Annotated in this window: 112 protein-coding genes (2 of these 112 running past the window's edge); 53 read left to right on the top strand and 59 right to left on the bottom strand. The window is 73.0% G+C overall.

Going from position 1 to position 113,101, the window contains the following annotated elements; translation table 11 throughout:
* Nucleotides 1-282 carry the beginning of an NAD(P)-dependent alcohol dehydrogenase gene (locus AC0HI0_RS19685; protein WP_480933831.1) on the bottom strand. The gene continues 663 nt to the left of window position 1, outside the view, so 282 of the gene's 945 nt are visible here — the first part of the coding sequence; it begins with the start codon at nt 280-282; its stop codon lies beyond the left edge, outside the window.
* A 184-nt stretch (nt 283-466) separates the two neighbouring features.
* On the opposite strand from AC0HI0_RS19685, the gene AC0HI0_RS19680 reads away from it, so the two are divergent.
* Nucleotides 467-916 (top strand): hypothetical protein, encoded by a 450-nt coding sequence (locus AC0HI0_RS19680; protein WP_480933830.1) that lies wholly within the window; start codon nt 467-469, stop codon nt 914-916.
* A gap of 23 nt (nt 917-939) precedes the next feature.
* Here AC0HI0_RS19680 and AC0HI0_RS19675 read toward each other — a convergent pair whose 3' ends face one another.
* The 6 genes from AC0HI0_RS19675 to AC0HI0_RS19650 are packed head-to-tail and all read right to left on the bottom strand — an operon-like array spanning nt 940 to nt 6,689.
* Entirely contained in the window at nt 940-2,508 is a 1,569-nt protein-coding gene (locus tag AC0HI0_RS19675; protein ID WP_480933829.1) for a hypothetical protein, read from the bottom strand.
* 15 nt (nt 2,509-2,523) lie between these two features.
* Nucleotides 2,524-2,931, bottom strand: a complete 408-nt coding sequence (locus tag AC0HI0_RS19670) for a nuclear transport factor 2 family protein (protein ID WP_480933828.1) — start codon at nt 2,929-2,931, stop codon at nt 2,524-2,526.
* Nucleotides 2,932-2,941: 10 nt separating this feature from the next.
* Nucleotides 2,942-4,957 (bottom strand): FAD-dependent oxidoreductase, encoded by a 2,016-nt coding sequence (locus AC0HI0_RS19665; protein WP_480933827.1) that lies wholly within the window; start codon nt 4,955-4,957, stop codon nt 2,942-2,944.
* Nucleotides 4,954-5,499, bottom strand: coding sequence for a PadR family transcriptional regulator (locus AC0HI0_RS19660; RefSeq protein ID WP_480933826.1), 546 nt, complete (start codon nt 5,497-5,499; stop codon nt 4,954-4,956). The genes AC0HI0_RS19665 and AC0HI0_RS19660 overlap by 4 nt, the downstream gene beginning before the upstream one ends.
* A gap of 49 nt (nt 5,500-5,548) precedes the next feature.
* Complete coding sequence (locus tag AC0HI0_RS19655; protein WP_480933825.1) at nt 5,549-6,172, bottom strand: hypothetical protein; 624 nt, start codon at nt 6,170-6,172, stop codon at nt 5,549-5,551.
* Nucleotides 6,173-6,224: 52 nt separating this feature from the next.
* Complete coding sequence (locus AC0HI0_RS19650; RefSeq protein ID WP_480933824.1) at nt 6,225-6,689, bottom strand: hypothetical protein; 465 nt, start codon at nt 6,687-6,689, stop codon at nt 6,225-6,227.
* A gap of 211 nt (nt 6,690-6,900) precedes the next feature.
* Here AC0HI0_RS19650 and AC0HI0_RS19645 point away from each other — a divergent pair, with 211 nt between their 5' ends.
* Nucleotides 6,901-8,532: a caspase, EACC1-associated type gene (locus tag AC0HI0_RS19645; RefSeq protein WP_480933823.1), complete on the top strand. Its 1,632-nt coding sequence runs from the start codon at nt 6,901-6,903 to the stop codon at nt 8,530-8,532.
* An 11-nt stretch (nt 8,533-8,543) separates the two neighbouring features.
* Here the strand turns inward: AC0HI0_RS19645 and AC0HI0_RS19640 are convergent, their stop codons facing one another.
* From AC0HI0_RS19640 to AC0HI0_RS19630, 3 genes are all read right to left on the bottom strand, one after another.
* Entirely contained in the window at nt 8,544-9,386 is an 843-nt protein-coding gene (locus AC0HI0_RS19640) for a hypothetical protein (protein WP_480933822.1), read from the bottom strand.
* Nucleotides 9,387-9,461: 75 nt separating this feature from the next.
* Nucleotides 9,462-11,666: a hypothetical protein gene (locus AC0HI0_RS19635; RefSeq protein WP_480933821.1), complete on the bottom strand. Its 2,205-nt coding sequence runs from the start codon at nt 11,664-11,666 to the stop codon at nt 9,462-9,464.
* 164 nt (nt 11,667-11,830) lie between these two features.
* A complete protein-coding gene (locus tag AC0HI0_RS19630) occupies nt 11,831-12,763 on the bottom strand; it encodes a TauD/TfdA dioxygenase family protein (RefSeq protein ID WP_480934339.1) in 933 nt (310 codons plus the stop codon).
* 350 nt (nt 12,764-13,113) lie between these two features.
* Here AC0HI0_RS19630 and AC0HI0_RS19625 point away from each other — a divergent pair, with 350 nt between their 5' ends.
* From AC0HI0_RS19625 to AC0HI0_RS19590, 8 genes are all read left to right on the top strand, one after another.
* Nucleotides 13,114-14,301, top strand: coding sequence for an ROK family transcriptional regulator (locus tag AC0HI0_RS19625; RefSeq protein WP_480933820.1), 1,188 nt, complete (start codon nt 13,114-13,116; stop codon nt 14,299-14,301).
* Nucleotides 14,298-15,863, top strand: a complete 1,566-nt coding sequence (locus AC0HI0_RS19620; RefSeq protein ID WP_480933819.1) for an ABC transporter substrate-binding protein — start codon at nt 14,298-14,300, stop codon at nt 15,861-15,863. Before AC0HI0_RS19625 ends, AC0HI0_RS19620 begins: the two co-directional genes overlap by 4 nt.
* The gene (locus AC0HI0_RS19615; protein ID WP_480933818.1) at nt 15,860-16,819 is read left to right on the top strand and encodes an ABC transporter permease; all 960 of its coding nucleotides are present in this window, start codon (nt 15,860-15,862) and stop codon (nt 16,817-16,819) included. The genes AC0HI0_RS19620 and AC0HI0_RS19615 overlap by 4 nt, the downstream gene beginning before the upstream one ends.
* The gene (locus AC0HI0_RS19610; RefSeq protein ID WP_480933817.1) at nt 16,816-17,613 is read left to right on the top strand and encodes an ABC transporter permease; all 798 of its coding nucleotides are present in this window, start codon (nt 16,816-16,818) and stop codon (nt 17,611-17,613) included. The genes AC0HI0_RS19615 and AC0HI0_RS19610 overlap by 4 nt, the downstream gene beginning before the upstream one ends.
* 16 nt (nt 17,614-17,629) lie before the next feature.
* Nucleotides 17,630-19,912, top strand: coding sequence for an arylsulfatase (locus AC0HI0_RS19605; protein WP_480933816.1), 2,283 nt, complete (start codon nt 17,630-17,632; stop codon nt 19,910-19,912).
* Nucleotides 19,899-21,476 (top strand): dipeptide ABC transporter ATP-binding protein, encoded by a 1,578-nt coding sequence (locus tag AC0HI0_RS19600; RefSeq protein WP_480933815.1) that lies wholly within the window; start codon nt 19,899-19,901, stop codon nt 21,474-21,476. Before AC0HI0_RS19605 ends, AC0HI0_RS19600 begins: the two co-directional genes overlap by 14 nt.
* Nucleotides 21,477-21,555: 79 nt before the next feature.
* Nucleotides 21,556-21,936, top strand: a complete 381-nt coding sequence (locus AC0HI0_RS19595) for a hypothetical protein (RefSeq protein ID WP_480933814.1) — start codon at nt 21,556-21,558, stop codon at nt 21,934-21,936.
* Nucleotides 21,937-21,982: 46 nt separating this feature from the next.
* Entirely contained in the window at nt 21,983-22,138 is a 156-nt protein-coding gene (locus AC0HI0_RS19590) for a hypothetical protein (RefSeq protein WP_480933813.1), read from the top strand.
* 132 nt (nt 22,139-22,270) lie between these two features.
* Here the strand turns inward: AC0HI0_RS19590 and AC0HI0_RS19585 are convergent, their stop codons facing one another.
* On the bottom strand, nt 22,271-23,572 hold the full coding sequence (locus AC0HI0_RS19585; RefSeq protein ID WP_480933812.1) for a M28 family metallopeptidase: 1,302 nt from the start codon (nt 23,570-23,572) through the stop codon (nt 22,271-22,273).
* 399 nt (nt 23,573-23,971) lie between these two features.
* Here AC0HI0_RS19585 and AC0HI0_RS19580 point away from each other — a divergent pair, with 399 nt between their 5' ends.
* From AC0HI0_RS19580 to AC0HI0_RS19550, 7 genes are all read left to right on the top strand, one after another.
* The gene (locus tag AC0HI0_RS19580; protein ID WP_480933811.1) at nt 23,972-24,805 is read left to right on the top strand and encodes a hypothetical protein; all 834 of its coding nucleotides are present in this window, start codon (nt 23,972-23,974) and stop codon (nt 24,803-24,805) included.
* 20 nt (nt 24,806-24,825) lie between these two features.
* On the top strand, nt 24,826-25,155 hold the full coding sequence (locus tag AC0HI0_RS19575; RefSeq protein WP_480933810.1) for a hypothetical protein: 330 nt from the start codon (nt 24,826-24,828) through the stop codon (nt 25,153-25,155).
* A complete protein-coding gene (locus AC0HI0_RS19570; protein WP_480933809.1) occupies nt 25,152-25,652 on the top strand; it encodes a WXG100-like domain-containing protein in 501 nt (166 codons plus the stop codon). The genes AC0HI0_RS19575 and AC0HI0_RS19570 overlap by 4 nt, the downstream gene beginning before the upstream one ends.
* The gene (locus AC0HI0_RS19565) at nt 25,645-26,316 is read left to right on the top strand and encodes a hypothetical protein (protein ID WP_480933808.1); all 672 of its coding nucleotides are present in this window, start codon (nt 25,645-25,647) and stop codon (nt 26,314-26,316) included. Before AC0HI0_RS19570 ends, AC0HI0_RS19565 begins: the two co-directional genes overlap by 8 nt.
* Nucleotides 26,317-26,339: 23 nt before the next feature.
* The gene (locus tag AC0HI0_RS19560; RefSeq protein ID WP_480933807.1) at nt 26,340-26,618 is read left to right on the top strand and encodes a hypothetical protein; all 279 of its coding nucleotides are present in this window, start codon (nt 26,340-26,342) and stop codon (nt 26,616-26,618) included.
* Between the two features lie 125 nt (nt 26,619-26,743).
* A complete protein-coding gene (locus AC0HI0_RS19555) occupies nt 26,744-27,235 on the top strand; it encodes a GNAT family N-acetyltransferase (protein ID WP_480933806.1) in 492 nt (163 codons plus the stop codon).
* A 202-nt stretch (nt 27,236-27,437) separates the two neighbouring features.
* Nucleotides 27,438-28,217, top strand: a complete 780-nt coding sequence (locus AC0HI0_RS19550; protein ID WP_480933805.1) for a hypothetical protein — start codon at nt 27,438-27,440, stop codon at nt 28,215-28,217.
* A 233-nt stretch (nt 28,218-28,450) separates the two neighbouring features.
* Here the strand turns inward: AC0HI0_RS19550 and AC0HI0_RS19545 are convergent, their stop codons facing one another.
* Entirely contained in the window at nt 28,451-29,407 is a 957-nt protein-coding gene (locus AC0HI0_RS19545; RefSeq protein WP_480933804.1) for a DNA polymerase domain-containing protein, read from the bottom strand.
* Nucleotides 29,408-29,474: 67 nt separating this feature from the next.
* Between AC0HI0_RS19545 and AC0HI0_RS19540 the strand changes: the two genes are divergently transcribed.
* From AC0HI0_RS19540 to AC0HI0_RS19510, 7 genes are all read left to right on the top strand, one after another.
* Nucleotides 29,475-30,029 carry a helix-turn-helix domain-containing protein gene (locus AC0HI0_RS19540; protein WP_480933803.1) on the top strand — a complete coding sequence of 185 codons (555 nt, stop codon included), beginning with the start codon at nt 29,475-29,477 and terminating at the stop codon, nt 30,027-30,029.
* 54 nt (nt 30,030-30,083) lie between these two features.
* On the top strand, nt 30,084-31,226 hold the full coding sequence (locus AC0HI0_RS19535) for an NAD(P)/FAD-dependent oxidoreductase (RefSeq protein ID WP_480933802.1): 1,143 nt from the start codon (nt 30,084-30,086) through the stop codon (nt 31,224-31,226).
* A complete protein-coding gene (locus tag AC0HI0_RS19530; RefSeq protein ID WP_480933801.1) occupies nt 31,217-31,471 on the top strand; it encodes a (2Fe-2S)-binding protein in 255 nt (84 codons plus the stop codon). The genes AC0HI0_RS19535 and AC0HI0_RS19530 overlap by 10 nt, the downstream gene beginning before the upstream one ends.
* Nucleotides 31,468-32,703, top strand: a complete 1,236-nt coding sequence (locus AC0HI0_RS19525) for an FAD-dependent oxidoreductase (RefSeq protein ID WP_480933800.1) — start codon at nt 31,468-31,470, stop codon at nt 32,701-32,703. The genes AC0HI0_RS19530 and AC0HI0_RS19525 overlap by 4 nt, the downstream gene beginning before the upstream one ends.
* Nucleotides 32,700-33,599 (top strand): dihydrodipicolinate synthase family protein, encoded by a 900-nt coding sequence (locus AC0HI0_RS19520; protein WP_480933799.1) that lies wholly within the window; start codon nt 32,700-32,702, stop codon nt 33,597-33,599. The genes AC0HI0_RS19525 and AC0HI0_RS19520 overlap by 4 nt, the downstream gene beginning before the upstream one ends.
* Complete coding sequence (locus tag AC0HI0_RS19515) at nt 33,599-34,600, top strand: proline racemase family protein (RefSeq protein ID WP_480933798.1); 1,002 nt, start codon at nt 33,599-33,601, stop codon at nt 34,598-34,600. Before AC0HI0_RS19520 ends, AC0HI0_RS19515 begins: the two co-directional genes overlap by 1 nt.
* 138 nt (nt 34,601-34,738) lie before the next feature.
* Nucleotides 34,739-35,614: a DUF4365 domain-containing protein gene (locus AC0HI0_RS19510; protein WP_480933797.1), complete on the top strand. Its 876-nt coding sequence runs from the start codon at nt 34,739-34,741 to the stop codon at nt 35,612-35,614.
* 18 nt (nt 35,615-35,632) lie between these two features.
* On the opposite strand, the gene AC0HI0_RS19505 is transcribed toward AC0HI0_RS19510, so the two are convergent.
* On the bottom strand, nt 35,633-36,829 hold the full coding sequence (locus AC0HI0_RS19505) for an ROK family transcriptional regulator (protein ID WP_480933796.1): 1,197 nt from the start codon (nt 36,827-36,829) through the stop codon (nt 35,633-35,635).
* A gap of 150 nt (nt 36,830-36,979) precedes the next feature.
* On the opposite strand from AC0HI0_RS19505, the gene AC0HI0_RS19500 reads away from it, so the two are divergent.
* Nucleotides 36,980-37,702 (top strand): GntR family transcriptional regulator, encoded by a 723-nt coding sequence (locus AC0HI0_RS19500; protein WP_480933795.1) that lies wholly within the window; start codon nt 36,980-36,982, stop codon nt 37,700-37,702.
* Nucleotides 37,703-37,864: 162 nt separating this feature from the next.
* On the opposite strand, the gene AC0HI0_RS19495 is transcribed toward AC0HI0_RS19500, so the two are convergent.
* A complete protein-coding gene (locus AC0HI0_RS19495) occupies nt 37,865-38,518 on the bottom strand; it encodes a DUF5994 family protein (RefSeq protein WP_480933794.1) in 654 nt (217 codons plus the stop codon).
* A 135-nt stretch (nt 38,519-38,653) separates the two neighbouring features.
* On the opposite strand from AC0HI0_RS19495, the gene AC0HI0_RS19490 reads away from it, so the two are divergent.
* On the top strand, nt 38,654-39,070 hold the full coding sequence (locus AC0HI0_RS19490; RefSeq protein ID WP_480933793.1) for a PPOX class F420-dependent oxidoreductase: 417 nt from the start codon (nt 38,654-38,656) through the stop codon (nt 39,068-39,070).
* 17 nt (nt 39,071-39,087) lie between these two features.
* On the opposite strand, the gene AC0HI0_RS19485 is transcribed toward AC0HI0_RS19490, so the two are convergent.
* On the bottom strand, nt 39,088-39,969 hold the full coding sequence (locus AC0HI0_RS19485; protein ID WP_480933792.1) for a LysR family transcriptional regulator: 882 nt from the start codon (nt 39,967-39,969) through the stop codon (nt 39,088-39,090).
* A gap of 97 nt (nt 39,970-40,066) precedes the next feature.
* On the opposite strand from AC0HI0_RS19485, the gene AC0HI0_RS19480 reads away from it, so the two are divergent.
* Entirely contained in the window at nt 40,067-40,432 is a 366-nt protein-coding gene (locus tag AC0HI0_RS19480; RefSeq protein WP_480933791.1) for a YybH family protein, read from the top strand.
* A gap of 114 nt (nt 40,433-40,546) precedes the next feature.
* Here the strand turns inward: AC0HI0_RS19480 and AC0HI0_RS19475 are convergent, their stop codons facing one another.
* Nucleotides 40,547-43,990: an indolepyruvate ferredoxin oxidoreductase family protein gene (locus tag AC0HI0_RS19475; protein WP_480933790.1), complete on the bottom strand. Its 3,444-nt coding sequence runs from the start codon at nt 43,988-43,990 to the stop codon at nt 40,547-40,549.
* A 161-nt stretch (nt 43,991-44,151) separates the two neighbouring features.
* On the opposite strand from AC0HI0_RS19475, the gene AC0HI0_RS19470 reads away from it, so the two are divergent.
* Nucleotides 44,152-44,601 carry an Lrp/AsnC family transcriptional regulator gene (locus AC0HI0_RS19470; RefSeq protein WP_480933789.1) on the top strand — a complete coding sequence of 150 codons (450 nt, stop codon included), beginning with the start codon at nt 44,152-44,154 and terminating at the stop codon, nt 44,599-44,601.
* Between the two features lie 245 nt (nt 44,602-44,846).
* On the opposite strand, the gene AC0HI0_RS19465 is transcribed toward AC0HI0_RS19470, so the two are convergent.
* Nucleotides 44,847-45,581, bottom strand: a complete 735-nt coding sequence (locus AC0HI0_RS19465; protein ID WP_480933788.1) for a TetR/AcrR family transcriptional regulator — start codon at nt 45,579-45,581, stop codon at nt 44,847-44,849.
* 69 nt (nt 45,582-45,650) lie between these two features.
* Here AC0HI0_RS19465 and AC0HI0_RS19460 point away from each other — a divergent pair, with 69 nt between their 5' ends.
* Entirely contained in the window at nt 45,651-46,493 is an 843-nt protein-coding gene (locus AC0HI0_RS19460) for an alpha/beta hydrolase (RefSeq protein WP_480933787.1), read from the top strand.
* Nucleotides 46,494-46,524: 31 nt separating this feature from the next.
* Nucleotides 46,525-47,466: an EVE domain-containing protein gene (locus AC0HI0_RS19455; protein WP_480933786.1), complete on the top strand. Its 942-nt coding sequence runs from the start codon at nt 46,525-46,527 to the stop codon at nt 47,464-47,466.
* A gap of 90 nt (nt 47,467-47,556) precedes the next feature.
* On the opposite strand, the gene AC0HI0_RS19450 is transcribed toward AC0HI0_RS19455, so the two are convergent.
* The 4 genes from AC0HI0_RS19450 to AC0HI0_RS19435 all read right to left on the bottom strand — a co-directional run bounded on the left by AC0HI0_RS19450 (nt 47,557) and on the right by AC0HI0_RS19435 (nt 51,777).
* Nucleotides 47,557-49,314: a M28 family peptidase gene (locus AC0HI0_RS19450; protein ID WP_480933785.1), complete on the bottom strand. Its 1,758-nt coding sequence runs from the start codon at nt 49,312-49,314 to the stop codon at nt 47,557-47,559.
* A 236-nt stretch (nt 49,315-49,550) separates the two neighbouring features.
* Nucleotides 49,551-50,015 carry a hypothetical protein gene (locus AC0HI0_RS19445; RefSeq protein WP_480933784.1) on the bottom strand — a complete coding sequence of 155 codons (465 nt, stop codon included), beginning with the start codon at nt 50,013-50,015 and terminating at the stop codon, nt 49,551-49,553.
* Between the two features lie 128 nt (nt 50,016-50,143).
* Complete coding sequence (locus AC0HI0_RS19440; protein WP_480933783.1) at nt 50,144-51,364, bottom strand: DUF2716 domain-containing protein; 1,221 nt, start codon at nt 51,362-51,364, stop codon at nt 50,144-50,146.
* A 71-nt stretch (nt 51,365-51,435) separates the two neighbouring features.
* Entirely contained in the window at nt 51,436-51,777 is a 342-nt protein-coding gene (locus AC0HI0_RS19435; protein WP_480933782.1) for a hypothetical protein, read from the bottom strand.
* Nucleotides 51,778-52,348: 571 nt separating this feature from the next.
* Between AC0HI0_RS19435 and AC0HI0_RS19430 the strand changes: the two genes are divergently transcribed.
* From AC0HI0_RS19430 to AC0HI0_RS19420, 3 genes are read left to right on the top strand one after another with little or no spacing between them, the layout of a single operon-like run.
* Entirely contained in the window at nt 52,349-53,707 is a 1,359-nt protein-coding gene (locus AC0HI0_RS19430) for a helix-turn-helix transcriptional regulator (protein WP_480933781.1), read from the top strand.
* Between the two features lie 37 nt (nt 53,708-53,744).
* Nucleotides 53,745-53,885, top strand: coding sequence for a hypothetical protein (locus AC0HI0_RS19425; protein WP_480933780.1), 141 nt, complete (start codon nt 53,745-53,747; stop codon nt 53,883-53,885).
* Between the two features lie 15 nt (nt 53,886-53,900).
* Nucleotides 53,901-54,614 carry an endonuclease/exonuclease/phosphatase family protein gene (locus tag AC0HI0_RS19420; RefSeq protein WP_480933779.1) on the top strand — a complete coding sequence of 238 codons (714 nt, stop codon included), beginning with the start codon at nt 53,901-53,903 and terminating at the stop codon, nt 54,612-54,614.
* Between the two features lie 51 nt (nt 54,615-54,665).
* Here the strand turns inward: AC0HI0_RS19420 and AC0HI0_RS19415 are convergent, their stop codons facing one another.
* Nucleotides 54,666-55,235, bottom strand: a complete 570-nt coding sequence (locus tag AC0HI0_RS19415) for a TetR/AcrR family transcriptional regulator (RefSeq protein WP_480933778.1) — start codon at nt 55,233-55,235, stop codon at nt 54,666-54,668.
* An 87-nt stretch (nt 55,236-55,322) separates the two neighbouring features.
* Here AC0HI0_RS19415 and AC0HI0_RS19410 point away from each other — a divergent pair, with 87 nt between their 5' ends.
* Nucleotides 55,323-55,754 carry a DUF4267 domain-containing protein gene (locus AC0HI0_RS19410; RefSeq protein WP_480933777.1) on the top strand — a complete coding sequence of 144 codons (432 nt, stop codon included), beginning with the start codon at nt 55,323-55,325 and terminating at the stop codon, nt 55,752-55,754.
* Here AC0HI0_RS19410 and AC0HI0_RS19405 read toward each other — a convergent pair.
* The 3 genes from AC0HI0_RS19405 to AC0HI0_RS19395 all read right to left on the bottom strand — a co-directional run bounded on the left by AC0HI0_RS19405 (nt 55,709) and on the right by AC0HI0_RS19395 (nt 58,198).
* Nucleotides 55,709-56,110 carry an OsmC family protein gene (locus AC0HI0_RS19405; RefSeq protein WP_480933776.1) on the bottom strand — a complete coding sequence of 134 codons (402 nt, stop codon included), beginning with the start codon at nt 56,108-56,110 and terminating at the stop codon, nt 55,709-55,711. The genes AC0HI0_RS19410 and AC0HI0_RS19405 overlap by 46 nt on opposite strands.
* 126 nt (nt 56,111-56,236) lie before the next feature.
* Nucleotides 56,237-57,361: an LLM class flavin-dependent oxidoreductase gene (locus AC0HI0_RS19400; RefSeq protein ID WP_480933775.1), complete on the bottom strand. Its 1,125-nt coding sequence runs from the start codon at nt 57,359-57,361 to the stop codon at nt 56,237-56,239.
* A gap of 648 nt (nt 57,362-58,009) precedes the next feature.
* Nucleotides 58,010-58,198, bottom strand: a complete 189-nt coding sequence (locus tag AC0HI0_RS19395; RefSeq protein WP_480934573.1) for a hypothetical protein — start codon at nt 58,196-58,198, stop codon at nt 58,010-58,012.
* Here AC0HI0_RS19395 and AC0HI0_RS19390 point away from each other — a divergent pair.
* Nucleotides 58,119-59,111 (top strand): aminoglycoside phosphotransferase family protein, encoded by a 993-nt coding sequence (locus AC0HI0_RS19390; protein WP_480934338.1) that lies wholly within the window; start codon nt 58,119-58,121, stop codon nt 59,109-59,111. The two genes, AC0HI0_RS19395 and AC0HI0_RS19390, sit on opposite strands and share 80 nt — an antisense overlap.
* 84 nt (nt 59,112-59,195) lie before the next feature.
* Here the strand turns inward: AC0HI0_RS19390 and AC0HI0_RS19385 are convergent, their stop codons facing one another.
* From AC0HI0_RS19385 to AC0HI0_RS19375, 3 genes are all read right to left on the bottom strand, one after another.
* Nucleotides 59,196-60,044, bottom strand: a complete 849-nt coding sequence (locus AC0HI0_RS19385; protein WP_480933774.1) for an alpha/beta fold hydrolase — start codon at nt 60,042-60,044, stop codon at nt 59,196-59,198.
* Between the two features lie 123 nt (nt 60,045-60,167).
* On the bottom strand, nt 60,168-60,953 hold the full coding sequence (locus AC0HI0_RS19380) for an alpha/beta fold hydrolase (RefSeq protein WP_480933773.1): 786 nt from the start codon (nt 60,951-60,953) through the stop codon (nt 60,168-60,170).
* Entirely contained in the window at nt 60,950-62,197 is a 1,248-nt protein-coding gene (locus tag AC0HI0_RS19375; protein ID WP_480933772.1) for an MFS transporter, read from the bottom strand. The genes AC0HI0_RS19380 and AC0HI0_RS19375 overlap by 4 nt, the downstream gene beginning before the upstream one ends.
* 98 nt (nt 62,198-62,295) lie before the next feature.
* Here AC0HI0_RS19375 and AC0HI0_RS19370 point away from each other — a divergent pair, with 98 nt between their 5' ends.
* The 4 genes from AC0HI0_RS19370 to AC0HI0_RS19355 all read left to right on the top strand — a co-directional run bounded on the left by AC0HI0_RS19370 (nt 62,296) and on the right by AC0HI0_RS19355 (nt 66,643).
* On the top strand, nt 62,296-62,886 hold the full coding sequence (locus AC0HI0_RS19370) for a TetR-like C-terminal domain-containing protein (RefSeq protein ID WP_480933771.1): 591 nt from the start codon (nt 62,296-62,298) through the stop codon (nt 62,884-62,886).
* A 114-nt stretch (nt 62,887-63,000) separates the two neighbouring features.
* Nucleotides 63,001-64,170, top strand: coding sequence for an L-histidine N(alpha)-methyltransferase (locus tag AC0HI0_RS19365; protein WP_480933770.1), 1,170 nt, complete (start codon nt 63,001-63,003; stop codon nt 64,168-64,170).
* Nucleotides 64,167-64,742: a hypothetical protein gene (locus tag AC0HI0_RS19360; RefSeq protein WP_480933769.1), complete on the top strand. Its 576-nt coding sequence runs from the start codon at nt 64,167-64,169 to the stop codon at nt 64,740-64,742. The genes AC0HI0_RS19365 and AC0HI0_RS19360 overlap by 4 nt, the downstream gene beginning before the upstream one ends.
* A gap of 215 nt (nt 64,743-64,957) precedes the next feature.
* Nucleotides 64,958-66,643 (top strand): serine/threonine-protein kinase, encoded by a 1,686-nt coding sequence (locus AC0HI0_RS19355; RefSeq protein ID WP_480933768.1) that lies wholly within the window; start codon nt 64,958-64,960, stop codon nt 66,641-66,643.
* A gap of 12 nt (nt 66,644-66,655) precedes the next feature.
* Here the strand turns inward: AC0HI0_RS19355 and AC0HI0_RS19350 are convergent, their stop codons facing one another.
* Genes AC0HI0_RS19350 through AC0HI0_RS19320 form a run of 7 tightly spaced genes read right to left on the bottom strand, consistent with a single transcriptional unit; the run spans nt 66,656 to nt 76,523 of the window.
* Nucleotides 66,656-67,444, bottom strand: a complete 789-nt coding sequence (locus tag AC0HI0_RS19350) for an FHA domain-containing protein (protein WP_480933767.1) — start codon at nt 67,442-67,444, stop codon at nt 66,656-66,658.
* Nucleotides 67,445-67,454: 10 nt separating this feature from the next.
* Complete coding sequence (locus AC0HI0_RS19345; protein ID WP_480933766.1) at nt 67,455-68,576, bottom strand: protein kinase domain-containing protein; 1,122 nt, start codon at nt 68,574-68,576, stop codon at nt 67,455-67,457.
* Complete coding sequence (locus AC0HI0_RS19340) at nt 68,573-70,603, bottom strand: transglutaminase domain-containing protein (protein WP_480933765.1); 2,031 nt, start codon at nt 70,601-70,603, stop codon at nt 68,573-68,575. Before AC0HI0_RS19340 ends, AC0HI0_RS19345 begins: the two co-directional genes overlap by 4 nt.
* On the bottom strand, nt 70,600-71,739 hold the full coding sequence (locus tag AC0HI0_RS19335) for a DUF58 domain-containing protein (RefSeq protein ID WP_480933764.1): 1,140 nt from the start codon (nt 71,737-71,739) through the stop codon (nt 70,600-70,602). The genes AC0HI0_RS19340 and AC0HI0_RS19335 overlap by 4 nt, the downstream gene beginning before the upstream one ends.
* Before the next feature lie 2 nt (nt 71,740-71,741).
* Entirely contained in the window at nt 71,742-72,707 is a 966-nt protein-coding gene (locus AC0HI0_RS19330) for an AAA family ATPase (RefSeq protein WP_480933763.1), read from the bottom strand.
* A gap of 3 nt (nt 72,708-72,710) precedes the next feature.
* Complete coding sequence (locus tag AC0HI0_RS19325; protein WP_480933762.1) at nt 72,711-74,837, bottom strand: fibronectin type III domain-containing protein; 2,127 nt, start codon at nt 74,835-74,837, stop codon at nt 72,711-72,713.
* Between the two features lie 48 nt (nt 74,838-74,885).
* A complete protein-coding gene (locus AC0HI0_RS19320; protein ID WP_480933761.1) occupies nt 74,886-76,523 on the bottom strand; it encodes a serine/threonine-protein kinase in 1,638 nt (545 codons plus the stop codon).
* A 221-nt stretch (nt 76,524-76,744) separates the two neighbouring features.
* Here AC0HI0_RS19320 and AC0HI0_RS19315 point away from each other — a divergent pair, with 221 nt between their 5' ends.
* From AC0HI0_RS19315 to AC0HI0_RS19305, 3 genes are read left to right on the top strand one after another with little or no spacing between them, the layout of a single operon-like run.
* Nucleotides 76,745-77,365, top strand: coding sequence for a dihydrofolate reductase family protein (locus AC0HI0_RS19315; protein ID WP_480933760.1), 621 nt, complete (start codon nt 76,745-76,747; stop codon nt 77,363-77,365).
* A 53-nt stretch (nt 77,366-77,418) separates the two neighbouring features.
* Complete coding sequence (locus tag AC0HI0_RS19310) at nt 77,419-77,742, top strand: YciI family protein (RefSeq protein WP_480933759.1); 324 nt, start codon at nt 77,419-77,421, stop codon at nt 77,740-77,742.
* Nucleotides 77,739-78,974 (top strand): RNA polymerase sigma factor, encoded by a 1,236-nt coding sequence (locus tag AC0HI0_RS19305; RefSeq protein WP_480933758.1) that lies wholly within the window; start codon nt 77,739-77,741, stop codon nt 78,972-78,974. Before AC0HI0_RS19310 ends, AC0HI0_RS19305 begins: the two co-directional genes overlap by 4 nt.
* Nucleotides 78,975-78,993: 19 nt before the next feature.
* On the opposite strand, the gene AC0HI0_RS19300 is transcribed toward AC0HI0_RS19305, so the two are convergent.
* Nucleotides 78,994-79,599: an SRPBCC family protein gene (locus AC0HI0_RS19300; protein WP_480933757.1), complete on the bottom strand. Its 606-nt coding sequence runs from the start codon at nt 79,597-79,599 to the stop codon at nt 78,994-78,996.
* A 293-nt stretch (nt 79,600-79,892) separates the two neighbouring features.
* On the opposite strand from AC0HI0_RS19300, the gene AC0HI0_RS19295 reads away from it, so the two are divergent.
* Nucleotides 79,893-80,441, top strand: coding sequence for a GNAT family N-acetyltransferase (locus AC0HI0_RS19295; RefSeq protein WP_480933756.1), 549 nt, complete (start codon nt 79,893-79,895; stop codon nt 80,439-80,441).
* An 89-nt stretch (nt 80,442-80,530) separates the two neighbouring features.
* Complete coding sequence (locus AC0HI0_RS19290; RefSeq protein ID WP_480933755.1) at nt 80,531-80,938, top strand: RidA family protein; 408 nt, start codon at nt 80,531-80,533, stop codon at nt 80,936-80,938.
* 54 nt (nt 80,939-80,992) lie between these two features.
* Here the strand turns inward: AC0HI0_RS19290 and AC0HI0_RS19285 are convergent, their stop codons facing one another.
* Together AC0HI0_RS19285 and AC0HI0_RS19280 are read right to left on the bottom strand one after the other, a co-directional pair.
* A complete protein-coding gene (locus AC0HI0_RS19285) occupies nt 80,993-82,318 on the bottom strand; it encodes a lanthionine synthetase LanC family protein (protein WP_480933754.1) in 1,326 nt (441 codons plus the stop codon).
* A 100-nt stretch (nt 82,319-82,418) separates the two neighbouring features.
* A complete protein-coding gene (locus AC0HI0_RS19280) occupies nt 82,419-83,024 on the bottom strand; it encodes a TetR/AcrR family transcriptional regulator (protein ID WP_480933753.1) in 606 nt (201 codons plus the stop codon).
* A gap of 154 nt (nt 83,025-83,178) precedes the next feature.
* Between AC0HI0_RS19280 and AC0HI0_RS19275 the strand changes: the two genes are divergently transcribed.
* The 3 genes from AC0HI0_RS19275 to AC0HI0_RS19265 all read left to right on the top strand — a co-directional run bounded on the left by AC0HI0_RS19275 (nt 83,179) and on the right by AC0HI0_RS19265 (nt 87,081).
* Complete coding sequence (locus AC0HI0_RS19275) at nt 83,179-84,384, top strand: FAD-dependent oxidoreductase (protein WP_480933752.1); 1,206 nt, start codon at nt 83,179-83,181, stop codon at nt 84,382-84,384.
* A 388-nt stretch (nt 84,385-84,772) separates the two neighbouring features.
* A complete protein-coding gene (locus AC0HI0_RS19270) occupies nt 84,773-85,597 on the top strand; it encodes a DUF72 domain-containing protein (protein WP_480933751.1) in 825 nt (274 codons plus the stop codon).
* Nucleotides 85,598-86,388: 791 nt separating this feature from the next.
* Nucleotides 86,389-87,081, top strand: coding sequence for a transposase (locus tag AC0HI0_RS19265; protein ID WP_480933750.1), 693 nt, complete (start codon nt 86,389-86,391; stop codon nt 87,079-87,081).
* Nucleotides 87,082-87,149: 68 nt separating this feature from the next.
* Here the strand turns inward: AC0HI0_RS19265 and AC0HI0_RS19260 are convergent, their stop codons facing one another.
* From AC0HI0_RS19260 to AC0HI0_RS19235, 6 genes are all read right to left on the bottom strand, one after another.
* Nucleotides 87,150-88,427, bottom strand: coding sequence for a WD40 repeat domain-containing protein (locus tag AC0HI0_RS19260; RefSeq protein ID WP_480933749.1), 1,278 nt, complete (start codon nt 88,425-88,427; stop codon nt 87,150-87,152).
* A 423-nt stretch (nt 88,428-88,850) separates the two neighbouring features.
* Nucleotides 88,851-89,048 (bottom strand): hypothetical protein, encoded by a 198-nt coding sequence (locus AC0HI0_RS19255; RefSeq protein WP_480933748.1) that lies wholly within the window; start codon nt 89,046-89,048, stop codon nt 88,851-88,853.
* Nucleotides 89,049-89,108: 60 nt separating this feature from the next.
* Entirely contained in the window at nt 89,109-90,089 is a 981-nt protein-coding gene (locus tag AC0HI0_RS19250; protein ID WP_480933747.1) for a DUF3052 family protein, read from the bottom strand.
* 511 nt (nt 90,090-90,600) lie between these two features.
* Complete coding sequence (locus AC0HI0_RS19245) at nt 90,601-91,197, bottom strand: GNAT family N-acetyltransferase (protein WP_480933746.1); 597 nt, start codon at nt 91,195-91,197, stop codon at nt 90,601-90,603.
* 26 nt (nt 91,198-91,223) lie between these two features.
* The gene (locus tag AC0HI0_RS19240) at nt 91,224-91,694 is read right to left on the bottom strand and encodes a tyrosine-type recombinase/integrase (RefSeq protein ID WP_480933745.1); all 471 of its coding nucleotides are present in this window, start codon (nt 91,692-91,694) and stop codon (nt 91,224-91,226) included.
* A gap of 193 nt (nt 91,695-91,887) precedes the next feature.
* Nucleotides 91,888-92,010: a hypothetical protein gene (locus AC0HI0_RS19235; RefSeq protein ID WP_480933744.1), complete on the bottom strand. Its 123-nt coding sequence runs from the start codon at nt 92,008-92,010 to the stop codon at nt 91,888-91,890.
* 235 nt (nt 92,011-92,245) lie between these two features.
* On the opposite strand from AC0HI0_RS19235, the gene AC0HI0_RS19230 reads away from it, so the two are divergent.
* Nucleotides 92,246-92,452 (top strand): hypothetical protein, encoded by a 207-nt coding sequence (locus AC0HI0_RS19230; RefSeq protein WP_480933743.1) that lies wholly within the window; start codon nt 92,246-92,248, stop codon nt 92,450-92,452.
* Between the two features lie 218 nt (nt 92,453-92,670).
* Here the strand turns inward: AC0HI0_RS19230 and AC0HI0_RS19225 are convergent, their stop codons facing one another.
* The 5 genes from AC0HI0_RS19225 to AC0HI0_RS19205 form a co-directional block, all read right to left on the bottom strand.
* The gene (locus tag AC0HI0_RS19225; RefSeq protein ID WP_480933742.1) at nt 92,671-94,206 is read right to left on the bottom strand and encodes an alpha/beta hydrolase; all 1,536 of its coding nucleotides are present in this window, start codon (nt 94,204-94,206) and stop codon (nt 92,671-92,673) included.
* A gap of 17 nt (nt 94,207-94,223) precedes the next feature.
* A complete protein-coding gene (locus AC0HI0_RS19220; protein ID WP_480933741.1) occupies nt 94,224-95,849 on the bottom strand; it encodes an amidase in 1,626 nt (541 codons plus the stop codon).
* 170 nt (nt 95,850-96,019) lie between these two features.
* Entirely contained in the window at nt 96,020-96,181 is a 162-nt protein-coding gene (locus AC0HI0_RS19215) for a hypothetical protein (RefSeq protein WP_480933740.1), read from the bottom strand.
* An 837-nt stretch (nt 96,182-97,018) separates the two neighbouring features.
* Nucleotides 97,019-97,435 (bottom strand): hypothetical protein, encoded by a 417-nt coding sequence (locus AC0HI0_RS19210; protein WP_480933739.1) that lies wholly within the window; start codon nt 97,433-97,435, stop codon nt 97,019-97,021.
* 616 nt (nt 97,436-98,051) lie between these two features.
* Entirely contained in the window at nt 98,052-98,267 is a 216-nt protein-coding gene (locus AC0HI0_RS19205) for a hypothetical protein (protein ID WP_480933738.1), read from the bottom strand.
* A 377-nt stretch (nt 98,268-98,644) separates the two neighbouring features.
* Here AC0HI0_RS19205 and AC0HI0_RS19200 point away from each other — a divergent pair, with 377 nt between their 5' ends.
* Nucleotides 98,645-99,283: a TetR/AcrR family transcriptional regulator gene (locus AC0HI0_RS19200; RefSeq protein ID WP_480933737.1), complete on the top strand. Its 639-nt coding sequence runs from the start codon at nt 98,645-98,647 to the stop codon at nt 99,281-99,283.
* Between the two features lie 97 nt (nt 99,284-99,380).
* On the opposite strand, the gene AC0HI0_RS19195 is transcribed toward AC0HI0_RS19200, so the two are convergent.
* From AC0HI0_RS19195 to AC0HI0_RS19170, 6 genes are all read right to left on the bottom strand, one after another.
* Complete coding sequence (locus AC0HI0_RS19195; protein ID WP_480933736.1) at nt 99,381-100,067, bottom strand: alpha/beta fold hydrolase; 687 nt, start codon at nt 100,065-100,067, stop codon at nt 99,381-99,383.
* 255 nt (nt 100,068-100,322) lie between these two features.
* Nucleotides 100,323-100,889 (bottom strand): dihydrofolate reductase family protein, encoded by a 567-nt coding sequence (locus AC0HI0_RS19190; protein ID WP_480933735.1) that lies wholly within the window; start codon nt 100,887-100,889, stop codon nt 100,323-100,325.
* 118 nt (nt 100,890-101,007) lie between these two features.
* Nucleotides 101,008-101,367 carry an SRPBCC family protein gene (locus AC0HI0_RS19185; RefSeq protein WP_480933734.1) on the bottom strand — a complete coding sequence of 120 codons (360 nt, stop codon included), beginning with the start codon at nt 101,365-101,367 and terminating at the stop codon, nt 101,008-101,010.
* Nucleotides 101,368-101,529: 162 nt separating this feature from the next.
* Complete coding sequence (locus AC0HI0_RS19180; RefSeq protein ID WP_480933733.1) at nt 101,530-102,453, bottom strand: hypothetical protein; 924 nt, start codon at nt 102,451-102,453, stop codon at nt 101,530-101,532.
* 78 nt (nt 102,454-102,531) lie between these two features.
* Nucleotides 102,532-103,179, bottom strand: a complete 648-nt coding sequence (locus tag AC0HI0_RS19175; protein ID WP_480933732.1) for a TMEM175 family protein — start codon at nt 103,177-103,179, stop codon at nt 102,532-102,534.
* A 23-nt stretch (nt 103,180-103,202) separates the two neighbouring features.
* Nucleotides 103,203-103,727, bottom strand: a complete 525-nt coding sequence (locus AC0HI0_RS19170) for a DUF6790 family protein (RefSeq protein WP_480933731.1) — start codon at nt 103,725-103,727, stop codon at nt 103,203-103,205.
* A gap of 56 nt (nt 103,728-103,783) precedes the next feature.
* On the opposite strand from AC0HI0_RS19170, the gene AC0HI0_RS19165 reads away from it, so the two are divergent.
* Complete coding sequence (locus AC0HI0_RS19165; protein WP_480933730.1) at nt 103,784-104,197, top strand: MarR family winged helix-turn-helix transcriptional regulator; 414 nt, start codon at nt 103,784-103,786, stop codon at nt 104,195-104,197.
* Nucleotides 104,198-104,312: 115 nt separating this feature from the next.
* Here the strand turns inward: AC0HI0_RS19165 and AC0HI0_RS19160 are convergent, their stop codons facing one another.
* The 3 genes from AC0HI0_RS19160 to AC0HI0_RS19150 all read right to left on the bottom strand — a co-directional run bounded on the left by AC0HI0_RS19160 (nt 104,313) and on the right by AC0HI0_RS19150 (nt 108,713).
* A complete protein-coding gene (locus AC0HI0_RS19160; RefSeq protein WP_310306081.1) occupies nt 104,313-104,462 on the bottom strand; it encodes a hypothetical protein in 150 nt (49 codons plus the stop codon).
* 19 nt (nt 104,463-104,481) lie between these two features.
* On the bottom strand, nt 104,482-107,100 hold the full coding sequence (gene lanKC, locus AC0HI0_RS19155; RefSeq protein ID WP_480933729.1) for a class III lanthionine synthetase LanKC: 2,619 nt from the start codon (nt 107,098-107,100) through the stop codon (nt 104,482-104,484).
* Between the two features lie 158 nt (nt 107,101-107,258).
* Entirely contained in the window at nt 107,259-108,713 is a 1,455-nt protein-coding gene (locus tag AC0HI0_RS19150) for an alpha/beta hydrolase family protein (protein WP_480933728.1), read from the bottom strand.
* A gap of 360 nt (nt 108,714-109,073) precedes the next feature.
* Between AC0HI0_RS19150 and AC0HI0_RS19145 the strand changes: the two genes are divergently transcribed.
* Together AC0HI0_RS19145 and AC0HI0_RS19140 are read left to right on the top strand one after the other, a co-directional pair.
* The gene (locus AC0HI0_RS19145) at nt 109,074-110,360 is read left to right on the top strand and encodes a sensor histidine kinase (protein WP_480933727.1); all 1,287 of its coding nucleotides are present in this window, start codon (nt 109,074-109,076) and stop codon (nt 110,358-110,360) included.
* Entirely contained in the window at nt 110,357-111,019 is a 663-nt protein-coding gene (locus tag AC0HI0_RS19140) for a response regulator (RefSeq protein ID WP_480933726.1), read from the top strand. The genes AC0HI0_RS19145 and AC0HI0_RS19140 overlap by 4 nt, the downstream gene beginning before the upstream one ends.
* Before the next feature lie 52 nt (nt 111,020-111,071).
* Here the strand turns inward: AC0HI0_RS19140 and AC0HI0_RS19135 are convergent, their stop codons facing one another.
* Nucleotides 111,072-111,728 carry a TetR/AcrR family transcriptional regulator gene (locus AC0HI0_RS19135; protein WP_480933725.1) on the bottom strand — a complete coding sequence of 219 codons (657 nt, stop codon included), beginning with the start codon at nt 111,726-111,728 and terminating at the stop codon, nt 111,072-111,074.
* Nucleotides 111,729-111,816: 88 nt separating this feature from the next.
* On the opposite strand from AC0HI0_RS19135, the gene AC0HI0_RS19130 reads away from it, so the two are divergent.
* On the top strand, nt 111,817-113,101 hold the 5' portion of the coding sequence (locus tag AC0HI0_RS19130; protein WP_480933724.1) for an MFS transporter. Its footprint extends 248 nt past the window's final position; 1,285 of the gene's 1,533 nt are visible here — the first part of the coding sequence; the start codon lies at nt 111,817-111,819; the stop codon falls past the right edge of the window.

Here is a 113,101-nt window from a genome sequence, read left to right as displayed (position 1 = left end):
CCCGAGCAGTCCCCAGACCAGGTCGCCGGCCGCGAACCGGCCGGTTCCGGTGACGACCTCGCCGACCAGGTCGATGCCCACCCGCTTGGGGAACCGCCGACCGCTGAACGGGCGCAGCCGCCCGGCGCGCAACGCCAGTTCGCCGCCGTTGACCGACACCGCCCGCACCCGGACCAGCACCTCGCCGGGGCCGGGTCGCGGCACCGGGCCGGTGGTCACGGACAGGACTTCAGGAGGGCCGTACCGGTCGTAGGTCGCGAGCCGCATCGAAGTGGAAGCCATGCTCCACTTCTAGCAGCGGAACCGGGCGAGGTCGTCCGGTCGGGCCGATGTGAGAGCAGCGGCCACGAGATCACCTCGGTTGGGCGGGCGGATGCGACAGGCCGGGAACGGCCGCGACGTACGATCGCGGTGAGGGCGGGTCGCCAGGCCGAGATTCCGGCACCGGTGTGAGGGAAGGGTCGGGATGTTCGGCTGGAAGAAGAAGAGCAAGAAGAAGCTCGACGATCTGATGGCGCAGCTCAGGCCCGACCTGAGCCGGGAATCGCTCGGCGTCGGGCCCGCCTTCCCGGGCGTCGCCCCGAACCCGGTGCTCAGCCGTGACGCGGGGCAGCGCAACGCGGAACTGCGCACGGGGGCGCTCGCGCTCGGTGTCCTCGTCGACTGGCGGGAGGTCAACAGCAATCCACGCGTGGTCCTGATGTTCGACGTGGAGACCGCCGACGGCGTCTCGTTCCGCGGTATCGCGGACGAAGACCTCACGATCACCGAACTCACCCGGCTCGCCCCGGGGCAGACGTTGCCCGTGCGCTACCGGCCGGCCGTCATGGACCACTACGTCGCCCTCGCCCGGGACGCCGACCCCGCCCACGTGCGGCAGCTCTCCGACGAGATCGCGCGCCGCAAGCGGACCTGACCCCGAGGCCCTCGGCCGGATCCCTAGGTCAGCCAGAGGACCGCGCCCGCCGCCACGGCGAAGCACAGCACCACCGGCAGCGCACCGCCGAACCGCGACGTCACGTCCTCGTCGTGGCCCGGTGCCAGGTCGTGCAGCCGACGGGCCAGCGCGCCCAGCTCGGCCACCGGCCGTTGGCTCGACGCGAGCGTGAACCGCGCCCCCGACTCCAGCTCCAGCACCAGCCGCTCGCCGTCGCGCCGGATCGACGTCACCGCCGACCACGGCACGCGGTAGGTCTTCAGCCACGACCGCACCGACGCGTGGTCCTGGTGGAACACCGCCGACGGCCGTCCGCGCACCCACCCCGCGAGCACGCACGTCCCGGCCGTCCACAGCGCCGTCAGCACCACGGGCCCGTCCACGGTCATCGCGCCCACGGTCAGGAACAGCGCGGCGGCGAACAGCCACCACCCGGCCACCACGTCCCGGCGGTGCGGCGGCACCGGGTACGGCAGCGGCGGGACTTCCAGCGCCACGCCCAGCAGTTCCTCGCCCGGGTCGTCGAAGCGCGGCAGCTCCCGGTGACTGGGGCGCAGCGGCCGGGTGGGCAGCAGGACCTTGTCCGGGCCCGACAGCACCACCCAGCCGCCGTGGCTCAGGTCGCCCACCGCCAGCATCCGGTCGTCCTCGAACGGCAGCGACACCGGCATCGACGCGAAGGGCCGGCCGTCGACGGTGTGCAGCACCGCCCGGCCGCGCGGATCCGCCCGCACCAGCACCTCGACCGCCGGCGACGGGCTCGCGAACACCCGCTGCCACGCGTGCCGCCCGGCCAGGTCGCGCAGCCGCAGGAAGGCGGCCATGCCCAGCGACACCGTCATCACGGTCAGCGGGAACGTCACGTCCCGGGGCTCGGCGACCAGCTCCGCCCACTCGCCGTCGACCAGCACCGGCACGTCGGAGCCGACCGCGTACCCGGCGGTGGACAGCACGTCGAACGTCCGCTGCGACGCCGCCAGCCGCACCGTCACGTCGTGCTCGCCGACCGCGGTCACCGTGCCGCCGACCCGGCTCGCCGCCGCGGTGTGCTCGGCCAGTTCCGACGAGTCCACCAGGTACTTCACCAGGGCCAGCACCCCCACCAGCAGCATCAGCACCGCCACGACCGTGCGTCCGGTGAACCGCACGGGCGTCGCGTGCGGCACCCGGACCGGTGTGCTGATCGCCCCGATCACCCGGTGCTGCGCCCGCCGCGCCTCCACCAGCCACAACGCCACCAGCGCGCACGCCAGCCCGTGCAGGCCGAACGCGAGCCGGATGCCCTCGTCGGCCTCGGACACCACCTCGGCCAGCCCGAAACCGGCCCCGAGGGCGCAGCCGAGCACCGGTTCCCGCCACAGCAGCACGGGCGTGGCCAGCAGTGCCGCCGCGACCACCGACAGCCACGGGTCGGGGTAGCACGGCGCGGTGGGCGTGCACGCGGTCGGGGCGGTGATGGCGTAGCCGAAGGCGAATCCCCAGCCGACCAGCAGCACGCCTTTGCAGACCCACGCCGGCACGGCGTGCGCCTCCCAGCGGCGCAGGTCCCCGGCGGTGAACGGTCGACTCATACCGGAGATCCTGCGTTACGGGACGACGCCGTCCGCCACCAGCCCCGCGTAGATGGCCGCGCCGACGGCGGTCAGCGCGGACTGCGGCCGGATCATCACGGTGAACGTGCCGATCCGGCCGTCCGCGTCGAGTTCGATCAGGTCGACGCCCTCGACGTCCTTGCCCTCCACCACGGTCCGGAACCGCAGCACGTGCCCGTCCACGCCGTCGTACCGGCCGACGTACCGGAAGTCCCGGAACGTGCGCTGCAACACCCGGAACAGGGCCCGCACCGCGTCGACGCCCTCGAACGGCCGGTACTTCACCGGGCTGTGGAAGGTGATGTCGTCGGCGAACAGCGCCGTGGCGGCGGTGAAGTCGCCGGACTCGATCGCCGCGCGGAACTCGTCCACCGCGTTGGGCCGCACCGGTTCGTCGTCCACGGGAATCCTCCTAGATCGTCGTCGCCAGCCGCGTGCCCTGGTCGATGGCGCGTTTGGCGTCCAGTTCGGCGGCGACGTCCGCCCCGCCGATGACGTGCGCGCCCACCCCGCGTTCGGCCAGCACGTCGACCAGGTCGCGCACGGGCTCCTGGCCCGCGCACACCACGACCGCGTCGACCTCCAGCAGCCGGGGCCGCTGCCGCTTCGGCCCGAACGTGAGGTGCACGCCCTGCGGGGTGATCCGCTCGTAGTTTACGCCGGTCAGCTGCTCGACGCCCTTCGCCGCCAGCGCCGCCCGGTGCACCCACCCGGTGGTCTTGCCCAGTCCCTTGCCGATGCGCGACGCCTTGCGCTGCAACAGGTACACCTGCCGGGCGGGCGCGGCCGGGCGTGGCGCGGCCAGGCCGCCGCGAGCCGCGCCCCAGTCGGCGACGCCCCACTCGGCCATCCACTCGGCCAGGTCGAGCGCGGGGGAGGTGCGGTGGGTGAGGAACTCGGCGACGTCCACGCCGATGCCGCCCGCGCCGATCACCGCGACCCGCGCCCCGACCGGCGCGCCGCCGCGCACCACGTCCGCGTACGACAGGGCGTGCTCCACGCCCGGGATCGCGGGCACCCGGGGCACCACGCCGGTCGCGACCACCACGTCGTCGAACCCGGTCAGGTCGTCGGCGGTCGCGCGCCGGCCCAGGTGCAGCCGCACGCCGGTCACCTCGACCCGCCGCCGGTAGTAGCGGATGGTCTCGGCGAACTCCTCCTTGCCGGGGATCCGCCGGGCGATCGCGAACTGGCCGCCGATGTCGTCGTCGGCCTCGAACAGCTCCACGTCGTGCCCGCGCTCGGCCAGCGCGACCGCCGCCGACAGCCCGGCCGGGCCCGCGCCGACCACCGCGACCCGCTTGGCCCGGCGCGCGGGCAGCAGGGTCAGCGTGGTCTCGTTGCCCGCGCGCGGGTTGACCATGCAGGACGCCTTCTTCAGCGCGAACGTGTGGTCCAGGCACGCCTGGTTGCACGCGATGCAGGTGTTGATCTCGTCGGCGCGCCCGGTCTCGGCCTTGCGCACCCACTCCGGGTCGGCCAGGAACGGCCGGGCCATCGACACCAGGTCCGCGTCGCCGCGCGCCAGCACCTCTTCGGCGACCTGCGGCATGTTGATCCGGTTCGAGGTGACCACGGGGATGCCGAGGTGCGGGCGCAGCTTCGCGGTCGCCCCGGCGAACGCCGCGCGCGGCACGGACGTGACGATGGTGGGCACGCGCGCCTCGTGCCAGCCGATGCCGGTGTTGACGATGGTCGCGCCGGCCGCCTCGACCTCCTGGCCGAGCGCCACGACCTCGTCCCAGCTCTGCCCGTCCGGGACCAGGTCGAGCACGGACAGCCGGTAGATCACGATGAAGTCCGGCCCGGCCGCCCGTCGGCACGCGCGCACGACCTCGACCGCGATCCGCCGCCGGGCCGCCGGGCCGCCGCCCCACCGGTCGGTGCGCTTGTTGGTGCGGGGCGCGAGGAACTGGTTGATGAAGTACCCCTCGGAGCCCATGATCTCGATGCCGTCGTAGCCCGCTTCGCGGGCGAGTTCCGCGCTGCGCGCGAACGCGGCGATCTGCGCGCGGACGCCCCGGTCGGACAGCGCGCGCGGCCGGAACTTCGAGATCGGGGACTTGATCGCGGACGCGGACACCGCCAGCGGGTGGTACGAGTAGCGGCCCGCGTGCAGCAGTTGCACGGCGATCCTGCCGTCCGCCTCGTGCACGGCGTCGGTGAGTTCGCGGTGGTGGCGGGCTTCGCGCGGGGTGGAGAGCTTGGAGGACAACGGGTAGAGCCAACCTGCGCGGTTGGGGGAGAAGCCGCCGGTGACGATCAGGCCGACGCCGCCGCGCGCCCGTTCGGCGTAGTAGGCGGCCAGCGCGCCGAAGTCCTTGAAGCGGTCTTCGTTGCCGGTGTGCATGGAGCCCATCAGCACGCGGTTGCGCAGGGTGGTGAAGCCCAGGTCGAGCGGGCGCAGCAGGTTCGGGTAGTCGGTCATCGCCGGTCGTCCTCCCGCATCGCGGCCAGCACCTCGTCGCACCACTCGACCAGCGCCTGCTCGGCCCGGACGCCGCCGCGCAGCACGAGGTACTGGTGCAGTCGCCGGCCGGTCAGCGCGGACGGGTCGGGGAAGTCCTTCTTCCCGATGGCCAGGTAGCCGTCGAGCCGCTCGGCGTGCACGTCCCGGTGCCGGGCCACCTCGGCGGCCACCGCCCCGGTGTCGCCCAGCGACGCGCCCCGGAGCTTGACCGACAGCTCGTGCCGGATGGTCGCGGGCTCGCCCGCCTCGCCCAGCCAGCGCACCACCTCGGCGCGCCCCGCGTCGGCCACCCGGTACAGCCGCTTGTCCGGGCGGCCGTCCTGGGCGATCTCCTCGCCGGTCACCCAGCCGAGGTCGACCATCCGCTTGAGGGTGCGGTAGATCTGCTGGTGGGTGGCCGCCCAGAAGAAGCCGATGGACTTGCCGAACCGCCGGGCCAGCTCGTAGCCGGTGCCGGGGCGCTCGTCCAGCGACACCAGGATCGCGTGCTCCAACGCCATGTTACCGGACAGTAGTATGCAACGACCTGCTGTGCAACCAGTTGCACACTCAGTACTGGAGCAGGCCCAGCACCAACCCGGCGAGGAACAGCAGCAGACCGCCGAGCACCAGTACCCGGGTACTGGCGACCAGCGCGCGCCAACCGAGCACCTCGGGCGGCGGGTAGAGGGGGTGGACCAGGGTCGGGGGCTGCTCCTCGTACGGGGCGGGACGCCACTGCGGCGACTCCACCCGCACCCCCCGCTTCCGCAGCTCCAGGACTCCGATCACGTGCGTGACCAGCTCCGCCTTGCCCGCCGCCACGACCTGCCGGACCAGCTCCTCGACCAGACCGGCGGAGACCTTCTCGTCCAGCATCACCGCGTGCAGCGCGGTCAGGGACCTCTCGTCGTGGGGGGACGCGTCCTCCGCGTGGTCACCGAGGCACAGCCCGGCCACTGCCGAGTAGACGCCGGGCAGTTGCCCGCCGATCACGTCGACGGGCGCGGGGTCGTCCTCGGTGCCCTGGACGAACGTCGCGTCCAGCAGCGTCTCGCGCATCCGCGCGCGCATCTGCGGCGTCTTCGGCGGGCCGGCCTCCTCGATCGCGGCCAGCGCGCGGGCCGCGTCCGTCGAGGACTTCGCGAGGCGCAGCGCGCTCGCCAGGGAGAGGAGGTTCGGGGGCGTGCTCACGATCGGCCTCCGCCTGTCGCGTACCCGGGCGCGACAGGTGCCGTTCCCGGTGTCATCGGCGGACTGCCCGGGGCGCTGCCCGGCGGGCGTCCGAGTTGCCGTAGAACAGCTCCAGGTCCGGGCCGACCGACACGGTCTCGTAGAGGCCGAGGGCGAGGGTCCGGCCGTCGACGTGCCGCAGCCGCACGCCGGACTCCGTGCGGAAGATCTCGTAGGCGGGTTCCTCGTCCGGCGCGTGCGCCAGCGCGACCTTGCCGTCCTCGGCGATCTCGACGGTGAAGCGGAACCGCTGGGACCGCACGCTCGGCGCGATCAGGAAGCCCCGTTCGCCACGCGAGGTGACCATGACCGTGAGCCCCCGGACGTCCCGCCGCCGGATCCGCGCCGCGTACCGCAGCACGATCACCGCCAACGCCACGGCCGCCGCCAGCGCGAGCACGACCCACGCCCAGAAACCGCGCTCCACCAGCGACGGCGCGTACTCCTCCGCGACGACCGCGCCGACTGATCCGGTCACACCTCGTCCTTCGCGACAGTCCGGGCCACCGGGTGCGGCGGGCTCGCTCGGAGATATACCGGACGTGCCCGCGTCCGTTACTCCGGCCCCGGTCCCGTTCACCCGCCCGGAGCAGTCCCGCGACGGCACGACCCCGCGACGGCCGCGTCGTGGCGGGACCCGCGCGCCGCCCGGATACCCTCACGTCCCGACACCAGGGGAGGGGGACCGCGTGCGCCTGCGTCATCCGGCGCCCAAGCCGAAGGACCCGCGTTCCGCCCTGGTCCTGACCAACGGCGTCTACGCGGACGAGCGGCTCGCCAAGCTGCGCGCGCCCGTCGTGGACGCCACCGGCATGACCGAGGTGCTGGGCGACCCGGAGATCGGCGGGTTCGACGTCACGGTGGTGCCCGACGGCACCGAGTCCGAGGTGCGGCGGGCCGTCGACCGGTTCCTGGCCGAACGCGCCTTCGACGAACTCGTCGTGGTCTACCTGTCGTGTCACGGCCTGCTCGACGCGCGCGGCCGGCTCTACTTCGCGGTCACCGACACCGATCGCGACTGGCTGCCGTCCACCGCGGTCGAGGCGCGCTGGCTGCTGGAACGGCTCGACGAGTGCCGCGCCGGCCGGCAGGTGCTGATCCTGGACTGCTGCTTCAGCGGCGCGTTCGAGCGCGGCGCGAAGGCGTCGGAGACCGAGGTGGACCTGGAGCGCCGGCTGGCGGGCGGGCGCGGCCGCGCGGTGCTGACGGCGTCGCGCGCCACCGAGTACTCGTTCGAGGGCGAGGCGTTGGGGCGCAACGGCGGCTCGGTGTTCACCGCCGCGCTGGTCGAAGGTCTGCGCTCGGGCGCGGCGGACCGCGACAACACCGGCTACATCACCGTCGAGGACGCGTTCCAGTACGCCGCCGACCGGGTCCGCGAGGACGCCTCGGCGCAGACCCCGCAGCGCTGGCTGTTGCGCGGCGAGGACGCGATCATCCTGGCCCGCAACCCGTTCGGCGCGGCGGTCGTGCCCGCGCCGCTGCCCGAGTCGTTGCGCACCAGCCTGGAGAGCCCGCTGCCGTTCGTGCGCGAGGGCGGCGTGCGCACGCTGGGCGAGTGGCTGTCGTCCGCCGAACCCGGCCAGGTCCTGGCCGCCCACCAGAGGTTGCAGCTCATCGCCGCGCAGGACGCGCCCGTCGTCGCCGAACGCGCCCGGGAGCTGCTGCGCGCCGCCGAGTCGCCCGCCGCCGTCCTGCCGCCGGTGGCCGCCGCGTCGCGCCGAGCCCCGGCAGCGCCGGACCGCGTGCTCCCGCTGTACCTGGTGGTGGACGTCTCGACGTCGATGGCGGGGCCGAAGATCGTGGCGGTCAACTCCGCGATCCCCGAGATCCTGCGGCGGATCCGCGACGACCCGCGCGGCGGGCGCCTGCTCCGGTTCGGCCTGATCGACTTCGGCACCGGGGCCCGCACCGCGTACGCCCTGTCCGACGGGTCCGCGCCGGTGCCGGCGTTGCGGGCCGGCGGCGCGACCTCCTACGCCGCCGCGTTCGCCCTGCTGCGCGAACGGATCGACCACGACGTCGCGGACCTGGCCGACGACGTCGTGGTCGTGTTCCTCACCGACGGCTGGCCCACCGACACCAACGACGAGTGGACCGGCGCGTTCGACGCGCTGACCGACGGCGCGCCGGTCGCGCTCACCGTGCTGGCCCTGGGCCTGGGCGAGGACTTCGCCGCCCTCCCGGCCCTCACCCGCGTGGTCGGCCACCCGAAGGTCTCCGGCCGCAGCCGGGCCGAGCGGGTCTCCGCCGACGGACCGGGCCTGAGCCGCATCGCGGAGTTCTACCTCGACCTCGCCGGCGACCAGCCGTCCCGCTGACGCCCGCGCGGTCAGCAGGCGACGGTGAAGCGGGCGGTCTGGCCGAGCAGGGCGTGCGGTCGGCCGTCCGGGCCGGGGGTGAAGTCGATCAGGGTGTAATCGCCGGGGGCCAGGCGGGTCAGCGAGATCTCCCCGGCCCCGTTGTCCTGGCCGACGGTCCGGATGCCGCCCGCCGGGATGCGGCCCGCGAACAGGTCTTCGGCGGTGGCCCCGGGCGGCAGCCGGAACACGATCGCCTCGTGGTGCTCACGGCCCACCTGGCGCAGGCGCAGCACGACGTCGCCGCGCGGCGCGCACACCCGGTCGCGGTCCAGGCGGTAGAAGTACTCGCCCAGCTCGACGGTGATCTCCGCGGCGTGCGGCGGCACCGGGGACGGCAGCGGGCGCAGGCCGTTGACCTTCAAGAAGCCGTCCTGGTCGGGCCACCAGAACCACCGCTCGTGGGCGAGCCGGTGCCCGTGGGCCAGGTAGTGCGCCTCGGTGCCGAAACTGCCGTCGGCGTAGACCTCGACGCGGCCCAGCCGCAGGTGGTCCATCCGCAGGCCGCCCAGCACGGCGGGCACGTCCCGGTAGGCGTGCTGCCCCATGAACGTGCTGACGAAGTGCGGCGTGAACAGCGTCGCGGCCCGCACGTGGTCGCCGGAGTTCAGGCAGGCCACCACGTTGTCGACGCCCGCGCGGACCCGGCGCGCGGTGCGGCCGTCGGCGGGCCGGGGCTCGCCGACCGGTGAGACGGCGGTGGCCGGGTCGACCACGAACCCGGTGTCCGGCGGCGCGGAGCACCCGGTCGCGCGGGCGGTGCCGCCGGAGAACACCAGGGACGCCAAGAGAGCCACGGTCAGAGCCAGTCGCATGCTTCCCCCTTGATATGTAGTGTGCCTACACGTTAGGGGTGGGGCGGCCGGCGCGCATCGGGGATCTCCCGGATCTCAGCCCTGCCCGGCGTCGAGCAGCCCGCTCGCGGCCACGAAGGCCGACGCGGCCAGCGGACCGCCGCCGTCGGCCACCCGGCGGTACTCGCGCAGCGCCGCCGACCGGTCGCCGAGCCGCCCGAAGTTCTCCGCGACCAGGTACCGGGCGTGGTCGGCCCACTCCGCCCAGCCCTCGTCCTCGGTGTCGCGCAGGTGGTCCAGCCACGCCGCCGCGCGCAGACCCGCGTCCACCGCGTCCTCGTGCCGCCCGGCCGCGTCGTCGGCCAGGGCCAGCCGGTACCACTGCTCCACGGTCGCGCCGCCGGCCCGCAGCGACGCCTGGCCGATCGCCTCGTTCAGGTCGTCGGCCGCGTCGGCGAGCCGGCCCGCGTCGATCAGCGCGCACGCCCGCAGGTAGCGCAGCCGGCCCACCAGCCGGTCCCGCCGGCCCGCCAGCCGGGCCAGCAGCGGGTCCACCAGGTCCCGGTGGGCGTCGGCCTCCTCCAGGCGCGCCAACGCCTCCAGCGCCTTCTCCGGCGCGTCCGCGTCCACGAACGCGGTCAGCGCGGCGGTCGCCGACCACACCGAGCGGTCCGGGAACAGCGACGCGTCGAGCAGCAGCAGCGAACCCCGGGCCAGCGGGTCGCCGGTCGCGTGCCGCAACCCGCGCCGCACCGCCTCCTCCGCCTCGGCGGTCCGGCCGCGCGCCGCCGCCACGTACGCCGACCAGTGCTCGCCCCACGCGCACGCCACGTCGTCGCCCAGCTCGCGCAGCCGCGCCACCGCGCGGGCGGTCAGCGCCGCGCCGTCCGCCGACCGGCCCTCGGCCACGATCCACAAGCCCAGCCAGCAGTGCACCAGCAGCGCCCGGCGCAGGTCGCCGTGCCGGCGGTGGACGTCCGCCGCCCACCACAGCTCGGGTTCGGTCCGCCCGCTCTGGAAGAACTTCGCCCGCAGCTCCGCCTCCCGCGCGGCCAGCGGCTCCGGCAGGTCGGCGGGCAGCGCGGCCAGGCACGCCCGCGCCTCGTCCGGCTCGGACCGCAGGTCGTGCCACTCCGCCCGGTCCAGCAGGCCCCGGGCGGGCAGCGGCGGCGGCAGGGTGGGCAGCGGCCGGCGGGTGGTCGGCGCCAGCGGCAGGTGGTCCACCAGCGGCGCGGCGGCCAGCCGGGCGCGCACCCGGTCGCCCTGCGCGGACGTGCCGTTGCGCCGGTCGAACCGGTCCGCCAGGTCCAGCGCGAGCCGCCGCATCCGGTCGGCCAGCACCCGGAACGTGCCCGAGTTCGGGTCGTCGCCCAGGTCCAGCTCGGCGTCGCCGCGGCCCAGCTCCACCATCCGCCGGGCCAGCACCGCGACCGCTGCGGCGAACTCCATGGTGGCCAGCGGGCGGCGGCGCGCCTGGAAGCCGCGCATCGGCCCGAGCCAGTCGACGCCCGCGTCCTCGTTGCCGGTCAGCGCGCAGAACTCCACGACCCGGCCGTGCTCCTCCAGCGAGTGGAACTCGCCGGACATCCCGCGCAGCAGCCGCCGGTAGAGCACGGCGGCCCGCTGCCACGCGCCCGTGTGCGCCACCGGCAGCAGCATCAGGCCGCGCGCGAGCACCGCGACCCGGTCGACGGCGGACGGGTCGGCCAGCACCGGCCCGGCCAGCTCGTGCGCGCGGGCCGTCGACGCCGCGTCACCGCGCGCCAGCAGCTGCTCCACCTCGACCAGCCGCCGCCACCGGTCGTCCCCGGTGGTCCCGGCGGTGTCCGCCCAGCGCTGGAAAGCGCGCTCGGCGGTGTCCCAGTCGCCGACGTGCACGGCCACCCCGCGCCGGGCCGCGTGCACCTCGTGCAGGCCCCGCCCGGCGGCGGTGAACCGGCGCTGCACGTCGTCCAGCGCGGCGGTGATCTCCACCAGGGAGATGTCCGGGAAGTCGACCATGCACCCGACCAGCCACGCGTGCCAGGCCAGCAGCGAGCCCTCGTCCTCGTCGTCGAACCGCCACGGCCGGTGGTCGTACTCGTCCAGGCACTCCCGGAACAGCCGGAACACCTCGTCCCACCGCCCGTCGACCCGGTGGGCGTCGGCGAGCAGCCGGCGGGACAGGTAGGTGGCGCGCCGCACGTCCCCGGCGTCGGCCCGGAGCACCAGCTCGGCCAGCAGCCCGGTGCGGGTCCCGGTGTGCTCCATGGCCTGGGCTTCGCGCAGCGACACCCACACGTCCTGCTCCGCGGAATCCACCGACGACCTCCCCCCGGAGTGCCTTTCGGCCGCACACTAACACCGGGGTTCGACCCTCGATCACGCCGCCGGGCACGGCGCGTCCCACCGCCGCCGCACGCACGGAAGCACCGCACGCCGCCACTTCCCGGGGCACGGACGCCGCCCGCCCGTGCCCCGGGCGGTCACAAGGACGAGTAGTGCGTGGCGTCGCCCTTGCGCACCACGCTCGACGTGCCGTCGATGCTCACCGGCACGTCGCCCGCGAGCGTGATGCGGTGCAGCCGGCGCGCCTGGTCGTCGTAGTCGGCGATGGCGTAGTGCTGCGTGGCGCGGTTGTCCCAGATCGCCACGTCGCCGTCCTGCCAGCGCCAGCGCACGGTGTGCTCCAATCGCGTGACCCGCTGCTGGAGCAACTGGAACACCGCCTGCGACTCGGTGGAGGACAAACCCACCAGCCGCTTGACGAAGTGCCCGAGCAGCAGCGCGCGTTCGCCCGTCTCCGGGTGCACGCGCACCACCGGGTGCTCGGTCTCGTACAGGTCGGACACGAACTCCTTGCGGTACTCCTCGGCTTTCACGTCCACACCGCCGACGCGCAGTTCGTCGATGTTCGCCGCGTAGTCGTAGGAGTTCGTGTGCACCGCCCACAGGTTGTCCACCAACGCCTTCAGCGACGGCGGCAGCGTCTCGTACGCCGCCACGGTGCTGGCCCACGTCGTGTCGCCGCCGTACGGGGGAAGGTGCACCGCCCGCAGGATGCTGATCGCGGGCACCCGGTCCACGAACGTCACGTCGGTGTGCCAGCTGTTCGCCTTGCCGTAGTCGGAGTCGATCGGCAGCACGTTGGCGTTGTCGCGCCCGCGCACGGTCGGGTGCGCCAGCGTCGGCGTGCCCAGCAGGTTCCCGAACGCGAGCTGGCCCGCGTCGTCCAGGTGGTGCTGGTCGCGGAAGAAGACGACCTTGTTGGCCAGCAACGCCGCGCGGATCTCCGCGACGGTCCCGGCGTCGAGGTCGCCGCCCAGGCGCACGCCGTCGATCCGCGCGCCGATGGCCGAACCGAGTCGCGCCACCGACACGGCGGTTCCCTGGGTCTCCCCGGTCTCCGGGGTTTGCACGGTTTCCACAGACACGCTCACGGTGTTCCCTTCGGCTGAACGGTTCGCGCCGCGCACTCGCGGCCGCCAGAGCGGGACCCGGCCCGCGTCTCGACGGTACGAACGGCCCGGCCGCGCCAACAAGGTTCCGTCAAGCACTGAAAATAAGTGGCCGTCGGGATTCCATATCCCGGACGTCGTTGACTTCCGAAGTGGACACACGGAGTCTTCGGCTGTGCACCGCTGTTGTTGACCTTCCGCGCCGGCCGTCCGCCGGCCCCCGAGACTTCCTTGCCCGCCCGAACGAAAACGGGCGTCCGAGTGCTGCCCGAGGACCGTCGGAGAGGTTCCGCCACCATGATCGAGACCCCGTGACCGAGACCCCGCGCGCCCGCCCCGGCGTCCGCGCCGCCAACGCCGCCGCCGTGCTCGCGGTGATCCGGCGGGAGGGCCCGCTCTCGCGCGCCGCGATCGGCGAGCACACCGGCCTGAGCATGCCCACGGTCAGCCGGCAGGTCGCCGCGCTGATGGACGTCGGGCTGCTGCGCGAGTTCCCGGACCTGGTGCCGGCCGGGGCGATCGGCCGGCCGAGGGTGCCGATCGCGCTGGACGAGACGGTGTTCGCCGCGTGCGGCGTGCACATCGGCGTGAGCACGACCACCTACGGCCTGGCCGACCTGCGCGGCACCCTGCTCGACTCCGAGGAGATCCCCACGCCCGGCGGCAGCGCCGAGGACGCCTTGGCGCACATCGCGGGCAAGGTGCGGGCGTTCCTGCGCCGCCGCGCGGGCCGCACGGTGGTGGGCATCGGGTTGGCCACCGGCGGCCTGGTGGACTCGGCGCGCGGCCTGCTCGACCACGAGCGGCTGGGCTGGCACCGGGTGCCGGCCGCCGACCTGCTGCACCGCGCCACCGGCCTGCCGGTGCACCTGGACGGGCACGTCGCCGCGATGGCCAACGCCGAACTGCTGTTCGGCTGGGGGCCGAGGGTGTCGAGCCTGCTCTACTTCTACGCCCGCGAGGTGGTCGGCGTGGCGCTCGCCGTGGACGGCGCGCTGCACCGAGGCCCCGGCGGTGGCGGCAGCGTCGCGCACCTGCCGATCGGCGGTGACGCGCGCTGCCCGTGCGGGGCGACGGGCTGTCTGGAGGCGACCGTCGCCGACCGCACGGTCGCCGAGCGCGCGGTCCGCGCGGGCGTGGTCGCCGAACCCGACATCCGGCTGGTCCGGGCCGCCGCGCAGCGCGGTGACGGCACCGCCGGGCGGCTGCTGTCCGACCGGGCCGCGGCGCTGGGCCGCGCGGTCGGGCTGCTGCGCGACGCGTTCAACCCGGACCGCGTGGTGCTCGGCGGCCAGGCCGTCACCGACCCCGCCGAACGCCTGCCCGACCTGCTGCGGGCGTTCGCCGAGACCACGACCCTGCCCGGCGCGGACATCGTCTCGGTGACCCGGCTGGGCCCCGCGCTCCAGGCCACCGCCGCGTGCACCGGCCTGCTCAACCGCCTGTTCGACCACCCGCTCGACCTGCTCGACGACGCCAGAAAGGCAACCGCCCGATGAACCTGACCAGACGTGCGACGCTCAAGGCCCTCGCCGGGGCCACGCTGCTGTTCGCCGCCACGGCCTGCCAGTCGGCGGTGGACGCGCGGACGTCGGCCGGCGACACCTCCGCCGCGCCCAGGGCGGGCGGGGTCGCCGAGATCGGCGTCAACCTGGACCTGGTGCCCGCCAACGTGTTCACCAACAGCAACGTCGCCATCACCACCCTGGTCGGCCTGGTCTACGACAGCCTGGTCCGCTACGACCGCGACGGCCTGGACCCGAAACCGGCGCTGGCCACCGAGTGGGCCGCCTCCGACGGCGGCCGGACGGTGACCCTCAAGCTGCGCAAGGACGTCAAGTTCCACACCGGGCGGCCGTTCACCTCCGCCGACGTCAAGTTCTCGCTGGCGGCCTACGCCGACCCGAAGTGGAACGGCCAGCTGCTGAGCACCGCCAAGATCGTCACCGCGGTCGAGACGCCCGCGCCCGACCAGGTCGTGCTGCGCCTGGAACACCCGGTCAGCAACCTGTTCGACCTGCTGGAGACGGTGCCGGTGATCGACTCCGAGACGGCGGGCGACATCGCGTCGGGCAAGCGGTTCGTCGGCACCGGCGCGTTCGCGTTCGAGTCGTGGCGGCCCAACACCGAGCTGAAGTTCACCCGCAACGCCGACTACTGGGACGGCGCGCCGTACCTGGACGGCGTGCACGTGCGCGTCGTGCCGGACGGCCAATCGCTGCTGGCGGCGGTGAAGTCCGGGCAGGTGCACCTGGCGCGCGGCATCGGCTACCGGGACGTCGAGTCCGCCGCGTCCACGCCCGGCCTGCGCGCGATCGCGTTGGACGGCGCGGAACTCCAGGCGTACGTGGGCCTGAACGTGACCGCGCCCGGCTTGGACGACCCGAAGGTCCGCCAGGCCGTCGCCTACGCCCTCGACCGCGACCGGATCATCAAGGAGGTGTTCCGGGACAGGGGGTATTCCACGTCGCTGCCGTGGCCGCGCACGAGTCCGGCCTACGACAAGGAACTCGACGGCCGCTACCGGCGCGACGTGGGCAAGGCCAAGGCGCTGCTGGCCGAGCACGGCGCGCCGCTGCCGGAGATCCCGCTCGCGTACGTCGGCAACGACCCGGTGTTCACCGCCATCGCCCAGATCGTGCAGAACAACCTGGCGGAGGCCGGGATCGCGGTGAAGCTGGAGCCGGTGGACTCCACCCAGTTCGTCAAGCAGCTGATCGGCGCGCAGTTCTCCGGGCTGTGGACCACGAACCACTCGTGGGCGCAGCTCTCGCCGGCCACGCTGACCGTGAGCGCCTACCCGTTCAACGCCCGCCGCAACGCCTCGCACTTCTCCTCCCCGGACTACACCGCCGCCGCCGAAGCCGCGTGGAAACTGCCCTCGGCCACCGGCCCCGAGGCCGTCGCCGCCTACCGGGAGGTCTCCGAGCAGCTGCTGGAGGGCGGTTTCCTGGCCGAGATCGGGGTGGTGCTGGAGCAGTTCGTGGCGCGTGACGCGTTGCAGGGCGTGGACTGGTCCCGGCGGCGGGAGCTGGACCTCGGCAAGGCGCACCTGACGTGATCGGCTACCTGGTGCGGCGGCTGCCCTCGGCACTGGTCGTGCTGTGGCTGGCGTCGGTGCTGATCTTCCTGCTGATCCGGGCCATCCCGGGCGACGCGGCGGCCGTGCTGGCCGGTGCCGACGCGCCGCCCGAGGCGGTCGCCGCGATCCGCGCCGAACTCGGCCTGGACCAGCCGGTGGTGACCCAGTACGCGCACTGGGTCGGCGGGCTGCTGTCCGGCGACCTGGGGCGGTCGTTCCTGATCGGCGGCGACATCGCCGCGCTGGTCGCCGACGGGCTGGGCAACACCGCGGCGCTGACGCTGGCCGCGCTGCTGCTGGCGGTGCTGACCGCGCTGGTGCTCGGGCCGGTGTGGGCGGCGACCCGCAACCCGTGGGTGGACCGGCTGCTGACCGGCTTCCACACCGCGTCGGTGGCGCTGCCGACGTTCGTCACGGGCGTGGTGCTGATCCTGGTGTTCGGGGTTTTCTTCCGGCTGCTGCCCACCGGCGGCGTGCCGCCCGCCGGGTTGCTCGACCGGGTCGACATCACCGCGCAGTACCTGGTGCTGCCCGCCGTGTGCCTGGCGCTGCCGGTGGCGGGCGTGCTGACCGGGTTCCTCGCCGAGACGCTGCGCGGCGAACTGCGCCAGGACTACGTGACGACGGTCCGCGCGGCCGGCGTGCGCGGGCGGGAGATCGTTGTGCGGCACGCGTTGCGCGGCGCGTTGCCGGTCGCGGTGACGACGTTGGGCTTGCAGACCGGGGCACTGCTGGGCGGTGCGGTGCTGGTGGAGTCCATATTCGCCTGGCCGGGCCTGGGTCTGCTGGTCGAGCAGGGCGTCACCCGGCGCGACTACCCGGTGGTGCAGGTGCTGCTGATGTTGTCGGTGACGGTGTTCGTGGTCGTGCAGTTGCTGACCGACGTGGCGCACGCGGCGCTCGACCCCCGGATCCGGTTGGGCGGCAAGCGGTGAACGCGTTGCTGCGCGGACGCGGCCTGGTGGGGCTGGTGCTGGTCGGCTTGGTCGTGCTGGCCGGGCTGGTGGGGCCGCTGCTGGTGGCGTGGGACCCGTACGAGCAGATCCCGGACGCCAACCTGCTCGGGCCGTCCGCCGCGCACCCGCTGGGCACCGACGACCTCAACCGCGACGTGCTGGCCCGGCTGCTGTCCGGGATCAGGGTGGACCTGCTGATCAGCCTCACGGCGGTGCCGCTCGGGGCGTTGATCGGGTGCGCGATCGGCGCGCTGGCGACGTTCGCGAGCGCGCTCGACGTCGCCGTGCAGCGGTTGTTCGACGTGCTGCTGGCGTTCCCGCAGCTGATCCTCGCGGTGGGCTTGGCGGCGGTGATCGGGCCGGGCACGACGTCGGTGGTGATCGTCGTGGTGGCGGTCGAGATCCCGATCTTCGGGCGGCTGCTGCGGGCGGCCGTGCTGCGGGTGCGGGAAGCCCGGTTCGTCACCGCCGCCGAGGTGATCGGCGGCGGGCGCGGGCACGTGCTGCGCACCCACGTGCTGCCGAACTCGCTGGAGCCGGTCGTCGTGCAGCTCGCGCTGTCCATGTCCGTCGCGGTGTTCATCGAGGGCGCCATGAGCGTGCTGGGCATCGGCGTGAGCCCGCCGGACCCGTCGCTCGGCGCGGTGCTCACCACGTCGTTGCGCTACCTGGACCTCAACCCGTTGTTCGCCCTCGGCCCGCTGGCCGTGACCGCCGTGCTGGTGCTGGGCTTCCAGCTGATCGCCCAGGCCGCCAACGCGGCGCGGGGCTGAGAAAGGACCACCGCCGATGACCCTCCCACCCCACGCCCGAGGCTACGACGGCTTCGCGGGCCGGATCGGCCGCACGTTCGCGACCTCGCGCCCCGCGTGGCCCGCCGAGCGCCGGCCGCGCGGCCCGAACGTCGTCGTGGTGCTGGTGGACGACCTCGGGTACGCCGACATCGGCCCGTACGGCGGCGAAGTGGAGACGCCGAACCTGGACGCGTTGGCGGCCGGCGGCCTGCGGCTGACCAACTACCACACCACGCCGCTGTGCTCGCCGTCCCGCGCCGCCCTGCTCACCGGCCTGAACCCGCACCGCGCCGGGTTCGCGTTCCCGGCCAACGCCGACCCCGGCTACCCGGCGTACTCGTTCCAGCTGCCCGACGACGCCCCCTCGCTCGCGGAATCGTTGCGGGAGGCGGGTTACGCGACGTTCGCGGTCGGCAAGTGGCACCTGACCCGCGACGCGGCGAGCCACGACGCGGCGGACCGGTCGTCGTGGCCGGTGCAGCGCGGGTTCGACCGGTACTTCGGCAGCCTGGAGGGCCTGACCAACCTGCACCACCCGCACCGGCTGGTGTGGGACAACAGCCCGTACGACGGCGACTACCCGGACGGCTACTTCCTCACCGACGACCTCACCGACCGGGCCGTGCGGATGATCGACACGTTGCGCGCCAACGATCCGGACAAGCCGTTCTTCCTGTACTTCGCCCACCACGCGATGCACGGACCGCTCGGCGCGAAACCCGAGGACCTGGACCGCTACCGGGGCCGCTACGACGAGGGCTGGGACGTCATCCGGTCCCGCCGGTTCGCCAAGCAGCTCGCCGAGGGCCTGTTCCCGCCCGGCACGGTCCTGCCGCCGCGCAACGCCGACGTCTCGCCGTGGGACGACCTGTCGCCGGAGCGGAAGGAACTCTTCGCCCGGTACATGGAGGTCTACGCGGCATCGCTGTCCAACGTGGACCAGAGCGTGGGGCGGATCGTCGAGGCGCTGCGGCGGCACGGGGAACTGGACGACACCGTCATCGTGTTCACCTCCGACAACGGCGCGACCGCCGAGGGCGGCGTGGAGGGCACCCGCAGCTACTTCAGCCAGTTCGCGCACGTGCCCGGGGTGCCGGGGGACTGGGAGCGGGACGTGGCGCGGGAACTGGACCTGCTGGGCGGCCCGCAGACCACCGTCCACTACCCGCGCGGGTGGGCGCAGGCGTCCAACACCCCGTTCCGGCTCTACAAGTTCGACACCTACGCGGGCGGCGTGCGCACGCCGTTCATCGTGCACTGGCCCGCCGGGCTCGAACCCGGGCTGCGTCACCAGTACGTGTACGTCACCGACGTCGCGCCAACCCTGCTCGACCTCGCCGGTGTGCCACGCCCGACGCACCGCCACGGCGTGCCCGCCGCCGAGCAGGACGGCACCAGCGCCGTCCCGGTCCTGCGGTCGCCGGACGCGGTCAGCGCGCACACCGCCCAGTACACCGAGACCGGCGGGAACCGGGGCTACTACGCGGACGGCTGGAAGATCGTCACCCGGCACCGCCCCGGAACCCCTTACGACGACGGTGAGTGGGAGCTGTACCACGTCGCGGAGGACCCGACCGAGACCACCGACGTCGCCGCCGAGCACCCGGCGAAACTGGCCGAACTGGCCGCCGCCTGGGAAGCCGCCGCGTGGCACAACGCGGTCTTCCCGCTGACCGACCACGGCCCCGCCGCGTCCCGGCGCAGGCCCTCCGACGAACGCCTCGAACGCCCCGTCGACCTCTACCCCGGCACCCCGTTGCTGGAACGCTACCGCTCGGCGCAACTCGTCCAGTTCCGCTCCTTCACGGCGTTCGCCGACGTCGAGACCACCGCCGGCGACCGAGGCGTGCTGTTCGCGCACGGCGACCAGGGCGGCGGGTACGTCGTGCACGTCGACGACGGCCACGCCCACCTGACCTACAACGCCTACGGCGACATCCACCGCACCACACCGATTCCGGTCCCGGCAGGCGCGGCCCGCGTGGTGCTGCGCGCCGAGGCGCTGCCCGGGTTCCGCTGGAGGTTCGTGCTGGAGACCGGTTCCGGCGCGGCGTCGCTCGAACCGGTGCCGCAGCTGATCGGCCTGGCCCCGTTCACCGGGATCAGCGTCGGCGCGGACCGGGGCGGCCCGGTCGACTGGGCGTCGCACGTGCGGGACCGCACGTTCCCGTTCACCGGCACGCTGCACCGGGTCCGCTACGAACCGGGGGAGCAGGCCGACTACGACCCGAAGCTGGTGGCACGACTGTGGGCGGAGGCCGAACGTGTCTACGACTGACCTGCTGGCGATCTCCGGCCTGGAAGTCTCGTTCGGCGACGTCCGGGCGGTGCGCGGCATCGACCTGACCGTCGCGCCGGGCGAGGTCCTGGCCCTGGTGGGCGAATCCGGCTCCGGCAAGTCGGTGACCGCCCGCGCCGTCCTGGGCCTGCTCCCGCCGACGGCCCGGGTGGGCGGCAGCGTGCTGCTGGGCGGGCGCGAACTGGTGGGCGCCGACGAGGAGACCCTGCGCGGCGTGCGCGGCCGTTCGGTGGCCATGGTCTTCCAGGAACCGGCGACCGCGCTCAACCCCGTGCACACGGTCGGGTGGCAGATCGCCGCCGTGCTCCGGGCGCACCGCAAGCTCACCAAGCGGGCGGCGCGCCTGGAGGCCGTGCGGCTCCTCGACCTGGTCGGCATCCCCGACCCGGCCGCCAGGGTGCGGCACTACCCGCACCAGCTCTCCGGCGGCCAGCAGCAGCGCGTGGTCATCGCGCTGGCGCTGGCCAACGAACCCGACCTGATCATCGCCGACGAGCCCACGACGGCGCTGGACGTGACCGTGCAGGCCGAGATCCTCGCCCTGCTGCGCGACCTGCGCGACCGCCTGGGCACCGCGATCCTGCTGATCACCCACAACATGGGCGTGGTCGCCGACCTGGCCGACCGGGTGGCCGTGATGCACCAGGGCGAGCTGGTCGAGCAGGCCCCGGTCGACGAGCTGTTCACCAGCCCCGCCCGCGCGTACACCCGGGACCTGCTGGCCGCCGTCCCCAGGCTGGGCCACCGCGACCCGGCGCCGCCGCACACGTCCACCGACGCGTTGCGGCTCGACGGCGTGACCGTGCGGTACGGCGACTTCACCGCACTGTCCACTGTGGACCTCCACGTCGCCAGGGGCGAGGTGGTCGGCCTGGTCGGCGAATCGGGCTCGGGCAAGTCCACCCTGGGCAAGGTCGCGGCCGGCGTCCTGCGGCCGACCGCCGGCACCGCGACCGTGCTGGACACCGAGCCGCGGTCGGCGCGCCGCCGGCTCGGGTTCGTCTTCCAGGACCCCGGAAGCTCGCTGAACCCCAGGATGACCATCGCCGACTGCATCGCCGAACCGCTGCGGGTGCACCGGGAACCCGGCGACCACCGCGCCAGGGTCACCGAACTCCTCGACGCGGTAAGGCTTCCCGCCGACTACGCCGACCGCCGACCCAGGGAGCTGTCCGGCGGCCAACGCCAACGGGTCGGCATCGCGAGAGCCCTGGCCCTGGACCCCGACCTGCTGATCGCCGACGAACCGACCAGCGCCCTGGACGTGTCCGTGCAGGCGTCGATCCTGGCGCTGCTGACCGAACTGCAGCAGCGACACGGCTTCGCCTGCCTGTTCATCAGCCACGACTTGGCCGTGGTCGACTCCCTGGCGCACCGCGTGGCGGTGCTGCACAACGGCCACGTGGTGGAACAAGGCCCTCACCACCAAGTCCTCCGAACCCCCACCGCCGCCTACACCCGACGCCTGGTCGACGCCGTGCCCCTGCCCGACCCCGCCGCCCAGCGGGCCCGCCGCGCCGGCCTCGCCGACGTCCCGGCGTGACCGGGCGGCCCGCGCGGACCGGAGGCGGACCGGAAGATTCCAGGCGACAACCGGCCCGTCACCGGTGGAGGATGCAGGGGTGACGGGCCGCGCGAAGTTCACCGTGAACCCATACCTGCACACCGCGCTCACCATCGTCGCCGGCCTGCTGCTGCTGGCCGGCGGGGCGGGTCTGCTGATCACCATCGGGGTGGACGGCGCGCACGGCCGGGAGGTCGACTGCGGCAGCGTCGCCACCGGCCTGCACGGCTCGGTGACCTACGACCCGCAGGGCACCCGCGCCGCCGACGTGGCCGCGAACGTCGCGACCTGCGAATCGGCGCTCGGCGCGCGCCGGGCGTGGGCGTGGCCGGCCGCCGCACTGGGCGTGCTCGGGCTCGTCCTGGTCGTGCTGCTGGCCCGGTTCGTCCACCCGGTGCCCCGGTGGTGGACCGAGCAGGTCGACGGCGGGCACCGCTGACGTTTGACCGGGTGGGGGCGGGCAACCCCGGTGGGGGAGGTGCGCCATGACCGAACCCGACCAGGCCGACCTGGACCACACCCGCAAGCTCATCGACGAGGCCAAGGAGATCGCGCGCGACCTGCGCGAGGCCACCCCCGACCCGGACCCGGTCGACACCGCCGCGCCGGAGGACGACCCCGAGGCCGAACCGGAGCGGTGACGGCCCGGTGCTCGGGGGGAGCGCGAACGGCTGGGAGCGATCGACCGCGCGGCACCGGACCTCCTGGCGGAGCGCACGGTCACCGAGGACGACCTCGACCGGCGGCGGGGCGGGACCGCCGCCGGCCTCACGTCAGAACTGGAGGTACCAGCTGTTGAGCCGGCCGACGTCCTGTGGGCCCGCGTCGCGGATGCGCAGCTTCCACACGCCGTTCGCGACCTCGCCGGAGGCGTTGACCGTGTAGGTGGTCACCAGGTCGTCGCCGCTGTCGTTGTCCGAGTTCTTCACCCGGAACGCGGTGCCGTCCGGCGCGACCAGGTCGATCACCAGGTCGCCGCGGTAGGTGTGGGTGATGTCCACGCCGAGCACGAGCGCCGTGGGCGCGTTGCCGGAGACGCCGGACACGGTCAGCGAACTCTCGACGGTGGCCTGGTCGGGCAGGGTCAGGTCCTCGTCGTTGGTGAACTTCTTGCCGCCGGGCGGGGTGCCGGTGCCGGCCAGCGTCCACAGCGAGTACGCGATGACGTCGGTCATCCGGTCCAGCGCGGTGTTGTCCAGGTTGCTGATGGTGTCGCAGGACTTGTGGTAGCAGCGGTCGAACGCGACACCGGCCTGGCCGCCCCACTTCGACGCCTGCGCCGCGGTCTTGGTGACCTCGGCCCCGGTGAACAGGCCGCCGACCGGGATGCCCGCCCGCGCGAACGCCGCGTGGTCGGAACGCCCGCCCACCGACGTCAGCTCGGTGGCCACCACGCCGCTGAACCCGGCTTCCAGCGTCTGCTGGAGCTGGAGTGACCCGGCGGGCTGGCCGCTGGCGCTGTAGACGAAGTAGCCCGGGTTGGGCGAGCCGGTCATGTCGAAGTTCAGGTAGGACTTGATCTTCGACTTCTCGGCGGCGGGCAGCTGGTTGACGTAGTAGGTGGAGCCGATCAGCCCCAGCTCCTCCGCGCCCCACCAGCCGAACCGCAAGTGCTTCTGGGGCTTGAAGTTCTCCCGCGCCACGGTCAGCGCGACCTCCAGGATGCCCGCCGACCCGGTGCCGTTGTCGTTGATGCCGGGGCCGGCGCTCACGCTGTCCAGGTGGCCGCCGAGCATCAGGATGTTGTTGGCGTCGCCACCCGGCCAGTCGGCGATCAGGTTGTACCCGGTCGCGCCGCTGGAGGTGAACTGCTGGATGGACGTCGTGTAGCCCACCGCGTCCAGCTTCGCCTTGACGTAGTCCAGCGACGCGCGGTAGCCGGGCCGGCCGTGCGCCCGGTTGCCGCCGTTGTTGTTGGCGATGGTCTGGAGGCTGTTCAGGTGGGCCTGCACGTTGGCCAGTGAGATGTCGGGCACGGCCAGTGCGCCGGGTGCCGCCGAGGCCAGGGGTGGGCTCAGCAGGGCCGTGGCGAGGAGCAGGGCGCTCGCCAGCGGCGTCGTCCTCTTGAAGGACATGGCTGCCTCCGCAGGGGTGTAGGGATAGCCGTTGTCGAGCCTGCGGCCTGCGGCAATTCGGCGGTAGCGACGTTCGTCGTAGCACATTCGGACGCAAAAGCGACATCTCTGCACGCGCTATTGTTTCAGTTACGACTAAACGTCCACGTTGCCGCAACACCCCGGTTCGCGTCACCCAGCGTCACGCTCCACGGGCCTCGGCGGTCGAAGGGCCGTTTTGGACAATGTTCGCGGCCGGGTCGCGGAAAACGTCGCCGGCACCCCGTCCGCCCATTCACCCGGGGGTCGGCGGCTTTCCCGCCGATGGGCGAAGAACTCGGGCGTTGGTTCCGAAACGGCTACGAGCCGTTCCGCCGGCCAGTATGGTTGTCGATCAACCGGAGTTCGCGGAGGTGCGTTGTGGACAGGGGGCCGAGCCCGGAGGAGAGGCTCGCCGAGTACCGGCGGTCGCTGGGAAACGAGGCGGACGGCCTGGGGGTCGTGCCGGAAAGCGGAGGGGGATTCGTCGGCCGGTCGGCGGGCGGGTTGGTCGAGGTGACCGTGGTCGGCGGGCGGGTCGCGGCGGTGGCCGCGCGGCGCGCCCCGGCCGAATTCCCGCCCGGTGAACTGGCCGGCCACCTGATGGCGGCGGTGAACGCGGCGCTGGCCCTGGCCAGGGGAGCCGCGCCGGTGGCCACGGACCCCGTGCCGGACCTCGGCGCGCTGCTGGACCGGGTCGAGGAGGTCGGCGAGCGGAGCGGCCGGTTCATGCGGCAGGTCGGGGCGGCGCTGGACGACGTCATCGCCAAGGTGGGGCCCCGGACCGGGATGCGCGGCGACCCGTCGCCGGGCGGGGCGGACGCCCTGCTCGCCGAGGCCGCGACGGCGCTGCGCACGGCCCGTGACTCGCTCGCCGGCTTCCAGGGCGCGCAGGTGGTCGGAAGCGGTTCGGACGAGGACGGCGACGTGTGGATCACGGTCGGCCCGGACGGGTCGGTGTCGAAGGCGGAACTGTCCGCGGCGGTCGCCGGGATGTCGAATCGTCAGTTCGACGACCGCGCGCGCCAGGCCGCCGACACCGCTTTGCGGGATTGGGCCGACAAACGGCGTGACGGGCGGTCGGAGAACGCCGGGGGATTCGACCCCGGTCGGTTGGCCGCGCAGGCCGATGCGTTGCGCACGCGTGGATTGGCGCAATTGCAGGGGTACACCGACAAGATGAAGTCGATCATGGGGAGCATCGGCGCGCCGTAGCTCGGAAGGGGGAGGAACGAGTGTCCGGGAACCTGGAACTCACGGGTGACACGATCAGCCGGTCCGGAGAACAGCTCTCCGGCACGGCCGAGCGCCTGACGGGTGAAATCGCGTCGTTCGGCGGGAGGCTGGCCGGGTTCGGCAACCCGTTCGGCGAGGACGACCTGGGGTCGACCATGCAGATGATCTACGAGGCCATCTCGCAGGTCGCGATGGAGTGCTTCGACGACAACGCCGGGGTGCTGACCGAGACCGGCGGGCAGCTCTCGGAGATGGGCGCGGAGTACACCGCCGTCGAGCAGGCCAACCACGGGCTGTTCACCGACCTGCTCGGGGGGTTGGGCGGGTGACCACCGGACTCGTGCTGCCGGCGGAGCTGGCGGGCCTGCTCAACACCCTGGGTTTCACCTGGCCCGAGGGCGACGAGGGCAAGATCTTCGACATGGCCGGCGAGTGGATCGCGTTCGGCGACCGCCTGAGCGGCTCGGTGGGCGAGGCCCACGGCCAGGCCGAGGCGGTGTGGTCGCAGAACTCGGCCGAGGCGGTCGAGAAGTTCCGGGCGTTCTGGGACGGCGGGGAAGCGCCCAAGCAGAACCTGGAGGACGGCGCGACGGCGGCGGCGATGGTGGGCGCGGGGCTGTACGTCTGCGCCGGCGCGCTGATCGCGTTGAAGGTGGCCGCGATCGTGCAGCTGGTCGCGTTGGCGATCGAGATCGCGCAGGCCATCGCGACGGCGGTGGTGACCTTCGGCGCGTCCCTGCTGGAGATCCCGATCTTCCGGCAGATCACCAAGCTGCTGCTGGACCAGGCGCTGGACATCGCGATCAACGCGGTGCTCAATGGCTAGGCGCGGCGGGCGCGGTGGCGGTGGCGGTGGTGGGAACGCCGGGCTGTTCCGGCCGATCGTCCAGTGGCTGCGCCGCTCGTCGCGTTCGGGCGGCGGCGGGCACCGGCCGGCCGGGCACCACGGCGGCGGCCCGCGCACGCCCGGCCCGCACACCACGCCGCGCTACCACCGGCAGAAGCCCATGCTGGACAAGTACCGCCACGAGACGGACCCGCGCCACCCGGCGAACCCGTTCCCGGGCCGGTCGGTGCGCCGGCTGTCGCCGCAGGAGCGCGAGGCGCACCGGGTGTTCATCGACCAGAACGGGCACCTGCGCCGGGCCCGGGACGGCTCGCTGTACGACACCCAGTCGGGCACGTCGGCGTGGGGTGGCCAGCGCGCGATCTTCGTGATGGACGGGCGCGGCAACATCTACGCGTCCAACCACCACGCGCCGGGCCAGTTCCACCACTCGTCGCTGGCCGGCGGCCACCCCGTGGCGTCGGCGGGCGAGCTGTCGGTCACCAACGGGCGGATCAACTACGCCACCGCCGCCAGCGGGCACTACCAGCCGGGTCCGGAGCACATGTCCAACCTGGCCCAGGAGTTCGCCCGCAACGGCGTCCGGCCGCCGATCTGGGACTTCCAGGGGCCGCGTCCCGGCGGCCGGCCGATGTTCGCCTAGCCGGAACCTCGAAGGGGAGCACGATGACGATCGACCACCGCGCCGAGCTGAACTCGGTGATCTACGGGCTGTTCCGGGCCCCGGGCCTGGACCGCGAGGTGGCGGCGAGCATGGTCGAGGCCATGCTCGCCCGCGAGTACTTCGTGGACGGGCCCGAGGCGTACTCGCGGGCCATCGCGCAGGCGCTCGCGCAGTCGGACCCGGTGACCGCCGACATCGAGCCGCCGTACGGCGAGACCGAGGTCCGGGCGTTCCTGGGGCTCGTGCACGAGGAGTTGGAGCGGCACAAGCCGTGGAGGTGAGCCGGCCCGCCGCGGTTGGCGGGGCTGCGGCGCGTCCCGAGGGCTGTCCCGTGACGATCGGACCGGCGGGAAGCTGATCGGTGGGACCGTGGACGACCACGGGCAGGTCAGGGACCATGGGGCGCATGCCTACTTGGACCATCGAGACCGCGTCTGTCCTGGACACAGGTGTGGACGAGGTCATGCGGGAGTACTTCGGCGAGATGGGACGGCGGGTCCTGGGTCGTTCGGTCACGAGTGGAGAGTTGTGTGAGATCCTCGCGAAGGACCCCCATGGCGACCTCGGCCCGCCTGGCGGCGCGTTCCTCGTCGCGCGCGGTGCGGAGGGCGATTTCCTGGGCTGCGCAGGAGTGCGATTGATGGAGGGCAGCCCCGGGACCGCCGAACTCAAGCGGATGTACGTACGTCCCGCCGGACGGGGAGCAGGGGTGGGCCGGGGCCTTCTCCTGGCCGTCGAGGAGACGGCCAGGAGCCTCGGTGCCACCCGGATCGTGTGCGAGACCAACACCCAGCTGGTCGAGGCGCGGGCGCTGTACGCAAGGCACGGCTACCAGGAGATCGAGCCGTATGAAGGCCACGGCAAGGCGGATCACTGGTTCGCCAAGGCTCTCCGCTGAGCGGGGTGATCGACTCACCGGCATCCCCGGCCACCGGGCCGGGCCCCGGCAGTTCGGGAAGTTGGTGACGGGTCTGCGGTGCGAGGGCGCGGATGCGGTACACCGGGGTCGGCCCACTGGCGGACGAACCTGACCACGCGGCAGGTCGTCCTCGATGCCCGAAGCCACTCCGAGGTCATCGACAGGGTTTAGGGTCGGCGGCATGTCCACGGAACGCCCAGGACCGGTCGGCACCGGGGAGACCGAGGTCGTGCTCGGCGGGTGCGGTGCCTGCTACGCCGACGACGACCTGCGCCTGTTGGCGGGAGATCCGGAACTCGTGCCGGACGAGCTGGTGCGGCTGTTCGCGGAGGAGGCCCCGAGCCACTGGAGCCCGGCCGCGTGGCAGTGGCTGTGGCGGCGGCTCGCGCACCGGGTCGTCGCGCTGGTGGCGGCGCGGGAGGTGGACCCGGGCCGGGCGTTGCGCGGCCTCGCGCCGGGCTGCGCCGACCTGCCGACCTGGCCGGACGGCGAGCGGCGCGCGGTGCGGGCGGCGCTGGGCGACGTGCTGGCCGTCGCGCTCGCGGCGTGGCCGGCGTCGGACGTGGCCGACCTGCTCTGCGGGCTCGCGTGCGTGGACGGCGACCTGCGGCCGTGGCCGGCCCACGTGGACGCGCTGACCGGGCCGGGCGTGGAGGGCGGTGTGGTGCGTTTGGCGTGCCACTGGGCGACCGGCCTGAACTGGGGCGAGACCTCGTGGTGCACCTGGTGGTCGGCCGACGACCAGGTCACGCCGGTGCGCGAGTGGACGTCGGCCGTGCGCCCCGGGGTCGAGCGGTTCGCCGAGCGGCACCCGGAGTGCAAGACGGCCCGTGACGCGCTGATCGCCTACGACCACCTCGAACGCGACGAGCCCGGCCCCTGGTACTACCCGGGGACGGGCTGGTCCCGCTGGGAGCGGATGGGGCAGCCCGGCCACTACAACTGGCTGGAGCCGGTCTGAGGGCTCCTCTCGCACGGCCTGGCAGGGGCGGGGACCACCGCCGACGGCGAGGGCGTCGATCCAGTCCGCGCAGCCCCCTGTTTCCGGGCACCGGGCACGTGCCGGTGCACCCGCACACTCGGGGAATCGACGCCGACCACGAACGCCACGTCGTCCCCCGGCGTCCCGAGGGAGTCGTCATTGACGACCACACACCATCATCCGCACACGATCACGGGAAAGATCCGCAGGATCTAGTCCGGCTGGGCGTCGCGGCGGGCTCGGGCGCGGCGCTTGCCCTCGTGCATCGCCACGACCCGGGCGACCGGGATCTCCCGGCCCTCGGCCACCAGGTCCTCGGGGAGTCGTTGGGGCGCGGGCAGGCTCGCGGCCCACGGGTCGTCGTCGCCGAGCAGCTCCAACGCGGTGCGCAGGGTGAAATCGCGTGGCGTGACCTGGTCGAGGTCGTCCCACGCCACCGGGAACGACACGGGCGTGCCGGGGCGGATGCGCGGGCTGTACGCGGCGACGACCGTGGCCCCGTAGGCGCGCGTCGAGTCGAGGAACACCTTGCCGCCGCGTTCCTCGCGGATGTACGCGGTCGTGGCGATGCCGGGGTCGATCCGCTCGGCGCGGGCGGCCAGCGCGCGGGTGGCGGCGGCCGCGTCGTCGTCGCTCGCCGTGACCGGCACGAAGACGTGCAACCCCTTGGCCCCGCTGGTCTTCACCGCGCCGGACAGGCCCGCGTCGGTCAGCGCCCGGTGGACCAGGCGGGCGGTGCCGACCACCGCCTGGAACGGCTCGCCCTCGGGCGGGTCGAGGTCGAGGACGACGTACTGGGGGTGCTCGCGGTCGTCGAGCAGGCTGAGCGGGACGTGGTACTCGACGGCGCGCTGGTTGGCGAACCACAGCAGCGTGCGGCGGTCGTCGCACAGCGCGTAGTTGATCTGCCGCTTCGACGCGTCCGCCCACACCGGGGCGGTCCGCACGAAGTCCGGTGTGTACTTGGGGACGTTCTTCTGCATGAACGGGTCCTGGCCGCGCAGCACGCGCACGACGGACAGGGGACGTCCGGCCAGGCCGGGCAGGATCCGGTCGCGCACGGCGTCGAGGTAGTCGACCAGATCGCGTTTGGTGGCGTCGGCCCCCTCGAACAGCGCCTGGTCGAGGTTGGTCAGCGACACGCCGTCGCGTTGTTCAGCAGCGCCCACCCCGACACCCTCCCCGGTCGCGGTCCAGCCGGCAAGTGGGGCCGGGGATGGGGCAGGATGCCCGGTCATGAGCGGTGTGCGGGCGGGCGAGGTGTTGGGGGTCAACCTCCGGGGGTTGCGGCAGCTGCGCGGGCTGTCGCTGTCCGAACTCGCCCGCCGGTCCGGGATCGCGAAGGGGACGCTGTCCGCGCTGGAGGGCGGCGCGGGCAACCCGACCATCGAGACCGTGTTCAGTTTGTCGAACGCTCTGAACGTGCCGGTGTCCGAGCTGCTCACCGAGCGGGCCGGGCCGGAGGTGGTGCTGGTGCGCGCGGCGGACGTGGAGGTGCTCAGCAGCGACGCGGTGGACCTGCGGCTGCTGCGGCGGGTCGACCTGGCGGAGACCGTGCTGGAGCTGTACGACCAGCGGGTGCGGCCGGGCGCGGTGCAGACTTCCGACGGACATCCCGGTGTGGAGCACGTCGTGGTCACCGAGGGCGTGCTGCGGGTGGGGCCGGTGGACGCGCCCCACGAGCTGGGGCCCGGCGACTACGTGTCGTTCCCCGGGCGGCTGCCGCACGTGTACGAGACGGTCGGCGGGCCGGTGGTCTCGGTGTTGCTGCTGGAGTACCCGAAGGGTTGACGGTCGGGCCCGGTGCTGCCTACAGTCCGGAACCAGCGTTCATTTTACTGAACGGTGGTGGTCGCAGTGGCGCAGCCGGACGTGGTGGTCGTCGGCGCCGGGATCATCGGCGCGGCGTGCGCCGAGGCGCTCGGCGCGGCCGGGCTGCGGGTGACCGTGCTGGACCGGGGCCCGGTCGCGTGCGGGACGACCGCCGCCGGCGAGGGCAACGTCCTGGTGTCGGACAAGGAACCCGGCCCGGAGTTGGCGTTGGCGCTCGCGTCGCGGGAGCGGTGGCCGGCGCTGCTGGCCGAACTCGGCGTCGACGTCGAGTGGGAGGACAAGGGCGGGCTGGTGGTCGCGACCGGCCCGGAGTCGGCCGGTCCGCTGCGGGCGTTCGCGGCGGCGCAGCGCGCGGCGGGCGTGGACGCGCGCGAGGTGACCCCCGCCGAGGCCCGGGAGCTGGAGCCGCACCTGACGCCGGCGGTCGCGGCGGCCGTCCACTACCCGCAGGACGCGCAGGTCAATCCGGTGGTGGCGGCGACCGCGCTGCTCACGGCGGTGCGGCGGCGTGGCGGTGAGGTCCGCACCGGCGTCGAAGTGTCCGATGTGGACAGTCGTGGTGTGCTGACCTCGGGCGGGCACATCGCCTGCGGTGCGGTGGTGAACGCGTGCGGGCCGTGGTCCGGCGGTCTCGCGAAGTCCGCGCCCGTCGCCGTGCGGCCCCGGCGCGGGGTCGTCCTGGTGACCGCTCCGCTGCCGTTGTGCGTGCGGCACAAGGTGTACGACGCGGACTACGTGGGCGCGGTGGCCGGCGGCGAGGCGGACCTGATGACCTCGGGCGTGGTCGAGTCGACCCGCGCGGGCACCGTGCTGATCGGGTCGAGCAGGCAGCGCGTCGGGTTCGCCGACGAGATCCCGGTGGCGGTGCTGAGGGCGTTGGCACGCCGGGCGATCGCGTTGTTCCCGGTGCTGGCCGGCGTGCCGGTGATGCGGGCCTACGGCGGGTTCCGGCCGTACGTGCCCGACCACCTCCCGGTGATCGGGCGCGACCCGAGGCTGCCGAACCTGTGGCACGCCACCGGGCACGAGGGCGCGGGCATCGGGCTCGCGGCCGGCACCGGGCGGCTGCTGGCGGAACTGCTGACCGGGCGCCCGCCGCACGTGGACCCGGTGCCGTTCCGGGTCGACCGGCCGGGGGTGACGGGGTGGAGGTGACCTTCGACGGCGTCCCGCTGCCCGCGCGGGACGGCCAGACGGTCGCCGCCGCGTTGCTGGCGTCGGGTCGGCGGACCTGGCGCACCACGCGTGCCGGAGGTCGGCCGCGCGGGGTGTTCTGCGGGATCGGCGTGTGCTTCGACTGCCTGGTGGTGGTCAACGGGGTGCCGGACGTCCGCGCGTGCCAACGGGTTCTGGCCGACGGTGACGAGGTCCGGACCCAGCACGGGGCGGAGCTGCCGTGAGGGTCGTGGTGGTGGGCGCGGGCCCGGCCGGGATGGCGGCGGCCCGCGCGGCGGCGGACCACGGCGCGCGAACCATGCTGGTGGACGCGGAACCCGTTGCGGGAGGCCAGTTCCACCGGGGTGAGCGGCTGTCGTTCGCTCATCCCGGTGTCACGCACCTGCCGGATACGACCGCGTGGGCGTTGGAGGGCACCAGGCTGCACCTGCGCACCGGGCCGGCCGACAGCCCGGCGCGGGTGGCCCGGGTGCTGGACGCCGACGCGCTCGTCCTGGCCACCGGAGCGCACGACCGGGTGCTGCCGTTCCCCGGCTGGGACCTGCCCGGCGTGGTCACGGCCGGCGCGGCGCAGGCGTTGGCCAAGCAGCACGGCGTCCCGGTGGGCCGCCGCGTCCTGGTCGCGGGCGTGGGGCCGTTCCTGCTGCCCGTGGCCACCGCGCTGCGCGGCCTGGGCGTCGACATCGCGGCCGTCGTGGACGCCGCCGCCCCGCAGGACTGGCTGCGCGAGCCCGCCGCGATGCTCGCCGGCCGCGCCAAGTTCGCCGAACTGGCCCGGTATCGCGCGATCCTGCGGCACTACCGGGCCCGCCACGCGGTCGTCGCGTTCGACGGCGAGACCGCGACGGTGGCCCGCGTGGACCATGACTGGCGGGTGCGCGCCGGCACCGCGCGCCGGATCGCGGCCGACGCCGTGTGCGTGGGCTTCGGCTTCACCCCGCGCCTGGACCTGGCCGCCGAGTGCCTGCTGGACGACGGTTTCGTGCGGGTCGACGCGCGGCAGGCGACCTCCGTGCCCGGCGTGTACGCGGCGGGCGAGATCACCGGCATCGGCGGTGCGGGTGCGGCCGTGGCCGAAGGCGTGGTCGCGGGCACGGCGGCGGCGGGCGGTGTGCCGTCACGGGAATCGCTGCGCGCGGTGCGTCGGGCGCGGGTCTTCGCCGCCGGGCTGGCCCGGGTGACCGGGGTGCGGCCGGGCTGGCGGACCTGGCCCACGCCGGACACCCTGGTCTGCCGGTGCGAGGAGGTCCCGGCCGGCGCGCTGGTCCCCGGCCTGGGCCTGCGCGCCCTGAAGCTCACCACCCGGGTGGGCATGGGCCTGTGCCAAGGCCGGATCTGCCTGCGCAACGCCGCCGAACTCGCCGACGTCCCGTACGTCCCGCCGCGCGTGCCCCTCGCCACCCCGCTGCGCCTGGGCGAACTCGCCGACACACCCGTGGACCTGGAGGAGCAATGACCCTGGACGGCGTCATCGTCGCCACCGCCCTGCCCTACGCGCCGGACCCGGCCGCGCCCGCCGGCCTGCGCCCCGACCTGGACCGGTACGCCGAGCACTGCCGGTGGCTGGTGGACAGCGGCTGCGACGGCGTGGGCCCCAACGGTTCGTTGGGGGAGTACTCCTCGCTCACCGACGCCGAACGCCGGGCCGTGGCCAAGACCGCGATCGACGCGGTCGGCGGTGCCGGCGTGGTCGTGGTCGGGGTGCACGGTGCCGGCGCGCACCAGGCGCGGCACTGGGCGGAGTTGGCGGCCGAGGACGGCGCGGACGCCGTGCTGTGCCTGCCGCCCACCCTGTTCCGGGCGGGCCGCGCGGAGGTGGTGCACCACTTCACCGAGGTCGCCTCGGTCGGGCTGCCGGTGATGGTCTACAACAACCCGTTCGACACCAAGGTCGACCTCACGCCGGACGTGCTCGGCGAACTCGCGCAGATCGACAACGTCGTGGCGGTCAAGGACTTCTCCGGCGACGTGCGGCGGGTGCTGGAGATCCGCGAGGCCGCGCCGGGGATGACCGTGGTGGCGGGCGCGGACGACGTGCTGCTGGAGAGCGTGCTGATGGGCGCGCAGGGCTGGTTCGCCGGCTTCCCCAACGCGTTCCCCGAGGCGTCCGTGCGCCTGTTCTCCCTGGCACGACAGGGAAAGCTCACCGAGGCGCGTGAACTGTACCGACCGCTGGTCGGCACGTTCCGGTGGGATTCGCGCACCGAGTTCGTGCAGGCGATCAAACACGCGATGGACGCCGTCGGCCGGTACGGCGGCCCGTGCCGCCCGCCCCGGGGACCGCTGACACCCGAACACCGCGCGCGCCTGGACGAAGACCTGCGCCGCGCCCTGACCCACCTGGAGGCGTGATGCGCTCCTCCCGCTACTTCACCGCGGTCGACTCGCACACCGAGGGGATGCCCACCCGCGTGGTGACCGGCGGCGTCGGCGTGATCCCCGGCGACACCATGGCCGAACGCAGGCTGCACTTCGTCGCGCACCTCGACCACCTCCGTGAGCTGCTGGTCAACGAACCGCGCGGGCACTCGGCGATGAGCGGCGCGATCCTCCAGCCGCCCACCCGCCCCGACGCCGACTGGGGCGTGCTGTACATCGAGGTGTCCGGGTGCCTGCCGATGTGCGGGCACGGCACGATCGGCGTGGCGACGGTCCTGGTGGAGACCGGGATGGTCGAGGTGGCCGAGCCGGTGACCGTGGTGCGCCTGGACACCCCGGCGGGCCTGGTGGCGGCGGAGGTCGAGGTCGTGGACGGGCGGGCGGCGCGCGTCACGATCCGCAACGTCCCGGCGTACGCGCACGAGCTGGACGCCGTCGTGGACGTCCCCGGCTGGGGCGAGGTCCGCTACGACCTGGCCTACGGCGGCAACTTCTACGCCATCATCCCGTTGGAACAACTGGGAATCCCCTTCGACCGCGCGGAAAAGGACAGGATCCTCGCCGCAGGTTTGTCCATAATGGACGCGATCAACGCCCGACGCCGTCCGGTCCACGTGACCGAGCCGGACATCGCGGGCTGCAAACACGTCCAGTTCACCGCACCGGGCCGGGACGGCGCGCACTCCCGCAACGCCATGGCCATCCACCCGGGCTGGTTCGACCGCTCCCCGTGCGGCACCGGAACGTGCGCCCGCATGGCCCAACTCCACGCGCGCGGCGAACTGGCCCTGCACCAGGACTTCGTCAACGAATCCTTCATCGGCACCCGCTTCACCGGCCGCCTGACCGCCGAAACCCCGCTGGCCGACCGCACCGCCGTACTCCCGACCGTGTCCGGCCGGGCCTGGATAACCGGCATGTCCCACTACCTGCTCGACCCCACCGACCCGTTCCCGCGCGGCTTCCAGCTCTGAGGTGACGGGTCGGGCGGTTCTCGGCGAACCGGTGCCGTGGGAGTGGTCGTCCTGGATACGCTGCTCAAGATCGGCGGGGACGCGCGCCGCTGCCGCTGTGGTGAACACGGCCCAGGACCGCATCGATCAGGAGTGAGGATGAGCAAGGTCGACCCGAACAGGATCATGGAGGACCGAGCGGTCAACCGCTTCGCCGCACTCATGCAGGAACACGCCCACATCGTCCAGAGGATCGACGGGCGCAACGACTTCGGTGAAGACCTGTACGTCAGCTTCGTAGAAGACATGCACACTACCGGTGACACCATCGCCGTGCAGGTCAAGGGTGGTGTCTCCTATCGCGGCGGCAACGGCTACCTGGTGCAGATCAAGGGTCACCGCGACTCGTGGCTCAACACGAACGTCCCTGTCGTGTGCGTCGTTTACGACCCTGACACCAGCCTGCTGTACTGGGCCAACGCATCGCACCAGTTGCGACAGGCGAAGGCGGAGAGCCGGGACCTCCGCTCGATCGCGATCTCGGCTGCGGACGTCCTGGACGAAAGCTCGATGTCGTCTTTTGTCCGGACGATGCGCGAGTACGTGGCCGAACGGGGACAGCTGCGGCAAGCGCTCGGCAATCTCAGCGGACAGGTGTTCGACACGACGGACTACCTGTCGTACTCGATGAACGAGCACGGTGAGGAGATGGTCTTCCGCCAGCGGCGTGGTGAACAGGTGGCGACCTTGTTGCACCGCGACGGGGGCTGGGAGCCGATCGAGGTCACCCCGGATGCTCTGACCCTCGGCGACCAGTTCGCGGCCCTCGGTCTGACGACGGTCAGCCAGTTGGCGGATCACATCGGCAACCCCGAGTTGAAGGAGTTGGCGGTGCAGTTCGAGGACGTGGATCTGCGGTCGTTCGCGGACACGATTTCGGTCGTCGGCAGCAGGTTCATCGTCGGCTCGAACGAATTGGCGTGGCTGCGCGCCTGCGCGCAAGCGAGCGCGTGGTGGCGGTCCGCTCCTTCTTGATCCCTGCGGAACGGCCCGCTAGAGCAACGCGGTGAGGCGCTGTTCGACGTGGTCCAAGGCCATGCGGACCGCGCCGAGTGCGACGTTGCCCGCGCCCAGCGCCGACACCCGCAGGTCCACCGGGACCAGGAGCATCCGGCCGAGGCGTTTTCGCACCGCGTCGAACAGGACCTCGCCCGCACGGGACACGCCGCCGCCCACCACGACCCGTTGCGGGTCCATGATCAGCAGTTGCACGGCCAGGCCGCGGGCGAAGCGGGTCGCGATGGTGTCCACCACGGACGCCGCCGCCGGGTCGCCGGCCGCCGCCGCGTCGAACAGCGGGGCGATGTCGGTGCCCTCGGCGAGCCGGTCCCGCAACGGGCTGTCGCAGCGCTGCACGCCCAGCCGCAGGATCTCGCCCGCGCCGACCAGGCGTTCGAACGCGCCCAGCCCGTCGGTGGGGGGCTTGGGCTCGTCGTCCAGGTCGGTCACCAGGTCGATGAACCCCAGTTCGCCGGCGGCGGAGGACGCGCCGCGGTAGGGCTTGTCGTCGATCACCATGCCGGTGCCGATGCGCTCGCCCCACTGCACGAACAGCAGGTTGTCGCCCGCCTCGCCGCGCCACCGCTCCGCGACCACGGCCAGGTTCACGTCGTTCTCGATGCCGACCGGGCAGCCCAGCCAGTCGCGCAGCTCGGCGATCACCGGCAGGCTGGACCAGCCGGGGATGCTCGGGGCCAGCACGACCTCGCCGCGCTCGTGGTCCACGATCCCGGGCGTGCCCACGGCGACCGACCACAGGTCCGTCGGGGTCACGCCCGCCTCGTCGGACACGGCGGTGAGCGTGCTGCGCAGCAGGGGGACCATGTTCGGCCCGGTCGGGCTGACCGCCTCGCGTTCGGCCAGCACGTTCCCGGCCAGGTCGGCGATCATCACCAGGACCTTGTGCGGCCCGACGTCGATGCCCGCCACGTGCCCCAGCTCCGCGCGGAACCTGGCCCGCTGGGCGGGGCGGCCGATCTGGTGCTCGGTCGGGCCGGAGAACTCGGCGATGCCCGCCTCGGCCAGCGCGGTCAGCGCGCGGGTGACCGCCGGCCGGGACAGCCCGGTGGCCACCACCAGGTCGGACACCGTGGCGGTGTGCCCCTCGGCGTCGCGCAGCGCGTTGAGGACGGCTGTGGCGTTGATCCGCCGCAGCACGTGGGGCCCGGTGGCCGCCGATCCGGATGACACGTGCGCCTCGCTTCCGTGCTCTCGTCGCGCACGCTAGCAGGTCCAAGCCCTTGACAGATGGTCCAGACCATAGCAGAGTATCGAACGGTTCGTTACTAAGTGCGCCCAGCTCACGTCCCTGCGGTGAGATTCGGCTTGGGGGAGGCGACTGTGGAAGACGTGAAGTACCGGCTCATCGCCGATCACCTGATCGGCGCCATCGACCGGGGCGAGTACCCGGTGGGCAGCGCGCTGCCCACCCTGCACGACCTGATGCACAAGTTCGGCGTGGCGCGGGGTACCGCGCGCGCGGCCGTGGCCGTGCTGGTGGCCCAGGGCGTCGCCACGTCCAAGCAGGGCCTGGGCACGCTGGTGTGCGGCACGACCGTCCCGTCCCAGCCCACCACGCCGCGGATCCTGCCCGACGGCGCGACCTACCCGAAGGTGGTGCTCAGCGGCTGGACGGCGGCCGGCCCCGACATCGCCGGGCGGTTCGGGCTCACCACCGGCAGCCTGGTGGTGCACCGCATCCGCCACCACCACACCGGCACCAGGGTGACCAGCATCGACCAGCAGTGGCTGCCCAAGGTCGTGGCGACCACCATCGAGCAGCACACCGGCCACGACATCTCCGACCGCAACGACACCCCGCACCCGGACCTGACCCCGTTGCTGCGCAACGCGGGCCTGGACCCGATCGTGGCGACCGTGCAGCTCGACGCCCGCCTGCCCAGCCGGCACGAGGCGGACACCCTGGACATCCCGGTCGACGCACCGGTCCTGGTGGTCCACCGGATCACGCACGGCTCGTCCGGCACGCCCGTCGAGGCCACGACAACGGTGTCGAGCACCGGTGGCTCGGCCCCGAAGTTCACCATCCCGCTCACCGGCTGACCTCCGCGACGCTGCGACCGTCGAGGTCGACCGGCGGATCCTCCTGCTCGTCCCGCACAACGGGGTGCGCGAGCAGCCGCAACCACCGCGCGGTTCCACCGCCCCCACTCCACGAGCCCCCGCCGCCACGGTCCCGCGCCGCCACGGTCCCGCGCCGACGCCTCACCCGGCCGGCAGCGACCGTCCCGTCCGTCCGGCGTGGGTCCGGTGCCGCGTCCGATGCACGGGCGTGTGCTCGACGACGACCTGCGCGCGCCTGGCGGAGACGCCCGCGGCGGCCAGGATCCGGGCCGGCAGGCGGGTGTGGTCCGACGCGGCCGCCAGCGCCAGCGCGCGGCGCGCCGCCGGGCCCTCCGCGTCCGGCGGGACCACCAGCAGGTCGACGTGCCGCCGGTCGGCGCCGGCGACCTGCACGACGTCGGTGTCCAGCGCGGTGAACCCGATCAGCACGACGGTGCGCCCGTCGACCTCGGCCCGGTCCGGCGCGGGACCCCAGAACGGCTCGGCGAACACCACGCGCGACACCGCGCCGAGCCGGTCGGCGAGCGCTTCGACCAGGGCCGGGAGTTCGGCGACGAGGTCGCGCGAGCGCGGCCACCAGGCACCGTCGACGTGCCCGGTGGGCAGGGCGGGTGGTTTGAGGCTCAGCCGCAGCGGCGGGCGGGCCGGTTCGGTGGTGGGGGAGGTGGTGGACGGGACCGACGGCGTGCCGGTGCTCCGATCCCCGGCCGCGAGAGCGGTCAGCCCGGGCTCCTGGGGACGAGTCGACGCCGGTCGGGATTCACCGTGCGGTTCGCGGCTGTGGATGCGCGACATGGGAACACTGCTTCTTCCCGGTACTGGGACCGGATGTCCGACGCCTCGGATGGGGCACCGTCGTACCGGATGTCCTTCACCCTACGCGTGGGAACGGGCCGCGAACCGGTTCACGCCGGTCTAGGATCGCGGTTCGTGAGCACACTGCCGCCCGAACTCCGGGAACTGGTCGAGTCCGGGCCGTTGGTCCACCTGAGCACCATCAACGCCGACGGCAGCCCGCAGGTCACCGTGATCTGGCTGGGCCTGGACGGCGACGAACTGGTCAGCGGCCACATGTCCCGGCACCAGAAGCTGCGCAACATCGAACGCGACCCGCGCGTGGTGCTGTCCTTCGTCGCGCCGCGCAACCCCGAGGCGTTCCTCAACGAGTACGCCGTGCTGCGCGCCCGCGCGACGGTCGAGCCGAGCGACGGGGCGTGGGACCTGCTCGACCGGCTCACCAAGGTCTACATGTCGCCGGACACCACGTTCCCGGCCCCCAAGGGCCCCGGTTACGTCGTCCGCTACTCGATCGAGCGCGTCGGCGGCGTCGGCCCCTGGGCCTCCTGAGGCACCGCCGGCGGGCGTCACCGGGACGCGGCGAACGCCCGGCGGCAGTGGGCGAGCAGCTCGCGCACCGCCGGGCCCCGGGTCGGTTTCCAGACCAGCGCGAGAAGTCCGGGGACGTCGACGTCGTCGATCGGCACGGCGGTGAGCCGGTCCCGGTAGTGGGCGACCATCGACTCGCTGAGCAGGGCCACGCCCAGCCCCCGGGCGGCGAGGTCGGCGATCGCGTCCGGCGCGCCCGCCTGGAGCGCGATCGCCGGACGCAGGTCCTGGGCCGCGCACGCCTGGTCGAACACCGTGCGCAGGCCCGTTCCCGGCGGCATGCACACCAGCGGGTGATCGACGAGCTTGCGCAGGGTGAGGCGCTCGCGCGTCACCGGGTGGTCGGGCGGGACGGCCGCGACCAGCCGTTCGCTGACGATGACCAGCGCGTCCAGCCCGTCCGGGGTGCTGTTCGCGGTGCCGACCAGGGCGAGGTCGAGGCCGCCCGCGCGCACCGCCTCCACCAGGTGGGCGGAGTTGGCCTCCTGCAACGAGATCTCCACGCCGGGGTGGGCCCGGTGGAACGCCGCCAGCGCGTCGAACAGCGGGGTGACGGTGCAGCCGTCGACCATCCCGAGGGCGAGCCGGCCCCGGATCAGGTCGGTCACCTCGCCGACCGCCTGGCCGACCGCCTCGGCGGCGGCCAGCGCGGCGCGGGCGTGCTCCAGCGCGGCCTTCCCGGCGGTGGTCAGGGTCGCGGTCCGCGCGGACCGGTCGAACAGCTCCGCGCCCAGTTCGCGTTCCAACTGGCGGATCTGGGCGCTCACCCCGGACTGGCTGATGTGCACGCGCTCGGCGGCGCGGGTGAAGTTCCGCTCCTCGGCGACCGCGACGAAGTACTCCAGCTGCCTCAGTTCCATGACTGTGGATTCTAGTAGCCATCTGAACCATCTGTTGGACTTCTGGTCGGGTGGCGGCGAGGCTGGAAGCACGGCAGATCACCCAGGGAGGAACCCCATGTCGGAGTACGAGAAGGCCATGCGCCCCGAGGACATCACCCGCCTGTTCGTCGAGCGCTCCAACGCCGGTGACGCCGCCGGTGTCGCCGCCCTCTACGAGGAGGACGCCGTGCTGGCCTACCCGCCGGGCAGCCAGACGGTGGGCCGCGAGGCGATCCGCGAGCTGTGGGCGGGCGTCCTGGCCCACAACCCCGTCTTCGAACTGGAGACCCCGTTGCCGACCCTCGTCAGCGACGACATCGCCCTCACCTCGACCCCGCCCAAGGACGGCTCGGGCGCCCGCGCCCAGGTCGTCCGCCGCCAGCCCGACGGCAGCTGGCTGCGCCTGCTCGACCAGCCCGAGTTCGTCACGCCGACCGACTGATCCGCCCGATCGGGCCGTCACCCCCGTGGGACCAGGGGGACCACGGGGGTGCCCGACCGGTGGGCGGGGTGCGCGGCGGAGCCGCCGTGAAGGAGGCTCCGCCGCACTCCCGCGTCAGGCCGTCGGCACCGGAGCCGCCGCCAAGCGGTCCAGGATCCGGCGCTGGCGGTCGCGGTACTGCTCGACGTTGGCCAGCTTCACGTCTTCGTAGCCGCGCACCATGTCCGGCAGGGCGGCCAGTTCCGCGACCACCGCGAGGTCCACATCGGACACCCGGAACGCGCGCACCACCGCCGCCCGGTACTCGGCGACCAGCTCCCGCTCCACCCGCCGCACGTGGGCGTACCCGAACACGTCCAGCCGCGTCCCGCGCAGCTTCCGGGCCGCCGCCAGCACCCGGAACACCGGGCGGAACCACGGGCCCAGGGCGATCTTCTTCTTCATCCCCAACGCCCGCAGGACCGGCGGGTGCAGCCGGTAGGCCGCCCGCGCCCCCTCGCCGAACTCCACCTTGATCTTCTCGGTCAGCGCGGGGTCCAACGACAGCCGCGCCACCTCGTACTCGTCCTTGTACGCCATCAGCTTGTACAGGTTGCGGGCGACCTCGACCGTCACGTCGGTGGCCCCGCCCTCCAGCTCCCGCACCCGTTCCACGAACTCGACGTACGCCCGCGCGTACCTCTCGTCCTGGTACGCCACGAGTTCGGGCACCCGGACGTCCAGCACCCGCCCCAGCTCCGAGCCCGGCTCGGCCCGCACGACCGCCCGGATCGCCCGCGCGGCGGGGGAGAGCACGGGCGCGGACCCCTCGACGGCGGCGGGTCCGGCGGCCGGTTCGGCGGGCGCGGCGACCAGCTTGCGGCCGTGCCGGAACGCCTGCACGTTCGCGGCGACCGCCACGCCGTTGAGTTCGATGGCCCGCTCGATCGCGGACGCCGGCAGCGGCAGCGCACCGGTCTGGTAGGCCGCGCCCAGCTGGAGGATGTTGGCGAACTGCCCGTCCCCGAACAGCTCCTCGGCCACCGCGCGGGCGTCCAGCGCGACGGTCCGCGCCGTCGCGGACTCCAGCACCGAGTGGATCCGGCCGGGCTCGGGGAACGCGACCGACGTGTCCACGACCATCTTCCCGGTCGGCACCTCGGTGGTGGACACCACCGCCACCGTGCGCGCGGGGTCGGTCGCCGCCAGGTTCGCCGGGTCCGCGCCCACCAGCGCGTCGCACGCCAGGTAGAGGTCGCACTCGCCGGCCGCCAGCTTGGCCGCGCGGTCGGTCGGCACCGCGGTGACCTTCAGGTCGGACACCACCGCGCCGCCCTTCTGCGCCAACCCGGTCTGGTCCAGGGTGCGCACGTGCCGGCCGTCCAGCACCGCCGCCGTGGCCAGGATCTGGCCCACGGTCACCACTCCGGTGCCGCCGATGCCGGTGATCCGCACCGCGAAGTCGGGGCCCGCCGTCACCGGCTCCGGCACGGCGTCGGCGGCCAGCTCCGCGGCCTGCCGCCGGCGCGGCTTGCCGGCACCGGGCACGACGGTGAGGAACGACGGGCAGTCGCCGTCCAGGCACGAGTAGTCGACGTTGCACGACGACTGGTGGATCGCGGTCTTGCGGCCGAACTCGGTCGGGACCGGCTGCACGGACAGGCAGTTGGACTTGGTGCCGCAGTCGCCGCAGCCCTCGCACACCCGCTCGTTGATCACCACGCGGGTCGCGGGCGTCTCCTGCTTGCCACGCCTGCGCTTGCGGCGCTTCTCCGCCGCGCACTCCTGGTCGTGGATCAGCACCGTGACGCCGGTGATCCTGGCCAGCTCCTCCTGCGTGCGCAGCAGTTCCGAGCGGTCGCGGACCTCGACGCCGGACGGGAACGACCGGCGGCGCAGCTTGCGCGGCGCGTCACTGGTCACCACGACCTTCCGCACGCCCTCCAGCAGCAGCAGGGCGGCGATCTTCTCCACGGGCAGCCCGCCGACCGCGTCCTGCCCGCCGGTCATCGCCACGGCCGAGTTGTAGAGCAGCTTGTAGGTCACGTTCACGCCCGCCGCGACCGCCGCGCGCACCGCCAGGCTGCCGGAGTGGGTGAACGTGCCGTCGCCGATGTTCTGGGTGAAGTGCGGTGTCTCCACGAACGGCGCCATGCCGATCCACTGCGTGCCCTCGCCGCCCATCTGGGTCACCCCGACCAGCGAGCCGACCTGCTCGGGGTCCATGAACAGGCTCATCGTGTGGCACCCGATGCCGCCGCCGACGATCGTGCCCTCCGGCACCTTCGTGGACGAGTTGTGCGGGCAGCCCGAGCAGAAGTACGGCGTGCGGGCCAGCAGCGGCACGGCGATCCGCTCGCGCCGGCCGCGCTGCCGCCACGCGTCGACCGACCCGATGCCCAGCGGCGCGAGCAGCCGGGCCAGGCCGGTGGCGATGCCGTCCGGGTCCAGCTCGCCGATCTCGCCGAACAGCGTCCGCCCGTCCGGGCCGGTCTTGCCGTGCACGGCGGGCGCGTCGGCGCGGCCGTACAGGACGTCCTTGACCGCGGCCTCGATGAACGACCGCTTCTCCTCCACGACGATCACGGTGTCCAGGCCGTCGGCGAACTCGCGCACGACCGACGGCTCCACCGGGTGGATCACGCCGAGCTTGAGCAGCCGGATCCCGTGCCGGGACAGGGTGTCCTCGGTCAGGCCGAGCCGGTCCAGCGCCTGCCGGACGTCCAGGTACGACTTGCCCGCGGTGACGATCCCGACCCGGTCGCCCGCGCGGCCCCGGACGATCCGGTTCACGCCGGAGACCCGCACGTACTCCAGCGCCAGCGGCAGCCGGACGGTGTAGAGGCTGCGCTCCAGCCGGGCGAGTTCGGCACCGAGCAGCCGGGACGTGGGCTGGTGGCGGTAGGCGTGGCCGGGCATCTCCGGCGCGGTCCAGTGCGGGCTGACCAGCGCGGTGCTCGACGCGTCGGCGACGTTCGCGACGATCTTGAGCGAGGACCACACGCCGGCCGCGCGGGACAGCTCGACCGCGTGCCGGGCGTGGTCGAGCACGTCCTGGGAGTCGGCCGGGAAGAACACCGGGATCGCCAGGTCGGCCAGCGCCAGGTCGGACGCGCACGGCACCGTGGAGGACTTCGCGTTCGGGTCGTCGCCGACCAGCGCCACCGCGCCGCCGTGCGGGTCGGTGCCGGCCAGGTTGGCGTGCCGCAGCGCGTCGGTGGCCCGGTCCAGTCCGGGTGCCTTGCCGTACCAGACGCCGGTGACGCCCCGGTAGCGGCGGCCGGGCAGCGCGCCGGTCAGCTGGCTGCCCATCACCGAGGTCGCGGCCAGCTCCTCGTTGAGGCCGGGCCGGTGCACCACGTCGTGCTTGTCCAGCAGGGTGGCGCGGCGGGCCAGTTCGAGGTCGTAGCCGGCCAGCGGCGACCCCTCGTAGCCGGAGACGAACACGGCCGTGCCCTCGCCGCGCCCCCGGTCGTGGCGGACGCGGTCGAACAGCATCCGCACCAGGGCCTGTACCCCGCTGAGGTGGACGATCCCGTCCTCCCGGAGGTAGCGGTCCTCCAAAGTGAACGCCTCCACGCCGTGCTCCTTCACTCGACACCGATGCGGTGCGCGTCACACCACACGGTGTGCGACCCGGATGCAACATCCGGGTCCGTTTTCGCCCCCGCGACGCAAAGGACGAAGCCTACCTGCGCCTTTTCCCCGGATTTTTTGCGCGGGGAACTATCCTGGCGGCTGTGCCGGAAGAACTCGACGCCACCGACCACGAGATCCTCGCCCTGCTCCGCGAGGACGCCCGCCGGACCCTGTCCGACATCGCGGGCCGGGTCACGCTGTCCACGGCGGCGGTGAAGCGGCGCATCGACCGGCTCACCCAGGTCGGCGTCATCACCGGGTTCACCGTGCAGATCGACCACGCCAAGCTCGGGTGGGGGATCGAGGCGTTCACCGAGCTGCGGTTCGTCGGCAACACGAAGGTCTCCGACATCCTCGACACCACGACCCGGATGCCCGAGGCGCAGGCCGTGTTCACCATCGCGGGTGACCCGGACGCGCTGGTCTGGCTGCGGGTCCGGGACATGGCGCACCTCCAGCGCACCATCGACGAGATCCGCCGCCACCACCAGGTGACCGGCACCAAGACCCTGATCGCGCTGGACTCGTGGACCCGGGGCCAGGACGGCTAGCTGTACTGACCTGCGAGGTCGGGGACGCGGCCCGCGGGTGGTCGGCCGCCCGGTGCGGTGTGGCTGCGGTGGTGATTGTGGGTGCCGTCCGTGGACGCGGTGGCCGCCGCTGTCGGGGATGGTGCCGGGTTTCTCGATGTCGACGTGGACCGGGTCGCCGGGGGCGGCGTGTTCGTGGCGGCGCACGACGCGGCCGGTCGCGCGGTCCGGATGCGACATCCCAAGGGCAGTACGGGTAACCCGGGTCAGGTGGGCCGCAGCGCCGAGGCGAGGAGCCGGACGGCGCCGGTCAGCGCGGCGCGCGGGTTGTCCTGCCAGTGCGGGGTGAGGGGTTGCAGGCCGGTCGACAGCGGGTACCGCCGGGCCAGGTCGGGGATCTGCTCGGCGGTCGCGTGCGCGTGCCGGCTCCACTGGGTGATCTCCGGCCGGTCCAGCCGCCGGTACGCGGCGGCGGTGTCGGCGGTGGCGCGGACCGTGGCGTAGAGCATGGTCACGGCCGAGGGCCGCGCGCCGGGCGGGACGTCCCACGCGTGGAAGACGCCCAGCAGCCGTTCGAGCCAGTCCTGTTCGTTGGGGCCCTGGGTGGCCTGCGACCACGGGCGCTCGGTCAGCCACGGGTGGGCCAGGCAGACCTCGAACAGCGCGTCCGCCCACGCCTGGAGCGCGTCGGCCAGGCTCGTGGTCGGGTCCTCCCACGCGGGCAGCGCCGAGGCGTGGTCCTGCATCAGGGCCAGCAGGTTCTCCTTGGTGCCCACGTACGGGTAGAGCGCCATGGCGGTCTTGTCGAACTTCGCCGCGATCGCCCGCGTCGACACCGCCGGCAGGCCCTCGGCGTCCGCGATCGCGATGCCGGTGCGCAGGATCTCGTCCAGGTCGAGCTGCCGGCGGGGACCCCGGCGCGGGGTGGGCAGCGTCGTGCCCCGGTGCCGCCAGAGCCTGCGGACGTGGGCGGCCACGTCGTCGTCGGGGGTCGTCGCCATAGTGCGTACAGTCTATAGTGTTTACGTTGTATAGTGTTTTCATCGGTCTCACCTCGGAGGGGTTCCGCCATGGCCACCGCACGACTGCACGACGACGCGTCCCTCGAAGTGGCGGTGTTCGGCGCCGGCCCGACCGTCCTGCTGCCCGTCGGCACCGCCGTGCGCGACGACGACGAAGCCGAGCGGATGCGCGCCTGGGGCGCGGACCCGAACCTCGGGCACACCCTCGCCACCGGCCTCGCCGACGCCGGCTTCCGCGTGGTCGCCGCCGACTACGAGGGCCACCTCGCCCGGCACCCGAAGCCCGGCACGCTCGACGCGTCCGCCGTCGCCGCCGACCTGCTCGCCCTCGCCGACGCGGCGGGCGCGGACCGGTTCGCCTACTACGGCTACTCGTGGCTCGCGCTCGCCGGGCTCCAGCTCGCCGTCCGCACCGACCGGCTCACCGCGTTGGCCATGGGCGGGTTCCCGCCCCTGGACGGCCCGTACGGCCCGATGCTCACCGTCACCCTCGCCACCCACCAGATGGCGCTGGAAGACCGGCCGGCGGCCGACAACTCCGCGGCGGTGCCGGGGGACTGGGACAGCGTGGAAGTCGCGCTGGACCCGGACCAGACGCGCCAGTACGTGACCCTGTACGAGTCGCTCCAGGACTTCGACGAGCGGGCCGCCCTCGACCGGCTGGACGTCCCGAGGCTGGCGTTCGCCGGGGAGAACGACAACATCACCTACGGCGAGCGGTGGGACAACGCCCACGTCGTCATCGCCGACGCCCTCGAACGCCACCGCGACGAACTCGTGCGGCGGGGTTGGACGGTGGAACTCGTCCCCGACACCGACCACATGAGTGCGATGCGGGCCGCCACCGTCCTCCCGCTGCTGACCCCGTGGCTGGCATCCGCCCTGTCCTGACCGCGCGGTCGCCCGCCCTATCCTGCTGATCATGGACGACAGGACAGCGGCGACAACGCCCGCCCCGGCCTGGGGAACGAGGCCGGCCGCCGACGCCGACCGCGTTCCCCGGCACTGGATCCTCCAGTGCAACCCGGAGAAGTGGGACGTCTGGTCCTGGCTGGAGAGCCGGACCGGTCCGCTGCACCACTGGACGGTCGTCAACCACCTCAAGCGGTTGCGTCCCGGCGACCGCTTCGCGCTGTGGTTGTCCGGTGCCGGCGCGGGCGTCTACGCCCTGGGCACCTTGACCTCGTCGCCGTACTTGAGGGAGGAGTTCGACGAACACTGGGCCGAGCACCCCGAGCGCAGGCACGTGGTCGACGTGCGCTTCGACCGCTTCCTGTTCGACGAGCCGCTGTCCAAGCGCTCGCTGGTGGCCGACCAGGACTTCGCCGGGGCGTCGGTCGTCCGCCAACCCTTCGCCGCCAACCCGATCCCGCTCACCGCGCGGCAGTGGTCCGCGATCGAACGGCCGGCGGTCGGCCGGGGCCGCACCGATCGGCCCGGACCGGCGGAGACGGTGGTGACCTCACGGCCGGTGGGCGGCGTCCCCGAGACGACGACCGCGACCGGCGGAGCGGGACCCCGGGAGGTCGGGTTCCCGGAGGCGAAGCTGGTGAAGGGGTACCAGGAGTTCCTGGGCCGCGAACTGGTCTGCCTCAGCGCGCTGCTGCCCACGGGCGAACGGCTCGTCTGCGACCTGTTCGACGCGACGACGAACACGCTCATCGAGGCCAAGGCCTCCAACGCCCGGCTCGACGTGCGCACGGCGCTCGGTCAGCTCCTGGACTACCGGCACCACATCAGGCCCGACGCCCGGCTCGCCGTGCTGCTGCCCTCGGAACCGTCGCCGACCATCGTGGAAGTGCTCCGCGCCAACGGGGTGAGGACGATCCACCGCGACGGCGACGTGTTCCGCGAATCGCCCTGACCCGAACCCCTCGGCCCGGCCGGCAACCCCCGGACGACAGCGGCTGCCGGCTCGGGTGAGCCGGCAGCCGCCGTTGGTCGAGGACGCCGATCAGCAGGCGCCCTGGTCCTGCCACACGGCCCAGGAGTTCGGGTGGCCCGGCTCCGCGCCGACCGAGTACCAGGTGGACTTCCACTTGTGGCTGTTGTGCGACACCAGGTCGTTCGGCACGTAGGACGCCGAAGCGCTCCACGCCGGAACGCCGTCGCACCCGCCGGGACCGCCGCCGCCGGTGACGGTCAGCGTGTACGTGGCCGACCGGGACGAGGTGCCCGAGCCGGTCACGGTGATCGTGTACGTGCCGGCCGTCGCCGTCGCCGCGACCGAGATGGTCGCCGTGGACGACGCGCCGGACTGCACGGTCGACGGGTTGAACGCCACGCTGACGCCGCTGGGCGCACCGCTCGACGAGAGCGCGACGCTCTGCGGCGAGCCCGACGTGGTCGCGGTGTTCACCGAGAACGTGCCGGACTGGCCGACCTCCACCGAACCCGACGACGAGCCCAACGACAGCGAGAAGTCGCTACCGCCGCCGCCACCGGTCACGGTGAGGGTGTAGGTCGCCGTCTTGGTCGCCGTGCCCGCGCCCCGGACGGTGATCGGGTACGTGCCGTTGGCCACCGTCGAACCGACCGACACCGTCGCCGTGGACGACGAACCGGACTGCACGGTCGACGGGTTGAACGCCACCGACACGCCGTTGGGCTGGCCGGTCGCGGTCAGCGCGACGCTCTGCGCCGCACCGGACGTGGTCTGGGTGTTGACCGTGAACGACCCGGTGCCGCCGACCTCGACCGAGCCCGAACCCGGGCTCACCGACAGCGAGAAGTCGCTCGCCGGCGTCTCGCTCACGGCCTGCTTCCAGATCGTGTACGCGATGCCGTCCGCCGAACGGTCCAGCGCGGTCGGGTTGATGTTGCTCGTCGTGTCGCACGAGCTGTGGTAGCACGAGTCGTACGCCCCGTTGGCCGTGCCGCCCCACTTCTGGGCCTGCGCGTTGGTCTTGCGCGCCGACGCGCCCGTGGCGTAGCCCGACGAAGCGATGCCGGCCCGCTGGAACGACGCGTCGTCCGAGCGGCCCGCGCCCTCGACGTTCTCCTCGGGGGCGAGGCTCAACGACGTCCAGTACTCCCGCAGCGGCGCGGCCGCGGCAGTGCTGATGTTGTTGATGAAGTAGCCCGCGTTGCGCGAGGCCACCATGTCGAAGTTGTAGTACGCCTTGATCGCCGACTTCTGCGCGGCGGTCAGCTGGCCCACGTAGAAGCGGGACCCGTTGAGGCCCTGCTCTTCGTCGGTCCACCAGCCGAACCGGACGTGCTTGGTCATCGTGGGGTTGCGGGCGGCGAGCTGGAGGGCGTTCTCCAACAGCGCGGCCGAACCCGAGCCGTTGTCGTTGATGCCCGGACCCGCCGACACGCCGTCGAGGTGCGCGCCGAACATGACGGTCTGGTTGACGTCGCCGCCGGGCCAGTCCGCGATCAGGTTGTTCGACACGTAGGTGCAGCTGGTGCACCGCTGCTCGGCCACGGTGTAGCCCGCGGCCTGGAGCTTGGCCTTCACGTAGGCCAGCGACTGGGTGTACCCGCCGCTGCCGGCCCGCCGGTTGCCGCCGTTGCTGGTGGCGAACGACTGGAACTGGGACAGGTGGCCCTGCACCGCGGCCACGTCGATGTTCGGCGGCGCGAGCGCGCTGACGGTGGCCGTTGCGCCGGGCTGCTGGGCGTCGGTCGCCAGCGCGGGCCCCGCGGACGTCGTCACCCAGGCGAGGGCCGCGAGAGCGACCGCCGCACCCAGGGTTCTGTGCTTCATCCGAATGCTCCTCGTGAGGCAGGGAATTGCCCGGCCGTCCCCGCCCAGCAGGTATGGGCGGTGTGCGGTGGCCCCGGCCGAACCAGCGAAGCGTCGCATTCCGGACGCTTCGCTAACTAGGGCTTCCGGTAGGTACCGGACGCGGCGGCGTACCGGCACACTTTGGGGTTGCCTACCGGACGACTGTCCCAAAAGAACGGACAATTCGGTAATTTCACGGTTGACGGCAGGGATTCTCAGCAGAACTCGGGACCGTGCGGCCCCGCGCAGGCCCCGAGCGCCCACCCCTCGGCGGTGTACCGGGCCACCTGCCCGCCGCCGGTCACGTCGACCGTCGCGGTGACGATCCGGTCGATCCGCGTGTTGTTCACCGTCACCCGGCAGACCGGGGCCGTCGCCGTACAGGTCGGCGGCAGCGGCGCGCCGGACAGCGCCCACGAGTAGCCACCGCCCGCGACCGGCGGCTCCACCCGGAAGACGATCACCGACCGGTACGACGGGCGCGGCGACGTGCAGTAGCCGCCGGAGGTCGAGCGGTCGACCTCCCGACCGGCCGGGAGGTAGGCCGCTGCCGGGGACACGGTGCACGTCAGGCCGGTGGCTCGGACGCCGGTTTCGGCGGTGGTGTCGGCACGGGCCGCTGACGGCAGCACGACCAGGGACGTTGCGACGGCCAGGAGGACAGCGGGGAGTCTGCGCACGGGGGACCCCTTCGATGAGGTTGTCCGGGCTGGATCCGCCAGCATCACCCGCCGCATTCCCCCGGCACATCGCCTGAACGGCCTGACCCCCTACCGCCCGGAGCAGGCCCTTTCCACGCCGGTGGTGGTCAGTTGCGCCGAACGGCCGGACCGAGCAGCGCGGTGAGCGGCCGTTCGACCTCGGCGAGCAGTTCCGCGCCGAACACGCACACCGTGTGCTCCCAGGGGTGCCCGAACGTGCCGAGCCGCAGATCCGGCGTCAGGTAGAGGTAGTAGTCGCCGTCCGGGTAGGCCCAGCCGGGCCACGGCGGCAGGCCCGGCCCGCCGACCCGCGCCGGGTCGAAGCGGTAGCCGACGTGCTGCCAGTCGAGCCAGTACAGGGGTTCGCCCGGCCGGACGCACGCGCGCAGCCCGTCCCGCACGATCCGGTCGAGGTCGCCGGGGCCGTGGCGCAGGTGCCAGGTCACCGACCCCGCCGGCTCGGAGATCCCGGGAAAGCGGTGGACGCTGGGCCGGAACCCGAACCCGACCTCGAACCGCTCCCACATCCGGTCGTGCTCGGCGTGGTCGAACAGCGCGGTCACCGGCCGCGTCGTCGCGCCCGACGCCGTCCCCCAGTGGTACGAGGTGAGCGTGGTGATCTCGCACATCCCGTTGTCCCGCAACGCATCCCGCAGTGCGCCGTCGGCCTCCACGACCATCAGCCGCGCGCCCGGCCGTCGTTGCCAACTCGCGAGTTCCGCGCGCTGCCAACGCCACTCGCACAACTGCCCGACGTGCTCCAGGCCGGGGTCGGCGATCCCGCCCACCCGGAGGAACGGGGTGCCGACGACGTCGTAGGCCCACAGCCCGGCCACGACCTGCCCGTCCCGCACGACCACGGGTTCGTACCCCTCCAGGTCCGGCTCGTCCACGTCGAACCCGTCGAACGGCTGTCCGTGCGGGCCGGTCCGCTCGGCCAGCCGGCCAAGCTCCTCCCGCTGCGCCCGCGTCGCCCAGGGCAACCACGCCGCCGGGTCGGGCCACGCCTGCCCGAGCGCGCCGACCATCACCGAACGTTCCCAGCCACGCCGGAAACCGGCGGCTTCGAGCCGTGCGGCGAGGTCCCCGGAGTCGTGGGCGTGAACCCGCCACTCGACGGGCTCGTCCCGTGCGGCGAACACCTCCTGCTGCCGCGCGATCACCCCGTCGACCGGTCCCGTCAGCGGGCCGTGGTCGACCGTGCCGTGGGTGCCGTAGTGGACGCGCACCAGCGGTCCGTCGCGCTCGACCACCGCGCCCACCGGGGCGTGCCCGGGTCCGTTGCGGAGGTCCGCGTCATAGGCGGCCAGGAGTTCTTCGGGTGTCACGGCACATTTCTACCGTCCGGCCGTTCGCCGTCGAACCGGGTTTTCCACCGGCCGGCGGGAGCCGACATCCCTCAGCCCTCACGGGTATCGGGCCGCACCCCGTCCAGCCACACCACGTGCACGCGGCGTACTCCTCCCGACCATGAACTGTTCTCGAACAGCCTCCGAGCGCTGTCCGCGCTCTGTGCGTGCAGCGGGAAGTCCCCTTCCACGGAGTTGACGTCCGCTCGACCTTCATAGGCCAGGCCGTAGCCCGCCACTCTGGCGTCTTCGGGCCGGTCGTACTCCTCCACGAGCGCGAACCGCCGTGGTGCGTCCGCTGTCGCCAACTCCCACAGCGGCCTGGTGAAGTCCTCGGTGCATGCCGTTGACCCCACAACGGTTGGTGCCGCCACGCCGGCCAGATCGTTCACGAACTTTCCTTCCGAGGGTTCGAATGAGGTCGGCACGCTGAGCGGTCGCCGCCAGGCGTTGCCGAGGTTGTGGCCTGCGGCGCTCCGTACGGCGACCGGCGGCACGTCAGGCTTGACGAGAACGGTTTGGGTATGATCTCGAAAAGATCCTCGAACCGCACGGGTGCCAACGCGGCCAACGCCCCGCCGATGAACGCCGGGCCGGGCCGCAACTCCCCAGTGACCACTCGTTTGATCGTGGAGCGGTTGACGCCCATGGCTTTCGCCATCGCGTAGTGGGAGCGGAGTCTCGCCAGATCGGCTGTCCGCAGGAAGGTCTCGGTGCGGAGCTGAATGGTGTACGACATCGTGGGTTCGACCCGGCCCCCTCGCCCTGTTCGGGTGATTGGATGTTCATGAACGACATGGTTGGCTCGTCGGACTGCGATGGTGTCGCGCCCTGCAACGTCGACCCCCGGGCGCGATCAAGCCTGGAATACAGGTGGGTGTGGCGGCCAGGGCCAAGACCGGGCCTGGATCAGGCCATGGCCGGGCCGCGACATTCTCGACCAGCGAGTACCCGCACTGCGGAATGCTCCAGCCAGCGCCAGGAGGTCACCCGATGGCAGTACGGCGAGCCCGCCTGGCTCGTGCGAGAAAGGCCGCAGGCTTCACCCAAGAGGCGTTTGCCGTAGCTGCCGATGTCGAAACCTCCACAGTGGTGCGGTGGGAAGCCGGCACCCGTCGGCCGTCGCCTCACAAACGCCCACTTCTGGCGCGGCTGTTGAAGGTCACGATGGAAGACCTGGACGAACTGCTGCATCCAGGTGAAGCGGAGTTGCCCGGACCGGCGAGTGCGACGCCGCGAAGCGACTCCACCGGCACCGCAGTCCCGGTTGTGCTCGGTGGTCGAGTGGTGCTCGTGGCGGTCGGTGCGGATGTCGGCCCCGGCCACGACTCCGGTTGGCAGGCGACGACTCCTGGCACTGTGGGGGTACCCGCCCTGACAACCGCGGAATGGGAGTTCATGAGCCCACTGGACCGCCGCACGCTGCTGAGGAGCGTTGCAGCCGCTTCTATGCCACTTGTCGACGCACCACCGACGCTGTCGACGCGCGTCGCACCCTCATTCTCGATGTCGGCCGGCTCCTCGTGGGCCGTTCCGATCACGACCGCCGTGTTGAACCCGGTCGACGCGGTTCGGGATGCTTCGCTGGAAGCCGCAGACGTTCCTGCGAGCGACGAGCTTGTCCTCCGTCGGGTCGTGCGGCGGGCAATGGATGCCTCACTGTCGTCGGACTACGGGACCTTGGTGCGTTCCTTGCCACGTCTCATCGGGCACGTCGAGGGGGCGACCCTGGTGGCGTCGGGGCGCGAACAGGAGGACGTTCGACGTCTCCTGTCCGACGTCTACGCCACAGCGGGCTGGACGCTGATCAAGGCGGACAACCCGGCTGCCGCCTGGGTGGCCGCCCAGCGTGCCGTCCACGTGGCCGAGGAAGTCGACGATGCACTCCGGCAGGCCGCCGCCACGCGCTTGGTCGCCGAAGTCCACATGCGCGCACGTCACTACGAGGACGCCACTCGGACGGCCCTCCTGGCGACCGTCCAACTGGACGCGGCCCGCTCGGAAGAACGTCCACGTGCCTTGTGCCTGCGTGGTGCGGCGCTGCTCAGCGCCGCAGCGGCTGCGGCGCGTCGGGGGGATGGCCGGGAAGCTCGCGCCGCTGTGAAAGCAGCGTCGATCTGCGCTGACGAACTGGGCGCGGACCGCGCGGACCTGGGCACCGTGTTCGGTCCGACCAACGTGGCCATCCATCGGGTCGCGGTGGCGGTGGAGCTGGGTGATCACGTCGAAGCGCTGAAACACGTGTCCTCGGTGAGGTTGGAGCGGATGCCGGGCGCGCTGACCGAGCGGCGGGCGCGTTTCCTCATCGACGTCGCGCGCTGAGGCCGGCGGACGGAATGACCGCGGTGCGATCGACGCCTTGCTGCAAGCCGAGCGGATCGCGCCGGAAGAGTTGCGGGAGCACCGGTTGACCCGTGAGCTGCTGAACGACCTGTTGCTCAGAGAACGCCGCAACTCGGCACTGCGCGGCCTCGCCGGTCGCTGCACACCGGCGAACTAGGAGGCAGGACACCGCATGACGGCTTCCGACCGCCTTCGCGTGCTGCACTGGAACATCCACTCGTGGCGTGACGAGAACGGCGGCTCCAACGTGGACGCCGTCGCCCGGCTGATCCGGGACACCGAGCCGGACGTGGTGTCGCTGACCGAGGTGGACGAGTCCTGGGCAGGACCGTCCGTGCTGGAAGAGCTGGCCGGGCGCTCGGGCTACACCTCGTTGTTCGTGCCGACGTTCGAGTTCGGCGGCGACCGACCACGCGGAGGGTTCGGCAACGCCCTGCTCACCAGGCTGCCGGTCGCGGCGGTCCGGCAACGGCAGCTTGTCCGGCCGACGAGCCGGTACGACGGAAGCGAGCGTTCCGAACCGCGCTCGGTCCTGTTGGCCAAGCTCGGCCGGGCGTGGTTCGGCACGACGCACCTGCCGCGTGGCGACGCCGGGAAACGGGCGGAGGCACTGGACCGCCTGGCGAAGGTGCTCTATGAGCTTCCGGTGCCGTGGGTGCTGTGCGGTGACTTCAACACCCCGGCGGCGACGTGGATCACCCCCGGCACGACCTGGGCTGTGGCACCGTCTCCCGCTGTCGCGACCTATCCGACCTCGGATCCCGCGGAGGCCATCGACTACTGCCTGGCGTCGGAAGGGCTTGCGCTGGAGGCCCGGGTGTCGGCCGCGCAGGGGTCGGACCACCTGCCGGTCGTGGTGTACGTGGGCGATCGGGATCCATCCTGAGCCGCCGGGCGAACTCCCTCGAAGCAACCCCCGGCCACGACCGGGGCACGGTCAGCCGAGCAGGCCCGTCAGCAGCAGGTCCAGGCGTGCGCGCTGGTGGTCGGGGCGGAGGCGGTCGCCGGCGGAGAGGGTGGCCAGGCCGTGCAGGGAACTCCAGAAGACCTCGACCAGGGTCTCCACGTCCCGTCCTCCCGCGACGGGGGCGACCGACGCCACGAACTCCTCGAACGCCGACCGCAACTCCGCCGGGGTCTCGGGCGTCCCGAACGGGATCTCCACGCGCTGGACGAACATCGCGTCGTACAACGCCGGCCGCCCGGCGGCGAAGTCCAGGTACGCCTCGGCCACGGCACGCGGTACCGCGTGACCCTCCAGCCCGGTCCGCGCGGCGCGCAACAGGCCCGCCAGCACGCCGAAACCGTCGACCGCGACCGCGCACACGATCGCGTCCTTGCCCTTGAAGTGGCTGTACAGCACGGGCTGGCTGTACTCCACCCGCTCGGCGAGCCGGCGCGTGGTCACCGCGTCCCAGCCCTCCATCTCGGCCAGGTCGCGGGCCGCGTCGACGATCAGCCGGTGGCGTTCCGCTCGTTCGCGCTCACGGCGCTGCTGGATGGACACACCTCACTCTAGCACTGCTAGACAAACAGGCGTGGCTAGAACTAGTGTCGCTCTTACACCTAGCAGCGCTAGCAACGGAGTGAGCAGATGATCCTCAAGCGCGTTAACACCGTCCTGGCCGCGCTCGTCGTCGTGGCGGGCCTGTACTTCGGGCTCGGCTTCCTGATCGACGGCGTCGGCGCGGCCGAGGACTTCGGCATCACCCCCTGGCCGCAGGACGAGGGCAGCGGCTACTACGTCGTCAAAGGCGTCCGCGACATCGCCTACGCCCTGACCGCGCTGGTCCTGCTGCTGCTCGGCCACCGCCGCGCCCTGGGCTGGGTGATCCTGGTCGACGCGATCATGCCCATCGGCGACTGCGTCGCCGTCTCCACCCACGGCGGAACCGTCGGCTACGCGCTCGCCGTGCACGGTTCCGCCGCCGTCCTCGTGCTGCTCGCCGGCGTGCTGCTGCTGGTCGAGCACCACCGGGCTCAGGCCAGTTCGACCGCCACCGGCACCGCGCTGCCCAGCGTGTGACCGACGGGGGAGGAGGCGATCACCTTGGCGTGCAACGCCTCCAGCTCCGCACGCGGCGCGCTCGACTCGATCCGCACCTTGGCCGTGATCGAGTCGAAGCCCGCGTGCCCCTCCTTCAGCCCGAGGAACACGTGCAGGTCGACGTCCCCCCGGAGGTCCACGGTGAGCTGGTCGATGGCGATCCCGGCCACCGTGGCGTTGGCCGCGTACCCGACGGCCAGGCAGTTGCCCAGCGCGCCGAGCAGCTGCTCGACCGGGTTGGGCGCGCTGTCCGCGCCGCCCAGCGCGGACGGCTCGTCCGACGGCGTCGGCTCGAACCCCCGGACCTTCGCCTCGGAGCGGAAGCCCCCTGCCACGTGACGTGCGCGGCCCAGGTGGTGCGGGCCTTCGCGGCGTCCTCCTGGACGGCGGCGACGAGCGCGCCCACGGCCTGGAGGTCGACCTGGTTCAACTGCGTTTCGACGGGCATCCGGTACCTCCGGTCAGGGCGTGGCGGTCCACGCCTCGGCGAGCAGTTCGTAGGACCGCACGCGGTCCCGGTGGTCGTGCGTGATGGTGGTGACGGCCAGCTCGTCGGCCCCGGTGGCGTCGCGGAGCTGCCGCAACCGGGCCACGACCGTGTCCGGCGAGCCGACGATCTGCGTCTCGACCCGGTCCGCGACCAACGCCCGGTCCTCGTCGGTCCACGGCAGCGCGTCGGCCTCTTCCGGGGTGGGGTAGGGGATCGCGCCCTCCAGCCGGCGGATGCTGCGCACCCACGCCGGGTAGCCCGTCGCCAGCCGGCGGGCTTGCGCGTCGGTGGGCGCGACGACGACGTCGGCCGAGACCGCGACGTACGGTTCCGGCACCCGCGCCGAGGGCACGAACGCTTTCCGGTACGCCGCAACGGTTTCCAGGGTCGTGCCGGGGCTGACGTGGTAGTTGGCGGCGAACCGCAGCCCGTGCCGCCCGGCGACCGACGCGCTCAATCCCGCGCTGCTGCCCAGGATCCACACGTCCACGCTCGCGCCTTCGCCGGGCACGGCCCGTGCCGCGATCCCCTCGGGGGAGCGGTAGGTGCCGTCCAGCAGCGCCAGGATGTCCGCGACCTGCTCCGCGTAGTCCGGCGGCTGCGCGCCCGGCAGGTTCAGCAGCGCCGTGCTCACCGTGACCCGGTCGGACGCCAGGACCCGCGTCACGTCGAGGGGGAGCGCCTTCGGCACCGGGAGCCCGTTCGACGGCACGACGGCGGGCACGGGCGCCTGCTGCGCCTGGTCCTTGAGGCGCTGGGGGCCGGAACGGCCGAGGCCCAGGTCCAGCCGGCCGGGGTGCAGCGCGTCGACCAGCCCGAACTCCTCCACAGTGGACAGCGCGGTGCGGTGGGCCAGCTGCACGCCCGCCGAGCCCAGCCGGATGCGTTCGGTCGCCGCCGCCACCAGGGCGATGACGACCGCCGGCGACGCGCCCGCCACGCCGGGGTTGAGGTGGTGCTCGGCCAGCCAGAACCGCCGGTAGCCGGCGGCCTCCGCGCGGCGCGCCAGGTCGACCGTGTCGCGCACCGCGTCGGCGGCGGTCGCGCCGCTGGGGATCGGCACCAGGTCGAGCACCGCGAGTGGAACCGTGGACATGATCCGCAGTCTGCGGTGGCCGCCGGGGTCGCCGACAGCGCCCACCACGTGGTGGGACGACCCGGAAATCGCGGGAATAACCCGCACCGCCCACGATCCGGGCGCAACCGGCCCACCCCGTGAACGCCGCCACCGCGCGCGTCGGCGACTCGGCCGTGGCCTTCGGGTCGGTGCACCCGGCGGTGGCCAGGAGTTCCGCCGGCGGCCCCACGAACCACGTCCGGTGCGCGCACGACCTCGCGGACCGGGTGCGCGGGGTCGGGGTACTCGGCCGCCGCGTTGATGAACGGGCAGCCCCCGGAGCCCGTCGCCGCAGATCTGCTCGCCCAGGCCGAGCACCAGCGGGACAGCGGCCCGCGCGGGTCGGTCGGCTGCCGCGCGCCCTGCGCGAGCCGGTCCCGGATCCGCTGGTCCTCGGCCTCCGGGTACGCCTTGACCAGGTCTTCCTTGCCGGGGAAGTAGCGGTGGGAGGTGGCCCGGCCGGCGGCGGCGATCACCTCGTCCACCGGCACGGCGTGGATGCCCACTACGAGGCCCTGGGCTTCACCGTGCTCGCCCGACCTGGCCCGGCTTCACCGAGGACGTCGACGCCCTGCGCCGCGACCTGGGCGCGATGGGGAGCCTGGGCTTCAGGGAGGTCGTGGACCACTACGAGCGGATCATCCATGCCCTGCCCAAGCCGCCGCTGATCATCCCGTTCACCGCGCTGCGCGCCGCGAGCCCGGTGCCGGCCGGCCCGTTCATCCTCGACAAAACCGTGCCGCTCACGCCCGCGTCCTGTTCCAGGGCGCGTTCGCGAACTTCCGGGTCGGCGGGCCGACCAAGGTCGACTTCCACGAGCCTTCCACGAGCCCCACCGCGCCCCGCTGCTGCTCGTCGACCAGGCCCTGGAGTGGGCACCGGAGCAGGCACTGGACGCCACCCGGACGGCGTGACGGGTGAAATCGCCGGCTTTTCGGGGCACGTCCGGGAAAGATGTCGTGGCGTGAGTCGGCACAGCGGTCAGTTCCACGACGTCGTCATCACCGGCGAACGGGTCTTCCGCCACCCCAGGACGGCCGCCGGCGTGGCCGGTCTGCCCGACCAGGCTCGTCTCCTGGCCCGGCTGGGCACGGTCGACCTGGGCGTGGAGATCCCGCGCGTGCTGGCCCGGACCGACCACGCCACGCCGGCGGGCGGCCCCCACCTGGTCCTCACCAGGGTGCCCGGCGAGCCGCTCGACCAGGCCGGCGCGGAGGCCGCGATCGGCGTGGTGGCGGGGGAGTACGCCCGGGTGCTGCGCGCCATGGCCGGGGTGACCGCGCTCGACGGCGTGCCGGTGGCCGACCCGGGCCGGTGGGACGAGTTCGCCGAGGGCGTCCACGCCGAACTGCTCCCGCTGATGAGCGCGTACGGGCGCGGGCGGGCCGAACGCGAACTCGGGGCCGTGCGGGCGCTGGACCACGTCGCGACGGGACTGGTGCACGGCGATCTCGGCGGCGAGAACGTGCTGTGGGTGCGGGGGCCGAGGCTGGCCGGCATCGTGGACTGGGACGAAGCCGCGATCGGCGACCCGGCGGAGGACCTGGCCGCGATCGGCGCGAGCTACGGCCCCGCCCTGCTCGACCACGTCCTGACGTTCCTGGGCGACCCACCGATCCGGCACCGGATCACCGCGTACCAGGGCACGTTCGCCCTGCAACAGGCCCTTTCCGGTGCCCTGCACGGTGACGACGACGAGTTGGCGGACGGCCTCACCGGCTACCGCTGAGCACGGTCGCGGCGGCACCGACCCGCCCGTCCCGGAAGCCGGACCCGGTGGCGTTGCCCGGTTTCCGGGTGTGCGGCGAGCGGGTCAGGAGCCCAGTTCCACGATCCGCGCCGCCACCGCCGTCGGGTTCTCCAACGGGAGCATGTGGCCGGCGTCGGCCACCACGACGGCCTCGCCGCCGACCGCTTCGGCCAGCGCCCGGGCGCTCGACTCCGGGCACAGCCGGTCCTCGTCGCCGACGATCGCGACCACCGGGCGTTCGCCCGCGACGGTGAGCGCGGCCTCGCGGTCGTAGCGGTCCACGGCGGGGCGGAAGAGGGCGACGGTCTCGGGCCAGTGCGCCCACACCATGTCGGCGGTCAGCTCGACGTCCTCCGGCCGGGGCTCGTCGCCGAACAGCCACCACCGCAGGCCCGCGGTCTTGGCGGGCTCGATCTTCTCCCGGATGGTGCGCACCAGCGGGCCGAACGCCCGTTCCAGCTCGCGCACCAGCTTGCCCAGCGCCTTCGGCCAGGCCAGCGACGTCTCCGCGAGCCCGGTGGCCGCCGTGGACACGAACACCACCCCGGCCACCCGCTGCCGGTAGAGCCGGGGACGCCGTTCCGCCATGGCCATCGCGGCCATCCCGCCCATCGAGTGCCCGGCGATCACCACCCGGCCCTCGGGCACGAGCTTCTCGATCAGCTCGCCGAGGTCGTCGCCGAGCTGTTCGACGGTCGCGGTCTCCTCGGTGGCCGGCCCGGACCCGCCGTGCCCGCGGTGGTCGTAGCGGATGACCGGCACGTCCGCCGGCAGCGCGGCCACCACCCGGTGCCAACTGCGGTGGTCCAACGCGTAACCGTGCGCGAGCACCACCGTGAACCCGGCACCGGACGTCCCGCCGCGCTCCAGGTTCAGCTCGGTGCCGTCCTCCAGCCGCAACCGCTCCGCCATGCCGGTGCCCTTCCGTCGTCGGACCTCACCCCGTCCAACGACCGTGCGGACCGGACGTCACGGTTCCGCAATTCCGGCGCCGGTCGAGGACCCTGAGGGGTGGGTCGACGACGGCCGGTGTGGTCACCCGGCCACGACGCCGGCCAGCAGCTTCGCCGTGCCTTCCGGCGACTCCACCTGGAAGTGGTGCGTGCCCAGGTCGACCAGGACGAACTCGAAGCGGTCCGAGTAGCGGTCGACCGCTTCGGGCGCAACGAGTTCGCGGACACCGAACACGGTGATCGGCTGCGTCGTCCCGCGCAGCGCCGCGTCCATGTCCCAGCGGATCAGGCCCTCCATGGCACGCAGGCCCGCGGGCTGCCGCACCGCGACCATCTTGTGGAAGTACCGGTCGTTGAGGGCCGGGTCGGTGCCCGCCGGCGTCCCTCCCTCCACGAGCCGGCGCACCGCTGCGCGGAAGTCGTCGCGGAACAGGCGGATCGTCGCGTCGGTCCGGTCGTCGCTCATCGCCGGGAACAGCGCGTAGTGCAGCCCGTCGATCGCGACGACGTGCGTCACCGTGTTCGGGAGCAGGCGGCCGACTTCGACGGCCACCGCGCCGCCGAGGGAGTGCCCGGCCACGGTCGCGTTCGTCACGGACTCGGCTTCCAGCACCGCCGCCACGTCGTGGGCGAACTCCTCGATCGTCCACACCTCCCTGGTCGAGCGTGATTCGCCGTGCTCCGCGAGGTCGATCGCCAGCACCCGGTAGTGGTCGGGCAGGTGGTCGGTCACCGCGTCGAAGTCGCTGCGGTCGCAGGCCCAGCCGTGGATGAGCGCCAGGGTCGGCCCTCCGGCCGGACCGCTTGCGGTGTAACGGATCGTCGTGTGGTCCGCGCGCTGCACTTCGAGGTTCTGCCTGGTGGTCACGATGTCTCCCGGTGGTGTGTCGGCACGTCGGTGCGGCGTCGGGTCCGCACCTGGTCGAGGCGCAGGACGAAGGCGGAGGAGGTGATCACGACGATCGCGAGCGCGTAGATCACGGTGGCGGTGCGCAGCCCCAGGGCCGTGACGGCGATCCCGCCGAGCACGGCGGGCACGCTGTTGCCCAGGTAGCTGATGATGTTCGCCAGGGCGAAGACCGAGCTGCGCTCGTGCGGCCGGGCGACCCGGGCGACGGTGCCGAACGTCGCCAGCACGGACGCGCCGAAGCCGACGCCCGCGACGACGGTGCCGGCCGCCGCGAGCCAGGCGAGGCCGCCGGTCGTGCCGGCGAGCGAGATCAGGGTGCCCAGGCCGAGGATGGCGGCGGACGGGGCCAGCAGCGACGACGCCGGACGGGGCCGCAGCACCAGGACGGTGAGGGCACCGGTGCCGGCCAGGAGCGTCACGACGATCCCGCCGACCAGGTGGTTGTGCAGCCCCAGCAGCTCGGCCGCGACCGACGGGCCGAGCGAGAGGTACATCCCGGCCAGAGCCCAGGTGGCGATCATCGCCGGCACCACCGGGACGATGTCCGCGCGCAGGTGCGCGGGCAACGCGATGCGGGGGCGCAGGGACGCGATCGCGCCCGGCCGCTTGAGCGACGTCTCCGGCAGGCGGGCCACGACGACCGCCGCCGGCACCATCGCGCCGAGCAGCAGGGCGTAGATCAGCCGGGTCGGCGCGGGGCCGAACTGCACCAGCACGCCACTGCCGAGCGCGCCGAGCGCGAGCCCGGTCAACGGGGCCACCGCGGTGATGGCGCCCGCCCGTCCGCGCGACGGTTCGAGGTCGACGAGGGTGGCGCTCAAGGTGGTCGTCGCCGCTCCGGTCGCGATGCCCTGCAACACCCTGGCGACGGACAGCACGACGACGTCGTCGGCGACCAGGAACAGGACGAGCGCGACGGCCTCCAGGGCGATCGCCGCGGCGAGCACCGGTCGGCGGCCGACGTGGTCGGACAGGGCGCCTACGACGAGCAGCGAGCCCAGCAGGCCGAACACGTAGAGGGCGAAGACGACCGTCAGCACCCAGGCCGTGAAGTGCCATTGCTGCTGGTAGATCACATAAAGCGGGGAGGGTGCGCTGGACGCGGCCAGGAAGGTCACGAGGATGGCGGCCACGCAGGGGAACGCGCCTTTCCAGGCCACGCGCTGCGGTGGGGAGGACGTGTCGAGGGTCTGAACGGGCATGCAAGCCTCGCAGTGATCGTTGCGTTAGCGACTCCAAGCTAACACAAACGCATCGATCGCTGCGATTAAAACGCAGTGATCAGTGCAATAATGGTCACATGCCCGCCGCGACCTCCACCTCCCGCGCCGACAGCCGACCCGGCGGCCGCTCGGCCCGGGTCCGGGCGGCCGTCCACACGGCCGTCCAGGACCTGCTCGCCGACGAGACCGCCGAACAGCTGACGATCCCGGTGATCGCCGGCCGCGCGGGCGTGCACGCCACCACGGTCTACCGGCGCTGGGGCTCCGTGGGCGACCTGCTCGCCGACGTGGCGACCAGCCGCTTCTCCGGCGATTTCGTGGTGCCGGACACCGGAAGCCTGCGCGGGGACCTGGAGCGGTACGCGGTCGACCTCGCCAAGGACCTCGGCGACCCGGACACCCTGGCCCTGGTGCGCGCCACCATCGGCGTCGGCGGGGAGCAAGGCGCTGCCGCGTGCCGCAGGGAACGCCAAGAGCAGCTTGAGGCGATACTCGACCGCGAACAGGGCCGGGGCAACCCGGTCCCGGCGGTGGACCGCACCGTCGACGCCCTGCTCGCGCCGCTCTACTACCGGGCCGTCTTCACCGACCGGCCCCTCACGGCCGAGTGGGCGCGCTCCCTGGTGGACCACCTGCTGCCGGAGACGCCGGGAGCCGTCGAGCGGTAGGTCCGCCGAGGTGGGCCACGACGCGGGGGCTCACCCGCAGTAGTGGAATGGCACGTGCGCGTCAGTGGTGGTCGGTACGCTTCCCGGTGCGGACCGCTGACGCGAGGAGGCCGAGTGACGACGAGCGACGGGCAGTTGGTCGGGGAGCTGGCCAGGGCCATCGACGAGTCGGACTTCGCCTGGTCGCTGGTGCTCGTCGGCGAGGACCAGCGGGACAAGCTGGCCGCGTTGACCAGCGAACTGCTCGGCAAGCCGTCGACCACCGGCGACGGCAAGCAGATCACCTCCGGCTACGCCTACTGGGGCATCGGGCCGACGATCGCCTGGGCGCACGCCTGCGCCGACCCGTTCTACCTGGTGATGAAGCAGAGCCTGGACTCGTTCACCCGCCGCTGGAGCCGGGTGCGCGGCAAGATCGGCGCGGGGTTCCACCACGTCTGCTTCGGCGTGGGCACCGGGCACAAGGACCGGCTGATCCTGGAGCACCTGCTGGAGCGCAACCCGGCGCTGCTCTACCTGCCGGTGGACATGAGTTCGGAGATGCTGCGGCTGGGCACCCGGGAGGCCACCCACCGGGTCGGCCTGCGCGGGCACCGGGTCGTGCCGGTGCAGTTGGACTTCTCCATCACCGACAACCTGGACGAGCTGCGCGAGCTGATCCAGCGGCTGGTCGGCGACGAGCCGGTGCTGTACTCGCTGTTGGGCAACACGATGGCGAACTTCGACCGCGACACCGAACTGCTGGCCAACCTCACCGCGCTGACCCGGCCGCAGGACCTGTTCCTGCTGGAGGTCGCGACCACCGACGCGTTGAGCGACGACCTGGCGCGCGACGCGGTGGAGGAGTACGCCAGCAGCCGCGCCTACCGCGAGTTCGTGACCAGCGCGCTGCTGCACAACACGGACCTGACGATCAACGCGGACGCGGTGCGGTTCCGCGGCGCGGTCGAGGGCGACCGGGCGCTGAAGGTCAAGGTCATGTACCAGAACCAGTCCGGCGGGGACATCATGATGATGCTGCCCGACCGGACCAGGGTGCCGTTCCCCGACCGGGACACCATCCGCCTCTACCTGACGCGCAAGTACGCGCGCAAGGCGCTGGACGGGATCGTGCGCGAAGTCGGGATGCGCAAGGTCACCGGCACGCACTCCGACTTCCAGGTGCCGCGCTCGGTGCAGGGCTTCGGGATGGACCTGCTGCTGCTCGCGCCGGGCACGCCGGTGCCCGAGCCGAGGCCGGACGACGACCTGGGCAGCGCCATCTGGGGCGGATTGACCACGTGACGCGCGTCGCGATCACCGCCCTGACGTTCGGGGCGCTCGCGGTGGCGATGGTGCTGGGCGTGAGCTGGTTCGTGGTGTCGCCGCCCGACCAGCGGTGGGAGCCCGCGGTGAACACGCTGGCGCTGCTCGCCGCCGTCACCGGCATCTTCGCCGAGCGGTGGGCGTCGCGGCACGAGCAGCGCAAGCAGGCGATCGAGTCGATCCGCCTGGAGATGGCCCGCAACCGCGAGGTGCTCGACGACGAGGCGTTCAGCCCGGAGCGCTCGCGCGGCAGCAGGCGGGTCTACCCGCGCCTGGTGCAGTCGGCGGTGGACGCGGCGCTGTCGGCGGGAGCGCTCGACCCGCGCACCGACGCCGAGCTGATCGCCCTGCTGCACCGCTGGCGCACCGCGTCCTCGTCGTTGAACCAGCGGCTGGAGCTGACCGAGATGCTGGTGTTCACCAGCGCGTCGACCGAGGTGGCCGAGCAGCTGCACACCGCGCTGCACGGCGCGACCAGCTTCCTCAACGGCCTGCGGACGATGCTCGACCAGGCGCAGACCACCCTCGGCGAACCGCCCGCGCGGCGTTAGCGGCGCTCGGCCGGGCCGCCGGACGCCGAAGCCGTTGCCATGAAAAGGAAGTTCGACGCCGTCGGGGGACGGTGGCGAGGTCGCCGGGCTCGGCGGCGCGCTCGCGCCGGGGCGGTCCCGACGGCCGGTGGCCGGGGCCGGCGCGGTGCGAGCGGTGCTCATGTGCGGCCGGGGGGTGGTGTGGGGCACGGCTGATCGGCCTACGCTGCGTCCACGTGGACAGCAGTGAGGTCGTCGCTGACCGCTACCGGCTCGACGAGCGGCTCGGGTCCGGGGGCATGGGTGTGGTCTGGCGGGCCTGGGACTTGGCGCTCGGGCGGGTCGTCGCGGTCAAGCACGCGCGGCCCGGGGAGGGCGAGCAGCGCGCCGAGCAGTTGCGGCGGGAGGCCAAGAGCGCGGCGCGGGTCCACCACCCGAACACGGTGACGTTGTACGACGCGCTGGTGGACGAGCGCGGCGAGTGCTGGCTGATCATGGAGTACGTCGAGGCGCGCAGCCTCGCCGACGTCCTGGGTTCGGACGGGCCGCTCGACGCGGAACGGGTCGGGCGGATCGGGGCGCAGATCGCCGACGCGCTCGCCGCCCTGCACGCGGGCGGTGTCGTGCACCGGGACGTCAAGCCGGGCAACGTGCTGGTCGCGCCGGACGGCACCGCGAAGCTCACCGACTTCGGCATCGCCCGGTGGAGCCGGACCACGCTGGACGAGACCGGTCCGCCGGCGTGGACGCCCGCGTTCGGCGCGCCCGAGGTGGCGATGGGCCGGGACGCGACCCGGGCCTCCGACGTCTTCTCCCTCGGGGCCACGCTCTACGCCGCCGCGACCGGTGACGCGCCGAACGACGTGGCGGCCCTGTCGCTGCCCGCGCCCCGCTCGCCGCTGTCGGCGGTGATCACCCGGCTCACCGCCGAGCGGCCCGCCGACCGGCCGACCGCCGCCGAGGCCGCGACCATGCTCCGCAGCGGTCCGGCCCGTCGTCGGCGGCGGGTGCGCCCGGTGCTGGTCGGCGGGATCTCGGTGGCCGCCGCCGCAGCGGTCGTGGCGTGGGCGCTGGCGCCCGGCGCGGCGCTCACCGTCGCGCGCGACCCGCGCACCGCCGACCCGTGCGGGCTGGCCGACGTCGCCGACCTCGGGCGCTACGGGCGGGCCGGGGTCCACCCCGAGTACGGCAACTTCGAGCGCTGCGACGTGCTGATCGAGGTCGACGGCGGCACGGTGGACGTGCGCATCCAGTTCGAGGCCGACCAGTCCGACCCCCGGTCGGGCGCGGTCGCCGTGCCCGAGGGCGGGCCGACCGTCCACCGCGACCCGCCCGACAGCCGCGAGTGCACCCGGACCATCCCGCTCACCGCGCCGTTCGGCCTGGCGATCACCGCGAAGACCTCGGCGGCCACCGCCGACCTGTGCGCGATCGCGGACTCGGCGACCGCGACGGCGGCGGCCCGGCTGGCCTCGGCCGGCGTCCCGGTGCGGTCCGCGCCGTTCGACCCCGCCTCGCTGGCCAACGCCGACGCCTGCGCCCTGCTCGACGGCCGCGCGCTGGCCCGCATCCCCGGCATCGACGCGACCGGTCCCGAGGTCGGGTTCGGCAACTGGCACTGCCGGTGGCACAGCACCACCGACCCGGTCTCGCTGATCGTCCGGTTCGACCGCAACGAGCCGCTCACCGCCCAGGACGGCCGACCCACCCGGCTGGGCGGCCACGACGCCGTGATCGCGCCCGACGACCGGGAAGGCGCCTGCGAGGTCCGCGTGGTGCACCGCACCTACCTCGCGTTCAACCGGCGGCCCACCAGCGAACTGGTGCTGGTCACGCTGATCGGCGAGGGACCCGCCGAAGGGCTGTGCGCGACCGCCGCCGAGCTGGCGTCGGTCGCCGCCGGGAGCCTGCCGACACCGTGACCGGTTCGCGCGTCAGCCGATCCGGGACAGGTCCTCGGGCACCAGGGTGGTCGAGCGGACCAGTTCGCGCAGCAGGTTGTCGTTGAGCGCGTTGCCGACCGGTTCGCCCACCTCCTCGCGGGTCAGGCCGGGCACGCCCCGCGCGGACAGCCGTTCCCGCACCACGCACACCCGGTGCTCGACCCGCTTGGCGGTCCAGCCCGCGTCGGGTTGCAACGCGGCCAGCCGGAGCGCGGTCTCCTTCCAGGTCAACGGTTTCGGGTTCGGCTCGCGCAGCAGGTAGTGCCAGCCGAGCACGGTCAGCAGCACCCGCTCCTCGACGCTGAGCGGGTACCGCCGGGGCGGGTCGGTGACGTCGTCGTGCCGGGGGCGCGGACGGCCGCCGTCCGCGCCGGTCACGAACACCTCCAGCAGGTGCTCGCGGTCGCGGGACCCCGGGACGTGCACCGGCGTGTAGCCCGCCGCCAGCGGGATCGCGCCCTCGTCGGGGAACAGCCACTGCGAGCGCGGCAGGCGCAGCGGGCGGCGGCCGCTGTTGCGCAGCCACCACTGCCCCCGGTGGTGGGTCAGCTCGCCCTGCCTGCGGCTGACCTGCTGGTCGTCCTCGCCCAGGCAGACGTGCACGTCCGGCCGGTTGCGCCCGAAGTAGACGATCCGGCCGTCGCGGGGGCCGACGGTGTACCCGCCGCCGAGGGCCAACGCGTGCACCGCGCCCGCGACCGCGCGCGGCACCCCGTGCGACAGGCTGCCGTGGCCCTCGGGCAGCAACAGCCCGTCCGCGTGCTGTAGCCGTGGATTCACTCCGCTCTCCTCACCTGTCGCAGACTGCGCCACGCACACCCTTGGGCGGGCTCTCGACGAACTGGTCCCCGGTGGTGCCCCGGACCAGGAAGCAGTACTTGCGGCCCGCCTGCACCGGCACCGCCTTGGTGCGGGCGCGCTCGGCCAGGACCGTGTCGGTCCGCTCGCCCTCCACCCAGACGACGACGGCGAAGAACAACCGGTCGTCGTCGGCCGTCCAGGTCAGCTCGACCTGCTCGCCCCGGTCGACCGGCTCCCCGAGCCGCACGGTCGGCACCGCGCTCGCCGCGGGGCTCGGCGCGGGTTCCGGGCCCGGCCGGGGCCAGAAGGCGAACGCCCCGAGCGCGACCGCCACCGCCGCGAGGCCGGCCACCGCGTGCCGCCGCCGGGAGGTCCGGGCGGGTGGCCGTCCGGGCTCGGGCACGTCCTCGGCGGGGAACGGCCGGCGGCGCGCCGGGTCGGCCGCGAGCAGCCGGCCGATGGCCGTGGCCAGCCCGACCGGCACGTCCGGGCGGCTGATCGCGGGCACCGGGTCGCCGAGCACCCGCAGCACGCGCTCGCCGGTCATCTCCCCGATCCGGGCGGGGTGCGGCGACTGCCCGGTGAGCGCGAAGTGCAGCACCGCGCCCAGGCCGTACAGGTCGGTCCGCTCGTCCACCTCGCCCGAGCGCAACGTCTCCGGCGACACCCACTCGACGCCGTGCAGCGGGTCGCGCGGGAACGCCTGCCGCACGGCCAGGCCGAAATCGGCCAGCACCGGCTCGCCGCCGGGCCGGAACAGCACGTTCGACGGGCTCATCCCGCCGTGCAGCACACCCGCCCGGTGCGCGGCGGTCAGCGTGCGCGACAACACCTGGCCCAGCACGACCACGTCGTCCGGCGGCAGCGGACCTCCGTGCGCCACACGGCTCTCCAGCGTCCACGGGCACCACGGTGCGCGCAGCGCGTGCCTGCCGTCCACCACGTCGACGCGTTCCACCGGCAGCACCGCCACCGGCAGCGCGGCGAGCCGGGCCCGGTCGTGCTCGACGGCGGCGAGGGTCCGCCGGTCGAACCTGCCCGGGAACACCTTCAGCACGCTGTCCCCGTCCTGGAGGACCGCCGCGACCGGGCCGTGCGCGAGGAGCTTCATCGAACCGCGAACACCGCCTTGAGCCGTGCGCCGACCGGTCGGCCCGCCAACGCCCGGCGGATGTCGCGCACCGCCGACCACGCCCGCGCCACGTCGTGCTCGTCGGCGCCCGCGCCCGACCACAGCGCGACGTCCACGCAGCCCGCCAGCCGGTCGAGGTCGCCCGCCACCGCCGTGTCCGCCACCGCCGCCGCCTCGCGGACAGTCATGCCCGGCGTCACGTCCGCGCCGTGCGCGCGCAGCAGGTCGCGGGCCTCCCACCAGGCCGCGACCACGCCGCGCGGGCCGGTGAGACGTCTGCGCCGCGAGGTCCGGACGAGCTTCACCACCGGGATCGCGAGCACCCCGGCCGGCAGCAGCACGGCCAGCGCCGCGAGCGCGGACAGCGCCAGGGCGGCGAGGTCGACCGGGTCGTCGGGACCGGCCACCGGGTCGGCCGCGGGCAGCGGCGGCTCCGGCAGCTTCTCGCTCGGCGGCGGGAGGCTCGCCCGCGCCCGCGCGGTCACCTCCGCCAACCCGGTCGGGTCCGCGCCCGCGCCGCTCGCCGATCCCGCCGGGTCCAGCGGCACCCAGCCGACACCGGCCACCGCGACCTCCGGCCACGCCAGCACGTCGCGGTTGCGCACGACCACCCGGCCGCCGGCCGCGTCGCGCGGGGCGCGGTAGCCGACCGCGAGCCGCGCCGGGATGCCGACGATCCGCGCCAGGACCACGTAGCCGGCCGCGAACTGCTCGCTGGTGCCCCGCCTGGTGTTCAGCAGGAACTCGCCCAGCTGCGGCCACCCGCTGCCGGTCGGCAGCGGCGCGTCCGAGGCGAGCCGGAACTCCCGGCTCAGGAACCGCTCCAGCACCAGCGCGGTGCGGAACGACGGACGCGACCCCCCGGTGGCGCGGCGCGCCAGGTCCGCGACACCGGGCGGCACGATGCCGAGGTCGCCGGGCGGCACCTCCGACGACACGCCCGCGTCGGCCAGCCGGTCCGGGTCGACCTGCGCCTCCCACCACCGCAGGTCGTACTCCACCGGTCCGGCGCGGTCGGGCAGCAGCAACACCCCGGTGGCCTGGTCGACCAGGGGCCCGACGCCGGCCACCGACGCGGGCATGGCCTGGCTGGGCAGCCACGGCCCGCCGCCGGGCACGGACAGCCGTGCCGAGCGGGTGCCGTCCGCCGCGGTGACCCCGGCCGGCGGGCCGATCTCCGCGCCCAGCTCCCGGTACCGCTCGGTCGGGCTCCAGGTCACGCCGTCGAACCGGTCCAGCACGACCAGCCGCCAGCGGTCCACCGACGCGCCGCCGGTGTAGCCGAACACCTCCCGGTCCGGTGTGGACAGCCGGGCCGCGACCTCCGCGAGCGGGCTGACCGCGCGCGGCAGCGGCGCGTGCTCGGCGGCGGTGCGCTGCACCGAGAACGCCGGCCCCGGGTCGACCAGCGCCGCCACCGCGCCGGCCACCAGGCCCAGCACGACCGTGGGCACGACCACCGCCCGCACCCGGGACGCGAACAACCCGGCGGCCACCACGGCGTACCCGGCCGCGACCAGCGCCGCGCCCGCCCCCGACAGCGCCACGAACGCCTGGCTCAACGCGACCAGCGCCAGGCTCGGCAGCACCGCCACCGCCGGCCACCGCACCAGCTCGATCCCGATCAGGGCGGCCGGCAGCACCAGCACCGGCACCAGCAGCACCGACTCGGCGTCGGGCAGCACCGGCCACGTCGACTGCACCGTCGCCTGCCACGAACCGGTGACCCCCGAGACCAGCGCCCGCGCGGTAGCCGCCGTCGGCAGGCCGCCGCGCGTGGTGCCGAACAGCGACACCTCCGCCAACGCCACCGACCCGAGCGCGCCCGCCAGGACCGGCTGCACCGGCCGGAGCGCCGGGACGCGCAGGCACAGCTCCACCGCCGCCCAGCACGCCACCAGCACGGCCACGACCGGCGGGACCACCGTCCACAGCCCGAACACCGGGGCGAACAGCAGCCCCGGGATCGCGGTGGCGGCGAGCACCCACAGCACCCGCGCCCTCATCGCGCGACCACCGTCTGCCAGCGCAGCGTCGCGTCCAAGGCGTCCGTCGCCGCCAGCACCCGCGCGCCGGGGACCGCCGGTGCGCAACCGGTCAACGCCACCACGACCACGTGCACGTACCGCGTGCGCACGGCGGCCACCGCCGCCTGGTCCTGCGGCGAGGACGCGGGGGAGACCACCACCAGCATGCCGCCGGACGTGCGCGCGAGCGCCGCCGGCACCAGCGGCAGGCCGGGCGTCCCGGTCAGCCGCAGCTCGCACAGCTCGTCCAGGAACCGCCGCACCGCGCCACCGGAGCCGGGTGTCGTGCCCACGTCCAGGCCGCCGGCCGCGACCAGCCGGCAGCGGTGCTCCTCCTTGGCCGCCGCGACCACCAGCGACGCGGCCAGCTCGACCGCCTCCTCGAACCGCTCCGCCGACTGCGCCTCGCCCCGGTCGTCCAGCAGCACGGTGAACTGCGGCTGGTGCGGGTCGGCGTAGTCGCGGATCATCAGCTGCCCGGTCCGGGCGGTGGCCTTCCAATGCAGGTGGCGGACCTCGTCGCCGGGCGCGTAAGGGCGCACCTCGCGGACGTCCAGCGAGCCGCGCGGCGAGGTCTCGGTGGCCGCGCCGTCGTGGTGGTGCAGCGGCAGGCCGCCCGCGACGGACCGCACCGGGTGCGTGCGCGGGTAGACCCACAGCGGCGTGGTCCCGCCCAGCGGCAGTTCGGAGCGGCCCAGGCCGAGCACGTCGGTGCGGCGCAGGCTCAACGGCCCCACCTCGTGCCGGCCCCGCCGGTCGGTCGGCAGCTCGTTGAGGTAGGGCTGCTCCGCGCCGGGCCCGAGCGACCGGACGGTGACGGCGAGCGTGTGGTCCCCGATCCGGTCCACGGCGGTGAACCCGGCCTGGCGGCGCGGGCCGGGGTTGCGGACCCGCAGCGTGATCCCCGCCTTGCCGCCGCGCTCCACGCGGTCCCGGAACAGCTCCCGGACCACCTCCACGCCGGGCCGCCGGGCCGCCACGACCAGCCCGGCGGCGACCGCGCCGACCGCGATCGCGCCCAGCACCAGCGGCAGGGGGTGGCCCGCGACCAGGCCGAGCGCGATCAGCAGGACCGCGCCGACCAGCGTGCACGCACCGCGCCGGGTCAACCGCACGCTCAGGCCCCCGCCCCGCCGACGACCGGCACCGGGATCTTCTTCAACAGGTCCGCCACGACGTCGGCGGCCGTGCGCTGCCGCAGCTCCGCGTCCGGGGTGAGGATCAGGCGGTGGTCCAGCACCGGGTGCGCCACCAGCTTGATGTCGTCGGCCGTCACGTAGTCGCGCCCGTGCGTCGCCGCGACCCCTTGCGCCGCGCGGATGAGCGCGATGCTGCCGCGCGGGCTCGCGCCGTAGCGGACGTCGGAGTACTGCCGGGTGGCCGCGGCGATGGTGGCCGCGTACCGCACCAGCGCGCTGTCGATCCGGGTGGCGCGCACCTGCGCCACGGCGGACTGGAGCGTCGGGATGTCCACCACCGGCGGCAGCTCGTCCGGGTCGACCCCGGCGCAGTCGCTGATGATCACCATCACCTCGGCGTCCAGGTTCGGGTAGCCCATCTCCAACCGCATCAGGAACCGGTCCAGCTGGGCCTCGGGCAGCCGGTAGGTGCCCGCCATCTCGATCGGGTTCTGGGTGGCCACCACCAGGAACGGCCGGGGCACCTCGTGGCGCACCGAGTCGACCGTGACCCGCCGCTCGGCCATCACCTCCAGCAGCGCCGACTGGGTCTTGGGCGTGCCCCGGTTGATCTCGTCGGCCAGCACCACGTTGGCGAACACGCCGCCGGGGTGGAACACGAACCGCTCGTCGCGCTGGTGGTAGACCTGCACGCCGGTGATGTCGCCGGGCAGCAGGTCGGGGGTGAACTGCACGCGGTTCCAGGTGCCGCCGACGCTGCGCGCCAGGCACCGGGCGAGCGTGGTCTTGCCGGTGCCGGGCACGCCCTCGATCAGCAGGTGCCCCTCGCTGAACAGCGCGGCCACGGCCAACCGGACGACCTCCGGCTTGCCGCGCACCACCCGCTGCACGTTGTCGGCGATGCGGTCGTAGACCTCGCCGGCGCGGGTCGTGTAGGTGGTCAAGGTTCACTCCCAGGTGATGGAGTTGGAGCGGATGATCTCCCGGCGGCGGTCCCCGGTGAGCACGGTGACCCACACCGTCTGACCCGGCACGTCGTAGTTCAGCTCGTTGTAGGCGGCGTTGCCGCCCGCGTCGCTGGTGAACTCCTCGGTGCGGACGTTGCCGTTGGAGTTGGAGCTGAGCCGCAGCGCGTAGCGGGTGTTCGGGTCGAGCCCGGACATCGTGGCGTTCACCCAGGCGCACGCGGGTCGCTTGCAGTTGCCGGTCTCGGACGGTCCGCCCTGCGCGATCCGGGCCGAGACGGGCGGCGCGGGCGTCTCGGCGACCGTGGTGGACGCCGCCGCGCCGTCCAGCAGCCGGCCGTCGGGCGTCCTGGTCACCGCGTACACGGTGAACGTGTAGGCGGTGTCGGCGCGCAACTGCGGGTACGTCGCCCGCGGCGCGGTCGTCTCCCGGCTCGGCAGGCCGGTCCCGCCGACGACGTAGTGCTCCAGCGCGCCGCCGTTGAGCGCCGGTTGCGACCAGGTGAGCGTCACGTCGCGGGTCGGCCGGGCGTCCGGGTCGACCGAGGCCGCCAGGTCGGCCGGAGGGTCGGCGGGCGCGACCGGCGCGACCGGCGTGACCGGGTTGGACGACGTGCCCGGCCCCGCGCCCACCGCGTTCGCGGCGGCGACCGTGACGACGTAGGACTCCCCGTTGGTCAACCCGCCGGCGGTGACCTGGCCGACGTCGCCGCCGACGGTCAGCGAGCCGGTGCCGCCGCCGCTTCCCCGCCAGGACACCAGGTACGAGGTGATCGGGGACCGGTTGTCCGGCGCGGCGCCCCACGTGACGACCGCCGAGCCGTCGCCCGCCTGCGCGATGACCGACGGCGGCGCGCCCGGCCGTCCGGGCGGCACCGCGGCGGGCGGCGGCTGGGTGGTCCGCTGCGGCTGTTGCGGTGCCGTCGTGCCGGGATCGGGGCGGCCGGTGGGCTGCTGACCCGGCAGGGCGACGTCCTGGTCCGCGTGCCGGGCGGGCGGGTCCGGCTCGTCCGGTCGTGACGTGCCGGGCCGGTCGCCGGTCACGTCGACGTCGCGCACCTCGCCGTCGTGCGCCACCACCAGGACCTGCGTGCCCCGGGAGTCCTCGACGTAGACCTGCCCGTCCTCGCCCTCGGCCAGGCGCGGCTCCCCGCTGCCCGGCCGGACCGGCTTCTCGTCGCGGCGCGCGCCGTCGGGCCCGAAGGTCAGGACCGCGCCGTGCTCCCGGTCCACCAGGACGACGACCTCGCCGGTGGACACCGGGCCGTCGTAGTCGCCCGGCGGCAGCGCCACCGCGACCGGGTCGGCCGGCGGACCGTCCACGTCGGCCAGCAGCAGGCTGCGCCGGGCCGGGTCGAAGATCGCGAGCAGGCCCGCCGCGTCCCGGGTCGCCGGCCGGGAGTCCGGCGAGAACCTGGCCCCCAGCGGCCTGCCCGGCCCGAACGCGCCGTTGTCGACGGTGTGCAGCTCGCCGGTGAACAGGTCCACGAACGCGGGACGCCGGCCGATCACGGTCAGCGCGCCGGGGTGGTCGGCGGGCGCGGACACCGGGCAGCCGGACAGCTCGACCGCGTCCCGGGCGAGCGTGCAGATCGAGCCGGAGCCGGTGCGGTGCAACCACATCGTGCCGTCGTCGGTGACCACGGGGCGGCCGATCGGCCCGCCCGTCGAGATCGTCGCGGCGGGGTCGCCGAGGCGGACCACCTTGCCCGCGTCGCGGTAGACCGCGTACGGGCCGCCGAGGACCTCGATGCCCAGCGGCCGTTCGCCGGCGGGCGCGGCCCGCGAACCCTTGGGCGACAAGGTCGCCTTGTCGAACGCGGTGATGCGGCCGGGGCCGACCACGAAACCCTCGGTGTCGCCCTGGAGGACCTGGCTGCCCACCTCGGACTCCAGCGGCAGCTGCGCGTCGACGTTCGCCGTCCCGCCGTCGACGTGGAACACCGCCCGCAGCACGGAGTTGTAGACCCAGTGGCCGGTGGTGGCGAACGGGGCCGCCGCGAGCGGGCGGGTGCCCCCGAGCAGCGTGCCGGTCACCGCGACGGCGCACATCAGCGCCAGCAGGGCGTACGGCCACGACCTGCGTGACGCCGCGTGCTCGATAGTCACGGACGGCAACCTAGCGGCCGGCTCCCGGGACCGGTCCCCGGCGGCCGGTCAGGGGGTGAACTGGAAGCTGTCCCGGATCCGGGAGACCAGCGGCTGTGCGGCGGCCCACGTCCGCCGCACGCCGTCCTCGTCGTCGTCGGCGAGCGAGAACGTCACGGTGTACACGACCGCCCCGCGCGGGTAGGCGCTGACCCTGGTGTGCCGCCGGGTGGGGCCGACCGCCGCGCGCTGGGTGTACTCCAGGTCCGCCGACGCGCCCGCGTCCCGCAGCCCCAGCTGGTCGAACTCGGCGTAGTCCCGCGACGTCCGGCGCGATTTCGCCTCGTCGGTCAGGTACGCGACCGCCGACACGCCGGGCTTGGTGGAGTCGCGCTGCACCCGCACCGACAGCGCGCCGTCCCCGGGGTCGGACCGGACCCGCTCCCAGCCGACGGAGCCGAGCGGCCCGCCCGTCGTCGCGCCGTCGCGCTCCCAGTCCTCCGGGACGCCGATCTGGAAGGCGAGTTCCCGTTCCTGGTACATCTTCAGCGGCACCTGCGCGCCCGCGTCCGGCGGCGCGTCGGTGGTGGTCGACGCGGCGTCGCCCCGGTCGCCCACCGACCGGGAGACGGCCACCACCACGGCGGCGACCAGCAGCAGCACGCCGACCGCGATCAGCGGTGCCCGGTGCGCGCTGCGGGCGCGGCGCGGCGTGACGTCCACCGTCACGTCGCCCGGCGCGGCGCGGGTGACCGGCGGCGGCAACGGCGGCGGGAGGGTGCGGGTGGCGGGGGTGGTCTCGTCCACGACGGTGACCGCGCCGGCGGGGTTGTCCGGCCGGGTCGGGTACTCGACCCGCAGCCGGGTGCCCTCCGGGAGCCGGGCGGGCCGCGCGGACAGCTCGGCGAGCTTCTCCACGGCGCGGTGGCCCGACCACCGCTCGGCGGGTTTCTTGCGCAGCAGCCCCTGGACGACCGGCCACAGCGGTCCGATGGCGGTGTGCGGGTCGGGTTCCTGGGACAGCGCCGCCGCCAGCGTGGACTGGATGTCCGGGCGCTGGAACGGCGTGCGCCCCACCGTCATCCGGTAGATCATCACGCCCACCGACCACAGGTCGGCGGCGGGTTTGGCCTCCTCGCCGAGGATCCGCTCCGGCGCGATGTACTCGGGGGCGCCGGGCACCTGCCCGGTCGCGGTGATCACCGACGCCCCGTCCAGCAGCGCGATGCCGAAATCGGTCAGCACCGCCTTGTCGCCGACCAGCATCACGTTGCCCGGCTTCACGTCCCGGTGCAGCACCCCGTTGACGTGCGCGTGGTCCAGCGCCTCCACGACCTGCAGGGCGATCCGCGCGGTCCGGTCGGCCGACATCGGGCCGTCGGCCTCCAGCGCCTCGGCGAGGGTGTGCCCGGAGAGCAGCTCCATCACGATCCAGGGCAGGCCGCCCTCGTCGGTCGCCACGTCGTGCACGGTCACGATCCCGGCGTGCCCGCTCAGCTTCGCCGCCGCCCTGGCCTCGCGGAACGTGCGCAGCACCTCGGGGTCGTCCGGCCGGATCTCGCGGCCGCGCGGCTGGATCTCCTTGATCGCCACGTCCCGGTGCAGGAATTCGTCGTGGGCCAGCCAGACGACGCCCATGCCACCCCGGCCGAGCAACCGGCGCAGGCGGTACCGGCCGCCGATCAGCCGCTCCCCACCCTCTGTCACATCGGTAATGTACCGGCCACGGTCCGTGTTCGTCCCGATCGGGTGGACAAATCACCGGCGACCTGCGGGAGAGCCCGCCGGGAGGCCGTTCCCGTCCGGACCGGACGTCCCGGAAAGTTTTTCGACCGATTCCGGGGACGGGTGTCGGATCGGCGTCGTGGCGTTCGTAGGAGGGGTGAGGCCGCCTACGAGAGGCGGCGCCGAGCTTGAGGACCGCGATCATGAAGCTGACGACCATGACCCAGATCACCGTCGACGGAGTGGTGCAGGGCAACGGCGGCGCGTCGGAGGAGGACCGCCGGAACGGGTTCGTGCGCGGGGGGTGGGCGCTGGGGAAGGGCGACGCCGAGACCACCGCGCTCATCAACCGGACCTACGACCGCGCCGACGCGTTCCTGTTCGGCCGCCGCACCTACGAGCTGTTCGCCGGCTCGTGGGGGACCCTGGCGGCCGAGGACGTCCCCGGCTGGGAGCCCGTCCTGCGGTCGTTGAACAATCGGCCCAAGTACGTGGCGACGACCAAGCCGATCGAGCCGGCGTGGTCGGGCACCACCGTCCTGTCCGACGACCTGGCCGCCGCGATCGCGGCGCTGAAGGCCGAGCCCGGGGGTGAGTTGCAGGTGCACGGCAGCGGCACCCTGGTCCGCTGGCTGCTGGCCAACGACCTGGTCGACGAGATGACGCTGATCGTGGTCCCGGTGGTGCTCGGCCAGGGCACGCGGCTGTTCCCGGAGGCGGGCCCCGATCTCGCGCTGGAGCCGGTCGAGTCGCGGGTGGACTCGAAGGGCGTGACGATCCAGGTCTACCGGCCGGCCGGGCGTCCCCAGTACCCGGCGGCCTGAAGCCCCCGACCACCCCGACCGCGTCGTCCCGCACCACACGAGAGGATCTTCCGATGCAGTACCTGGTTTCCGTCATCGACGACAAGGAAAACCCCGGCAGCACCGACCGGCAGCCCGCCATCAGCGAGTTCAACGAACGGCTGATCGCCGAGGGCTACTGGGTCTTCGCGGGCGGGCTCGCGGACACCGACGCGGCCACGGTGGTCGACAACCGGGGTGAGCGGGCGGTGTTCAGCGACGGGCCCTTCGTGGAGTCGAAGGAGTACCTCGCCGGCGTCTGGGTGTGGGAGGCCCCCGACCTGGACGTGGTGCTCAAGCTCGCCACCGAGGCGTCCAAGGTCTGCGACCGCAAGATCGAGGTGCGGCCGTTCCGGTGAACGAGGTCGACGAGGCGGTCAGCCGGGCCCACCACGCCGATTGGGCGCGCGTGGTGGCCGCGCTGACCAGGCGCTTCGGTGATCTCGACATCGCCGAGGAGGCGGCGGCCGAGGCGTTCGCGACCGCCGTCGAGCGGTGGCCCGCCGACGGCGTGCCGCCCAACCCCGGCGCGTGGCTGACGACCACCGCCAACCGCAAGGCCATCGACCGGATCCGGCGCGAGAACAAGCGCGACGACAAGCACGAGGAGGCTCTGCTGGTGCGCGACGACGACCCGCCCGAGCCCCTCGGGGCCATCGAGGACGACCGGCTGCGGCTGATCTTCACCTGCTGCCACCCGGCGCTGGCGATGGAGGCCCGGGTGGGGTTGACCTTGCGCATGGTCGGCGGCCTGACCGTGCCCGAGATCGCCCGAGCCTTCCTGGTGGCCGAAGGTGCCGTGGGGCAGCGGATCACCCGCGCGAAGGCCAAGATCAAGGCGGCCCGCATCCCGTACCGGGTGCCGTCCGCCGAGGACCTGCCGGCCCGCGTCTCCGGTGTGCTCGCGGTCCTGTTCCTGGTCTTCAACGAGGGCTACCTGGCCACCGGCTCGGACACCGATCCCGTGCGCCACGACCTGACCGGCGAGGCGATCCGGCTCACCCGGCTGATCCGCGCCCTCGTGCCGGACGACGGCGAGGTGACCGGGCTGCTGGCGCTGATGCTGCTCATCGAGGCCCGCCGCACCGCCCGGGTCTCGGCCGGCGGCGAGCTGGTGCCGCTCGGCGAGCAGGACCGGGGCGCCTGGGACACGGCGCTGATCGCCGAGGGCCACCGGCTGGTGCGCGAACGCCTCGCCGCCGCGGCGGCCGGCGTCGCTCCGGGGCGCTACCAGATCCTCGCCGCGATCAACGCCGTGCACACCTCCGCCCGCGACATCCGCGACACCGACTGGTCGCAGGTCCTCGCCCTCTACGACCAGCTCGTCCGCCTCGACCCGTCGCCGATCGTCGCCCTCAACCGGGCGGTCGCGACCGCCGAGCTGGACGGCCCCGAGGTGGCGCTCGCGGCCGTCGACCGCCTGGCGGACGAGCTGGCCGGCTACCACGCCTACCACGCCACCCGCGCCGACCTGCTGCGCAGGCTGGGCCGCAGCCGGCAGTCCCGGGAGGCGTACGACAAAGCCGTCGGACTGGCCGGCAACACCGCCGAGGTCGCCTACCTGACCCGACGCCGGGACCAGCTGGGGTAGCGCACCCCCGGTGGGCGGCTCAGTCGCAGGGGTCGGCTTCGGCGGCGGCCTTGAGGTCCTTGAGCCAGGTGTCCAGGCCCATGTCGGAGTTCTCGTCGGCCTGGGGCCCGGTGTGGGTCTCCTCGGTGCGGACCAGCACGCCGGCACGGGTCTGGGTGAAGTTCCAGACGTGGGTGCCGTCGACGTGGTAGCCGGGCCCGTCGGCGGGACCGGTCCAGCGGACGCACTCGCGGTTGCGCAACTGGCGGACCTGCGAGGTGATGACGACCTCGGCGTCGGGCGGGGCGGGCAGGTCGATGGTCGCCCGGAACCGGGAGTGCCTGCGCAGCGGACCCGGGTCGAGGCGTTCGACGGTCATCGGGGCGGCGGGCTTCTGCCAGGAGGGCCAGGACTCCACGTCGGTGTGCAGGTTCCAGACGGTGCGCAACGACGCGTGGATGAGGATCTCGGCGCGGTGGCGGGCCTTGGCGGTCGGGTCGACGCCCTCGCCCTGGCACGTCAGCGGGGCCGGGCCGGGATCGGCCTGGGCGGGCGCGGCGGCGGTGCCGAGAACGGCGGCGACCGCGAGCCCGACCGCCGGCAGGGCGGTGCGGCGGAGCGCGGGGGTCGAGCGGGGACCGGGCATGTTCCATCTCCTCCGTTCACCGACCCGGCCGGGTCGGCTCGGCTCGACTCTCCCGGTGCGCGGGGTGCGGTCGCGTCGGCGAGAACTGCCTACGCCGGCCGTGCGGCTCGGAGGCGGCGGCGAGCAGGCCGTGGCGCAGGCGACTGCTCGATTCGTCGAGCGACGTCGGCGCGAGCGCCTCACCCAGCTTCGTCCACGCCCTTGTTCGGAGCGTGCCACGACCATGATCGCCGAGATACGTCGTTGTTCCAGTTCGGACACACCGGGTTCGCGGACGCGATAGGTTGCCCGCCGTGACCTCGCTCGGATCCGCCGCCTGGCCGCCTGCTCCGATCAGGACGGAGCGGCTCGTGCTCCGCGAGTCCGAGGCCCGCGATCGCGCGGCGTTCGTCGAGCTGTTCTCCTCGCCGGAGGTCGGTACGTACATCGGCGGTCCCCAACCGCGTGACGAGCTTGAGCGCGTGGTGCCCGAGGTGCCCGGACGGCGACCCGGCTTCTTCGTGATCGACCTCGACGGGGCGATGATCGGCGCGATCACGTTCGACCGGCGCGACGCCGGGCGTCCCGGTCCCGTCCGCCCGGATGCCGGGGAGGCGTGGCTCGGCTACCTGCTCCTGCCGGAGGCGTGGGGTCGCGGGTACGCCGCCGAGGCGTGCGCGGCGGCGCTCGCCTGGTTCGCCGACGCGCTTCCCGGCGAGCCCGTGGTGCTCTGCACGCAGACCGCCAACGACCGTTCGGTGCGGCTCGCGGTGAAGCTGGGTTTCACCGAGGTGGAGAGGTTCGAGGCGTTCGGTGCCGAACAGTGGTTCGGCGAGCGGTCCCCGGTCACGCCGCCCGGTTGAGCCCGTTTCGCGCGACGCGGTCGGGGCCGATCCCGAGCGGGAGGCGACGACGTAGGGTTCCGTCGAGCCGACCTAGCTGAGGAGAACTCATGATCCGGCGTTGGAACCCCGAGACCGTGGCCGCGCCCGCAGGCCCGTACAGCCACGTGGCGCACGTGCCCGCCGACCACGACGTGGTGGCGCTCGCCGGCCAGGTCGGCACGCTGCCCGACGGCAGCCTGGCGGGCGAGGACTCGCTGTCCCAGGCGCGGGCCGTGTTCGCCAACATCGAGCGCCTGCTGGAGGCGGCCGGCGCGCAGCCGGCGCACCTGGTGAAGCTGTTCAGCATGGTGTCGGGCACCGAGCACCTGGCCGGCTACCGCACCGCGATGACGGAGACCTTCGCCCGCTGGTTCCCCGGCGGCGACTACCCGCCGCAGACGCTGATCGTCGTCGCCGCCCTGGCCGCGCCGCCGTTGACCGTCGAGGTCGAGGCACTGGTCGCGATCCCGCGCTGACCCCTGCCCGGACTCCGCCGACGGCGACGCCCGCCGTCGCCGTCTCGTGGGGCGTTACCGCCCGATGGTCGGCAGGGTCCACCAGTTGTCCAGGCGGGGGACCACTTCGGCGTCCGGTCCCGCCTCGACGACGCGGCCGACGCGGAACAGGAACGCGGCGATTCCGGCGGTTCCCTGCATCCAGCCGACCCCGGCCGGGAGCAGGGGGTCCGGCGCGCTGTGCTCGATGAAGCGCCAGTAGGCGTGCGGCCCCTCGACCACGGCGCGGTGGAGGAGCACGTCGGCCAGTCCGAGGGCGAATTCGAGGTCCTCGGGGTCGCCGTCGTGCTGCCAGGAGTCGAGGAACGCCTCGCCGACACCAGCCGTGCCGCAGCAGCGTCCGTCGTTGTCCCAGAAACCGGGGTACAGGCGTGCCGGCAGCCCGGAGGTGCGGACGCTGTGCAGGCAGCGGCGGTGCCACAGCGACGGGGGCGCGCCGGCCACCTCCGGCACTCCGGCCCGGTGCAGGGCGCGGAAGATCAGCGAGGTCCCGGTGGGGCCGTGGCACCAGCCGTGGCTGAACTCGTCATCGGCGGTCCGGTCGTCGGCGACCAGGCGCGGGACGGCGAAGCCCGAGCCGTCCGCCCTGCCCAGCGACACCAGGTGCTCGGCACCGCTCGCGGCGGCCGCGACCAGGTCCGGCCGGTCGAGTTCGGCACCGGCCAGCGCGAGCGCCGTCGCGATGCCCGCCAGGCCGTGCGAGAAGTTGGGCGCCTGCAGGGCGGGACCGGTGCGGAAGCGCCGGGGCACGTTGCGCCAGTTCGTGCCGGTCGGTTCGTGCTCCCGTTCGGCCATGAGCACGCCGGCGGCGTGCTCGGCGAGCGCATGCGCGCCCGCCACACCCCTGCGCGCAGCCCACAACGCGCCCAGCAGCACCCCGGCCGTGCCCAACGCCACGTCGTGGACCCGGGCACCGGGTCGGAACTGCGGCGGGCCGAGCGTCGGCCGTGGCCAGCCGTCGGGCGTGGCGAGTGCCGACAGCCGGCCCACGGCCGCCTCCGCACCGTCGGCGTCGAGCGCGGTCAGCACACCGATCGTGCCGGCCAACCCGTTGAAGAAGCTGTAGTCGGTCGTGGTGGACACCTCGCCACGCAGCCGTCCGACGACGGCGTCCGCCACGCGCTGCTCCTCAGCCGTCCACGGACGGGAAAGCCGGACCTCGGCCAGCACGTGGGCCAGGCCCCCGATGCCGGAGTACATGCCGTCCCGGTACTCGGGCACCAGCGGACCGGACACCGATTCCGGGATCCACAGCCCGTCCTCCCACCGCACCTGGTCCAACACCCACCGCCACGCGGCCTCCGCAACCTGCCGGAACGTCTCAGCACTGCGCGGGGCCATCTTTCAACAGTGGCACAACACCGCACTCGCATGCCGGAAGCGGGTGTTCCGGACGCGCTGATCGCGGTCTGAGCGTGCGCGGGGAGCCGTCCCGACGGGGTCAGGTGCCGCCGCGCCTCGTGGGTTGCTTCGTCGTACCGGTCCAGCCGGTGTCGAGCATGGTGAAGATCCGGTCGAGTGCGGACTCGGCGTCGTCCCGTCCTCGAACGAGGGCGACGGCTTCGAGGGCGAAGTGGGCCAGCGCCTGGCAGCCGGCGTCGCCCTCGGGTAGCCCGGCGTCGGCGGCGATCGCCGCCGACAGCGCGTTCTCGTGGCGCAGCCACATGCGGCGAAAGTGCTCGCGCAGTGCGGGAGTGGTGTCGATCAGGCGGATGAAGTCGGCGAGGCGCGGGTCGGTGCGGACCTGTCGGGAGTGCTCGTCACGGAGCAGCCGGCGCAGCGCCTGGGGGATGGATTGCCCGCTGGGGCGGTCGCGGACAGCGGCGACGAGCGCGGCCTCGCGGTCCGTGTCCTGGTCGAAGACCAGTGCTTCCTTGCCCTCGGGGAAGTGCTTGAACAGGGTGGCCACCGAGACGTCGGCGGTGTCGGCGATCTCCCGCACGCCGACCGCGTCGTAGCCGCGCTCCAGGAACAGCTCCAGCGCGGCGTCGGCCAGGGCTTGGCGGGTGGCGGCCTTCTTGCGCTCGCGGCGCCCTGTCTCGGTCACGTCGTCACTGTAGCGCTTGTGTTGAACTGGTAAAAAAGTAGAACCGATAGACTTTTAGAACGGTTTCACCTAACGTGGTGGCGGTCGGGCCGCCCGGCCCGCGCCCATCGGTGACAACACGCCGCGACACCAGGCGTGGAAAGGACTCGTCCTCATGACGACCACACCTCGCATCGCCATCGTCGGCGGTGGCCCCGCCGGCTTGATGTGCGCCCGTGTCCTGCAGGGGCACGGCATCCAGCCGGTGGTGTACGACGCGGACACCACCGTGAACTCCCGTGACCCGGGAGGAACGCTCGACCTCCACGCCGACGCCGGCCAGATCGCGCTGGAGGACGCCGGGCTGATGGACGCCTTCCGCGCGTTGGCCCGGGTCGAGGGCCAGGCCAAGACCCGCCGGGACCACCACGGCACCGTCCTGGCCGAGTTCACTCCCGCCGACGGCGACGAGGCGGCTCCCGAGATCGACCGAGGCCAACTGCGGACCATGCTCTACGAGCACCTGGAACCCGGCACGGTCCGCTGGGGGCACAAACTCGTCCAGCTCACGCCGCTCGGCGGCGGGGCGCACCGACTGGAGTTCGCGGGTGGCGCCGACGCGGAAGCCGATCTCGTCATCGGCGCAGACGGCGCGTGGTCGAAGGTCCGGCCCCTGCTCACCGACGCGGAGCCGCAGTACCTCGGCGTCCACTTCCTCGACGCCCGATTCGACGACGTGGACACCCGACACCCCGAGGTCGCCGCGATCGTGGGAGACGGCCACATGTTCTCCACCGACGGCGACGGCCGCGCGGTGATCGTCCAGCGCAACAGCAACGGTGTGGTCCGCGGCTACGTGGCCTTCCGCGCCGAACTGGACTGGCACGTCACGGCCGGCGTGGACGTCACCGACCGCGAGGCCGTCCGGTCCTACCTGTTGCGGGAGTTCAGCGGATGGTCCGCGGTCATGCGCCCGCTGATCACCGACAACGACAGCGACTACGTGCAGCGCAGCTTCTGGGCCCTGCCCGCCCCGCTGGCCTGGGACCGCGTCCCAGGCGTCACCCTGATCGGCGACGCCGCCCACCTGATGGCGCCCTTCGGCGGCCACGGCACGAATCTCGCGCTGCTCGACGGCGCGGAACTCGCCCACGCCATCAAGAAGGAAAGCAGTCTCGACGACGCGGTCGCACGCTACGAGGCAGCGATGTTCCCGCGCTCCGGGGAACTAGCCGTGGACTCGAACACCGGGCTCACGCGGTTCTTCGCCACGACCTCCCCGGACGCGCCGCACCTTCCCCCGGACCACGCGCGCGAACACGAGACCTACCAGACCAGGGCATCGGACTACCGACGCCGCCGAGCCGAAGACGATCAGTAGAAAGGCATGTGCCCCAAGCCGTGGCAACTCGGCAGGAGCGGACGCTTCGAACGAGCGGTTCGATTGATGTGAGCAGTGTTCGATATTGGTGGAAGGGGCGAATCCGCCGCGTCAGGACTCGGGAAAGCTGCGGCGGAGCAAGCCACACGGCGTCACACTCGTGGTGGCGACGGCGGTTCTGATCGGCTACTTCATCGGACGCCGGTGCTGCTGAACCCGGTCCCGACTCGGGGCGGAGCGTTGGCGGGTGGCGGCTGCGGGCGTTGGACTACGCTGTATGCGGTAGGAGCGGATGTCCGGTTGCTGCTGTCGACTGGACCCTCGGACCGTCTTCACTCTCGCGACAGATGGAGTTGTCAGGGTGGCGTGCCTTCACGTCGGCTGTGCGATGTGGTCCCACAAGGCGTGGCCGGGGCGGTTCGTGCCGCGGTCGTTGCCGGCAGGGGAGCGCCTGCGGGCGTATGCCGGTTGGTGCAACGCGGTGGAGGGCAACACCACCTTCTACGCGACGCCTGCGCGGGACACGGTCGTGACGTGGGCGCGGCAGACCGGGCCCGATTTCCGGTTCGTGGTCAAGCTGCCCAAGATCGTCACGCACGAGCGCCGGTTGGTCGGTGTCGAGGCCGAGATGCGGGCGTTCCTGGACGCGGTCGAGCCCCTCGGCGAGCGGGCGGTCCTGTGGACCCAACTGCCGGGCTCGTTCGGCCCCTCGGACGTCGACGCCCTGGCGCGGTTCCTGCGCAGGCTTCCCGCCGACCGCCGGCGCGCCGTCGAGGTGCGCCATCCCCGGTTCTTCGCCGAACCCGGCTCGACGTCCCTGCTGGAGTCCGTGCTCGCCGACGCGGACGCCGAGTGGATGCCGTTCGACACCGAGGTGTTCTTCCAAAGCCCGCCGACCAGTCACGCCGCCCGGGACGCCTGGGCGAAGAAACCGCGACTGCCGCGCCGGACGCGGGCGCTGACCGACCGGCCGATCGTCCGCTACCTGGGCAGGGACTCGGTCGAGGAGACGGTCGAGGGGTGGCAGCCGTGGGCCGCGGTGGTCGCCGACTGGCTGCGCGAGGGCCGGTCGCCGACCGTGTTCCTGCACACCCCCGACAACGACGACGCACCCGCCCTCGCCCGCCGGTTCCACGACGACGTCCGAACACTCGTGCCCGAACTCGACCCCCTGCCCGAACCCGAGCCCGTCGAACCCGCGACCCTGTTCTGAGCGATGCCGCGAACCGCGCGGGACACAGCGGGTCAAGTGGTCACGATGTCGCTTGTGGAGGGTCGGTTGTGCCCCGGAGGTCGATGCCGTCGGCCCACGCACCCGACGAGACACCGCCATGCCGCACGTGTTCGACGCAGTCCACTCACCTGACCGCACGCTCGCTCATCGGCAGATGAGTGCGTACGCCACCCACTGAACAGCGGCAGAAGCGGGTGTCGTGAAGCTGTGACGCGGACAGGCATGCCCGACCGGCGGTTCACGACCGTTGGCGACCTGGGTGAGCCTGGAGCCATGAGCGCCGTGCTTGCGAGCCTGGTCGCCGTCTTCGCGACCCTGTCAGGCTCCACTCTCACCTTCATCTTCCAGCGGCACATCACCCCGGCATACCGAGCGTTTCACTCGACGTCAGCAGCTTTGGCACGAACGGGTCGCCGCCTACAGCGCCTTCGCGACAGCCCTGACCGACTTCCGCAGGAGCCAGAACGACCGATGGCACTTGGAACAAGACGAACCCGACAGGCACTCGACACATCGCTGCCCGTGCAGAGTCCTACCAGCGGCGTGCTGACGCGACTGCGGCGCTGTTCCGCGTTCGCCTTGTCAACAGTGACACTGCCGTGGGCAGTCTGGCCCAGTCGGGTCTCGACGCGACGGCCGAGATCCACTCAGCCTGCGACGAGCAGGATCGGGCGACGCGAGGGGAGACGGCCCGCCTCGCCCTCGAACGTTTCCTCGTCCAAGTCGCGCCACACATCCAATGATCCCGGGCAGCGCTCGGTACGGGCTCGTTGAGTGGCAAACCGAGTAACTCACATCGATCGTCGTACCTGCGCGGGCCGCTCCTCGACCATTCGCTCATCGGCAGAGGCGGACGTTGCAAACCTGCTTCGGTGCGCCGGTCGAAGCCGAGATCCCCCGCAACGCCACGCACCTCGATGGCCGAACGCACCGGGCCGAGCGCGTCGACCATCGGCCGGGTCTGGCGGGCCTTCGGCCTCAAACCGCACCGCGCCAAGAACATCAAGCTGTCCACCGATCCGTTGTTCGTGGACAAGGTCGTCGACGTCGTCGGCCTCTACCACGACCCGCCCGAGCGGGCGGTGGTGCTGTGCGTGGACGAGAAGTCGCAGATCCAGGCGCTGGACCGCTCCCAGCCGGTGCTGCCGATGATGCCGGGCATGCCCGAGCGGCGAACCCACGACTACCACCGCAACGGCATCACCAGCCTGTTCGCCGCGTTCAACATCGCCGACGGGACCGTGATCGGAGCTGCACCGCCAGCACCGCGCTGCGGAGTTCAGGAAGTTCCCGACCACGATCGACAAGACGGTGCCGCCCGAACTTCAGGTGCACCTGGTCCGCGACAACCACGACACCCACACGACCCCGGTGATCAGGAAGTGGCCGCCGCGCACCCGAGGTTCCACGTGCACTTCACCTCGACCGGCTCGTCCTGGGTCAACGTTCGCCGGGTTGCGTAGCCGCCGGCTGCGTTTCGTCCTCATCGCCGGGGCGGAACCGGCAACCGTCCGGTCACAGCACCAACGGCTCACGGCCCGGTGGAGTCGGGGTCGGCATGCAGGGACAGGACCGCGACGTCGCCGCCGAAGCCCACCACGAGCGAGCCTTCCGGGGTCACGGTCAGCGCATGGACTGGCGCGGGAAACACCAGCTCCCGGCCGATCTGCCGCCCGGCGGCCGGCTCCCACAGGCACACCGTCCCATCCGAACCACCGGTGACGACCCGGAGTTCTCCACCGATCACCGCGGTCACCACCGCGGACACGGTGCCTTCGTGGCCGACCAGCCTGCCGACTTCCCGTCCCATGACCAGGTCCCACACGCGCACGGTGGCGTCGTGACCTGCCGTGATCGCGTGGGCTCTGCCACCGACGACCGCCGTCGCGACCGTCCACGCCTCGCCGTCGTGGCCCGGCAGGGGCTCCCCGACCGGTTGTCCGGTGGTCAGGTCCCACTGCCAGACCTTGCCCCCGCTCATACAGCCCACCGCACGGGGCCTGCCATCGATCACCAGCGTGTCGATGGCCATCAGGAAGTCGTCGTGTCCGGTGAGTTCGCCGACCTGTTCCCCACGGGCCAGATCCCAGACCCGCACGGACATGTCGTCGTCGCTGGCGAGCGCACACGGTCGCCCCTGGACGACAGCCGTGGCCAGACACCACACCTCACCGTTGATCCCCGGCAGCTCGCCCGTCTGTTGGCGGGTGGCCAGGTCCCACGCGAGTACCGCCCAGTCGCCGGCCGTGACGACGCACGGCCGACCGTCCACGACCTCCGTCGCCACCGCCCACACTCTGCCGTTGAGGTCGCTCATGGGCCCGCCGACCGGTTGGCCGGTCTCAAGGTCCCGCACCCGGACCGTCTGGTCCTTGCTGCCGGTGACCACGACGTGGCGGCCGTCCGAGAAGGTTGTCACCACCGCGTCGACACCGCCGGTGTGACCGGACGGGTCCATCTGGAAGTGCGGGTCGCTCTGCGCGCCGGTGGACCACAGCACCTGCCACGGCTCGGTGTCGACATCCTCCACCGACACGGCGGCAATCCGTGCCGACAACTCCCGGTCCCCGTACCGAGCCGCGTCCAGGGCCAGCAACTGCCGCCGCACCCACGGTGGCGCGTCCCGGTGTACGTCAACCGACGCCCGGTAAACCGCAGCCATCAGCCGCGCATCGGAATCCACATCGGAAGCCGGCAACCCCAGAACCTGCTCCGGATCAGCGTTCACCAGCCATGGCAGGTCCGTCCACCACCCTTCCGCCCCCGACGGATCCGATGCCGAAGCGGTCATCTGAACGTCGTCACTCATGGCCGAAACTCTAGTGATGCGGCCGGACAGGTCCGCCAGGTCGGATCAAGCTGCGCTCTTGAGAGGCCGTCCGCCCCAGCGGATGCATTTCTCGCTTCGGATGCGGGCGCGTCCTTTGCGTTCGGCGGCGCCCAGTGGCGGATGTCGGCGCCTTTGTGAGCGGACAGGTTGTCGAGGATCACGTAGATCCGGCCATGGACTTCCGCAGGTGGGCGGTGAGCTTGTGCCGTGACCAGCGAGTGAAGGGCTGACCGGGTGTGGTGGGGCGGGTGGTGGCCGTCTGGATGACGAAGTCCTCGTCGTCACGGTTGAGCAGGCGGGGACGGCCTCCCGCCCACCGAGGGTCCAGGCAGCCGCGCCCGCCCCGCTCGTCGTCACCGTGCTCAGGGGCATCGTGGGGGAGTTGACCGATGCGCCCGTCGATCATGCCCACCACGCGCCGCGCAGTGGTCGGCCCCGGCGTCGCCCCGCCACGCGCAACGACGTCGCCGAGTCGTTCCCCGGCGGGCCGCAGGACCGCGTCGAGGTCGCCCGCCTCGGCGACGACTCGATCATCACCGCCGAACCGGGCCCCACGTCCACCGGGTTCTGTCCCCGGTCGGCTCCGACGAACGCGGCCATGCCCGTTTCCTGCACAACGCCGCCGCCTACCGGATCGTCCGACCCGACGACGTCACCCCGTCAGTCCTCGAACAGCCACTCGTAGGTGGAGCCGCTTGGGGTGTGCACCAGTGCGTACTGCCCCGTCGCGGCCGTGACCTCGCGCAGGCGGGCCAGGACGGTGCCCTCGTCGGGCAGGTCCAGGCCGAGCGCGGCGGCCGCGCGGTCGCGTCGGGCGAGCAGGTCCGGCTGTTCGTCGAAGTACTCGGCGGCCAGCGCGCGGCTCTCGTCGGCGGTGAACGCGGTGCAGTCGCGCCACCACGGCGCCACGAGCAGGAGCCGCAACAGTTCCGGCAGGCCGACGGCGACCAGCGCCGAAGCACCCGAGGAATCGGCGTAGAGCACCGGGCGCTCCTCGCCGCCGTCACCGCAGAAGAAGTACGTGGCCCCCGTGCCGGCACCGGCGAACGGCTCCAGCCGGGCACCGGAGGCCAGGCGGACGTCGTCGATGTGGTCGGCCGGGTCCGGCACGAAATCCCCGGGCCAGGACAGGAAACGGGCGGCGGCCCGCTGCGCGGTGACGGCGGCGAGCAGCGGTGTCGTGGCGGTGTTCCCCGCCGGCGCACCGCCACCCGCCGGCCCGGCGGACGGGACGCGGCCCGGCAGGTCCAGGCGGGCACCGAGCCAGTCGCGCCCGAGTTCGGTCCCGTCGGTCCGCACGCGACCGACCGCCTCGGTCGCGGCGGCGATGTCGGCCGGGTCCAGCCGCCAGCCGGTGCCCTTGCGCGGGGTGAACAACCAGACCACACCGTCCTCGGCGAGCCTCGGGGTGTGCGCCGACAGCACCTCGGTGAGGTCGCCGTCGTCCCCCCGGAACCACAGCAACAGCACGTCCGCCCGGTCCGCCCAGCCGTCGAACGCCTCGTGGACCATCGGCCCGCCGATGGCCGACTCGACGCCCCTGCGCAGGTTGTGGTCGGAGTCCTCGTCGCACCCGACCTCCTGCACCACCTGCCCGGGGCGGAAGCCGAGCCGTCCCGCGAGGTGGGTCATCCTGTTCATCGGTTTCTCCGTGCGCGGTCGGGACTGCGGAAACTACGGCCCGGTGGAACGGCTCACGGCTTCGGACGTCGCCTCACCCCGGAGCGCGACCACTGCGGCACGCACCGACCAAGATTACGACATGCACTCTCCTCGTTTCCGCGCAAGGGATTCCCAACCGGAGACCACCCGGAACCGCCCCGCCACCCCGACCACCAACCGGCGCGATGTCGTGCGACCGGACGCGCGCTGCGGGATTCCGCTATCGCCGACCCGTCGCAGCCGTCGCTCGTCGCGGGTGCCGGACGAGGAGCGTGCGGACGTGCTCGCCCACGCCGACGCCCCGGGAATGAGCGGCCGGATCTCCGACTCCCTCGCTCCCTGCCCGAAACGCCGAGCCTGATTCACGCTCGTCCCGCTGCGAGCGGACATGCGAACAGCACGATCAGCGGCATGACCGGACGTTCGCCAGGTCCCGAAGCACGGTGTCCGACCCGGTACCCGAGCGGTGCCGTGGGCACTGTCGTGGCCATCAGCTTCCCGGCGATGTGCGCACATGCCGGTGTCCGCTGTCGGGGAAGGCGGGGGGTGCGGCCGGCAGCAGGTCGTGCAGTGGGTAGCCGCACTTCTCCGCCACACGGCAGGAGGCTCGATTGTCCTTCGCGTGCAGCAGGTCCAGGCGGGTCAGGCGGACGATGTCCTGTTCGCCCAGTGCCCATCGCGACACGGTGTCCAGCGCGCGGGCGGCGATGCCTTGACCCCGGGCCGCGGCCGCGGTCCAGTAGCCGACCTCTGCCAGGCCGGCGGTCCCGACCTTCACCACCACGTGACCGATGGGCGGTGTGTCGTCGTCATCGGCCGTCACGGCGAAGCTGAACCGTGTTGCGGAGGCCCAGCCGGCGGCTTGTGCGTCCAGCCACAGCATGGCATCGGTCTCGTTGGCCGGCGACGTGACCAGCCACCGGCGCAGCACTGGATCACGATGCGCCGCGAGCAGCGCCGGCAGGTCGTCCAACCGCCACGGGCGCAGCCTCAGGGCGACTGCCGACTCGGTCCTCGGCACGGCCGGCGTGATTGTCATGGTCGCCATTCTGCGCTTGTCGAGTCGACTCGCCCGGATGCGCTCCATTCGGCATGACCGTGTGTTGTCAGGTTTCAGGTGGCTGATGCCATGTAGGCCGCGAGGATGTAGGTGGGGTGGCGGTCGAGGTTCTTGCGGGCGCGGTCGTAGCGCATGGTGGTGCGGGGGTCGGCGTGGCGGGCTGCGATCTGGACGTCGCGGAGGTCGACTGCGGCGTCGAGCATGGTGGTGACGTAGGTGTGCCGCAGCAGGTGCGGATGCAGCTTCGGCAGCCGCGCTACCGGGGTCCTGGCGAGCTGGTGCAGGCGCCGGGTGGCGCAGTGGCGGTCCATCCGTCGCGCCCGCCGATTGAGCAGGATCGGCCCGGTCGCCCTGTCGTCGACGGCGCGCTCGATCGCACGCCCCACCGCCGGTGGCAGCGGGACCAGGGTCTCCTTGCCTCCTTTGCCGTGGACCAGCAGTACCCGGTGTCCGTGCTCCTTCCCGAGGTCCTGCACATCGCCACGTCCGGCCTCGGACACGCGCAGCCCGAGCAGTCCCAGCATGGCGATCAGCGCGAAGTCGAACCGAGTAGCCGACTCCCGCGCCGCTGCGAGCAGGGCCCTCGAACTGCAAGTGCGACAGGCCCAGCACCAGGGACTCGTTGGGGACGTGCGGGCGGCGGACCTCCTGCATCCACCGCACGTACAGCTCCACCTGCGCCCGCCCCAACCCCAGCGGCGCCGGCTCGCGCTCGGTTCACCAGGCCAGGAACAGCCGAAGATCGGATTCGGTGTGGGTGCGGGAGGTTCCGGTGTAGCGGCCCAGATAGGCAGAGGCGGCAAGGCGCAGCACGACATCGTCAAGGCTCGACAGGTCCATGACCCACCACGGTCACCCCGCGACGCCACCGCCAACAGCAGGCCAATCGCGGCATGAGCGGACGTTCGGGTGATCTCGGAGTGGCGGTGTCCGCACCGGCCGGTTGAGGAGGCGGAGGCGCTTAACGCGGTGGGCCGGCTCGCCGCGTGGCCGGGCGGGTACGACACCGCTCGCGAACGGTGCCGCGCTGTCTGGTCGCCGGCCACCCGGAGGGCGGCGGCGAGGAGCGTGGTCGGTGCCGGACCACCGCCCGCGCCTGCCGGCCGACCGCGTGCTCGACCTGCTGGATCGGCCCGACCCGGACCCGCTCCAGCACCACCGGCCGCCGGTGGTGCTGGAGCGCCACTCCCGCAAGACCTCCTCGGACGCCTTGCCGGCGGCCGTGGCGACGGCGCGCAGCCGTCCGGGTGCGGCGTGCCGCGCACAGCACCCGAAGCTCTGAGAACCCGAGGTCCAGGGGATCATCGCGCCGTATACGGCGTCGATCACCGCCGCCAGTTGACGGAGCAGGCGCACCGCCCCACGCACAACCGGCCGGTGACGCACCGACCACATGCGCGGACACCTGGGGACAGACCCCGACGACGACTCGGCCGGCCGCACGAGCAGCCGACCGAGGACGTGGTCCGCAGGGCAGCGGTTCGGTGCCCCGCAGCCGGATCAGGACGTCGGGTCGGGCAGCGGGACTCCCCGGCAGGTGAGATCGCGCTGCGGCACGACCCCGTCCACCAGGAACGCCTCCACCGCGTCATTGACGCAGCCGTTGGTGCGGCCATACAGGGCGTGGTCGCCCTCGTCGGTCACCGTCAGCATCCGGGAGTTCGCGAACTTCCGGTGCGCGCGCTGCGCCCCTTCCAGCGGCGTGGCCGGGTCGTGGACGGACTGCACCATCAGCACCGGCGGCACGCCCTTGCCGTCCGGGGTCTTCAGGTGCACGGGCGGGCGGTGCCAGGACGCGCACGGCGCACCCAGTTGGTAGTAGCCCACGAACGGGTTGGCGCGGCCGGTGCGTTCGGCCTTGCGCGCCACCACGGCGCGGCTGCGGTCCCAGCGGGAGTCGTTGCACAGCATCGCGAACTGCGTGCCGTACACCGCGTCGTCCGGCTTGAGCGCCGCTTTGGCCGGCGCGAGCACCCGCGTCTGCTCTTGCGTCGCGCGGTGTCCCGGCTGGTCCACGACGGCGCGGAGCGCGGCCAGGTCCGTCGCCGCACCGGGGAACCGGGCGGAGCGGTACATGGCCTCCAGGTACCTCAGGTCGAACTCGCCGGCGGTGTAGGTCGTGCCATCGGTCAGCACGGCCGGCGTCGCGGCGAGTCCGGCGCGCACCCGTTCGTAGGTCGCCCGGACCTCGTCGCCGGTGCTGCCGAGTCCGTAGCGGCCGTGGTACTTCGCCGCCCAGGGCAGGAAGTCCTCCCGGAACCGCCGTTCGAACCCGGCTCCGAAGTCGGCGAACGCGCCCTGCCAGTCGGTGGTGAACTCGGTGTTGGAGTCGAACACGAACCGGCCCACGTGCGTCGGGAAGTAGGTCGCGTAGTGCGCGCCCAGCCACGTCCCGGCGGAGTAGCCGAGCCAGTCGATCTTCTCGCGGCCGAGCAGCCGGCGCAGCAGGTCGAGGTCGCGCACGACCTGCTCGGTGGTGATGTGCCGCCCGAGGTCGCCGGACGCCGACTGGCACTCGCGGGCCTGGCGCTCGGCGTCGTCGTAGAGGCGGTCGACGTTGGCGGGGCGGCGATCGCGCGGGTCGACCTTGCCCAACCAGTCGTAGCCGCCGCACGAGGCCCTGGTGCTGTCGCCGGTGCCGCGCAGGTCGATGCCGACGATCTCGGTGTTGTCCAGCAGCTTCCGGCGGTCGAGCTGGAGCAGCGCCGAGGGCACCGACCGGCCCGGCGCGCCGGGTCCGCCGGGGTTGGTGAGCAGGCTGCGCCGGGGTTCGCGCCCGACCGGGCGGAGTCGGCTGACCGCGACGGTGACGGTGGCGTCGTCACCGGGCCGGTTCCAGTCGAGAGGTGCGGTGAAGGTGCCGCACTCCAGGCGTTCCGCGCCGGCCGGCTGTCCCGGCGGCGGACCGTCCGGGAAGCACGCCTTCCAGTCGATTGTCTGCGCGAGGTGCCGTTCCGGTGCCGGCTCGGCCGACGCGACTGCGGTCGCGGGGATCAGGGTGGCGGTGAGCGCCAATGCGATCAACGTCGCCCGCACGGCTCCTCCTCGGGTGTTCACTTCGCGGTGGGCAGGTAGCGGGGCGCCTTGCGGGCGTGGGTGGCCTGCTCGTAGGCGTAGGCGAACGAGAGCAGCTTCGCGTCGCTGAAGCGCGTGCCCAGGAACGACAGCCCCAGCGGCAGGCCGTCGCGGCTGAAGCCCGCCGGCACGGACAGGTGCGGGTAACCGGCCGTCGACGTGTGGCTGCTCGTGCCCGCGAACGAGTTCCGCACGGGGTCGCTGCCTTGGTAGTCGACGGGCGGCGCGGGCAGCTCGGTGGGCGTGACGATGGCGTCGAGGCGGTGCGCGGCGAGCACGTCGTCGATTCCCTGCCGGCCCGCGGTCGTCGCGGCCTCGCGGTGCGCCCGGTACTCCGGGTCGGTGATGTCGCCGTCGGTCTTGTCGGCCATCTCGAACAGGTCCTGGCCGAACGTCGCCAGCTCGACGTCCGCGTGCTGCCGGTTGTACTCGATCAAGCCGGTGAGGTTCTTCGGGTGCGACCCGGGCGTCGCGGCCAGGTAGGCGTTGAGGTCGTGCTTGAACTCGGTCAGCAGGGCGGGCAGCACGTGCGGCACCACCACCTCCTGGAAGTCGGGCAGGTCGGCGCCCTCCACGACCGTCGCGCCGAGGTCGCGCAGCTTCGCGACGGAGGCGTCGAAGACCCGGTCGGCGTCGGGGTCGATGCCCTGGTGCCCCTTGCGCCAGACGCCGATGCGCTTGCCGCGCAGCGCGTCGGTCTTGAGCACCTGGGTGTAGTCGGCGGGCAGCGCGCCGGCGGCGGCTGCGGAGTCTGGGTCGGCGGGGTCGGTGCCGCGCAGCGCCCAGAGCGTCACGGCCGCGTCGGTCACGGAGCGGGTGATGGGTCCGGGGCTGTCGTGCCGGCTGGTGATCGGGACGACGCCGGTCCGGCTGACCAGGCCCAGCGAGGGCTTGACGCCGACGGTCGAGGTCATCGCCGCCGGGCAGACGATCGACCCGCCGGTGTCGGTGCCGATCGTGATCGCCGCGAGGTTCGCCGCAGCAGCGGCGGCCGAGCCGCTGGACGAGCCGCACGGGCTGCGGTCCAGCACGTAGGGGTTGCGGGTCTGGCCGCCGGTCGCACTCCAGCCCGCGAGGGCGTCGGAGCCCCGGAAGTTCGACCAGATCGAGAGGTTCGCCTTGCCGAGGATGACCGCGCCGGCCTCGCGCAGCCGGGAGACCAGGAACGCGTCCTTCGCGGGCTTCGCCTCCAGCAGGGCCGTGGACCCGGCCGTCGTCGGCTGCCGGTCGGCGGTGTCCATGTTGCCCTTGATCAGCACCGGGATGCCGTCGAGCGGTCCACGCGACCGGTGCGCGCGCCGCCGGGCGTCGCTCTGGCGGGCCAGCTCGACGGCCTCCGGATTGACCCCGAGCACCGCGTTGAGCCGGGGGTTGAGGGTGTCGATGCGCCGGAGGTAGGCACGGGTCACCTGCTCGGAGGTGAACACCCGGGCGTCCATGCCCTGCTGGAGGTCCAGGACCGTGACCCGGTCGAGCACCGCGCCCAGCAGTGCCTCGGGCACGACCCCGGTCGACGCCTGCGCCGGTAGCGCCGTGACCGCGCACGCCGCCACGAGGCCGACCGCCGCCCCGCGCACCGACCACCTTGCTGCTGTTGACCGCATCGGATCCCCTTCGTCCTCGGGGCTCGCACCTCCCTGCACAGTCCACTGAGGACTGCCAGTGCGATTCCCTCCCCGTGGGAACGACGCTAGGCCTGCGCCCCCGGCGCGAAAATGCCCCTGACGCCCCTGCCGTGGTAGCGCCTGCACCACCACGGCCGGGGCGGCCCGCCCTACGCGGCCGAGCGCGTCACCAGCCCGCCCGGCGCGGCGACGAACACGCGGACCCGGCGAGGCAGCAGGTGGGCATCGACCGCGTTGCGCCGGCCCGGCGTGACGTGGTCGCGGGCCAGGGCCTTGAGCGCGGCGGACACGACGGTCGCGGGCTCCGTCATCCGCTCGCGGCCCTGGTGCCGATCTCGGCGAAGAACTCCATCCTGGTCGTGCCGGGGCGCACGCCACAGCACCTTCACACCGCGCCCTCGGCACTCTCGGCACAGGGCCGAGGCGGAAGTTCCGCACGAACCTCTTGCACGCGCCGCAGGGGCAGGGCGAGGTCGGCACCGCCATCACCCCACCACGCCCGCGCCACCACCACCCGCGAACGCCTCCACGGCGACCGGGAGCAGGCGTTGGGGCCCGACCACAGCGATCCGGGAGACCTCCACAACGCGAAATCGACCTGAACCCGCCCTCCCTCCGCCCACCACAGACGGGCCGACAACGGCGTTGAACGTCCGCATCTCGGCATGTGAGGCCGTTCGTCTTCCCTTGCCTGGTGGAGGATGTGGGCGTGGAACGTTTCCAGGACGACGACACCGGTTACGAACGGTGGCTGGCGGGGCATTCCGACCTGTACGTGCTCAACACGACCCGCACCCCCCGGGCTACCTGAAGCTCCACCGGGCCGCCTGCCGGACGATCACGGGAGCCCCGGCACGCGGTGTCCGCTGGACCGGGGACTACATCAAGTTCTGCGGGACGAAAGCCGAGCTGGAACGGTTCGCCCGAACCCTCGTCGGCGGCGAGGTGTCGCCGTGCGGCCTCTGCCACTGACCGGCGAAGGGCAACCCGTGTTCCGAGATCGCAGGTCCGGTTGGCAGGCGGCTCGGTCGACGCTTCGGCGGCAGCGGCAGCGGACGTTCCGAACGCTCGCTCTGCGGCAGAAGCGGATGTTCGTGTGGTGGTGTCTCGGGGCAGGCCGGCGTCGTCAGTGGTGACTGCGGGCTGGTTCAGGCAAGGTCTTCGAAGGAGTCCTCTCCCGGGCGCCAGCACATCCAGTGGCCGTCGGCGAAGCCGTTCAGAGAGGCGATCTCGGCTCCGGTGAGCTGGTCGGCTGTCGGGTGCAGAGCGAGGCTGCCGGTGTCGAGTTCGAGGCGCAGTCCGGTGCCGGTGGCCTCCTCGGTGGCGAGGACCGTGGCGGTGATCAGGGACCGCAGCGCGTCGCCGTAGCCGGGCCGGCCGTCGGCGTACGTGCCATCGGTGACGGTGACCGTCGGCATGGCATCGCAGGTGAGGACGGGCAGGTCGCCGCCGGGCAGGTCGAAGTGCAGCTGGACGTAGTCGTGCACGAAGTTCACCGAGTAGAGCCGGGCCCCGACCAGCCGGCCCAGTAACTCGTTCGGTACGTACCCGTACGACGACGCCACACCACCATCCTGCCCGACCACCCCCACGTCGCCGACAGAAGCACACGCTCACGATCGTCCGCTCATCGGCATGTGAGGTCGGTAGGACCGACCGGCACGGGGCAGGGGGAACGCTGCGGTTGGCCACCCGTGCCGGGCGGTGCCGCAGGGGGCCCGGCTGGTCGGGGTGTGGATGGTGTGGTGTGGACCTGCGCGTCGTTTCGTCTCTCGGGTGACGGGGGCGGCAGTGCCGCCGAGGTCACCCGTCTGCTCGGTCCAGACCACGGCGATCCGGACGAGCCGCGACATCGCGAATCGATCTGAGCCCGCACCCAACTGCCCGCCGGGGATCGGTCGACAACAGCCGTTCGAACGTCGCTGCTCGGCAGAATGAGGATATCGTGCGCCGCTCGATCAGCACTGCCAGGCTGCCGGTACGAATCCGCTGTTCCCTGCTTCGGTGCTCCTGCCCTCCGCAGAACGATCTCGGCACCGGCCCTCCGACGCGGCCACCGGAACACAGGCGCGAGGCTGTGCCGTCTCGATCTGCGGCCGGGGAGCGCCATGGCTGCTGAGACCGATCGGCGTGATGTCTCGTGCGACGTCCCGGACACGCGGGTCGCGCAGGCTCCGGATGTCAGGAGTCGTGAGAACTCGCAGCGTGTTGGGCGCGTGCCCGTTCGAGGGCGGCGTCGAAGTCGCGCTGGGTGTCCGTGCACCAGTGCAGCAGGTCGGCGAGGACGTGTTGCAGGGCCTCGCCGGGGCTGTGGCGCCAGCCCTCGCCCGAGAGCGTGTACGTCTGGAGCGTCGTGTTGGCCCGGCTCACCGCAGCGTCGTGCCCGTCCGTCGTCACTTGCGTCGTCCCTCCTGTGGTTGGTCGAAAAACAGTAGCGCGCTGTATAGTTGCAACGCATTCCACTTTTTGGTGCGGCGATCGCGGCAGAGGCAGGAACCCATGGAGACCCCCTCGGGCGGGCTGCGCACGGTCACCGCCGTCCGGTACGTGACCCCGCTGCGCAGCCGAGGTCGTCGTGGGCGAGTCCGCCCGGATCGTCTGGCTGGACGTGTTCACCGCGAACGTGGACCGCACCGTGCACCGCCCGAACCTCGTCACGTGGCCGGTCCCCAGCCACCGAAAACCTCCGGTGTGGCTCATCGACCACGGCGCGTCGCTGATGTCCACCACCGGTGGGCCGGCGTGCCGGCCCGGTCGCTTCCCGGGGACCTGCCGTGAGCGAAGGGCTTCGGGAGCGGAAGAAGCGGCAGACGCGGCAGCGGATCGCCGAGACGGCTCTCGGGCTGTTCGTGGCGCGGGGCTTCGACAACGTCACCGTTTCCGAGATCGCGGCGGCGGCCGAGGTCTCGGTCAACACCCTCTACAACTACTTCGAGGCGAAGGAAGACCTCGTCCTGCCGCCGGACGAGGCGTCCGCGCAACGGCTCGCGGACATCGTGCGCGCCCGGCGGCCCGGTGAGTCCGCCGCGCGGGCGGTGCTCGACCGGCTGCGGGACGAACTGCGCCGCCACGACCGGAAAGTGGGACTGGGCGAGGGCTTCGGTCCGGTGTTCGCGATGATGCGGGCCGCACCGACGCTGACCGCCCGCCTGGAACACCTCGGCCGGCAGATGACCGATGCCCTCGCCGCGGTCCTGGCCGAGGAGACCGGGGCCGGGCCCGACGACCTGACCTCACGCGTGGTCGCCGGCCAGATCGGCTGGTTCCACGCGCTGGTCTTCGCCGAGATCGGCAACCGCCTCACGACCGGCGACCGGCCCGAGACCATAGCCGCGAAAGCGATCCAGCTGCTCGACGCCGTCGACGGCCTGCTGAGCGAACGTGTCCTGTCCTACGCCACCCGGACGGCGTGACGCGACGACGGCACCGGACCTGCCCGCTACGCGCGCCCGACGGCCCGTTCCCGCCGATGTCCACACCTCGGCGGAAGCGGATTCCCCCGTCGCCCGGTCAGGTCGTGGTGGCCGCTGCGGCGAGCAGTTCGGCGAGTTCGGCGGGCTTGGTGTGGGTGGGCCAGTGGCCGGAGTCGATGTCGAGGAAGTCGAGGTGCTCGGCCCGCGCGAGTTCGGGTGCCTCGCCGGCGTCGATCCACGCCTTCGCCTGAGCCGGGGTGTGCTCGGCGCACACGAGGGCGACCGGGACCTGGAAGCGTCGTTCGTCGGTCAGCCGCACGATGCCGGTGGCCACGCCCTGGGGAACGGGGATCGCGGCGGCGGCGAAGTCGCGCCTGGCCTCCTCGTCCAGGTCGGCCGCGCTCGGGCCTTCGAACGGTTCCCAGCCGGGGAAGGGCATGATGCCGTTGCGCGACTCGAAGAAGTCGGCGTAAGGCTTGCCGTCGGCAGCCGGGACACCGCCGATGAGGACTACCTTGGAGACCTTGTCCGGACGCGCGTCCGCAGCCAGCCAGGCCAGGGTGCAGGCGGCCGAGTGCCCGACCACCACGGGCTTGCCGGAGGCCGCGTCCACGGCGGTGAGGACGGCTGCCACCTGGTCGTCGAGGGTGGCGGTGGTGGATCCGTCGCCTTGGCCGGGCAAGGTGAGCGGCACGGGGTTGTGGCCGAGCGACCGGAGTGTGGAGGCGACGTCGGCCCAGGCCGATCCGTCGAGCCACAGGCCGGCGATGAGCAGGATGTCCATGGTCGTTGTCTCCTCTGCCTGCGCGGTCGGGTGACCGCGGTGTGTCGACACGGCAGGCTAGGGGCGGTTCCGGACGTTCTGCTTCCGGTCAGGCGGTTTCTGGCACCGGCCGGCATCTACCGACCTCTTTGGTACGTGGCACGGTCGGCAAGCCGGGTACACGTGTGACGACGGCGGTAGGTGCCCCACCGGCACGGCGTGAGCCGTCACCCGCACATCGCCATGAACCGGCGTTGCGGTGCGGGATCCGGTCGTCTACTCGCGGACGGACTTGTAGCGCAGGAGGACGGCACCCGATCGGAAGGTGCGGTTCTCCACCAGTTCCAGTCGCAACCACTTGTCCAGCGACGGGAAGAAGGGGATGCCGCCGCCGATCGCGACCGGCGTGACCAGGACGTGGAACTCGTCCACGAGACCGGCTCGGACCAGGGGAGCGGCGAGCGTCGCGCCGCCCACCTCCATCAGGCCGTCGGTCTCGGCCTTGAGCCCGCGCACGGTCTCGACCACGTCGCCCCGTTCCAGCCGCGAGTTCCAGTCGACCGATTCCAGGGTCCGGGAGAAGACCACCTTCGGCATCGCGAGCCACAGCCGGGCGTACTCGGCCTCGACCGGGGGCACGTCGGGTGCTTGGCCGGCGGTCGGCCAGTGGGCCGACATCAGCTCGTACAGCTTGCGCCCGTACAGCGACAGCGCCACCTCGCCGGTCCGGTCGTTCCAGTACTGGTGCAGTTCGTCGTCCGGCGCGCTCCAGTCGAGGTCGCCGTTGGCGTCGACGGTGTAGCCGTCCACCGAGACGTTCATGCCGTAGGTCAGCAATCCCATGGCAGTACAGACTGCCGGAACGCGCGGAACTCATCGCGCCGACACGCCACACCCCGGACAACGCGACGCTGCCAACGTCCCCTCACCGGCAGAAGCCGACGTTCCACAGGGGACTCGCCTACTGGCCGTAGGAGCGGCGGAGGTCGGCGAACAGCAGTTGGTTGAGCCGCCGCCGGAGGTGCCCGGTCTTGCTCGGGTCGGGGGCTTCGACGGGGGTGAGCAGGGTGAACGTCAGCGAGGTGCCGGCGTTCCCGGCGGCGGTCAGCGTGAAGTGCACCTGGTCGTCGGGTCGGCTCGGCCACAGCGACGACCACACCACCCGACCAGGGTCCTCCGCGAGCAGGATCCTGGGCTCGACCTCGTCGGGCAGCAGATCGAGCCACGGCCGGGATCCCGGCCTGCGGGGCTGCGTGAGCGACTGCCAGACGACGTGCGGCGGCGGGGGCAGTGCACGCGTCCGTGAGCCGATTTCGATCACCCTGGCAGGATAGTCGGCACCGCCGGCTCCACCACTGGAAATCGGCCGCCCTCGAAATCTCGGGTCCGTGGCCGGGAGACACAGGAGTTCTCCGTGGCAAGGCCCTTCGAGAAATGTCCTTGCCCCCGTCCCACCATCCACATCGGACAGACCGGGGCCGAACTATCCGGACGGGCTGATCGCGGCAGAAGCGTGGGCGTGGCCCGCGACCGCGCTCAGACTGTCCAGGTCTGTGACGTACCAGGTCCCGTCGATGAAGGCGTGCAGCACATCGCCTCTACTGGTGTAACGCAGTCCGTGGGTCTCCAGGCCGTCGGGTAGCACCACACGGCACTGCCCGCCTTGCTGTGGCGCGAGATCGGGACTGATCCGCAGCACTGTCGCGACGTCGTAGTCAGGGCCCACGCCGAACAGGGCGGCGACGTCCGCACCGCGTCGCAGCAACTGGGACGCCGAACGGTACGGGGAGGGTCCCCAGTTGGTCACCCGCTCGTCGACGGCGGACAGGACGTGAAATCCCGTGTAGGGGCAGAAACAGGCTGTCTCGCCCTCGACGTTGAGCGAGTAGCAGTCGGCGATGGCGGGCAGCCTGGCGTCCTGCGGGTACACCCACTCGACGGTCAGATCCTCCGCGAAGCGGGCGAGTCCGTGTCCCTCCGGGCCGCTCGCGCCCATGGCTTCGTCGAAGTACCCGACCCAGACCTTGCCCGAGGGCGTGGTCAGCAGTTCCTCGACCGCGTCGCCGAGGCAGGCGCGGTGCCTGAGTTCGCCGCCGCTGGTCCACACCTCCGCGTTGGCCGCGCCGTACCCGGTCCGAGCCGCCGCCGGCAGAATGCGCTCCCCTGGCAGCGGCTGCACGAATCGCACCCGCAGGTCGGTCTCCACGTCGACGGCACCGACGACGGCGCGCCGGCCGGCGACGTGCCAGGTCACCTGCTTGCGGTTGACGTCCTCGCGGTACCGCCACACGGCGAACGCCGTACCGTCCGGACCCACGCCGACCGCTTCGGGCTTGTGGAGCACAGCCCCCGGATCCGAGGGCCTCACGAAGCCGTGCCGTCGAAGCGGCACGACCGGCAGCTTCACCACGTCCAACCGCCGCCGAAGTCGCTCCCGGTCGCGTTCCGCTTCGGATCTCATCATCGACATCATCTCAGCCGACGGTCATCGGACGGCGCGGCGGCGCTGGATGCGGCCGGCGACGGCGAGCACGACCGGTGCCGCCAGCCAGCACAGGTACGCGCGGGTGCTCATGGTCAGGAACGCGACCGGAATGGACACCGCGAACACCGCGGCCAGGCACGTGCTGCGCACCAGGTTCTGCGCGAACACCGGGGGCGGGACCTCCGTGCGGTACAGGTGTTCGCGCCGGATCTCCCGGATGATCAGCGCGAACGACGCCGACGCCAGGACCTGCACGATCGCGTAGAAGCTGAACCGGGGCGCGAAGGCTCCTTCGGCGGTGATCACCCGGGTCGCGAACGGCATCAGGACCTGCATGAACAGCCAGGCCAGGGTGAGGGTGGTCAGCCGGCCGCCCAGCGCGCGGACGTGCCGGAAGATCTCGTGGTGGGCGCGCCAGTGGGCGGCGATCACCACGAAGCTGAGCGCGAAGGCCAGGTACTCCGTGCCGTGCTCCGACACCGAACGCAGCATGGCCTCGGTGGTGTCGCCGGTGGGGACGGGGAGGTCCAGCGCCAGCAGGGTGAGGGCGATGGCGACCGCCGCGTCGACGAACATGGTGAGCCGCTCGGCGGAGGCGCGCGCCTCGCCGTTCTCGCCCTCGGGTTCGCGGTCGGTGCGAGTCGTCATGGTGAGGATCAACTCCCTCGGTGTCAGGCGGCGATTTCGGCGTTCGGCCGGAGCGTGGCAGTCAATCGCCGGGACCGCACGGCCAGGATGATCATGACGGCCGGGATGAGGATGTCGGTGATGATGACGCCACCGGTGTTGCCGGGGGCGTGGTCGCCGTTGGCGAACCACTGGTAGACGTGGCCGATCGCGGCTCCCCACAGGAACATCCCGCCGCCGAGCCCGATGGTGATGCGCTCGCGCGCGGAGGCGGAGGCGGCCCGGAAGCCCATCACGGCCATCCCGAGGTTGGCGAACGCGATCTCGACCATGAAGGGCGTCTGCTCGAAGCCGATCACCGCGGCCATCTCGTCGGGGACGGTGAGGAACGCGACCGTCATCCACAGGCTGCCGAGGCCGAAAGCGCCGATGGCCCACCAGCGCTGCCAGATCTCCAGCGCCTCCTGGCGCGACCGGGCGCGGCGGGCCCGCACGAACGCCCCGATGGCCGGCACCAGGATCCAGATCAGGGGGAAGGCGGACTGGGCGAGGTAGGAGAAGGTGTCCATGCCATCAGTCTTACCCAGTTAATATTAACGAGTCAACATTGAGGTAGGGTGGTGCCGTGGATGACGGACTCGCAGACCTGTTGCACCGCGTGGTCATGCTGCTGGGCGAGGCGGCCCGGCGGCGCCCCGCCGACGGCCTGACCTACAGCCAGATGCGGCTGCTGGGCACGCTGGAGGAGATCGAACCGACGACGCAGCACCGCCTCGCGCAAGCGCTGTCGGTGTCCGACCCGGCGATCAGCCGGGCGCTGCGGCCACTCGAAGCGGGTGGGCTGGTGCAGGTCGCCGTCGACCCCGAACACGCACGGCGACGCCTCGTCCGGCTCACCGAAGCCGGCCGAAAAGCCTTCCACACCACCGGGAAGCCGCTCTACGACGAGCTGCGCGCCAGTCTCGTCGCGGCCGGTTTCCCCTACGAGCGCTACCTCGAAGACACCCTTCGGCTGGCCGAGCTGCTCGCACCGGACTGAGCACACCGCTCAGAACGTCTGGAGCGCTGGAGCGCTGGTGCCGAGTGCGGCCTGCGTGCGATGTCACGGGTGCCGGACGCGTCGCCGCGTTCGGCACCCACCGTGTCACGTCGGGTCAGCCGCAGGTGATGAGGCTCATGCTGCTGCAACAGCCGCCGCTGCAGTGCTGGCTGGTGGTGCTGGCCGCCATCGTGTCGAGGCCGTCGAACTCCGGGGCCGTGGTGTCGGAGGTGGAGAGGTCTTGGAGATCGAGCAGGTAGCGCATGGGCGGGCCTTCTTCCTGATCAGGTTGGCGGGGGTGGGATCCGGGGCAGGAACGGCAGGAGTTCGCCGCCGTTCAGCACGGCGTGCAGCGCGGTGAGGACGCCCGCGCCGCCGCTGCCCAGGTCCATCGACAGCCGCATCAGCTGCTCGCCCGGGAAGGCGACCTCGCCGTCGAGGTCGATGAAGTGCAGCGGTGTCGTGCGCAGGTGGGTGGCGATCGCGGCTTCGAGGTCGGGGTCCGGGGTGTGCGGGTCGCGCAGCAGGCCGAGGAAGCCGACGAGGCCGGCGCGGCCGTTGAACAGGCCCGGTTGCACCGCGAACTCGATGGCGGCGGCACGTCGGATGCCGGTGAGCACGTCCGTGAGGTGCCCGTCGGGGCGGTGGTCCAGGTAGAGGCGCAGGACCGCGCCCACGCCGGCGCTGCCCGAAGCCAGGTACGGCAGGCTGCGCCAGCCCTCGTTGAGCTGGACGGAGTCGTCTTTCGCGACGCGCACGCAGGTCGCCAGGTCGTGTCGCAGGTAGCTCGCGGCGGCGTCGAGCCAGTGTTCTTCGCGGGTGTGCTCGAAGAGTCTGACCAGCAGCAGGGCCGGGCCGCTGTCGCCGCGCAGCAGACCACCGCGACCCACGGCGGACGACCGGGTCCCGAACGCCCCCGGAGAGTCCCGAGCGGACAGGCGGTCGGTGAGGATCGTGCCGATCTTCCTCGCCCGGGGCAGGGTGTCCAGGCGGTCGGCGAAGTGCAGGTGGGTCAGGCCGACGCCGGCCAGGCCCGCGAACAGGTCGTCGGAGAGTTCGGCCGGGTCCAGTGCCGAGGTCCGGTCGAGGACTTGGGACGCCTCGGTCTCACGGCCGAGGCGGTCCAAGGCGTAGGCGATGCCGCACAAGCCGTCGTGCAGGCCCACGTGCTGGTCGCTGCCGCCGGCCTTCACCGCGCGGATCAGCCATTCCTCGTGCTCGGGGTGGTGGCCGTGGCCGGTCGCCGCGAGGGCGTGCAGAACGCCGGCCGCTCCGTGGCCGAAACCCAGGCCGTTGCGGCTGAACTGGTAGAGGTCGCCGGGGAACAGCCGGTCTTCGCGGTGCGGGGTGGCGGTCGACAGGATGGCACGGGCCGTGGACGACAGCGCGCGGTCCCAGCCGCTCCCGCCGGCCCGCAGGCCGACCGCCATGCGGGTCACCGGCCCGGGGTGCTCGGGCAGAGGGCCGGTTTCGGTTGCGACCGAGTCGGCGAAGTCCTCGCCCACCGGGAAGCGCTCGGCCACGGCGGCGGCGAGTTCGCCGGCCTTCGCCGGGTCGAGCGGCAGCACCTGGGTGATCGGGTAGAACATCGCCAGCCGCAGGCAGCCCAACGCGTAGTGGTCGGCCGCCGGGCCGGTGCGGTGGTCGCGCGGGACGTAGCCGGGTGCGCCCACGCCGACGTTGGGCCGTTCCCCGTCGTGGTAGGCCATTTCGAAGTCGATGAGCCGGACGCGGCCGTCCGGCTCGACCACGACGTTGTTCGGGTGCAGGTCGGCGAACACGATTCCCCTGCGGTGCAACCGGTCCAGCACGTCCGACACCTGGTCGAGCACGTCGAGCGCCCAGCGCGTGTACTCGGCGACGTCGTCTTCGGTGGAGCCGGCCCCGATCAGCGGGTGCCGCTGGACCATCAGCCGGTTGAGCCGCGCGCCCTGCACGAACTCCTGGGCGAGGAAGTGGTGTTCGTCGAGGACGAGCAGTTCGTGCGCGTCGGCCACGGCGGGCACGTCGGCGAGTTCGACCAGGAAGGCGTGCTCGCGGTGCAGGCGCTGCACGGCGTCGGCCCCGGTCCGGTCGAGACCGGCGTGCGGCCTGGCCTCCTTGAGCACGACCAACCGGTCTTGGCGCAGGTCGCGCGCCACGTACACGCCGCCGCCGTTGGAGAAGTGCAGCGCGCGTTGGACCTCGTAGGGGAAGTCCGCGGGCCTGTTCCCGTCGCCCAGGGCGTCGACGTGCGGGGCGAGGAAATCGGGGATGGCCACCCAGTCCGGCGGCCGGAACACGGTGCCCCGGACGTCCGGGACGAGCGTTCCGCCGGGTTCGGCGATCGCCGGCACGAGTTCCCCGGTGGGCACCCGGCAGAGCCGTCGGGCGAACCCGCCGTACCGCACGTACAGCGGCCCGTTCCGCCATCGCAGATCGCTCAGGATTCGCGGCCCGCGCACCCCGGCGAGCAGTTCGTCGAGATCGAGGACGGTGCGGTGGAGTTCTTCCTCGGCGCTCGGGTAGATGGTGACGAACTTCCCGCTCCCGGTGCGGTCGGCGTATTTCAGGTTGCGGAACAGGAGGGTCTGGGCGCTGTCCAGGAACTTGAACGAAATCCGCCGCCCGACGCAGTACTCCCACACCGTCCGCAGCACCCGGGGCGCGTCCTCCAGGGTGGCCGACACGTGCACCTTCCACCCCTGGTGCGGCAGCTCAAGGCCGTCCGGGACGAGCTGGGTCCAGGAGTCCCGGTGTACCTTGGCCCACCCGTCGGGGGCTGGGCCGACACCTTCCGGCCAGCCCTCGTCGGAATTCCGCCGGCGGTCCGGTGAATCGTAGAACAATGGATCCGCGAGGCAGAACTGAGCATATCTGTCCACGTCCACCCCGTCTCCTGGCGCGGCCGGGTCGGAGGTCATCGTAACCGGTGGCCAGGGGATTCGTCGCTAGGCCACAAGAATCACTTGTGTCCGGGTCGGAGCAAAGTCGGTACGGCAATCGCACGAATCCCGGAGAAAAGTGAGGTTCATTCTTGTGGGGTTGCGGGAAACCGTAGCGGCGGACGTCGCGCGGGTGCTCAGCGTTTGTTGTCCGGGTGGTGCACGCTGAGGTCGCCCTGGGCCGACAGGACGCCCGCGAGGTCGGCGGGCCGGTCGCGCAGGACGGTGTCCAGGAAGGCGAGCGTGGTCGTGGCGACGACGTGCGGACTCTCGTCACGGCCCAGCGAACCGACGATCGAGGGCACGGGCGGCAGGTACAGCGGGCCGTCCATGAACGTCAGGTGCGCGGCACCGGGGACGGTGAGCCGGTAGTTCGTCGCGGTGCCGAGTTCGAGCACTTCGGTGAGGCGGGGCAGGTAGCGGGGGTCGGTCTCCGGGGTGATGGCCTGGGTGAGCGCGAGCGTCGGCTGGTCGAGGGCGGGCGTGGTGGGGCCGTGCGGGAAGCCGTCCAGGTCGATGGCCGCGTCGAACCGCCGGTCCTGCCGGGCGGCCTGCAGGGCGGCGGCGCCACCCATGGAGTGGCCGGTCACCGCGACCCGTCCGGTGTCGAGGCGTCCGGTCAGCGGATCGGCGAACTCGCCCCGGTCCAGGCCCTCCAACCGGGTCAGCGCGAAACGGAGGTCGGCGGCCCGGATCGCCGTCCAGCCGGCCGCCAGCTGCTCGTCGGTCTCCCGGTCGCCGCTGGAGACGGTCGCGGTGCTGATCGTCCGGCCGTCGTCGAGCACGACGGCGGCGGAGTCGTACGGGTGGTCGAGGGCGGCGACCACGTAGCCGTGGCTGGCCAGTTCCTCCGCCCACGCGGTGTTCTGGGTGCGCACCCCGTTCGCGCCGGGGGAGAACAGCACGACCGGGAACCGTCCGCCCTCGTCGGCCACCGGGGCGCCGAAGACCGAGTGGGTGCGGGCGCGCGGAACGCCGTCGACCAGGAAGCCCGGCAGGCCGACCCCGCCGGCGAGGGCTTCGGACACGGTGCGCGCCTCGTCCTCGGTGCGCCCGAGGTACTGGGCGCGGGGTGCGTCCGCAGGGCTCTGCCGCGCCGGGTACCAGAGCTGGACCACGACGGTGCGCTTGTCGTCCGGATCCTCGGTGAACGTCTCGGGGCGGCTCGGGTCGGTCCACTGCACCACGTGGGTGCCGACCGCGAACTCGCCCGTGGGTTCGGGGAACACGGGCACCGGGAAGGCCCAGGCGGCCACCGGGCCGGTGGTGATCAGCCCGGCGCAGGCCAGCGATCCCGGCAGCGCCAGCCACCAGCGGGCCCGCCACGCCGGCCGGTCGGCGCGGCGTCGCCGCAGGGGCGCGAAGGCGAACGGCGACGCGACGACGGCGGCCGCCAGCACCGGCACCATCTGCCAGCGCAGGCCCGTCACGCACAGCACGATCGCGGACAGCAGGAAAACCGCACCCGCCGCGATCGTGACGCGGGCGCGGGCGGCGGCGGGAAGCCAGCGCGCCACCACCAGCACGACGGCACCCAGCACGGCGAGGACTTCCCAGGGGGACATGTTCAGTCCCGTGATGATCTCGGTCACCACACCATGGTCGGTGCCGGGGGCGCGTCGCCACATCGATCCCGGGTCCCCGGCGCGTGCCGCCCGGGGTCGCAGTCCCGGGCGGGTACCGGTGCGATCGCAGTGGCAACCGGGAACCCCGGGCCGGCGGTCGGATTGCGACTGCGGGAGGTGGTCGGGATCCTCCTGCGGTCGTACTCCGGCCCGCCGCCGTCAGACGGTGGGCTCATGTGCTCCGCGCGCCCGCGGCCTACCGTGACAGGGCCGTGGTACCTGCCCGGGTGGTGCGAGGCGTACGTTGCCGTACTCGCCTCGGCTCCGGCGGTACGCGGGGGCGGCCCCGGCCGGGGCCCTCCGACGCCGGATCGACGGGGACGTGCGATGACCGAGGTGGCGGTGGAACCCGGCAACGCCCACCGGGTGCGCTACCGGGACCAGGTGCGGACGCGTGCGGCGGGCCGGCTGACGGGCTGCGCGGACGCGGCTTCCGCGCGAGTCGGGCGGCTGGTGGCGGTGGCCGGGCGCTGGGGCTCGCGGCTGCCGGCCGTCCTGTGGGACCTGTTGTTGCCGGCGCTCCTCCTGCTCAACGTCGTGACCACGTACGCGCCCGACGAGTTGCCGGTGGCCGTGGTCCTCACCGCAGCCCTCGCACTGCCCCTGGTGTGGCGGCGCAGGGCACCGTTCACGGTGTTCGGTGTCGTGGTGGCCGTGGCCGTCGTGCAGTGGCTGTTGGACGTCCAGTTGCCGGCGGACATCGCGTTGCTGGTGGCGCTCTACACGGTGGCCGCGAACTCGGGCCGGCGCGGCGCGCTGATCGCGGGTGCCGTGGTGGAGGCCGGGGTCCTGCTCGCCTGCCTGCGCTGGACGGCGGAAGGCGCGTCCTCGACCCTTTTCGTCGCGGTCACCGCGATGACCGTCGCCGCCGCCGTCCTCGGGGTGAACGTGCGGACCACCCGCGCCTACCTCGCGGCCCTGGAGGACCGGGCCGCGCGCCTGGAGCGGGAACAGGAGCAGCAGGCGCGGGTGGCCGTCGCCGAGGAGCGGACGCGCATCACCCGCGAGATGCACGACATCGTCACCCACAACCTGTCCGTCATGGTCGCGCTCACCGACGCCGCCGTCTACGCGCAGCACCGGGCGCCCGACAAGGCCACCACCGCGATGCTCCAGATCTCCGAGACGGGCCGGCAGGCCCTGACCGACATGCGGCGTTCGCTGGGCGTCCTGCGGACCGACGAACCGGACGCGGAGCGCCACCCGCTGCCCGGCATCGCGCAACTGGAGAGCCTCGTGGACCAGATGTGCGCCGCCGGGCTGCCGACCCACCTCGACGTCCACGGCGGCTACGCCCACATCCCCGCCACCGCGCAACTGACCGTCTACCGCCTGGTGCAGGAAGCCTTGACCAACACCCTCAAGCACACACCGCCCGGCACGCCGGCGAAGGTCCGGATCGAGTGCTCGACCGGGACCGTCGCGGTGGACGTCACCGACAGCGGCCCCCGCCCGCCGCTCCCCGCCGCCGCGTCGTCCGGCCACGGCATCACCGGCATGCGCGAGCGCGCCGCCGCCTACGGTGGGACGTTGCGCGCCGGACCGCTCGCCGACGGCGGCTGGGGAGTCCACACGCGACTGGTCCTCGGCAGCAGCGGAGCGGTGTCCGCATGACGATCCGCATCCTGATCGCCGACGACGAAGCGCTGCTGCGCATGGCCTTCGGCACGGTGTTGGAGGCCCAGCCGGACATGACACCGGTCGGGGAGGCCGCGGACGGCGGCCAGGCCGTGCGCCTCGCCCGGGAGCTGCGCCCCGACGTCGTCCTGATGGACGTCCGGATGCCCGGCACCGACGGGATCGAGGCGACCCGGGAGGTCATCCGGGTCTCCCCGCAGACCAGGGTGCTCATCCTCACCACCTTCGACCTCGACGAGTACGCCTTCGCCGGGCTCAACGCCGGGGCCTCGGGCTTCCTGCTGAAGAACACCAGGCCCGAGGAGCTGCTCAGCGCGATCCGCAACGTGGCGGCGGGCGACGCGGTGGTCTCGCCGAGGATCACCCGCCGGCTGCTGGAGAGCTTCCGCCCGCACATCCCCGACGGCCGGGGCGCCGAGCGCGACCGGCGGCTGGGCCGGCTCAGCGCCCGGGAGCGCGAGGTGCTCGTCCAGGTGGGCTGCGGCCTGTCCAACACCGAGATCGCGGCGACCCTGTACCTCGCGGAGGCGACCGTGAAGTCCCACCTGGGGCGGATCCTGCACAAGCTCGAACTCCGCGACCGGGTGCAGGCCGTGATCTTCGCCTACGAGAGCCGCCTGGTGCACCCGGCATGACGCCGCCCGCCGGTGCCCCGCGCGCGCCGGCGGTCGATCCCGAAGCGGGTGGTCACGGGGTGATGCGGCCCAGGAGGCGGGTCATCTGCCCGACGGTGTCGGTGGGGGGCCAGCCGAAGTCGGGGAGGTCCGCGCGCAGGGTGACCTGGCCGTGCAGGGCCGTCCAGAGGGTGACCGCGTCGGTGTAGGTGTCGGTGCTGGTGGAACGGCCGGCGCGGACGCAGGCGTCGAGGTTGTCCACGAGCAACTGGAAGGCGGCCAGACCCCGGTCGCCGGAGGCGTCGGCGGCGGGGGCCTCGGGCTTGGGGCGGGCCCAGCCGAACAGGACGCGGTAGCGGGCCGGTTCGCGGACGCCGAAGTCGACGTAGGCCGCGCAGCCGGCGAGCAGTGACTCGACGGGGTCGTCGTGCGCCGTGACGGCGTCCGCGACCGCCTGGTGGAGCTGGGTGATCGCCTCGACGACGACCGTGTCGACGATGGCGTCGCGGTCGGGGAAGTGGGCGTAGATCGAGGGGGCGGCGATGCCGACCTCGCGGGCCACGGAGCGCAGGGTGACCGCCTGGTCGGAGCCGGTGCGCACGATGAGGGCGGTCGCCGCCCGGATGATCTCCTCGCGCAGCAGCGGGCCCTGCCCGCGCCGGTTGCGCGGCCGGGGTGGGGTGCTTCCGGCCTGGTCGGCGGGCCCGGGACCGGCGGGGGCCTTCGTCATGGCCGGAACTTTACAGGTGTTAGCCGATCGCTGTAGGGTCCCGGCCGTCCGGAGCTAACACTTGTAAGTTTATGGCTGTAAGGACGTCATGGGCATCGAGGACACACCCGGTTCGGAGTCAGGCCACCCGCGTCGCCGGCCCGCCTTGGCGGCGCTCTGCCTGGCGCTGGTCGTCACCACCGTCGACAACACCGTGCTCAACACGGCCCTGCCCGCGCTCGCCGAGGCGCTCTCCGCGTCCACCGCCGACCTCCAGTGGATCAACAACGCCTACACGCTGGTGTTCGCCGCCGCGCTGATCACCGCGGGCAGCCTCGGCGCGCGGTTCGGGCACCGCCGCGCGCTGGTCGGCGGCCTGGTACTGCTGGCCGTCGCCTCGGCCTCGGCCGCGTCGTCCGACTCGGTCGGGCAGCTCGTCGCGTTCCGCGCGGTGATGGGGCTGGGCGCGGCGTTCGTCATGCCGGCCACCCTGTCGATCATCGTGGCGCTGTTCGGCCCCCGGGAACGCGGCCGGGCGATCGCCACCTGGTCCGCGACCGCCGGCATCGGCATCGTGGCCGGCCCGGTCACCGGCGGGCTGCTGCTCGACCACTTCGCCTGGGGCAGCGTCTTCTGGATCAACGTGCCGCTGGTCGCCGTCGCGCTGGCCGCCGTCGGGTCGCTGGTGCCCGCCCTGCCGGGCCACCGCGCCGGACGCCTCGACGTCGCCGGCCTGCTGCTGTCGGCGACCGGCCTGGCCGCGCTGGTCGACGTGGTCGTGCAAGGCCCCGAACGCGGCTGGGCGAGCACCGCCACCGCCGTCGAGGCGGGCGCGGCGGTCGTGCTGCTCGTGGCGTTCGTCCGCTGGGAGCTGCGCACCGCCCACCCGATGATCGACGTGCGGCTGTTCGCCGATCGCGCGTTCAGCGTCGCCGGCGCGATCCTCGGGATCACGTTCTTCGCCTTGTTCGGCGTGCTGTTCGGCTACACCCAGTACCTGCAACTCGTCCACGGTTTCAGCCCGCTCGAAGCCGGGCTCGGCGCCCTGCCGTTCGCGCTGGCGATGGCGGGCACCGCCGCCGTCAGCGACCGGGGCACCACCCGGTTCGGCCCCCGCTGCACCATCGCCGCCGGGCTCGCCGTCATGGCCGCCGGGCTGGGCGGCCTGTCCCTGGTCGCGGTCGGCACCCCGTTCCCGGTGCTCGCCCTGGTCATGGGCGTGGTGGGCGCGGGGATGGGGCTGGTCATGGCACCGGCCGCCACGGTGACCGTGGCCGCCGTGCCCCGCGCGAAGTCGCCGATGGCAAGCTCGGTGAACAGCGTGGTCCGGGAACTGGGCGGGGCGCTGGGCATCGCCGTGGTCGGCACCGTCGTCTCCGCCTCCTACGGCTCGC

Source organism: Saccharothrix sp. NBAS 001 (genome assembly GCF_056640475.1).
Note: the sequence above shows the minus strand (reverse complement) of the source record. Positions and strands in the feature narration are given on the sequence as shown.

Bases quoted from the DNA above. Each gene is read 5' to 3' on its own strand.
- AC0HI0_RS19680 (WP_480933830.1), top strand. From the start codon at position 467: ATGTTCGGCTGGAAGAAGAAGAGCAAGAAGAAGCTCGACGATCTGATG.
- AC0HI0_RS19675 (WP_480933829.1), bottom strand. From the start codon at position 2,508: ATGAGTCGACCGTTCACCGCCGGGGACCTGCGCCGCTGGGAGGCGCAC.
- AC0HI0_RS19665 (WP_480933827.1), bottom strand. From the start codon at position 4,957: ATGACCGACTACCCGAACCTGCTGCGCCCGCTCGACCTGGGCTTCACC.
- AC0HI0_RS19660 (WP_480933826.1), bottom strand. From the start codon at position 5,499: ATGGCGTTGGAGCACGCGATCCTGGTGTCGCTGGACGAGCGCCCCGGC.
- AC0HI0_RS19640 (WP_480933822.1), bottom strand. From the start codon at position 9,386: ATGCGACTGGCTCTGACCGTGGCTCTCTTGGCGTCCCTGGTGTTCTCC.
- AC0HI0_RS19620 (WP_480933819.1), top strand. From the start codon at position 14,298: ATGAACCTGACCAGACGTGCGACGCTCAAGGCCCTCGCCGGGGCCACG.
- AC0HI0_RS19605 (WP_480933816.1), top strand. From the start codon at position 17,630: ATGACCCTCCCACCCCACGCCCGAGGCTACGACGGCTTCGCGGGCCGG.
- AC0HI0_RS19590 (WP_480933813.1), top strand. From the start codon at position 21,983: ATGACCGAACCCGACCAGGCCGACCTGGACCACACCCGCAAGCTCATC.
- AC0HI0_RS19585 (WP_480933812.1), bottom strand. From the start codon at position 23,572: ATGTCCTTCAAGAGGACGACGCCGCTGGCGAGCGCCCTGCTCCTCGCC.
- AC0HI0_RS19565 (WP_480933808.1), top strand. From the start codon at position 25,645: ATGGCTAGGCGCGGCGGGCGCGGTGGCGGTGGCGGTGGTGGGAACGCC.
- AC0HI0_RS19560 (WP_480933807.1), top strand. From the start codon at position 26,340: ATGACGATCGACCACCGCGCCGAGCTGAACTCGGTGATCTACGGGCTG.
- AC0HI0_RS19555 (WP_480933806.1), top strand. From the start codon at position 26,744: ATGCCTACTTGGACCATCGAGACCGCGTCTGTCCTGGACACAGGTGTG.
- AC0HI0_RS19550 (WP_480933805.1), top strand. From the start codon at position 27,438: ATGTCCACGGAACGCCCAGGACCGGTCGGCACCGGGGAGACCGAGGTC.
- AC0HI0_RS19540 (WP_480933803.1), top strand. From the start codon at position 29,475: ATGAGCGGTGTGCGGGCGGGCGAGGTGTTGGGGGTCAACCTCCGGGGG.
- AC0HI0_RS19520 (WP_480933799.1), top strand. From the start codon at position 32,700: ATGACCCTGGACGGCGTCATCGTCGCCACCGCCCTGCCCTACGCGCCG.
- AC0HI0_RS19515 (WP_480933798.1), top strand. From the start codon at position 33,599: ATGCGCTCCTCCCGCTACTTCACCGCGGTCGACTCGCACACCGAGGGG.
- AC0HI0_RS19510 (WP_480933797.1), top strand. From the start codon at position 34,739: ATGAGCAAGGTCGACCCGAACAGGATCATGGAGGACCGAGCGGTCAAC.
- AC0HI0_RS19495 (WP_480933794.1), bottom strand. From the start codon at position 38,518: ATGTCGCGCATCCACAGCCGCGAACCGCACGGTGAATCCCGACCGGCG.
- AC0HI0_RS19485 (WP_480933792.1), bottom strand. From the start codon at position 39,969: ATGGAACTGAGGCAGCTGGAGTACTTCGTCGCGGTCGCCGAGGAGCGG.
- AC0HI0_RS19480 (WP_480933791.1), top strand. From the start codon at position 40,067: ATGTCGGAGTACGAGAAGGCCATGCGCCCCGAGGACATCACCCGCCTG.
- AC0HI0_RS19465 (WP_480933788.1), bottom strand. From the start codon at position 45,581: ATGGCGACGACCCCCGACGACGACGTGGCCGCCCACGTCCGCAGGCTC.
- AC0HI0_RS19460 (WP_480933787.1), top strand. From the start codon at position 45,651: ATGGCCACCGCACGACTGCACGACGACGCGTCCCTCGAAGTGGCGGTG.
- AC0HI0_RS19455 (WP_480933786.1), top strand. From the start codon at position 46,525: ATGGACGACAGGACAGCGGCGACAACGCCCGCCCCGGCCTGGGGAACG.
- AC0HI0_RS19450 (WP_480933785.1), bottom strand. From the start codon at position 49,314: ATGAAGCACAGAACCCTGGGTGCGGCGGTCGCTCTCGCGGCCCTCGCC.
- AC0HI0_RS19430 (WP_480933781.1), top strand. From the start codon at position 52,349: ATGCTCCAGCCAGCGCCAGGAGGTCACCCGATGGCAGTACGGCGAGCC.
- AC0HI0_RS19420 (WP_480933779.1), top strand. From the start codon at position 53,901: ATGACGGCTTCCGACCGCCTTCGCGTGCTGCACTGGAACATCCACTCG.
- AC0HI0_RS19410 (WP_480933777.1), top strand. From the start codon at position 55,323: ATGATCCTCAAGCGCGTTAACACCGTCCTGGCCGCGCTCGTCGTCGTG.
- AC0HI0_RS19400 (WP_480933775.1), bottom strand. From the start codon at position 57,361: ATGTCCACGGTTCCACTCGCGGTGCTCGACCTGGTGCCGATCCCCAGC.
- AC0HI0_RS19385 (WP_480933774.1), bottom strand. From the start codon at position 60,044: ATGGCGGAGCGGTTGCGGCTGGAGGACGGCACCGAGCTGAACCTGGAG.
- AC0HI0_RS19375 (WP_480933772.1), bottom strand. From the start codon at position 62,197: ATGCCCGTTCAGACCCTCGACACGTCCTCCCCACCGCAGCGCGTGGCC.
- AC0HI0_RS19370 (WP_480933771.1), top strand. From the start codon at position 62,296: ATGCCCGCCGCGACCTCCACCTCCCGCGCCGACAGCCGACCCGGCGGC.
- AC0HI0_RS19345 (WP_480933766.1), bottom strand. From the start codon at position 68,576: ATGAAGCTCCTCGCGCACGGCCCGGTCGCGGCGGTCCTCCAGGACGGG.
- AC0HI0_RS19340 (WP_480933765.1), bottom strand. From the start codon at position 70,603: ATGAGGGCGCGGGTGCTGTGGGTGCTCGCCGCCACCGCGATCCCGGGG.
- AC0HI0_RS19315 (WP_480933760.1), top strand. From the start codon at position 76,745: ATGAAGCTGACGACCATGACCCAGATCACCGTCGACGGAGTGGTGCAG.
- AC0HI0_RS19310 (WP_480933759.1), top strand. From the start codon at position 77,419: ATGCAGTACCTGGTTTCCGTCATCGACGACAAGGAAAACCCCGGCAGC.
- AC0HI0_RS19300 (WP_480933757.1), bottom strand. From the start codon at position 79,599: ATGCCCGGTCCCCGCTCGACCCCCGCGCTCCGCCGCACCGCCCTGCCG.
- AC0HI0_RS19290 (WP_480933755.1), top strand. From the start codon at position 80,531: ATGATCCGGCGTTGGAACCCCGAGACCGTGGCCGCGCCCGCAGGCCCG.
- AC0HI0_RS19285 (WP_480933754.1), bottom strand. From the start codon at position 82,318: ATGGCCCCGCGCAGTGCTGAGACGTTCCGGCAGGTTGCGGAGGCCGCG.
- AC0HI0_RS19275 (WP_480933752.1), top strand. From the start codon at position 83,179: ATGACGACCACACCTCGCATCGCCATCGTCGGCGGTGGCCCCGCCGGC.
- AC0HI0_RS19270 (WP_480933751.1), top strand. From the start codon at position 84,773: ATGTGGTCCCACAAGGCGTGGCCGGGGCGGTTCGTGCCGCGGTCGTTG.
- AC0HI0_RS19260 (WP_480933749.1), bottom strand. From the start codon at position 88,427: ATGAGTGACGACGTTCAGATGACCGCTTCGGCATCGGATCCGTCGGGG.
- AC0HI0_RS19255 (WP_480933748.1), bottom strand. From the start codon at position 89,048: ATGGCCGCGTTCGTCGGAGCCGACCGGGGACAGAACCCGGTGGACGTG.
- AC0HI0_RS19250 (WP_480933747.1), bottom strand. From the start codon at position 90,089: ATGAACAGGATGACCCACCTCGCGGGACGGCTCGGCTTCCGCCCCGGG.
- AC0HI0_RS19245 (WP_480933746.1), bottom strand. From the start codon at position 91,197: ATGGAGCGCATCCGGGCGAGTCGACTCGACAAGCGCAGAATGGCGACC.
- AC0HI0_RS19240 (WP_480933745.1), bottom strand. From the start codon at position 91,694: ATGCTGGGACTGCTCGGGCTGCGCGTGTCCGAGGCCGGACGTGGCGAT.
- AC0HI0_RS19235 (WP_480933744.1), bottom strand. From the start codon at position 92,010: ATGGACCTGTCGAGCCTTGACGATGTCGTGCTGCGCCTTGCCGCCTCT.
- AC0HI0_RS19220 (WP_480933741.1), bottom strand. From the start codon at position 95,849: ATGCGGTCAACAGCAGCAAGGTGGTCGGTGCGCGGGGCGGCGGTCGGC.
- AC0HI0_RS19215 (WP_480933740.1), bottom strand. From the start codon at position 96,181: ATGACGGAGCCCGCGACCGTCGTGTCCGCCGCGCTCAAGGCCCTGGCC.
- AC0HI0_RS19195 (WP_480933736.1), bottom strand. From the start codon at position 100,067: ATGGACATCCTGCTCATCGCCGGCCTGTGGCTCGACGGATCGGCCTGG.
- AC0HI0_RS19190 (WP_480933735.1), bottom strand. From the start codon at position 100,889: ATGGGATTGCTGACCTACGGCATGAACGTCTCGGTGGACGGCTACACC.
- AC0HI0_RS19175 (WP_480933732.1), bottom strand. From the start codon at position 103,179: ATGACGACTCGCACCGACCGCGAACCCGAGGGCGAGAACGGCGAGGCG.
- AC0HI0_RS19170 (WP_480933731.1), bottom strand. From the start codon at position 103,727: ATGGACACCTTCTCCTACCTCGCCCAGTCCGCCTTCCCCCTGATCTGG.
- AC0HI0_RS19160 (WP_310306081.1), bottom strand. From the start codon at position 104,462: ATGCGCTACCTGCTCGATCTCCAAGACCTCTCCACCTCCGACACCACG.
- lanKC (WP_480933729.1), bottom strand. From the start codon at position 107,100: ATGACCTCCGACCCGGCCGCGCCAGGAGACGGGGTGGACGTGGACAGA.
- AC0HI0_RS19145 (WP_480933727.1), top strand. From the start codon at position 109,074: ATGACCGAGGTGGCGGTGGAACCCGGCAACGCCCACCGGGTGCGCTAC.
- AC0HI0_RS19140 (WP_480933726.1), top strand. From the start codon at position 110,357: ATGACGATCCGCATCCTGATCGCCGACGACGAAGCGCTGCTGCGCATG.
- AC0HI0_RS19135 (WP_480933725.1), bottom strand. From the start codon at position 111,728: ATGACGAAGGCCCCCGCCGGTCCCGGGCCCGCCGACCAGGCCGGAAGC.